The sequence below is a fragment of the Bradyrhizobium sp. 45 genome, assembly GCF_023073155.1.
Classification (GTDB): domain Bacteria; phylum Pseudomonadota; class Alphaproteobacteria; order Rhizobiales; family Xanthobacteraceae; genus Bradyrhizobium; species Bradyrhizobium canariense_D.
This window is the reverse complement of the sequence record NZ_JADPIX010000049.1, coordinates 226,773-340,241: the sequence shown is the minus strand read 5'-3', so window position 1 is coordinate 340,241 and position 113,469 is coordinate 226,773. Positions and strand designations below refer to the sequence as shown.

Genomic DNA, 113,469 nt, shown 5'->3' with positions numbered 1-113,469 from the left:
GGGGATCGCCGCGAGCGTGATCCATAGCGGGGCCTGCGGCCGGTTCACCGCGCTCATCATGCTGCGCAGCGCGATGAAGCCGAGTGCCGGCGCGATGCCCCAGGCCAGCCCATTCAGATAGCGCTGGGCGAGCGCGGCCGAGTGCGGCGCCTGACCGAGTGCGACCAGGATGTGCTCGCCATAGAGCGGGGAGGCCATCATCGGCAGCGAGATCAGCAAGGCGACCCACAAGCCGACGCGCAGAGAGCGGCGGATGCGCCTGACATCGCCGGCGCCGAAGGCTTGCGCGACCAGCGGCGACACCGCCGTCATCAATCCGAGCCCGAAGGTGAAGCTGACGAAATAGACCGTGTGCGCCAGCGCTGCTGCTGCGACCGCGCTCTCGCCGAGCCGCCCGATCAGCGCGAGTCGGTCGTGATCATCGCGATCTGCCCGAGCTGCGTCAGCATCATCGGCACGGCCAGCCGCAGCGTCGCGACGAATTCGTCGGCGAGAGGATTTGGCGGCACGCCGGCTTGCGGCTGCGAACGAGGCTGGACGGTGTCGAGCATGGCCGGGTCAATAGCACAGCCGGGCGACGAAAACATGGCTTGGTCTTCTCCCTCTCCCCTTGCGGGAGAGGGTGGCTCGCCGCAGCAGCGGCGAGACGGGTGAGGGGGATCTCTCCGCGTACGGCCCTCAAGCAGCAGGACTCGCTGAAGCAACCCCTCATCCGGCGCTATAGCCGATGCGAAGCTTCGGCGTTCTCAAAAACGGCGGCCAAAGGCCGCCTACGCCACCTTCTCCCACAAGGGGAGAAGGGAAGAAGCGCCTCAGCCCTTCCGTTCAGGCACGCGCCTGATCTTCGCGCCGAGCGCGTTGAGGCGCTCGTCGATGCGCTCGTAGCCGCGCTCGATCTGGTCGGCGTTGTTGATCGTGGAGGTGCCCTCGGCGCAGACGGCCGCGAGCAGCATGGCCATGCCGGCGCGAATGTCGGGCGAGATCATCGATGCACCGCGCAGGCGGCTGGGGCCGGCGATGATGGCGCGATGGGGGTCACAGAGCACGATACGCGCGCCCATCGCGATCAGCTTGTCGACGAAGAACATCCGCGATTCGAACATCTTCTCGAACATCAGGATCACGCCCTCGCATTGCGTGGCGGTGACGATCGCGATCGACATCAGATCGGCCGGGAAGGCCGGCCAGGGCTGGTCTTCCAGCTTCGGCACGTGGCCGCCAAAATCGTCCTGGATCTTCAGCGTCTGGTTTGATGGCACGATGAGATCGTCGCCCTCGATGCGGCAGACGATGCCGAGCCGTTCGAATCCCATGCGGATCGAGCGCAGATGCTCGACGCCCGCGCGCACGATGCGAAGCGGCGACCGCGTCACGGCCGCGAGTCCGATCAGCGAGCCGACCTCGATATGGTCGGGCTGGATCCGGTAGGTCGCGCCGCCCAGCGTCGCCGGACCGTGCACCATCATGGTGTTGGTGCCGATGCCCTCGATCCCTGCGCCGAGCGCGACCAGGAAGTTGGCGAGGTCCTGCACATGCGGCTCGGACGCGGCGTTGCGCAAATAGGTGGTGCCTTGGGCGGCGACGGCTGCGACCAGCGCGTTCTCGGTCGCGGTCACGCTGGGCTCGTCCAGGAACACGTCGGCGCCGGTCAGTTTCGAAGCGCGGAATTCGAGCCGGTCGGTCGCGGTGACCTTGGCTCCCAACTGCTCGAGTGCGAGCACATGCGTGTCGAGCCTTCGGCGGCCGATGACGTCGCCGCCGGGCGGCGGTAGCATCACTTCGCCGCAGCGGGCGAGCAGGGGGCCGGCGAGCAGGATCGAGGCGCGGATGCGCACGCACAGATCAGGATCGAGATCGGCGGCGCGGATGCTCTTGGCGTGAATATGAAGCGTGTTGCGGGCGGTCCATTCCGCCGCCGCGCCGACCGAGCGGATCAGCTCGACCAGCGTCTCGGTGTCGCGGATCCGCGGCACGTTCTCCAGCGTCACCGGATGCTCGGTGAGCAGGGCTGCCGCGATGATCGGCAGGGCCGCATTCTTGTTGCCGGAAGGCTCGATCGAGCCCGAGAGCCGGTGACCGCCCTCGACAATGTACTGGATGGGCGCCACGGGGTCTCTCGCTGTCGTGTTGGGTGGGCGGGTTTTCGAGGCGGAAACTACCGAGAATTGAGCGCGGGAGCAATTCTGCACTTGTCGCGAGGGCGGGGGAGGTTCAGCCGTGTCTCTACGTCATGGCCGGGCTTGTCCCGGCCATCCACGCCTTTGCCAGATGCACGGAGAACCTAGATGCCCGGGACAAGTCCGGGGCATGACGACCGTCCAAGCCATCCGATCTCAGATATCGATCGTCGCGCTCAGCGAATGTTCCTGGATGAAGTCGCGGCGCGGCTCGACCACGTCGCCCATCAGCTTGGTGAAGATGTCGTCGGCCTCGTCGACCTCTTTGACCTTCACCTGGAGCAGTGATCGCGCATTGACGTCCAGCGTCGTCTGCCAGAGTTGCTCCGGATTCATCTCGCCCAGCCCTTTGTAGCGCTGCAGCGAGACGCCCTTGCGGCCGGCGTCGGTGACGGCTTCGAACAGATCGACCGGGCCGTAGACCATGTGCTCGGTGTCCTTGCGCCGCAGCTTGCCGGGGCGGGCATAAACGTCCTGGAGCTTGACGGTGTACTCGTCGAGCTTGCGGGCTTCGACCGAGCCCAGGAACGCGTCATCGATGAGGGCGACGTCCTTGACGCCGCGCACGGTGCGCTCGAACTGGAAACCATGGCCTTCGACGTATTGACCGATCCAGCCGCGCTCGACCTCGTCGGCGAGCGTGTCGAGGCGGGCGGCGATGTATTGGGCTGCCGCGGCGGCTTTCTCCGGATCGCCGTAGATCGCCTTGTTGAGCACGCCGGTGATGGCGGCCTGCTCGATCACCTTGCGATTGTAGCGGGTGTGCAGGCTGCGCAGGACGCCGCGGACGGCGCGGGCGTCATCGACCAGCGAGCGCAGGTCGCGGCCGGTGCGATCGCCGCCGGTGCCGGGAATATAGACGCAATCGTCCAGCCCGGTATCGATCAGATAATCTTCCAGCGCCCGCTCGTCCTTCAGATATTGCTCGGACTTGCCGCGGTTGACCTTATAGAGCGGCGGCTGGGCGATATAGAGATAGCCGCCGTCGATGATCTCGCGCATCTGCCGGTAGAAGAAAGTGAGCAGCAGCGTGCGGATGTGGGCGCCGTCGACGTCGGCGTCCGTCATCACGATGATCTTGTGATAGCGCAGCTTCTCGATCGAGAATTCGTCGCTGATGCCGGTGCCGAGCGCGGTGATCAGCGTGCCGATCTGCTCGCTGTGCAGCATCTTGTCGGGACGCACGCGTTCGACATTGAGGATCTTGCCGCGCAGCGGCAGCACGGCCTGGAATTCGCGGTTGCGGCCCTGCTTGGCGCTGCCGCCTGCCGAGTCACCCTCGACGATGAAGAGCTCGGATTTCGCCGGGTCCTTCTCCTGGCAGTCGGCGAGCTTGCCGGGCAGCGAAGAGACCGAGAGCGGGCTCTTGCGCGTCAGCTCGCGCGCCTTTCGCGCGGCTTCGCGGGCAGCCGCCGCCTGGATCACCTTGCCGACGATCATCTTGGCTTCGGAGGGATGCTCCTCGAACCAGGCCTGCAGCGCCTCGTTGAGCACGTTCTCGACCACGGGGCGCACTTCCGAGGACACCAGCTTGTCCTTGGTCTGCGACGAAAATTTTGGGTCCGGCACCTTCACCGACAGCACCGCAGTGAGGCCTTCGCGGCAGTCGTCGCCGGTGAGCGCGATCTTTTCCTTTTTCGCGTTGGCCTCGGCATAGCCGTTGACCTGGCGCGTCAGCGCGCCGCGGAAGCCGGCGAGATGGGTGCCGCCGTCGCGCTGCGGGATGTTGTTGGTGAAGCACAGCACGTTCTCGTGGTAGCTGTCGTTCCACCACAACGCGGCCTCGACACCGATGCCGTTGGATTCCGCGCGCACCATGATCGGCGCCGGAACGATCGCCTTCTTGTTGCGGTCGAGATATTTGACGAATTCCTCGACGCCGCCGGAATAGTGCATCTCCTCGCGCTTCTCGACGGCGTGACGCATGTCGGAGAGGGCGATGTTGACGCCGGAATTGAGGAAGGCGAGCTCGCGCAGCCGGTGCTCCAGCGTGGCGAAATCATACTCGATGTTCTTGAAGGTTTCCGTCGAAGCCTGGAACGTCACCTCAGTGCCGCGCCTGCCGGGCGCGTCGCCGACCACCTTGAGCGGCGCGACCGCATCGCCATGGGCGAATTCGATGTAGTGTTCCTTGTTGTCGCGCCAGATGCGCAAGCCGAGCTTGCTTGACAGCGCGTTGACGACGGAGACGCCGACGCCGTGCAGACCGCCGGAAACCTTGTAGGAATTCTGGTCGAACTTACCGCCGGCATGGAGCTGGGTCATGATGACCTCGGCTGCCGAGATGCCTTCGCCCTTGTGGATGTCGACGGGAATGCCGCGGCCGTCGTCGCGCACGGTGACGGAATTGTCGGCGTTGAGGATCACGTCCACGCGCGTGGCGTGGCCCGCGAGCGCCTCGTCGATCGCGTTATCCACGACCTCGTACACCATGTGATGCAGGCCCGAGCCGTCATCGGTGTCGCCGATATACATGCCGGGACGCTTGCGGACGGCGTCGAGACCCTTGAGCACGCGGATCGATTCCGCCCCGTAATCGCTCGGATTTGAGGGTTCGTTTTCGGCAGGCGTCTGCCGAGCAGGTTCTGTCATGAGAGGCCTTCGAGATGTCGCCCGAATCAGCGGCGCAAAAGGCGCTGATATGCGGGCTATTTGTGCCACGAAAGACGGATTGCGCCTAGCGCAAAGTATCCCCCGGCAAGTCTTTGATTAAATAGAATTTTTTGGCCGATTTTCAAGGCCTTCGAAGCCCGATTCGGCGGCTTGGAAAAAGCGCGATTCGGGAAGCCGTTTCGGGCCGTGGAAGGCGTGGATTTTGCGGGGACGAGGGCGTTCCGAGGCGCCTGGAACGCCCCGGAACGGCCTTGCAGCTCAATACATCTGAAGCGGCAGCACATCTCCGTTTGGCCCCACCAGGAGGCCCCAGGCATCGCCGGCGGCCACTGTGAGAATCTCGGTGCGAGTGGGGCGTCCCGGCAGACGCAGCGCGTACTGGTACTTGCCTGGCGGCAGATCGAGCATCGGGCCTTTCGGCGATTGCGGACCGCCGGCGCCGGCCGCGATCTTTACGGTCTGATTGTTGATCGTCAGCGATGCTTCTTTCGGCCCCATATTGCCGAGCATCAGCCTGGCCTGTCCGGCCTTCGGCATGATGTCGGCCTTGGCCGCGGCCTGCGGATTTCGCTGCATCAGGCTGACCGTGGTCTCGTCTCGGGCGCGGCCAAGCTTCAGCACGGCCGGCCCCTGCGGCGAGGTGAACGCGAGCTCCGCCCGCTCGGCCGTCACGATCGCGCCGTCGGCCTTCTCTTGCCAGCCCCGATTGGTCAGCTCCGCGCGATAGAAGGCGAGGACCTCGCCAAGCTCGGCGGGGATGCTGGCTTCGAGCTCGGTCCGGAACGACTGGTCGCTGCCGGGAAATTTCGTGGAGCTGATGCCGGTCGAGCTGTGCTGCGTCGGCACCGGCAGGGCCGAATCGGGATCGGGCGTGAGCGGCTCCTTCGATTTGGTCTGGACCGCCTTGGCTTGGGTCGATTTGGCCTCGACGGGCTTCGCCGCGGCGACGACCAGACCGGAGCCGTTGGCGCTAACGTTCACCTTCGGTCCCATCTGCATCACGGTCATCGAGATCGACTTGCCGCTCTTTGCGAACTCCATCACCGCCATGTTGGGCTGATTGATGACGGAGGGCTGCTCTTTCCAGCCCGCTGGCTTGAGCGATGCGCGATAGAACGCAGTGAGCGCCTTCACGCTCGAGGTCGAGGAGAACTCGAGCCTGCCCTCGTCGCTCTCGAACTTCACACCCTCGGCGTTTTCAGGCAGCGGCACCGGAATCTTGCTGTCGGCCTGCGCGTTGAGCGGCGCGTCGGACAATGCGGCCGCCTGCACCTTGCGCCTGGCTTCGTCGGCGGTGATGAGCTGCTTGGCCGCACCTAACGCATCCCCAAGGAACTTGTCGTCCGCCTCTTTCTTCGCCTTGGCACGGGCGGCAAGCGCGGAGTCCTTCACCTGCGCGGTCAGGCTGACCATGGTGAAATCATATTTGCGGCCAAGCCGCAGCACGCCGGTTTCCTCCGCCGAAGAGATCTTGATCGCGACCTCGTCACCGGGTGCGAGCTGCGCGCTGCCGTCCTCCTGCCAGCCGCGCGCGGCGAACTCGCGGTGATAGAAGGCGAGCACGGCCGGCAGCTCGGCCATCGCGGCGGCCGACATTTCGCGCTTGTTGTCGCTCGCGCCGCCGAGCCCCCTGGCCGTCTTGGTCGGGCTCGGCCGCGGCAGGCCGGCCAGATCGCTATCGGCTTTGAGCTCGCTCGGCAGCGCGAAGGGGGCGACCCGGATATCGACATTGGTGCGGCCATCGTCGCGGCGCGTCAGCGTCAGCATCACGGGCTTCTGCTGATAGAAGCCGGTCTCCTTGCTATCGGCATGCGCGTAGAACGCGCGCAGGCCGTTGGGAACGGTTTCATTCAGGCTGGTGGTCCAGCGTGCGGCGGTTTCCGGCGTGAGCTTCTGCCAGCCGATCGCAGCCATCTGGCTGCTGTAGAAATCCGACGTTGCATCGAGCGGCGTCGGCGCGATGCAGCCGAGATAGGGCCGGGTCCCGTCGAACACGATGTCACTTGCGCCTTCCGGAAATGGCACGTTCCCGTACATCCGGTCGGTGGTGTAGTAAACCACGGACTGGTCGGGCCGGCCGAGCGCCTGCGTGAAATGAACGGAAAGGCCTTGTCGTCCCTTCCTGAACTTCAGCAGGCTGCTTTTCTCCTCAAGCGGCATCACATAGGGCACCCATCCGTTGTCGCGCAGGAGCTTTTGGACCGCGGGCAGCGTCACGGCCTGCCGCATCGGTACGCGATATTCGACGCTATAGGGATCGGGGCGCGAAATGTCTTCCACCGCACCTTCGAGCTGGGGCAGCGCGTGGACGTCGACGATGCCCTCGTCGGCGCCGGCCGCGATCGAGCAGCTCGCCATCAGGAAGAGACCGCATGCAAGCAGCCGCCATCGTGCCGGGACTTGCATCCCGCGCGGGATCATCGCCATCGTTACGTCTCCAGGATGCCGCGCGGCGCTTGGGCGCGCGCGATTGCAACGGCTGCGACACCGTCGGCGGGTCTCAAACGAGAAGTCGCGGCAGGAACCGGGCAGGTTCAAAGATCCGGACGGCTCAATACAGCTGGAGCGGCGACCATGCCTCGCCGTCGCGCCCGATGGTGAGCTCCCAGGCGTCGCCGGCTGCGACGGTGAGGATATTGCTGTGGGCCGGACGGCCGGGTACGTTCAGTTCGTAGGAATATCTGCCGGGCGCCAGATCCAGCGAGACGGCGTTAGCGCCGGCCGAGCGCTTGATGATGTGCGCGTTGATCCCGAGCACGGCTTCCGTCTCGCCGATGTTGCTGAACACCAGCTTCGCCTGGCCCGGCTCGGGCATGACGTTCGCCCGGGTTGCAGTATCCGAGTTCTTCTGCACGAGATGAACCAAGGTGCTGCTGCCCTTGCGGCCGAGCTCCAGCATCGCCGGACCGAGCGGAGATGCGAACGCGAGCTGGACGTGATCGGCGGAGACGACGGCGCCATCGTGCTGCTCCTGCCAGCCGAGCTTTCCGAGCTCCCTGCGGTAGAAGGCTAGGACGTCGCCGAGTTCGGCGGGCACGGTGGCCTCGAGCTTGACCCGAAGCGGCGCTTCGACGCCCCGCATCAGGGTGGTGTGGATTCCTCGAAAGCTGTAGCGGGTCGGTGCGAGCAGCCTGGCATCGGGATCCGGCGTGAGATCGGCGGAAAACAGCGCCGCGAGATGCGGCATCCCGGCGCCGGCCCTTGCAGCGAGCATGCAGATCGCGAGCAGGACGAGGCCGCACGCAAACGCCCGCCATCGTGCCGGAGCTTGCGCCCCGGACCTTGCCGTCCGCATCTCACTCTCCAGGGGTCTCGCGCGGCATGTCATTGCGCGATTGCAAAACGGCTGCGACGCCGTCGGCGCGGCCTCCGGCAACTAGTCGCGGCAGAAATGGGGCCGGTTCAACGGCGGCGACTAGCGCCGGGCCGATACCTGTCCGCTTTCGACGTCAAAGATCTCGCCCCCGGCGCCGATCTCGGCGAAGGCGGCAGGGTCTGCGCCGGTCAACCACACCTGCGCGCCGAGCTTGCGCAGCTCGTCGAACAGCGCCGCGCGCCTGCCGGGATCCAGATGCGCGACGACCTCGTCGAGTAGCAGCAGCGGCACGATGCCGGTCATCTCGGCGACCAGGCTCGCATGCGCCAGCACCAGCCCGATCAGCAACGCCTTCTGCTCGCCGGTCGAGGCATCGCGCGCCGGCATGCTTTTCGGCGCGTAGATCACCTGCAGATCGGTGAGATGCGGACCATCCGTGGTACGGCCGGCGATGGCGTCACGCGGACGGTTGTCGCGCAGGATCTGGCGGTAGCGGTCCTCGACCGACGTCGCGGTCTCCGTCAGCAGCGCGTTCTCCATCCAGCCGTCGAGCGCGATCTGCGCCGAAGGGAAGGCGGAGGCCTGCGCGCGAGCGTTCAGCATGCCGGTCAGACGCGCCGCGGTCTGGCCGCGGGTTGCGGCGACCGCGACCGCAAGCTCCGCGGTCTCACGCTCGATCGCGTCACACCAATGGTCGTCGTAATTGCGCGTCTCGAGCAGTCGGTTGCGCGAACGCAGCGAACGTTCGAGCGCGGAGATGCGGCTGGAATGGTCGCTGTCGATGGCGAGCACCAGGCGGTCGAAGAAGCGCCGCCGCTCGGACGCCGCTCCCATGAACAGCCCGTCCATCGCCGGCGTCAGCCATACCATGCGGATGTGGTCGCCGAACGCCGCCGCCGAATTGACCGGTTCGCGGTCGATGCGGCAGCGCCGGCTGACCGGGCTATCTGCGCACGGCGGATCGATGCCGGTGCCGAGCGTGGCAAGGCCCAGCGCGCCCTCGACCTGTGCCGACACCGCCCAGGAGCCGTCGCCCTGATTGTCGGCGACGTCGTCCAGCGTCGCACGCCGCAGGCCGCGTCCCGGCGACAGGAACGAGATCGCCTCGATGCAATTGGTCTTGCCCGCTCCGTTCGGCCCGACCAGGACCACCATGTCGGCCGCCGTCTCGAGCCCCGCCGCCCGGTAATTACGAAAATGCGTCAGCGTCAGGCGATGAATGCGGGAGGGGGTCATCAGATCTTTGTCGTGGCCGCGATTCTTCCCCTCTCCCCTTGTGGGAGAGGGTGGCGCCTCACAAGGTGAGGCGACGGGTGAGGGGTATCTTACCGCTCGGCGAGCTTTGCAAGGATGTCCTCCAATACAGAAGTGGGTCGCTGGAGCACGTCGTTGTTCCAGTAGCGCGCGATGACAAAGCCTTCGGCGAGAGAGCTGCGTCACGCGCTGCATCGCGTCGTGATTCTCCGTGCTGACCGCCGTCGATCTCGATCACCAGGCGCTTCTCAAAGCAGACGAAGTCGAGAATGTAGGTGTTGAACGGGACCTGCCGGCGAAACTTGAAAGCGGAGAGTTGCCGGTGCCTGAGCAGGCGCCACATTGCCGCTTCCGCATCCGCCGGTTCGTGCCGCATATTCTTCGCGAATTGGCGAAGACGTTTGGAGACTGGCCGATGGGATGGTTCCTGCGGCACGAACCCCTCACCCGACTGAGTATGTATCCGCCCGTGGAGATGCCCTCTCCCACAAGGGGAGAGGGCGCAGCAACGTGCATTGCGCTTGTTTCGGCAGGCGAAGCTGTAGCTTCCCCCTCTCCCCTTGTGGGAGAGGGGGGCTTCGCGCAGCGAGGCCGGGTGAGGGGTTGTCTCTGCATAAAAGGTGTCGCGAGAGGAGGACCACGTCCCTCACACCCGCATCGGCATCAGCACGTAGAGCGCGCTCTTGTCGTCGCGGTCTTGCACCAGAGTCGGTGAGCCCGGGTCGGCGAGCCGGAGCGTTGCGACGTCGCCTTCGATCTGGGCGGCGATGTCGAGCAGATAGCGGGAGTTGAAGCCGATATCGAGGGCGTCGGAGGCGTATTCGACTTCGAGCTCTTCGGTCGCGCTGCCGGAATCCGGATTGGTCACCGACAGCACCAGCTTGCCCGGCGACAGCGAGAGTTTCACGGCTCGCCCGCGCTCGCTGGAAATCGTCGAGACGCGGTCGACCGCGTTCTCGAAATCCTTCTTGTCGACGACGAGCTCCTTGTCGTTGCCCTGCGGGATCACGCGGCCGTAATCGGGGAAGGTGCCGTCGATCAGCTTCGAGGTCAGCACCACATTGCCGATGGTGAAGCGGATCTTGGCCTGCGACAGCTCGATCGTGACCTCGGCCTCGTTGTCCTCGATCAGGCGCTGCACCTCGCCGACCGTCTTGCGCGGCACGATCACGCCGGGCATGCCCTCGGCACCCTTGGGCTGCACCAGGTCGAGCTGGGCGAGGCGGTGGCCGTCGGTGGCGACGCCGCGCAGGGTGGCGGCTTTGGCGGAGCCCGCGGCATGCAGGTAGATGCCGTTGAGATAATAGCGGGTCTCCTCCGTGGAGATCGCGAACTGGGTGCGATCGATCAGCCGCTTGACGTCCTTGGCGGCGAGGCTGAACGAATGCGACATGTCGCCGGCGGCGAGATCCGGGAAATCGTTTTCCGGCAGGGTCTGCAGCGTGAAGCGGGAGCGCCCGGCACGGATCGCCAGCACGGCGCGGTCGCCGTCGGCTTCGAGCACGATCTGCGAACCATCCGGCAGCTTGCGCACGATGTCGTAGAACATGTGCGCCGGCACGGTGGTCGAGCCCGCGGTCGCGGTTTCCGCCGCGAGCGTTTCCGTGACCTCGAGGTCGAGGTCGGTCGCCTTCAGCGACAATTTCGCGTTTTCGGCCCTAACAAGCACGTTGCCGAGGATCGGAATCGTGTTGCGGCGTTCGACCACGCGGTGGACGTGGCCCAGCGACTTCAGGAGTTGCGCGCGTTCGACCGTAACCTTCATTGCACTACTCGCCCGATCCCCAAGGAAACACAAATCTGGAAAAGCCGGGCGGCGGGACGCGCGCCACGGCACCGAAGACCCCGGAAAGCCGGATCATCCAGCCGATATGACCAAAGCCGTCAGGGTCGCGCAAGGTGGCGCGGATGGCCCCCGGATTCAAGGGATTGCGGGCAGTTCCCCACGATTTACCTATGTTTCCGCAACGCGCTGAACGCCTCGCCGGCCAGGGACGTCTCTGCGCCCGTCACGGCCGGGCTTGTCCCGGCCATCCACGTCTGGGTTCGCGGTCCTAAGAACGTGGATGCCCGGGACAGGCCCGGGCATGACGACCTCCGATGCAGCTTGGATGTGGTCGCACCCGCGCAGAAGCAAATAGGCGTTTATTCCTGAAGCTGGCGCTTGAGCGATTCGACCTCGTCCGACAGCGCCGTGTCCTTGGAAACCAGGGCCTCGATCTTGCGCACGGCGTGCAGCACCGTGGTGTGGTCGCGCCCACCGAAGCGGCGGCCGATCTCGGGGAGCGATCGCAAGGTCAGCGTCTTGGCGAGATACATCGCCACCTGGCGCGGACGGACCACGTTGGCGGTCCGGCGCGAGGACAGGAGATCGGAGCGGCTGACATTATACTGCCGTGCCACCACGCGCTGGATGTCCTCGATCTTGATCCGCTTCGGTTCCTGCGGCCGGATCAGGTCGCGCACCTCGTGCTCCGCCATCTCCAGCGTCACCGGCCGATTGTTGAGCTTCGAATGCGCGAGCAGGCGGTTGATCGCGCCTTCGAGATCCCGGCCGTTATGGGTGATGGCGCGGGCCAGATAGGTCAGCACCTCCTCCGGCACCTCGAAGGTCGCATGATGGGCGCGGGCGGCTGCGACGCGCGACTTGAGAATACCGTGCCGCAGCTCCTCGCCGAGCGAGGCCATCTCGACCACGAGGCCGCCGGCCAGCCGCGAGCGCACGCGGTCGTCGAGGCTTTCGAGGTCGGACGGCGGACGGTCGGCCGCGATCACGACCTGGCGGCCGGCATCGATCAGCGCGTTCAGCGTGTGGCAGAACTCGGCCTGGGTCGACTTGCCCTGCAGGAACTGGAGATCGTCGATCACGAGCACGTCGATGCCGCGCAACGCTTCCTTGAAGGCGAGCGCCGTCTGCGTCTTCAGCGCGGCGACGAAGCCGTACATGAATTTCTCGGCGGTGAGATAAAGCACCTTGCGCTCGTTGCCGGAATTGCCGGCCCAGGTCACCGCCTGCAAGAGATGCGTCTTGCCGAGGCCGACACCCGCATGGATGTAGAGCGGATTGAACATGACGGGATCGCCGCGACGACCCTCGGCGACCTGACGCGCAGCCGCATGCGCCAGCGTGTTGGAACGGCCGACGACGAAGCTCGCAAACGTCAGGCGCGGATCGAGCGGCGAGCCGCCGAGTGCATCATGATTGGCCGAGACCGGCGCGGTCGCGGTCGAGCGCAGCTCCGGCGCAGGCGAGCGGCGCGTTTCGACCGGCGCGGGCGCTTCCTTCTGCTGCACCACGGGGCGCACGGCCGAGCGCACGGTGAGATCGATGCGATGCACTTCCGGCATCTCGGCCTGCCAGCACGACAGCACGCGCTCGGCATAATGGGCCTGGATCCAGCTCTTCAGGAAGCGGGTTGGCACCGACAGACGCACGCTCTCGTCCTGGACGCCTTCCAGATCCATGCGCGCGAACCAGCTCGTATAGACGTCCTCGCCTACGTTCGAGCGCAGCCGACTCTTCACGCGTGACCAGCGATCCTGTTCCGGGGTTGTCATCATTTGAGAACTTTTCTTGAGAGATAAGGTTGCGTGGTGAGCGCCATGCTGAGTTCCTGCCAGGGATACCTGCTCAGGGATATTTGCGATGGCGGGACCTCAAGCGATTTCACCTGCAGGCATGGCTCGACCGTTCGGCGGAAACGCCGCGTCCGATCAGCAATGTCTAGAGATGGAGGGGTCGCGAGGTCAGCGCGTACTCGGCGCTCCGTTACACGCGGGAGGCTTGATGTCCGACGGATCTAAAACGGCATCGCTGGAAGTCGAAATGCTGGAAGTCGAAATGTGTTTCAATACCGCGTTGAGTTCGTAAGACATGATACCTCCCCGTCCTGCCGTGATTGCTCACGACAAGGTCCTGCGTGTCCAAACGACACCCGCTTCGTAGTCGGATGCCTGCCCGTGTACTCGTCGTCCGCTCGGCTTCGCCATCATGCCTGTCGGGGCAGCTTTCAAGATGTCTCTTAAGCGCGAGAGAAAGATCCCGCTTGGAGACATTCAGACAAAGAGCTACCGTTCCCACATTGCTGTGGGTTTTGATCCGACAATCGCTTGTTGAAGCGTCGCCTACGTGCACACCGCCGCCGATTTGCACGCTCGCCCCGTTTCCGATACCGCGCTGGTCTCAAGATCGTGGGCGCCGCTGACGTCTTAAGGAATACACTATGCGGAAAGACTCGCAACGGAATTGATTCACACTTGAGGCATCAAAAATCTTGATCTGCGTTAACGCCACGCGGCACTTGTGCACAGGCTTCAGAGCAAGTTTTTGGATTCGTGCACAGAATCGAAGATGCCGCGTCCGATGTGACAATTCTCCGCCACCGCCAAAAATTTTTTACAAAAGCGTCACGCGCGCGACGCGCGGGTGAATTTTCCAAATGCTTGGCCTCACTATGTCGATAAGTTGTTAGCGAGCCATCGTTTTTTGAGTCTCGTTTCACAGGGTAACTCCATCGCGTGACGCGATCCGGGGAAACTACGGTGTGCAGAACTCGCAAGCCCGCGAATTCAACTTGCGCCCGCCTCGCAGGGGCTTTTTGCACCGCGGTGCAAGTTTCCGCTGTTGCAAAACCATTCGCAGGTAAAACTACGGACGCGTCATGGTGCAAGCGCCGCAATCCTCCGATCGAAGGTCGTTCGACGCGTGACTGCTTGCGTGAATATGACGGGCAACAAAAAAGCCCGGCGTGAGGCCGGGCTATTTGACGCGTGCGATGTGATCGCCCGATCGAACGACTCGATCGGACGGCGTGCCAGAACGCTCGCGAGTTTACTTGGCGAGCTTGGCGATCTGCGCGGTGAGCCGCGAGACTTTGCGGCTGGCATTGTTCTTGTGAATGATGTTTCGCTGCGCGGCGCGCATCAAGGCGGGCTCGGCATTCGCCAGCGCCGTCACGGCAGCGGCGCGGTCGCCGGTCTTGATCGCTTCTTCGACGTTACGTACGGCACCGCGCATCTGGGTGCGGCGCGACTTGTTGACAGCGGTGCGGCGGGCGATCTTGCGCGTCGCTTTCTTGGCGGAAGTGGTATTGGCCATGGTCTCAATGTCCTTTGCGGGTACCGGTCGCGTCTTCGTCGGGTAGCGCCGGCTTGCTTGACCGCGTAATCGACGCTCGGAATTAGGGTGTTCGGTTGCTAGGCTGTTCCCGGAACATGAGCGACGGCCTTGCGGCTGCCTCTGAGGCCCAAGGAGCCTCTCAGCCCAAGAAGCCTCTAAGCCCAAAGAGCCTGCATCTGCTCAAAGAACAGCGGCGGCAGGATTGCGCCCGCCGCCAGTTGGCGCCCTTATAGAGAGGGTCTTCGGCACCGTCAACGCTTTCCCGGGCTGCAAAAGCAGCCCCTCAGAGCCGGGATGAGTGCCGTAACGCCCTGAAGAGGTTGAATTTCTGCCGTCTCCCTTGTATTGGCTGGCGGCGTTCCGAGGGTCGTCCGATCGGACGACTATATAGGGTGAGGCATGATCCGCGGCTTTTTCCGACTGATTGGGCTGTTGCTGCTCGCCGGCGGGTTCATCTTCATGGTCTATGATGGCGCCCGCTGGGTGGCCGACCAGACCCTGCGGTTCACCCGCTTCGGCCAGTTCTGGAACGACATCAATCAGGCCAGCCAGACGGCATTCCGGACCTGGGTTGAGGCCAAGGCGCCCTGGCTGTGGACCTCGGTGATCCGCCTGGTGCTGGATCAGCCGGTTTTCGCCGTCCTCGGCATTCTCGGCATCCTCCTGATGATCCTGTTCCGCCCGCGCAAGCCGTTGATCGGCTATTCCCGGGATTGAGCTTTCGAGCATGCCGCGCTGTAACAGGGCTGCCGCTCCGTGCGTAAAGACCTATATTCCCACCTGATCGCGAGCACGCCGCCTGAGTAATTAGCCCAGGCGATGCACGGCTCGTTCGGAGATCCGTCCATGGTGTTCATGCGCAAGACCACCGCATTGCCGAGCGCCGCGGAAGCGCTGCCGGGCCGTGCGCAAGCCATTCCGACCGCGACCACCCATTTCGTCAACGGCGCGAAGTTGCAGCCGCCTTATCCCGCCGGTCTCGAGCAGGCGGTGTTCGGGCTCGGCTGCTTCTGGGGCGCCGAGCGCAAGTTTTGGGAGCTCGGCGACGGCGTTTACACGACTGCTGTCGGCTATGCCGGCGGCCACACGCCGAACCCGACCTATGAAGAGACCTGCTCGGGCCGCACCGGTCACACCGAAGTGGTGCTGGTCGTGTTCGATCCCACCAAGGTGTCGTACGAGAAGCTATTGAAGACGTTCTGGGAGAGCCACAACCCGACGCAGGGCATGCGTCAGGGCAACGACGTCGGCACGCAGTACCGGAGCGCGATCTACACCTATTCAGACGCGCAGAAGAAAGCGGCCGATCAATCGAAGGCGCTCTATCAGAAGGCGCTTGCTGCAAAAGGTCTCGGCACCATCACCACCGAGATCGCACCCGCCGGCGAATTCTACTTTGCCGAGGACTATCATCAGCAATATCTGGCCAAGAATCCCGCCGGCTATTGCGGCCTGGGCGGCACCGGCGTGTCCTGCCCGATCGGCGTCGGTGTGAGCGCGTAAGCTGGTCCCTCGTCATGGCCGGGCTTGTCCCGGCCATCCACGATATTTCGTGCGGCACCAAGAACGTGGATGCCCGGGAAGAGCCCGGGCATGACGGAGTGTTTGGTACCATTGCCAAGCCACCCGCCCCCTCAACGCTTTATTAACCATAACCGGTGCATCACTGGATCTGTCTCGTTTCGAGGGATAAGTCCGGTGCCGGTTGCACGCGCGTTTCGATGGTCGATCTCGGCAGCATCCCTGGCAGCGTCCGCCGCGCTGACCCTTGGCGGCTGCATGCAAACCGCTGGTCCCGTCGCCTATGTGCAGCCGCGCGCCGATCTCGATTCGATGGTCTATGGCCAGCCGTACAACGCGCCGCAGCCCGCCGTCGTCGGCAGTGGCGGCGGTGCCATCGCAGCACTCAGCAATTCCTTTGCCTCGCCTGCGCCCATGCCGGTCGGTTATGCCGCGCCGATGGCGGCGCCTGTTCGCTACGATGCCTCCTATCATCTCGACGCCGGCGACAAGCTGCGCGTGGTTGTCTACGGCCAGGAAGGTCTCACCAACAGCTACGCAATCGACGCCGGCGGCTCCATCACCATGCCGCTGATCGGCGGCGTGCCGGCACGCGGCCGCACCCCCGCGGGTCTTGCCGGCGAGATCGCCGCAAGGCTGCGCAACGGCTACATTCGCGAGCCCTCGGTCGCCGTCGAGATCGAGGCCTATCGTCCGTTCTTCATTCTCGGCGAAGTCTCCGCGCCCGGCCAGTATCCTTACGTGCCGAACATGACGGTCGAAAGCGCCGTCGCGATCGCCGGCGGCTTCTCGCCCCGCGCCAAGCGCGACGTGGTCACCGTCACGCACACCGAAGCCGGCGGCGCCATGCGCGCCGTGGTGCCGCTCGGCACCCCCTTGAGCCCCGGCGACACCGTGTTTGTCGGCGAGCGCTGGTTCTAGAGCGTTTTCGAGCGAAGTGGATACCGGTTCGCGTAAAGAAAACGCGTCAGAAAAGAATCTAGAGCCTCGGTTCTGATGCAATCAGAACCGAAGCTCTAGCTCACCGCCTGAAATCCAGACGCCCGTTCGGAAAACATCCGTCGATCCTGGTGGCGTCGACCACCAGTCCAACCCATGGCCGTGTGATCGCCGGGTTGGTCAGGTTGATATATTTCCCGACCAGGCGACCCGCGCGATCACGCGCCGTATCGATCAGCCCGTGCCGGCGGCCATGGTCCCAGTCGAAGCGGAGGAAAATGCGCTCGCCTGCGACCCGCACCTCCGCGCGTCCTTCTTTCCAGGCTTGCGGCGTATCGCCGGCAATGGTCGGATCTGCGCCGCCATTCCAGCGGCTGGCCCAGATGCCGTCGAGCGGGTCTGACTGTGCCGCGATAATTGCCCATGCCGCCGCGTTGACGTCAGCCGCATCGCCGGCAAGCGCGGCGGTTGCGGCATAGTCCATGACGTCGCGATCATCAGGCGCGGGCACGTCCATGGTGCCGAACGGATTGCGGATGACGATGTTCGTATTGGCCTGCTGCATCATGATCTCCCGGCGCGAATTGGCTTGATCAGCCAGCTCTATCGCCGGGCAGCAGGATGCAGCCACCCGATTCCTGCTCGTCATCCGGGGCGCGCGAAGCGCGAGCCCGGAATGACAGCGAAGACAGCCGCGCGCGCTACGATTTCAAATGCTTCGCGAAAAATTCCATGCTGCGCGGCCAGGCGATGTCGGCGCTGGCCTTGTCGTAGCTCGTCCGCTCGTCGCAATGGAAGCCGTGCTGCGCGCCCGGATAGACGAAGACCTCCACGTCCGGCCGCTTCGTCTTGATGGTCTCGACGTCGGTCAGGGGAATGCCGGCATCCTTCTCGCCAAAGTGCAGCTGTGTCGGAACTTTTGGTGTCTCGTCGGCATAGCGCACGACGGCGCCGCCGTAATAGCCGATCGCGGCCTTCAGGCCCGACAGCCGCGTCGCCGCGACGAAGGCGATGCTGCCGCCCAGGCAAAAGCCGATGATGCCGACCGGGCCGACGCTCTTCACCGCATCGATCGCCGCCTGCGTGTCGCGCAGCATCGCGTCCCAGTCCGGACTGGCGACGAACTTGCGCGCTTCCGCGATCTCGTCGGGCGAGTAGCCGGACTGGAAGCCCGGCGAGGTCCGGTCGAAGATCGACGGCGCGATCGCGACATAGCCTTCCCCGGCGAGGCGATCGCAGACCGAGCGGATGTGATGGTTGACCCCAAAAATCTCCTGGATCACCACCACCGCGCCCTTCGCCGTGCCGGCGGGGTCAGCGCGATAGGCACTGAGCTGGAATTTGTCGGAGGCCGTCAGCTTGATGTCCTGTCGCACGCGGGTTGTCCTTTTGGTTAGTCTTCGATTGCGGGTTCCGCTCGTTCCACAAACTCGTCATGCCCGGGCGTAGCCGTCCGAAGGACGGCGTCGCTTCCGCTCGCCTATGTCCCGGGCATCCACGTTCTTGGTGCGGTAGGAAAGATCGTGGATGGCCGGGACAAGCCCGGCCGTGACGATGTGGCAGCTCCAACGCATGATGGCGCAGAGACGATTGCTCTGCGTCATGAAAAGCCACTCTCACTCCCACATCCAGTTCTCGCCATAATCCTCCTTCCAGCCCGCCAGCCGTCCGTGGCGGAATTGCAGGAACAGGCGGTGACGGGTGGGGATCAGTCTGCTGCCGCCGATGTTGCGAAGGGCGAGATAGATCTCGTTGCCGGGGCGTCCCCGCACATATTGCAGCGGTTGCCCCAGCGCCCGCGCAGTCTGGTCGGCATCCATGCCGAAAGCGAGCGGCGTGTTGTTCGACAAGGTCGCGACGAAGGGCAGGCGGGGCAATGTCCCGCCGAGTTGCTCGGCTTGCGCGGATGCTGACAGCAACACCGCGCCCGCAGCCAATATAGCTCGCTTCATCGCCACTGTTCCTGTCCGACCTATTCCGGCAAGTTCTTCAGGAAAGGCAGCACCGCGTCAACAAAAGCCTGTGGCTGGTCGATGTTGACGGCGTGTCCGGCGGCGGGGATCACGACTTTTTGTGCGCCGGGAATTTTCGCGGCCATGTAGTCCGAGGCAGCTAGGAACGGCGTGTCGTCGGCGCCGACCACGATCAGGCTGGGCACCTTGATCTCCGGCAGCAGCTCGATCACCTTCGCATCGCGCTGGGTCAGCATGCCGCGTGCGGCGAGCGCCAATCCCCTGGCATCGCGATGGCTCGCGGTGGCGCGCTCGCGCGTTGCCGCCTTCAGCACGTCGAGCCCTTCGCGATCGAATTTGTCGGCAGTGGCGAGCGCGCGCGCATTCCAGGCCTCGCGTGCATCGTCCTTCTTGAAGCCGGGGCCGGTGTCGATGATCAGCAGCGCGCGGACGCGCTTTGGATGCGCGCGAGCGAAGGCAAGCGACATGTAGCCGCCGAGCGAGAGCCCGCCAATGATGGCGCGCTCCGTGCCGACCACATCGAGGATCGCGGCGATGTCGCCGACGGTGAGTGCTTCGCTGTAAGCGGCGGGATCGTCGGGATAGTCGGACTGGCCGTGACCGCGCATGTCCCACAAGATCAGCTTGTGATCCCGGGCAAGTGCCTCGACCTGCCCATGCCACATTGCCGAAGTCGATGAGTAGCCGTGGGTGAGCAGCAGCGGCCAGCCCTCGCCATGAACCTCGTAATGGATTCCAACGCCGTCCCGATCGATCTTAGGCATTGCATCCACCTTATTATCTTGTCTTCCCCCATCTTAACGCGCCGGGTTACTCGGAGGAAACTGCCTGAATGCGATGGCCTGCCTGCTTGGCGTGCACTCTGTTGCGTTCAGCCGCTGCATCACCGCTGTTCTCGCAACGCACAAGATGCGCGCGCCTCGTTTGTTTCGATCGATTCCAAATTGCATTTGCCTCCGCGCCTGAACGCGATCATTCTTGCGATCAAGGCTGGCGCCGGCCCGGTGGGCGTCCGCTACTCAAGTTGCCGCCGTAAGCGGCTTCATGCACCGGCAGGGGAAGACGCCTATGCCAACTCTCACCATCAACGGGCGGAGTCTGTCCGTGGATGCGGCGAACGACACGCCGCTCCTCTGGGCGATCCGCGAGCAATTGCAGATGACCGGCACCAAATTCGGCTGCGGTGCCGGCCTGTGCGGGGCCTGCACCGTGCACGTCAACGGTGAAGCCGTGCGTTCGTGCCAGACCATGGTCGGCGATGTCGCCGGCAAGAAGATCACCACCATCGAAGGCCTCGCCGCCAAGGGCGACCATCCCTTGCAGAAGGCATGGATCGCCGAACAGGTGCCGCAATGCGGCTACTGTCAGTCCGGTCAGATCATGCAGGCGGCCTCGCTGCTGGCGAAGAATCCCAACCCGACCAAGGAAGAGGTCGTGGCGCATATGGACGGCAATCTTTGCCGTTGCATGACCTATTCGCGGATCCAGAAGGCAATCATGCGCGCCGCAACCGAGATGCGCACCGCATCCGCCTCCGGCAACGAGCGGAGGCCCACATGAACAAGCACGTGAACAACGTTGCGCCCGAGGCGACCGATCTCAGCCGCCGCTCCTTCCTGGTCGGCACAGCGGCCGCCGGCCTCGTGCTCGGCTATGCCGGCGTGCCCGGCATCGGTGAGGCGCTTGCGGCGCCTTCGAACTTCGAGCCGAGCGTTTGGTACGCGATCGCGCCCGATGGTCTCGTCACCGTCACCTGCGGCAAGGCCGACATGGGCCAGCACATCGCCTCCACCATGGCGCAGATCGTGGCCGAAGAGCTGGGCGCGAAGTGGAGCGACATGCGCGTACAGCTTGCCTCCAACGATCCGAAGTTCAACGATCCCGTGTTGGGCGCTCAGATCACCGGCGGCAGCTGGTCGACCATGATGAACTTCGAGGCCATGAGCCGCGCCGGCGCTGCCGGGCGGATGGCGTTGACAGAAGGCGCGGCCGCCGCGATGGGCGTGCCGGCGTCGGAGCTCGTGGTGCGCGATTCCATGATCTCGCACCCGAAGTCGAAGAAGGCGATGTCCTTCGCCGATGTCGTCAAGAGCGGCAAGGCGACAAAAACCTTCACGCCGGACGAGCTGAAGGCGATCAAGCTGAAGACGCCGGATCAATACACCATGATCGGCGTGTCGGTGCCGCAGCTCGACATTCCCTCCAAGACCAACGGCACGGCCAAATACGGCATCGACGTGATGCTGCTAGGCATGGCCTATGGCGCGGTCGTGACGCCGCCCGTGCGCTTCGGCGCCACGGTGAAATCGGTCGACGACAGTGCCGCCAAGAAAGTGCCGGGCTTCATCAAGGCCGTCACCCTCGACGACAAGACCGGAACGACCTCGGGCTGGGTCGTCGCGGTCGCCGGCACATATGCCAACGCCAAGAAGGCGGCGCAGGCGCTCAAGATCGCCTATGACGGCGGTCCAAACGCGAAGGTGTCGAGCCAGTCGCTGCTCGACGAGGCCATGCGGCTTCAGAAGCAGGAGGATTCCGGCCAGTTCTTCGTCAAGGACGGCGATCCCGCGGCGGCGTTCGGCACGGCGGCCAAGGTGCTGGAGGCGGAGTACACCACCAGCATCAATATCCATGCGCCGATGGAGCCGATGAACGCCACTGCGGAGTTCAAGGGCGAGATCCTGCACATCTATTCCGGCAACCAGTTCGCAACGCGCTCCGGCGCGATCGCGGCGGGTGCGGCCGGGATCGATCCGAAGTTCGTGGTCATGCATCAGATGTGGCTCGGCGGCGGCTTTGGCCGCAGGCTCGATGCCGACATGATGATTCCGGCGGTGCAGGCGGCGAAGGCCATCGGCAAGCCGGTGAAGGTGATCTATACGCGCGAGAACGACATGACGATGGATTTCTCGCGTCCGCTCACCTACCAGAAAGTGAAGGCAGGCGTGGACGGCGACGGCAAGCTCATCGCGCTCAGCCACGACGTGGTTTCGGCGTGGCCGACCCAGCGCTGGGGAATACCCGATTTCCTGACGCCCTCGGTCGACAAGAAGGGTCCGCTCGACTCCTTCACGGTGAACGGGGCCGACTTCTTCTACACCGTGCCCAACCATCATGTGCGCGCGATCAAGAACGAGATGGCGCACAACGCGACGCCGTCCGGCCAGCTCCGCTCGGTCGCGCCGGGCTGGACCTTCTGGGCGGTCGAAAGCATGATCGACGAGATCGCGGCGGCGGCGGGCAAGGACCCCGCGCAGTTCCGCATCTCGCTGCTCGACGGCGCCGGCAAGAACGACGGCGGTGCGCAGCGGCTGCGCAATACGCTGCTCGCCGCGATGGGTCTTGCCGGCTACGGCACCAGGAAGCTGCCGAAAGGTGAGGGCATGGGCGTGGCCTGCGTCTCGTCGCAGGAACGCGCGACCGCAAGCTGGACGGCCTGCGTCGCTCACGTCGCCGTGGCGCCATCGGGCGAAGTGACCGTGAAGAAGCTCACGGTCGCCACCGATGTCGGCACGCAGGTGCATCCCGACAACATCCGCGCCCAGGTCGAGGGTGCGGCGCTGTGGGGCCTGTCACTGGCGATGTACGAGAAGGCGACGCTGAAGGACGGTGGCATCGAACAGACCAATTTCGACAGCTACACGCCCTTGCGCATGAGCCAGGTGCCGGAGGTCGCGATCGCCGTGATCGCCAATGGCGAAAAGGCCACTGGCGTCGGCGAACCCGCGGTGACAGTGATCGCACCCGCGATCGGCAATGCCATCTTCAACGCCTCGGGCGCCCGCGTCCGGGCCCTGCCGATCACGGCCGAAGCCGTGAAGGGCGCGATGAAGGCGTAAGGCTGGTTGCGATTGTTGACCTGACATGATCCGCCGGGGGCAGCCCCCGGCGGATTCGTCGTTAAAAAAGCCCTGTGTTTGCAACCACATCTCTACTGTGCATGGGGTTGTTTTCGAGGTTTTTGATTGGAACCGCCGGGGACGCGAATTCCGTAAAATTGTCCCAGATTCCGCAGGGTTCCATTGAGCACGCCTCTTAAGGGCCGGAGAACCTGATCCGGCTTAGGCTTTTGCCCGAAACACGCCCGTGCTCTTGGGGAAGCCATGAACGCCTCAGCCAAACCCGCCGCCAAACGCCGGCTTCTGCTCGCCTCCGACCGGAGCGACGAGAGCACCGAGCTCGCCAGCATTCTCAAGGCGGTCGGCGACGTTGCCACGGTAACGACGCAGGAGCTCCCCGAGCAGCCCTCGCGCGATCTCTCCGGCCTCGTGGTCGACATCAATCTGCGCTCGCCCGACAGCGTGCAGCGGGTGCGCAACAAGCTGCGCGGCGACGCCTATCGCGCCATGCCTCGTCTGTTCGTGCTTGCGGACGCCCTGCATCACGGCACCATGCAGGCTTGGGCGCTGGGCGCCACCGACACCATCTCGCGGCCGCTTCAGCCTGAGGACATCCTGCAGCGCATCCGTGCCGCCTTCCCCGACACCGCCGTCTATGACGCGACCGATCGTGGCAAGACGCTCAATCGCGGCGTCGAGGCCGCGCACGCGGTGCTGAAGAAGATGTTCGAGAAGCTGCCGCTCGGCGTGCCCCTGACCTTCGACGACGTCATCGCCGCCGAGAGCAAGATCCTGAAGGCGATCAAGCACTCCTCGCTGCGCGAGTGGCTCACCACGGTGGGCTGCCACCATGTCGGCAGCTACCGGCATTGCCTGTTCGTGACCGGATTTGCGGTCTCCTTCGCCCAGCACCTCGGCATGCGCGAGGACGACCAGCGCCGGCTGACCCGTGCCGCGCTGCTGCACGATGTCGGCAAGGCCTTCGTTCCCTCCGCGCTGCTCGACAAGCCCGGCAAGCTCACCGACGAGGAGATGGCTGAAGTCCGCCAGCATCCGCGCCGCGGCTATGACGCGCTCGCGGCTCAAGGCGGCTTCCCGCCGGAGATGCTGGACGTCGTGCTGCATCACCACGAATTCCTCGACGGCTCCGGCTATCCCAACAATCTCTCGTCGAACCAGATCAGCGATATCGTGCGGGTCACGACCATCGTCGACATCTACGCGGCACTCGTGGAGAAGCGCGCCTATCGCATGCCTTTCACCCACTCGCGCGCGTTTGCGATGATGGAAGGCATGGGCGGCAAGCTGGACCAGCAGCTGTTGCAAGCGTTCCGCCCGGTGGCGCTGGGGTCGTTCTGAACTCCGGTGTCGTCCTGGCGAAAGCCAGGACGACGTTGTGGTAATCGCTCGTGCTACCCCACCATCTTCCTCAGCTCCGCCTTCGCCACCTTCTCCAGCGTCGAGCGCGGCATGTCGTCGACGAAGCGGATCTCGCGCGGCATCTTGAAGTCGGCGAGGCCGGCGCGGCAGGCGGCCATCACGGCGTCGTGCAGATCAGGCCGGGCACCGGCGACGCCACCCTGCGGGATGATGAAGACGACCGGCACCTCGTCCAGCATTGGATGCGTCTTCGCCACCACGGCGGCCTCGCGCACGCCGGGGACCAGTGCGACCACCTGCTCGATCTCCGACGCGGCGACGTTCTCGCCGCCGACCTTCAGCATGTCCTTGCTGCGGTCTGCGAAGCGAATGTAGCCGTTCTCCAGCCGCCCCACGCGGTCACCGGTGAGAAAGAAGCCGTGCTCGTCGAAGCTCTCGCGCGTCGCCTTTTCGTTGTGCAGATATGCGGCGAACAGCGACAGGCCGACAATGCCCTTGATCGAGAGATTTCCGGTGCCGTCGATTTCGGTCGGCCGCCCGTCGTCGTCGGTGATGCGGATTTCATATTCCGGCGCGGCGCGGCCGATCGACATCGGGATGTTGGGCTGGTCGATCTCGCCGACGATGCCGTGGGTGATGGTCTCGGTCATGCCCCACCAGCCGATGATCTTGACGCCGAAGGCGGCGAAGGCCGGCGGCTCGTTGATCGCGGTGCCCCACAGACGGAATTTGTGATCGCTCGGGATCTCCTGCTCGAGCAGCGCCTTCATGCAGAACGGGATCGTCGAGGTCCAGGTCGAGCCGTGCTCGCGCGCAGCGCCCCAGAACCGGCTGGCGGAAAAGCGCGGCTGGATCACGCAGGTGGCGCCGACCCATAGCGTCGCCAGCATCGAATAGGCCAGCGCGTTGGTGTGGAACAGCGGCAGATAGGCCTGATGCACGTCGCTTGCGTGCAGGTCTTCGTGCGCGGCGTTGATCTTGGCGCCCCACAGCGCGTTGGCGTGGGTCCACAGCACCGCCTTGGGGCGCGATGTCGTGCCCGAGGTGTATTGCACGCTGCACGGCGCGAGCGGATCGATCGCGCGCCTGGGACGGTCGGCGCTATCGGCGAACAGCTCCTCAAAGCTGTCGCCGCGTGAGACCGGGTTCCCGGGCGGCGCGCCCGCATCGTGCGAAGTCACCGCCATCCAGCGGATGTTGCGGCAATTCTGCGCGACGATCTCGGCATAGGCCGGCTGTGTGATCGCGGCGACCGCGCCGCAATGATCGGCAAAATAGTCGAGTTCGGCCGGCGCCGAGCGCGTGTTGGTGGTCACCGCGATGGCGCCGAGTTCGACACAGGCGAACCAGGCCAGCAGCGCCTCGATGCAATTGTCGAGGTGAATGAGCACATATTCGCCCGGCTTCACGCCGCGCTTCGTCAGTCCCGCCGCGAGCGCGCCGACCCGCTCGTGAAACTCGCCATAGCTCCAGCGCCGCGCAGGCGCGTCGAACGGCGCCCAGATCAGGAACGGATGTGAGCTGCGCACGTCAGCCCGCATCTTCAGCAGCCAAGGCACATCGAGCCCGTCGAATGGGCCGACGATTCCGGCGGCGGCTTGCGAAGTCGGCATATGTCCTCCCGTGCAGCCTGCATCTTGCCGGCGGCCGCGTTTTGATGATTGCGTCTTCCTGCTCTCTCAGCCCTCATGCGACGGTGCGTGGGGCAGGCGGCTTGGCCTTACCGGCCGCCGTCCTCGTATGACGAAATCTCGATCAGGCTGCCATCCGGATCCCTGCAATAGACCGAGCGCAGCGTGCCGCGGGCGCCCTGCTTGGGAACCGGGCCCTCTTCGATCGCAACGCCATGTGCCTTCAAATGCGCCACCACCTCGTCGGGGCTGGCGGAGGTGAGGAAGCACAGATCCTCGCTGCCGGCGGTCTGGTGGTCCGCGGTGAACCACTCCACCTTGTCGGCATCGCGCGGCCGGACGTTGATCTTCTGGTTACCGAATTGTAGCGACGTCCGCGGCGCTTTGCCGCCGCCGGGGTCGAATACCTTGACTTCCATGCCGAGAATCTTGCCGTACCACTCGGCGGTCACTGCGACGTTCGCGACGTTGATCACGAGATGATCGAGGGCTTCGACCTTGACCGCCATGCCTTATCCTTTCGTCGTGATGCACCCCGTGTACTTTGCGCCTGCGGCAAGCTTTGTTACAACCGCGCCGACGCCATTTTCAAGCTATCTGGCTTCAAGAACAACACGTTGGGAGAACCCTTGAGATGATCACACGCCGTACCGCGCTGAGCCTGCTCGCCGCCAGTCCGCTTGCAGCCAGCCCGCTGTCGAAGGCCCTTGCCGCCGATTACCCGACCCATCCGGTGAAATGGGTGGTCGGCTATCCGCCGGGCGGAGCCACCGACATCCTGGCGCGCCTGATCGGCCAGCGGTTGTCGGAGAAGTTCGGCCAGCAATTCGTGATCGAAAACAAGCCGGGTGCCGGCAACAATATCGCCACCGAATCGGTCGTCAACGCCGAACCCGACGGCTACACGCTGCAACTGGTCAATCCGGCCAACTTCATCAACGCCTCGCTCTACACCAACCTGAAATTCAACTTCGTGCGCGATATCGCGCCGGTCGCCTCGTTCCAGCGCGTGCCGAACGTGATGACCGTCAACAAGGACGTGCCGGCCAAGACCGTCGCCGAGTTCATCGAATACGTGAAGGCCAACCCCGGCAAGGTCAACATGGCCTCCTCGGGCAACGGCACCTCGGTGCATCTGTCCGGCGAGATGTTCATGGCGCTGACGGGCTGCAAGATGCAGCACGTGCCCTATCGCGGCGCCGCACCCGCGATCACCGACATGCTCGGCGGCCAGGTGCAGGTGATCTTCGACAACATGCCCTCGATCATCCAGCACATCCGCTCCGGCTCGCTCCGCGCCATCGGCGTCACCACGGCGGAGCGCTCGCCGCAGCTGCCCGACGTGCCGGCGATCGGCGAGACCGTGAAGGGCTACGAGGCGAGCGCGCTGTTCGGCATGGGGGCGCCGAAGAACACGCCCAAGGAGATCATCGCCAAGCTCAACAGCGAGATCAACACGCTGATAAAGGAGCCGGACATGGCCAAGCGCCTGGTCGAACTCGGCGGCGAGCCGCGGGCGCAGACGCCCGAGGCGTTCGGCGACGAGATCAAGGCCGAGACCGAGAAATGGAAGAAGGTGGTCGAGTTCGCCGGCCTGAAGGTCGAGTAGCGATCTTGTGATGTCCGGGAATGGAGCCCTGCCGTTCGGCAGGGCTTTTTTCTTGGATGCCGTGCCATTGAGCTGGAATAAAGCGGCTTCGTGAAACCTGATGGGTATATGGCGCGTATGATGCGCTGTGAGGAGAGGAGTAGATCATGCGTAAGACGCAATTGGTGCTGGTGGCACTCGGCGTGACAGCCCTTGCCGGCTTCGCGACGGTTACGCCGGCAGCGGCGCGCGACTATCCTTGGTGTGCCCAGGGCGGTGAGTATGATTATCCGGGGGAATGCTCCTACAGCAGCTATGAACAATGCCAAGCCAGCGTGTCCGGCCGGCTGCTGTACTGCGATGGCAATCCCCGCTTTGCCTACAGCCAGGTTTCTCCGGCGCAACCGCGATCGCACCGGCGGCCGCGCCCCGTCGCGCCGTACTAGCGAGCTGGCTGACTTCAGCCCGGTTGGAGCGCCTCGTATAGGCTCGACGCCTCCAGCCGGCCCGCGTTGCCGCTACCGCTTCGCGTCGGCCTGCTCGATTCCGTTGCACGAGATCAGCATCGTGTAGGGCCGCGCATTGCCCGCGATGTCTGTGGTCTTGATCTCGCCTTTCGGTTCGGCAGTCTGGTAAGGCACCACGGAGTTGTCGAGGAAGTCGCGCAACGCGCCGGTCTTGATCGCGAAGTTGATGTTTTCGGGGATGTTGCCGGTCGCAGCGGCCATCCGTAATCCGTCCAGCTTTCCCGTAACGACGCCAACGATCTGCCCGGTGGTGTCGAACAGCGGGCCGCCGCTATTGCCGGGCTGCACCGGCGCACTGATTTGCAGGAAACGCGAATCGTTGCGCATGCCGCTGAGCGAGCTGACGATGCCGGTCGTGACGGTGAAGTCCGAAGTCAGCAGCCCATGGAAGGGAAAGCCGATCGCGACGACGGAATCGCCGGAGCGGATCGAGCGGTCGCGGATCCGGGCGAACTCCTTGAACATGGTCGTCGACGGCGCCTGCAGCAAGGCGAGGTCGTTGTTGGCGTCGCTCGACACCACGCGCAAAACCATTCCGGCTTCGCCCGTGAGATTGCCCTTGATGTCGCCGACGCAGCCATTGATCACATGGTTATTGGTGACGACGTGTCCGCTGGCACTCACGACGAACCCGGTGCCGCTCTTGGCTCTGGCAGGTTTGCTGCCGTTGGCTGGCGGTCCCTGCTTGTCCGGCGCTGGCTGCGGCTTGGCGGCGATCTTGGTGAAGTCGCCGGCCTTGTCGAGCCCGTCGGCTTTCACCTTGGTGACGCAATTGGCCAGTGCCGCAATCACGGGCCCGGCCGAGGTCAGGTCGAAATTCAGCACGGTGCGGCCGCTCGTCGCGACCATCAGGCTTGCCTTCTGAAACGTTCGTACCACGTTGGCAGGCATGACGGAGCTGAGCATGTTCGTCTGGTTGGCCGTGGCGAACAATCTGGCTTGCTCCTGTCCGTCAAAGATGACGTCGATCGCGGCATTCTCGCCCTGCTTGAAGCGGTAGCTGGGACTGGCAAAGCTCAAGATCCACGAGCCCCCAGCATTCTGGCCGACGACGAGAATGACGCCGTTGGCATAAGGCGCCGTCGCGGCACAATGCGAGAAGGCTCCCGTTTCGTCATTGCTGAACGCGCCGCCGACCCAGTTGCCGATTTTGACGCTGCCGAATGGGCCGGCTGCCTGTGCTGCGGTGACGACGCTCACCTGCAATAATGACGCAACGATGAATGGCTTAAGCCACATACTCTCCCCCCAGCGCGTTCGCGCGCATCTTATCCGCGGGAGGACGTCTCGCGCAACCGGCAGTTGTCTGTTGAGGACGGATCCTCTCGGGCGACCTTCGGGACTTGCCTTTACTTTGCAATCCGATATGCTTTGCGGTACAAAGTAACAGACGGATAGACCCGGCAGGGATAGGCGGAGCGAGGTTTTGGCGTTGCCAATGCGCGATCTCGACAAGGCACTGGCCGACATCGTGGCGATCCGCAGCCAGATTGCGGCAGGCACGGCATTTCGCGGTTACGGCCCGGCGACGATGGCCGCGACCGGCGCGGTCGCGCTTCTCACCGCGATCCTGGAATTCTGGCTGCTTGGTGATGCCACCAGCGAACCGCTCGGCTTCTTCTTCGGCTGGTTCATTGCCGCCGCGCTCTCCGGCCTGATCATCGGCATCGAGATGCGCGCGCGTTCGCGCCGCCATCATTCGGGCCTCGCTGATGCCATGATCCACCAGGCCGTCGAGCAATTCCTGCCCGCTGGCGTTGCCGGTGTGCTGCTTGCGGTGGTGATGTGGAAGTTCGCGGGCGAAACGCTGTGGCTGCTGCCGGGCCTGTGGCAGATCCTGGTGTCGCTCGGCATTTTTGCCTCCGTCCGTTCGCTGCCGCGCACCGTGGCGCTCGCCGGCGCCTGGTATTTCATATCCGGCTTTGCGGTGGTGGTGCTCGCGAGCCAGACCCATACGCTGTCGCCATGGACCATGGGCCTGCCCTTCGTGATCGGGCAATCGGTGATGGCGGGCATTCTGTATTTCGCATCGGGAGACCATGATGTCGAAGATTGACAGCGCACCCTTCTCTTATGAAGGACTGGACCGCGTGATCCACGAGAAGGCGAGGCTCGGACTTCTGACCTCGCTGATGGCGCATCCGAAAGGTCTGGCGTTCGCCGATCTCAAGCAGCTCTGCGGCCTCACCGACGGCAATCTCAGCCGGCATCTCGCCGTGCTCCAGGAAGCCGGCCTCGTCGAGGTGACCAAGGGCTATGAGGGCAATCGCCCGCACACGACCTGCCGCCTGACCAAGGCCGGCCGCCGCCGCTTCCTCGACTATCTCGCCGTGCTCGAACGCCTGGTGCGCGACGCAGCCAAGGCTGCCGGCCGCGAGGCGGCGCCGCTCGGCCGTCTCGGTATCGTCTCGACCTGATCCTCCCCCTTTTTTGACCGGAGACTTTGCAATGCAAAGTGACCTTGTGTCCCGCAACGACAAGCTTCACGTCGGCATCATCATGGATGGCAACGGCAGATGGGCGACGCGGCGCGGCCTGTCGCGCGTGCGCGGCCATGAGGCCGGCGTCGAGGCGATCCGCCGCATCGTCGAGGCCGCGCCCAAGCAGGGCATCGGCACGCTGACGCTCTACGCCTTCTCGACCGACAATTGGCGAAGGCCGAAGGCCGAGGTCGCCGCGCTGATGACCCTTCTGAGATTCTACCTCGGCAACGAGGTGCAGAGCCTGGTCAAGAACGGCGTGCGCCTCACCGTGATCGGCCGGCGAGACCGCCTGCCCGACGGTATCGCCAATGCGATCGCGCGCGCGGAAGACGCCACCGCGCACGGTGGCACGCTTCATCTGCGCATCGCCGTCGACTATTCCGCCCGCGACGCCATCCTCAACGCGGCGGCGAAGGCGGCGGCGCTGACGAGTCTCACCCGCGAGGCGTTCTCGCAGCTCGTCACCGGCGAGGCCGGTTTGCGCGACGTCGACCTCATCATCCGCACCTCGGGTGAGAAACGGCTGTCGGACTTCCTGCTCTGGGAAGGTGCCTATGCCGAGCTGCACTTCACCGAGCGGATGTGGCCCGAATTCGACGCAGGCGATCTCGCTGCGGCCCTGGCCTCCTTCCACGGCCGCGAGCGTCGCTTCGGCGGCCTCCAGGCGATCGTGCCGGAGGAGGTGCCTTCACTCTCTCGCGTGTGACGCCCGGCACCGAGCAACGAACTGTTCGTTTTCGGCCGCAAGATTGGCAGCACCGTCCAAGCGGTAAGCGCGCGGTCTCGGCTAGGTGTGCATTCGATGCAACCTGCCGAGAGCCGCGCGCATGTCACAGCCGTTGCTGGATGCCATTGTCGAGTCAGCCGAAGGCAACGCCACGCTTCGTATCAGGCCGGCCAGCGCGTCCGATGTCGAGATCCTCTCGATCTATTTCACGAGCCTCTCCACGACATCGCGCAACAAGCGCTTCATGGGCGCGCGGGCGGACTTTGCAATGATCGCGGCCGAATGCGTCGCCAAGACCAGCAATCCCGGTCATTTCACCCTGCTCGCCGAGATCAGGCACGAAGGGCAGGGCACGATCATCGGCGAAACCAGATACGCCTACGATGCGGCTGCACGGCATGGTGATTTCGCCATCTCTGTTGCCGATGGCTTTCAGCGCCAGGGCGTCGGCCTCCAGATGATGACGGCGATGGAGAGGCACGCGAGCGATCTCGGTCACGAGATGATTGCAGCCGAGACCGCGCGCGTGAACGCCGAGATGCGCGGTCTTGCGAAGAAAGCGGGGTTCGAGGACACCGGTCTCGGAGACTGGCAGTCGGTCCATCTCGCGAAGCGTCTGTCGCGATAGCCGGGCTTGCCGCGAACCGAGCAAGCGCGACCGAAGTCGGCGGACGTGGCGGAGCTGGACCCGAGCGTCGAATTCTGGTGTCGTGGCACACCCTCAATCGCGTGTCTCCCAATGACCTCCTTCAAGACCATTCGTGCGCGCGCCGAAAAACGCAAGGGCGGGCCCAAGGCGCTCGAAAAGCTGATGCCGGAAAAGCCCGACCTGAAGGGCCTCGCCAAACGCGGCGACGACCGCATCCTCGCAGAGATGACGAAGCGTGTGTTTTGCGCGGGCTTTGCCTGGAGCGTGATCGAGACGAAATGGGACGGGTTTGAAGACGCCTTCCTGCGTTTCCAACCGGCCAAGCTCACCTTCCAGCCGGAGGATTATTGGGAGGACCTGCTGCGCGACGCGCGCATCGTGCGCAACGGTGCCAAGATCATGTCGGTGCGCGACAACGCGGCCTTCGTCCAGGAGATCGCAAGAGAGCACGGCAGCTTCGGCAGGTTTCTGACGAAGTGGCCGCCGTCCGACCAGATCGGCCTGCTCGAGCTTCTAAGCAAGCGCGGCAGCCGTTTGGGTGGCAATACCGGCCAGATGCTGCTGCGGTTCGTCGGCTGGGACGGCTTTGTGACGTCCAGGGACGTCGTGGCCTGCCTGCGCGATGCCGGTCTCGACATTGCCGAAGAGGTCAAGTCGAAGGGCGATCTCGCCAAGGTGCAGGCGCAGTTCAACGCCTGGGCCGAGGAGACCGGGTTGTCCTACACATATCTGTCACGCATCTGCGCGCTCTCTGTTGGCGAGAACAGAAGCGAGTAACGAATTCGGCTCTTGAAATCAGCTCTTGGAATTTGGCTCTTGGGATGTTGAATCATGTGCATCCTGTGGCGATCTGGTGCCGCAAGCGCGGCAGACGCGACGCGCGATCACGAAATGCATTTCTCCGGAACATTTGTGCGTAGCACCTGTTCGGAAGATTGGGCCAGGCGAACATCAGCGCAGGGAACGCCCGCTCTGGCTCAGCTCAGTGAAACCGACGTGACAGAAACGGAGCAGCTCATGAAGCTCACATCCGAACAGGTGAAGCAGACCGTCAACCAGCTCGGCGCTCAAGTGCTGCCCGACGAGCATCCCGCGATGCCGCAGCTCAACAGCATGTTCGGCGAGCACACTTTCTTCGTCGATGAGACGGGGCTGAAGGTCGTCGAGCCCACGGCGCCGCCCGGCACCGAGCGTCAGAGCGGCGAAGTCGTCAGCCTCGCCGATTGGGGCGATTCCGAGCTGACCCGCCTGATGGCACACGAGCCCGAACCGACGGGCGTGATCGTCGTGTTCGAGCACGTGAGGCATTGATCGGGCCCAGCGGATCGTCCTTCGGCGGCGAGTCTGAAAACCCGCCACCGTAGATTCGCGTTGCGAGCGCGCTCGACGTGGCTCTCTGCGTCCGCCGAAAGCCCGTCGGTTTGGTTCAGATGCCGAGAGTCAGCTGCGGCGGCTCCGCATCGTCCCCGGCCTGGAGGGAAGACAGCGAGACCCCCAGCAGCCTGACGCTCTTGGGCAGCGGAATCTCGACTTCGAGCAGGCCGCAAGCCAGCCGCTCAAGATCGTCCCGGCCTGCAACCGGCGAAAGAGCGGACCTGCTGCGCGTGATGATCTCGAAGTCGGCAAACTTGATCTTCAAGGTGACGGTGCGGCCACGGCTGCCCGTCGCCTCGCAATGGCGCCACACCTTGTCGACGAGCGGCTTGAGCTCGGCGACCAGCGCGTCGAATTCGGTGAGATCGCTTGAGAACGTGGTCTCCGCGCCGATGGACTTGCGGACCCGGTTGGCCCGGACCGGCCGTTCGTCGACACCGCGCGAAATCCAGTAGTAATAGGCGCCCGACTTGCCGAAATTCGCATTCATGAACTCCAGCGTCTGACGACGAATATCGAGACCGGTGAACATGCCGAGCGCGTTCATCTTCGCACCCGTGGCCGGGCCTATCCCATGGAACTTTCCGACCGGCAGGGTCTCGACGAAGGCGGGTCCCATCTCCGGTGAAATCACGAACTGACCGTTGGGCTTGCGATGATCGGAGGCGAGCTTGGCCAGGAACTTGTTGTAGGAGATGCCGGCCGAGCCGTTGAGGCCCGTCTCGGCCTTGATCCTCTCGCGGATCCTGAGCGCAACATCACGCGCCAGCGGGATGCCCTGCAGGTTTTCCGTCACGTCGAGATAGGCCTCGTCGAGCGACAACGGCTCGATGATGGGGGTATGCTCCGCGAAGATGTCGCGGATCTGCCTAGAGATCGCCTTGTAGACCTCGAAGCGCGGCTTGACGAAGATCAGATCGGGACATTGTCGCTTCGCCGTCACGGATGGCATGGCAGAGCGAACGCCGAACTCGCGGGCCTCATAACTGGCGGCCGCGACGACGCCACGTTCCGCGGAGCCTCCGACGGCGACCGGCTTTCCGCGCAGCTCCGGATGATCGCGTTGTTCCACGGACGCGTAGAAGGCATCCATGTCGATATGGATGATCTTGCGGACGGGCGAAGCTTCGCCGGTCGCCGTGTCGGATTCGCTCATGGCAAGATGATACAATCGAGCGATGAGAAGCGCGAGGTGGGTGTGGTTCAGCGCTCGAGACAGGCTGGCCGCCGCTCCGGGATGTCCCACTTCATCAAAAAACAATCTCAGGCTTGTGAGTGGCCAGCATGGCCACGCGCTCTAATATGAGGCTGCGGAGGACAGCCCATGCAATACAGCTCCGAACTCATTCGAACGATGCGTCAGGCGCTGGAGGCCGTGATGGCCAGCGTGCCGCCCGATCAGTCGGTGTTCGGCCTGAAGGCGGCGGTCGCCGAATGCATCCTGAAGGCGGCCGCACACGGTCAGACGTCCTACGACGGACTGGTCACGTCGGCTTCCGACCAGGTTCAGGCGATCATCTCGATGCTGAATTGAGGTGGGCTTGCGCCGAGCAGGCGATGACCTGAGCGGGCGGGGTAACAACGCAAATCGGGTGAGGGTGCCTCCAGCGCGCACTGGAGGAGACTGGCGCACCCGACACGATTCGAACGTGTGACCTTTGCCTTCGGAGGGCAACGCTCTATCCAGCTGAGCTACGGGTGCTAGTCGAGGTTCATTTAGCCGATTGGCGGAGGGTGGGCAACCGCTTCCGCCGGCTTCGTCCAGGCTGATTTGGGCTAGGCTGATTTACGAGTCGCGCGGTCAGGAACCGGCACGCCGTCCCGCCCGAGCTTGGCGAACTCGGCGAGCAGCCGTTCGGAGCACATGACGCGGTTGCGGCCGAGCCGTTTGGCCGCATAGAGCGCCTGGTCGGCCGCGCCCAGCAGCCGTTGGGGGCTGTCGTCGGTTTCGTCCGGAATGTGGCTGGCGACGCCGACACTCAGGGTGACGTGCTCGCCGGCACCGATGGCGCCGTGGGTGACCCGCAAGGCCATCACCGCGCAGCGGATTTCGTCGGCGATGGCGCAGGCGGCATCGCAACCCATGTCCGGCAGGATCAGCGCGAATTCCTCGCCGCCATAACGGCTGGCGAGATCGAGCGGGCGCACGGCATACCGGCTGACGACGGACGCGACCGCGCGCAGGCATTCGTCGCCGCTCTGGTGGCCGTGGCGGTCGTTGAACAGCTTGAAATGATCGACATCGACGAACAGCAGCGCCATGGGCTTCTGCGTCCGCTGGGCGCGGGCCCATTCACTCATCAGCATCTGGTCGAACGCGCGGCGGTTCGACAGGCCGGTCAGCCCGTCCTTGGTGGCAAGCTCCTTCAGGGCCATCTCGGCGCGCTTCTGGTCGGCAAGGTCGCGCAAAGTCTCCACCACCGCGATCAGATGGCCGGCCTCGTCGTGAATGGGGCCGGCGTCGATGGCGAGATAGAGCTGGCTGCCGAGCTTCGGCATCACGCACCAGTTTTCGGCGCTGAAGCCGAGCCCGTTATGACCGCGCGCGGCATATTCCGAATAGAACGCCGGCAGCTGTTCCGGGCGGTCGAGCGCGACGAGGTCAGCGAGGCAAGGGCGCCTGGTCTCGTAGAAGGCCTGCCAGTGCTTATTGGTGCCGATCACCTCGGAGGCGGCGACACCGGTCAGCCGCTCGCAGGCCCTGTTCCAGATCACGACGCGGCGCTTGGGGTCGATCACGAAGGTCGGCACCACCAGATGCTGCATCAGCCGCACGGCATAGGAATCCGCAACGTCGACCGTCTTGGCTGGCGTTTTCCCCGGCTTCGCCATCTCAGGCCACCGCCGCCACCGGCAAGGCATGGCTCGAACCGAACAGCTTTCGCACTTCGCTGGCCGGCTTCGGTCTGCTGAAGAGATAACCCTGCATCTCCGTGCAGCCGAGCGCACGCAGCATCTCGCGCTGCGCCTCGGTCTCGACGCCCTCCGCGACCGTGGTCATGTCGCTGGCGGCGGCGATGTTCACCACCGCCTGCACGATCACGGGCGCGCCGCTCGTCTCGGCGATATCAGCGACGAAACAGCGGTCGATCTTGATCTTGTCGAACGGAAAGCGCTTCAGATAGCTGAGCGAGGAGTAGCCGGTGCCGAAATCGTCGAGCGCGATGCGCACGCCGATGGCGCGGAGCTGGTGCAGGATCGAGAGCGCCGCCTCGTCGTCGCGGATCAGCACGGCCTCGGTGATCTCGAGCTCGAGCCGGGAGGGGGCAAGTCCGGAAGCGACGAGCGCGCCGGCGATCCGCAGTGCCAGCGTGTCGCATTTGAGCTGCACCGGCGAGACGTTGACCGCGACACGCACATGCGCCAGCCAGGTCGCGGCCTCGTTGCAGGCCATGCGCAGCACCCAGTCGCCGAGCTCGTTGATCAGGCCGGTGTCCTCGGCAATCGGAATGAACTCCGCCGGCGACACCATGCCGCGCTCGGGATGCCGCCAGCGCAGCAGCGCCTCGCAGCCTGTGACCTCATTGGTGCGCAAGTCGACCAGCGGCTGATAGTGGATCTCGAAACCGCCGTTCACCAGGGCCTGCCGCAGATCCTGCTCCAGGCTCAGGCGCGCCTTGGCGCTCGCATCCATCTCCGGCTCGAAGAAGCGGTGAGCGCGGCGTCCTCCGGCCTTGGCGCCGTACATCGCGAGATCGGCATTCTTGATGAGCTGGTCGAGATCGGTGCCGTCCTGCGGCGCCATCGCGATGCCGATGCTGGCGTCGGTGGAGAGCTGATGGCCGAAGCAGTGATAGGGCCGGCGGATCGCCTCGAAGATCCGCGTCACGAATGACACCACGTCGGCGGACGACTTGATGCCGGTCTGGATCACCGCGAATTCGTCGCCGCCGAGCCGCGCGATCAGGTCGTCCTGTCCGAGGCAGCCGCGGATGCGGGCGGCGATTCCCTTCAACAGCTCGTCGCCGACGTGATGGCCGAGCGAATCGTTGATGCCCTTGAACTCGTCGACGTCGATATAGAGCAGCGCGAACTGACTGCCGCCGCCGACCTTCTCAAGTTCGCGCTCGATCTGCTCGCGGAATAGCGTCCGGTTGGGCAGGTCGGTGAGCGCATCGTAATGCGCCATATGCGCGATCTTCTCGTCGGCGCGCCGTCGTTCGGTGACGTCCTCGACCACGTTGATGAGGTAACGCGGCTCGCCGGAATTGTCGCGGATCCCGATCCGGGTCGAGGTGATGTAGCGCATTCCCTTGGCCTGGCTCTGCCAGGCATGTTCGTCTTTGAACAATCCCTCGGTCATCTGCAGCGCCTTGCTGTCGTCGTCGGTGACGACTCTGGCGGAGGCATCCGGGTAAATGTCGAAGGGAGTCTTGCCAACGATGTTTTCACTCGATTGGCCGAATTGCTCTTCCGCGGTCCGGTTGACCAGCAGATATTGCCGCGTTTGAGCATCCTTCACCGTGATCTGCGATGGGATGTGGTCGATGATCTCGCGCAGGAACATGTAGTTGCGGTCGCGTTCCTGCTCCAGATTGCGGCGTTCGGTGATGTCTTCGATCGTGGCCACCCATCCGCCCTGCGCGAGTGGGGTGTTGATGACCTGGAAAGCGCGGCCGCTCGGCAAGTGATGGCTTCTGGTGGAGACCGTGCCCTCCGCGACGATCCTCATGACGTCGGCGCAAAATGCCTCGACATCGCCTTCGAACGCGCCGCGCTCCTTGCGATGATACATCGCCTCGCGGATGTGACAGCCGGGCTTGATGACGTCGTGGGAGAGGCCGAACATGTCGGCGTAGCGGCGGTTGCAGGTGACGATGTATCCGGCTGCATCGTACAGGATCAACCCTTGCGACATGTTGTTCAAGGCGGTGTCGAGCCGCCCTCGCTCCGCTTCCAGCCGCTGCTGCGCCTCCCGATTCTGACGGCTGATCTGGCGAACGATCAGGAACAGGATCAGCGCAATCACGGTCGCCGAAAGCGCGGCGGTGGTGACCATGAAGCCGGTCTGCTGCCGCCAGTCGGCCAGCGCCGCGCTCGTGGTGTTGGTCGCGACGATGACCAGCGGGAAATGCGAAAGCGAGGCGCCGGAGCCGAGGCGCTCGTCGCCGTCGATCGGGCCCCTGACGCGCAGGGTGTGCCGGCCACCTTCGGCCAGCATCTTGCGCATCAGCGGCGCGTCCTTGAAGTCCCTGCCGATCAGCTCTTCGACATGCGGGTAGCGCGACAGCATCTTGCCATTGCGGTCGAACAGCGAGATCGCCGTGCCCTCCGCAAGCGCAACGGATGCGAAATAGTTCTGGTAGCTGTCCGGATCGATCCGGCGGACCATCGTGCCGAGGAAGCTGCCGTCCACGCCGCTCAGCCGACGTGCGACAATCGTGGTCCATTTGCCGATGATGAAACTGCGGACCGACTCCACAATCACCGGTTCGGCCATCGGATCGGATTTGAAGGTCTGGAAGTAGGCGCGCGAGGAGATGTTGATCTTGGGCAGCGGCTGGGCTCGCGACCAGTTGATCAGCTCGCCGTCGGCATCGTAGATCGCGATGTCGCCGAGATAAGACACCGAGCTGATCTTGCTCCGCAGCATCTGGTTCGTCGCGGGTCCGGACATGCGCTCGCGGAAAGCCGTGGCGGAACTGATCTCCGGCAGATTCATCTGCCCGATCACATCGGCGGCGACGACGTCCGCATCTTCGAATTGTTGATCGAAGTGCCGCGCGATCAGCTGCACCGTGTTTTCCAGCTCGCGCTCGCGGTTGGTCAGGGTACGTTCGCGAAATTCGCCGACGGCCATGGCGGTCACCGCGAAGATCCCGGCGACCAGCAACACGCCGCACAAAGTAAGCCACAGCACCGGTCCGCGCCGGATGGCTGCCTCCCAGCCGTGCTTCGCGGCTAGGAACATTCGTGACGCAATCTCTGCAAAGACCTGGCGCATTCCCTCCCCCTGGAAGGACAGGAATACACCGCACAAATGGCGTAAAGCTTAGGAAAGCCAGTTACCTGGGGGTTAATCTCGTTGCACGAATACGGTTGCGCCGAGCGAGCCGCCGCGCTGCATCATGAATCACGCGTTAATGCGATCCGCTCGCGCTCTTGTCGCCGCCGAGATTGCGCAGCCGTCCGACCACGCCGGTCGGAAAGAAGTAGACGCTGGCGATGAAAAGCAGCCCGAGCCACAGCAGCCAGCGGTCTGGATGCAACAGCCCCGGCAGCAGTGGCAGGCCGGCTTCCGAGGCCGCCTTGGAGGCGACGCCCATCAGCGCCTGCAGATAGTTCTGGGCGAGGATGAAGATGGTGGCGCCGATGATCGCGCCGTAGATCGTGCCCATGCCGCCGATCACGACCATCAGCAGGATGTCCAGCATGATCGAGAAGCTGAGCGAGGTATCGGGACCGGCATAGCGCAGCCACAGTGCATTGAGAATGCCGGCGCCGGCGGCGACCAGTGCGGCGATGCAGTTGGCGTAGCTCAGGTGGAAAACGGTGCGGAAGCCGAGCGCCTCGGCGCGGAAGCGGTTTTCGCGGATCGCCTGCAGCACGCGCCCGAACGGCGAGTTCACCACCCGCAGCAAAGCGAGGATCATCAGGGCCGAGACGGCGAACACCAGATAGTAGGTCAGGAGGCGGCCGTTGACCTCGAATCCCAGCACGTTCTTCGAGATCAGCACCGTGCCGGGCCTGAGCAGCTCGGGCAGCTGAAAGCTGCGCCCGTCTTCGCCGCCGGTCAGCCAGGACAGCTGCGAGGCCAGCACCTGGAAGGCGGATGCGACCGCGAGCGTGATCATGGCAAAGAAGATCGCGGCAACCCGCAGCGAGAACAGTCCGATCGCAAGCGCAAGCAGCGCGGCAAGCGGCAGGCCGACCACGATGCCGGTTGCGACCGCGCCCCAATTCGGGCCCATCCCGTACAGCGCGATCGCGATCGCGTAGCTGCCGATCCCGTAGAACATGGTGTGTGCGAATGACACCGAGCCGGTATAGCCGAGCAGGAGGTCGTAGGAGGCGACCAGCGCGGCGAAGACGCAGATCTTGGCCGCGACGTTCAGCGCCTTCGCCCCGGGAGACAGGAACGGCGTCGCCACCAGCGCCAGGATGATGAGGACGAGAACGAGCGTGAGCACGCGGCTGCGCGGCGGATCGCCTGACAGGATCATCATCGGCTGGTCACCGCATAGAGGCCGCGCGGCCGCCACATCAGAATGGCGACCATCAGCAGGATATTGGAGACGAGGGCGAGCTTAGGCACCAGGAAGCCGCCGTAATTGGCAATCATCGCCACCAGGATCGCGCCGATGAAGCAGCCGCCGATCGAGCCGAGGCCGCCGATGATGACGACGATGAAGATCAGGACGGTGAGGTCGTCGCTCATGGAGGCGTGGACTTGCTCGCGATACAGCGCCCACATCACGCCGCCGAGGCCGGCGAGCGCCGATCCCGTCATGAACACGCCGAGGAACAGACGGCGAATGCGATAGCCGAGCGCCTCGACCATCTCGCGGTTCTCGACGCCGGCGCGGATCAGAAGGCCAAGCTTGGTTCGGTTGAGCACGAGCTGGATCGCGATGAAGACGGCGAGGCCGATCAGCGTCGCCAGCACGCGGTATTTCGCGATCGCGACGTCGCCGAGGATGAAGGAGCCGCGCAGCGACGTCGGCAGCGGCGTCGGGATGATCTGCGGCCCCCACACCGCATAGAGCGTCTGCTCGGCGACGATCAGGCCGCCCGTCGTCATCAGGATCTGCTTCAGATGCTGACCGTAGACGGGCAGGATCAGCACCCGCTCGACAACCAGCCCGAGCGCGCCGGATACCGCCATCGACAGCAGTGCCGCCGGCGCCAGCACCGCGAGGTTAGTCCACAGCGAATCCGCCTGGAGGGAAGCGGCGAACGGCGCCAGCACCAGGGTCGCGACATAGGCCCCGACCGCGATGAAGGCGCCATGGCCGAAATTGAGCACGTCCATCAGGCCGAACACGAGCGTCAGGCCGGAGGCCATGATGAAGATCATCATGCCCATCGCGAGGCTCGCGGCCGTCAGCGTCAGCCAGGTGCTGGGCGAGCCGATCAGCGGGATCATCACCAGGGCGACCGCGATCGGCAGCAGGATCGGCGCGATGTCGCGCTTCGGCTTCGGCAGCGGATCGGTTGCGGCGAGCTCGGTCATTGATGCGTCTCCAGGCTCAGGCCGAGCAGCCGCTCCTGCAGCGGCACGTCTGAGGCCAAGGCCGCCATCTCGCCGCGATGAACGATGGTGCCGTTGTCCATCACCAGCACGTTGTCGCCGAGCTCGCGGGCGGCAAAGAAATTCTGCTCGACCATCAGGATCGTGGCGCCCTTGCGCTTGATCTCCTTCAGGCACTCGATCAGCGCCATCACGATCGCCGGCGCCAACCCCTTGGTCGGCTCGTCGATCAGCAGGAGCTTGCGGGGTTCGATGATGGCGCGGGCAATCGACAGCATCTGCTTCTGTCCGCCCGAGAGACTTCCCGCGCGCGACAGCCAGAACCGGCGCAGCGCGGGGAAGAAGCCAAAAATCCAGTCCAGCTGGGCGTCGTCGAGTGGTCCGTCGCGCGCCGCCAGCACCAGATTTTCCTTCACCGTGAGGTCGGAGAACACCGCCATGCTCTCCGGCACGTAGCCGACGCCGAGCCGCGCGATGTCGGGCGTCGCACGGCTCTCGATGCGCTCGCCGGCGAGGCTGATCTCGCCGGAGGAGGCCTGCCAGAGGCCCATGATGGTGCGCAACGTCGTGGTCTTGCCGGCGCCGTTGCGGCCGAGCAGCATCGTGGTCTGCCCCTGCGCGACAGCGAGATCGATGCCCTGGAGGATGTGATAGCGGCCGATATGAGTGTGAACACCGGAGAGCCTCAACAGATCGGTCATGCTGCGCTCCCTGCAACTTTATTGGGCGCGACGCCGAGATAGGCTTCCTGCACGATCGGTGACGCAATCACCTCGGCAGGCCTGCCGTCCGCAACAAGCTGCCCGTTATGCAACACGATGATGCGGTCGGCGAGCGATCGCACCACGTCCATCTTGTGCTCGACCAGGAGAATGATCCTGCTTTTGTCCTGCTTGAGCTGCGCGATCAGGTTCAGCACGACCGGCACCTCGTCGATGCTCATGCCCGCGGTCGGCTCGTCGAACATGAACACCTTTGGCTCGAGCGCCATCATCAGCGCGACCTCGAGCTTGCGCTGATCGCCATGCGACAGTGCGGTCGCGGCGACGCCACGGCGGCCGCCGAGCGCGACCTGATCCAGGATAGCATCGGCGCGGGCGATCAGATCGCGGCGGACCATCCAGGGCCGCAACATGTCGTAGTGAGTGCCGTTGGCGGCCTGCACCGCGAGGCGGACGTTTTCCTCCACCGACAGATTCGGAAAGAGGTTGGTGAGCTGGAAGGCGCGCCCCAGGCCTGCGCGCGTCCGCATCGGCGCGGAATGCTGGGTGATGTCGGTGCCGTCGAACAGAATGCTGCCGCTCGATGCGCGGAGCTGGCCGGAGATCAGGTTGAAATAAGTGGTCTTGCCGGCGCCGTTCGGGCCGACGATCGCGGTGAGTTCGCCCGGGCGGAAGCTGCAAGTGACGCTGTTGACCGCGACATGGCCGCCGAAGCGGATGGTGAGGTCGCGGGTTTCGAGGGTCAGCGTCATGGCGGATCTGGCAAATGATGAGAGGAGAATTTGTCCGCGATCAGGCTGCGCTCCCTCTCCCGCTTGCGGGAGAGGGTGGGAGAGGGTGTCTCCTCAGGCGAGAACCCCAAGAGGACAGAGCCTTCTCCCGGCCTCTCCCGCAAGCGGGAGAGGTGAAGGAAGAAAGATCAGCGCTTGTTCTTGACCGGAACGTCCATGTCCTCGATCTTCAGCTCGCGCACCGGCTCGAGCACGGCCCAGGCGACATTCGGATCGACCTTGACCTTGAAGTGATACATGCTCTGCAGCGCCTGATGGTCTTCCTTGCGGAACATCATCTTGCCCTTGGGCGTATCGAACTCCAGGCCTTCCATGACCGTGATCAGCTTCTCGGTGTCGGTCGACTTCGCCTTGGTGACGGCGGCGACGACGGACATCGCCGCGGCGAATCCGCCCGCGGTGAAGAAGTCCGGCGGCGCGTTGAAGCGCTTCTGGTGCTCGGCGACAAGCCAGTCATTTACCGGGTTCTTCGGGATCGCGTAGAAATAATAGGTCGCGCCTTCCATGCCGGGCAGGCCCTTGTAGGCGGCGAGCGCCGGCAGGATGTTGCCGCCGGTGGACAGTTCGATGCCGTAGCGCTTCGGATCCATGTCCTGGAGTTTCGCCAGCGGATTGCCGGCGCCGGCCCAGATCACCCAGATCACCTTGCGGCCCGGCTTGTCCTTCAGCGCGTCGAACAGGCGCTGGCCGACCGCGGTGAAGTCGGTGGTCGAGGTCGGGGCATATTCTTCGGCGGCGAGCGTCGCCCCGGTCTTGCCGAGCGCCTCCTTGAAGGCGGCGACGCCGTCGCGGCCGAAGGCGTAGTCCTGCGCCAGCGTCGCGACGGTGACGCCCTGCTTGCCGATCGCGACCGCGTTCGAGATCGCGTCCTGCGACGAGTTGCGCGCGGTGCGGAAGATGTAGCGATTCCACTTCTCGCCGGTAATCTGATCCGCGACCGCGGGCTCGACGATCAGGATCTTCTTGTTTTCCTCGGCGACAGGCAGGATCGCGAGTGCCGCGGCCGACGAGGTCGTGCCGATCGCGATGTCAACCTTGTCGTCCTGATAGGCTTCCGCGAGCGCGGCCTTGGAGAGATCCGGCTTGCCCTGGTCGTCCTTGGTGATGACGACGATCTTGCGCCCGTCGAGCGTCATGGTGCCCTTGGTGGCGTATTCGAACCCCATCTGCAGGCCGGTCTCGGTCTGCTTGGCATAGGCCTCGAGCGGGCCGGTCTTGCCATAGATCAGCGCGATCTTGAGATCGTCGGCCTGTGCGGAGGTGCCCGCGGCGAGGGCGAGGATGGTTGTTGTTAAGATGAGCGATCGGCGCACGATGGTCCCTCCTGATGAGTTCTTTGGCCATAGCGATTTGCACAACCGTGCGGACATTGCAATTCCACCTTCCGGCGGACCACGCGACGGGCATGTGTGATATTGTCCGGCCCGGCCGAGCCGGATCGCTTCTGCCGAAGAAATCGGCAGATGCAATTGTTGACCTCACCCGTGGAACGGGTTGCTCAGGCTTTGCAAAGTAACGACTCAGGCCCGGGGTTACCGCCGGTATCCGTTCGCGCGGGAATAGCCCTGCCGGTTCTGCTGCGTCGAGCGGTTTGTGACGCTGGCGCGTGCTTCGCTGGAAATGGGCGTTGCGAGCTTCAGCTCCTCCAGGAAGATCGGCCGGGAGAAGTAATAGCCCTGCGCGTAACGGATCTTGGTCGCAGCCTGGAGGTAGGCGAGCTCCTCGTAGGATTCGATGCCTTCGGCAATCACGGTCATGCCGAGCGCTTCGCTCAGGGATTCGATCGCGCGCAGGATGCCCTGGTTGCGTGGACGCTTATGGATATCGGTGATGAAGGAGCGGTCGATCTTGATCTCGTCCGCGGTGATGTCGGCCAGCGCCGAGAGCGAGGAATAGCCGGTGCCGAAATCGTCGATCGAGATGGCGACGCCGAGCTTGCGGAACATCGGCAGGATCTCGGCCTGGAAATGATTCTTGGCGACGAAGGCGTCTTCCGTCACCTCGATCATGAAGCGCTGCGGAAAGCCGGTGTCGTCGAGCGCCTGGGCAAAGCTGCGCATGAATTCCGGGTTGCCGGCCTGCTTGGCCGCGACGTTGATGCTGATGGTCGCTTCCGCACCGAACGTCTCGTTGATCAGGTCGATCGACTTGACGATCTCGGCGAGCACGAGATGGGTCAGCTCGTCGATCAGCCCGAGTTCGGTGGCAAGATTGATGAACGAGCCGGGCGCCTGGATCACGCCCTCGTCGTCGCGCAGCCGCACCAGGGCCTCGATGCCCTTCACGTCCTGCGTGCGGATGTCGACCTTGGACTGGAAGGCGCAGCAGAAGCGCTTCTCCAGGATGGCCTGCCGCAGCGACTGCTCGATCTTCATCCGCGCCAGCGCCTCGCGTTCCATGCTGGAATCGAAGAAGGCCGCCGATCCCTTGCCGTCATTCTTGATGCGGTACATCGCGATGTCGGCGTTCTGGCGCAGTGTCTCGAAGCTGCTTCCGTGATCGGGGTAGAGGCTGATGCCGACGGAGGTTGAGGCGAACACTTCCGAATTGTCGATGAAGAACGGCGCGGTCAGCCGCTCCAGCGTCGACTGCATGAATTCGGCGACTTCCTCCTGGTTCTGGATCGGCGATAGCAGCAGCAGGAATTCGTCGCCGGAGATGCGCGACAGCATGTCCGAGTCGCGCAAGCCGCGTCCAAGCCGCTTCGACAGTTCGACCAGCAGGGCGTCGCCCACGGCGTGCCCGTAATAGTCGTTGATGTGCTTGAAATTGTCGACGTCGAGAAAGGCGAGCGCAAAGCGATCGCCCGTGCGACCCTGCGCGAGCAGGCTGGTGGCGCGATGCTCGATCACGCGCCGCGAGGGCAGGCCGGTCAGATCGTCGAAATAGGCCGAGCGGAACAGCTGGTCTTCGAAATTCTTCTGCTCGGTGATGTCAGAGGAGGCCGAGATCAGCAGCTCGCGTCCGTCGAGGCGGACCGGACGATGGGTGGTCAGCAGCACCTGGCGTGCGGCTCCGTCGTGGAGCGCTTCCTCGGCGACGACCGCCTGGCCGGAGCTCAGGGCCTGCCGGCAGGCTTCGAGGCGCGACGCTAGATCGCGCGAGGGGCGGCTGCCGTCCATGCCGAGCTGGGCAGCCGCGACATCGTTGACCAGGAGAAGTTCGCCTTGCGCGTCCTGCACGGTCAGGCCGGCAGGCAGCATTCTAACGATTTCCTTGAGAAATCCGAGTTCGGCTTCGCTCGCGCCGGAATATTTGTTGTCGTTCATAGAAGTCATGAATCTTGTTGTTTCAGCGCGCCTTTGCAATGGCCGCGATCTTGCGCGGTTCCCTCTTAAGTTTGGTTAAGGGGCCCGGAGAATTACGGTGGTGTTTTGCGGCGATGCGACGCGCGCAGCCTATCGTCATTAACAGGGCGTCAACGCGTCCGGTGAAACCGCGAACGACGCGCGCGAACGGGTTTCGTTGGCGCCGCGTCTAACCGTCCTTGGGGATACGGCATTGCATGGTGCAATGAAGTCCGGTCCTGAGATAGGAAACCTCAGTCTTGCCGTCGAAGGCCGACAGCGCCGACTTCAACAGCTTGGTGCCGAAACCCGGCTCGGAGATCTTGTCGACGCTCGGACCCTCGGTTTCATCCCAGGTCACGGTCAGGCGATCGTCGCTGACGGTCCATGACACCTGCAACAACCCGCGCGGCGCGGAGAACGCGCCATATTTCCCCGCGTTGGTGGCGAGTTCGTGAAACATCAGGGACAGCGTGACCGCAAGTTTCGGCGGCAGGAACAGCCGGTCGCCGTTGAGCGTGAAGCGGACATGGCCGTAAGGGCCGAGCTCGGAGATCAGGAGGTCGCGAATGTCGCAGCCGGCCTTGTCGATCCGTGAGATCAAATCGTCGGTCGCGGCAAGCGACCGCAGCCGCGGATCGATCCGGGCCCAGATTTGCGGCTGATCGTGCAGCACCTGATGCAGCACGGCATGCACCGTCGACAGCTTGTTCTTCAGCCGGTGCTGGAGCTCGTCGACCAGCAGCTTGCGGTAGTCTTCTTCCTCGATCAGGCGTCTGGAAATCCGCCGCTGCTCGACGAGGAGCGAGCGATAGTGCTCGACGCCCCAGATGGTGAGCGCGCAGACCGCCCAATACAGCGCCAGCAGGGCGAATCGCGCGTTATCGGCAAAGGCATCGCCGAAATTCACGACGACGCCGAGCACGCCGCCCACCAGCGCCGTGATGATGCCGATGCGGAAGCCGCCGAACGCGGCTGCAAAGAACACGGCCGGGAAATACGGCGTGAAATAGACGTCGGGCCGCACATGGGCGAGGGCCCAGCGCGCCAGCGTCGCAACCAGCAGGCAGGCGACCGCAAACGCAAGGCTCAGGCCGAGCGACGGCGGTGCCACGCCCTGCCAGCCCTTGCGGAATTCGTCGATCAGCTTCCCCATGCGCAGTCCGGTCGCGATATGCGTTCGACAATCGAGCGATCGCCAGGAATGTTACGCATGTCGCCGGCCCCAAGCAAAGCTTGCCTTGTCGCAAGCCGGCAGGAATAGTGCCTGCCGCGGCGCCGACCGTCGCGGCGCCGTCGTCGATCGGTGTCCGCCATTTGGCGTCAAGGGGTTCGAAAACAGGGACATTCCATGGGCAGGCTGGATGGCAAGGTCGCGGTGATCACGGGCGCGACGAGCGGGATCGGGTTGCGGACTGCAGAAGTCTTCGTTGCCGAAGGTGCCAAAATTGTGATCGCGGGCCGGCGCATACCGGAAGGCGAGGCGCTGGCGAAGCAGCTCGGGGCGAATTGCGTCTTCCGCCAGACGGATGTGACGGTCGAAGCGCAGATGCAGGCGGTGATCGCGCTCGCGGTGGACAAATTCGGCCGCATCGACTGCCTGTTCAACAATGCCGGCGGTCCGGCGCAGACCGGCGGCATCGAAGGCCTCGAGGTCGAGCGCTTTGACGCGGCGATGGCGACCCTGCTGCGCAGCGTCATGCTCGGCATGAAGCACGCCGCGCCGCACATGAAGAAGCAGGGATCTGGCAGCATCATCAACAATGGCAGCATCGCCGGCCGTCTTGCCGGCTTCTCGTCATCGATGGTCTATGGTGCAGCCAAAGCGGCGGTGATCCATCTCACCAAATGCGTGGCGATGGAGCTCGGCGAATCCAACGTCCGCGTCAACTCGATCTCGCCCGGCGCCATCGCGACCGGCATTTTCGGCAAGGCGCTCGGGCTTTCGACCGACGCGGCGGAGAAGACGCCGGCGGTGATGCGCGAGGTCTACAAGACCGCGCAGCCGATCCCGCGCGCCGGCCTTCCCGATGACATCGCCCATGCTGCGGTGTTCCTGGCCAGCGACGAATCCAGCTTCATCAACGGCCATGACCTCGTCATCGACGGCGCGATGACCGGCGGCCGCAACTGGAGCCAGCAGCAGCAGGGCTACGTGGCCCTGCGCAAGGCGTTCGATCAGGGGGGCGGATAGTTTCGTCATTGCGAGGAGCGAAGCGACGAAGCAGTCCAGGCCGCTTCCGCGGACGCAGTCTGGATTGCTTCGCTTCGCTCGCAATGACGACTGCGATGCTCAAACCGCCTTCACCCGCACCCGCAATCCGTCGCGCGGCTTCGGGATCGGCCACATCTGCCAGTCGGGCTTGTAGCCGGGCTCCAGCGACACCTCGATGTTCTGCAGGAAGTGCCGCGCGAAGCATTTGGCCTGCATGTAGGCGAAGTGCAGGCCGAGGCACATATGCGCGCCGCCGCCGAACGGCACCCAGGCGAAGCGGTGGCGGTTGCGCTGGGCCTCTTCGGTGAAGCGCAGCGGATCGAAGCGATCCGGCTCCGGCCAGATGTCCTTCATGTGGTGGGTGTAGAGCGGATTGACGCCGATCGCAGTGCCGGCCGGAATCGAAAAACCCTTGAAGCTGAAATCGCGCACGGCTCGGCGCGGCATCGAGGGCACCGGCGGCTTGATCCGCAGCGCTTCCTTGAACGCCATCTCCGACAGCGGCATCTTTTCGAGATCGTCGAAGCTGCTTGGCGCGTCAGGGGCGAGCCCCAGCGCCATGACTTCCGCGCGAAGCTTGTCCTGCCAGCCGGGATTTGCCGCGAGTTCGCCAATGAACGACGTCAGCGACGAGGTCAGCGTGTCGTGCGCCGCCATCATCAGGAAGCTCATGTGGTCGATGATGTCCTGTTCCGAGAGCAGCGCGCCGTCCTCGTGGGTTGCGCGGCAGAGCTGCGAGAACAGATCATCACCGCCGAGATTGCCGCGTCGCAGCGGAATCTGCTCGCGGAAATAAGCCACGATGCGCTTGCGTCCCCTGACGCCGGCCGCCATCTGCGTGCCGGGCAGCGGTCGGCGGATCGGGGCGACGGCAGCGGCGACCATGTCGACGAAGGCCCGGTTGATCTCGTCGACCTCCGGCCCGATATCGGCGCCGATAAAGGACGCGGCGGCGAGATCGAGCGTGAGCTGCTTCATCGCCGGATAAAGCTGCATCTCGCCGGGCTTGGCCTTCCACTGCGCGACGCGGGCGGCGATGCCGCGGTCGAGATCGCTCAGATACGACTTCATCGGGCCGGACTTGAATGCGACCGACAGCGCCTTGCGGTGCAGCCGGTGCTCCTCGAAATCCAACAGCATCAATCCCCGCGGAAACAACAGGCCGAGCACCTTGTTCCAGCCATGGGTCGAGGAGAACAGCTTTTGCTGGTCGAACAGCACGAGCTCGTTGGCCTCGGGGCCGAGCAGCACGATATTGGTCTCGCCGAAGAAATGCGTGCGATAGACGAGGCCGTATTTGGCGCCGTTCGCCTCGATATGCCCTTTGGGGTCCGCGAGCACCTGGAAGGTCTTGCCGATGATCGGCCAGCCTTCGTCGCCGGGGATGTGGGTCAGCTCGTTGCGCTTGGGCGGAGTGAAGCCGTGCGCAGGGGCGGCCACATTCTGCATCGACATGACGATTGCTCCGGTTGGCTAGACCCGGCCAACATAACACAATCCAGCTGCGATGACTCCGCGCTTACCGCTTCGCCGCTTCCTTCTGCAAATCCGGCGCATTGACGGCCGGAATCGCAACGCGGCCGGCGCCGGTCACCTTCAGCGCCTCGGCGGCCTTTTCGTTTTCCATGATCTTGGCCATCACGGCCTGTCCCGCGCGCTCGAAGATCGCGCGGTTCTCGATCACAAATTTTTGCGACTTGCGCAAGCCGTCGATGTAGCCGTTGATCTCGGGCACCACGTAGCGCGCGACCATGTCCCAGCTCCGGCGCGTGTTCTCCGGATTGGCCCAGTCGTGCACGAAGCCGATGACGGCGCCGATTCCGCCGGAGACCTGCATCACGTTCTTGATCATCTTGACGAGGTCGTCGGGCGTGCCGATGACGGAGGCCGCGCCGTCGACGAAAGCGGTCTTGTCCACGGCCTCGTCGGGTGAGGCGAACGCGGTGAGCCCGGGCCGTTGCAGCGTGCCGACATTATATTCATTGTGCCAGCGCATTAGGCCGGGGCCGGCCTCGCGGCGCGCCTGCTCGCGGGTCTCGGCGATGTGCCAGGTCAGCAGCACGCGCCAGTTCGCGCGATCGACTTTGGTGCCGTGCTTTTTCGCCGCGTCCTCGGCGAACTGCCATTGCTGCTGCAGCGACATCAGCCCCTGAGTCGTCATCGAACCCAGCGAAATGATGCCGATTCCGTATTTTCCGGCGAGCGTCATGCCGGAGGGCGAGATCTGCGAGGCCACGACGAAGGGCATTTCCTCCTGCAACGGCAGGAGCTGCAGCGCGGCGTCGTTCATGGTGAACCAGTCGCTCTTCGCCGTGACGCGCTCGCCGCTGAAGAGGCGGCGGATCACGCCGATCGCTTCGTCCTGGCGGTCGCGCTGCGTCATCGGATCGATGCCGAGCGTATGCGCATCGGAGGCGAGCGCGCCGGGACCCGAGCCGAAGATGGCGCGGCCGCCGGTCATGTGGTCGAGCTGCACCATGCGCTGCGCGACGTTGTAGGGATGATGGTAGGGCAGCGACACCACGCCGGTGCCGAGCCTGATCCGCTTGGTGCGCTCGCCGGCGGCCGCCAGGAACATCTCGGGGGAGGCGATCATCTCCCAGCCGGAGGAATGATGCTCGCCGCACCAAAACTCGTCATAACCGAGGCTATCCAACTGCTCGACCAGGTCGAGATCGCGCCGGAACTGGAGCATCGGATGCTCCCCGATCGGATGATGCGGGGCAAGGAAGGCTCCGAACTTCAGGCGCGCCATGGCGTTCTCTCCGGCTTACATTTTTTTGTTTGTGGCGCGAAGCTACGTGCTGGAGACAGCGAACGCAATCGTGCGATGTCCCGCGCGGCGGAATGCAGCCATGCGTATGTCGTCTTCCTCTCCCGGCACGCTGAGAGAGGCGGAACGCGCGAGGATCCTACCTTCGAGGTAATCGCGGCGCCGCATGCGGTCTGAGATGATCGGCAAGGACATCCGAGGATCACGCGCCGATGCATCAAACCGTCACAAAGCAGGTCGACACGTCGCGTCGCTGGTGGGTGCTGGCGATCGTCGTGGCCGCCCAGTTCATGTTCGGCGTCGATGCCTTCGTGGTCAACGTCGCCATTCCCACCATCGCGGTCGAGTTGAAGGCGTCGCCGGCTCAGATCGAATCCGTCATCGCGATCTACCTGATCGCCTATGCCACGCTGGTCGTCACCGGCGGCCGGCTTGGCGACATTCACGGCACCAGGAACGTGTTCCTGGCAGGTCTGCTCGGCTTCACCCTGACGTCGCTGTGGTGCGGACTGGCGCGATCCGGTTCGGAGTTGATCGTCGCGCGATTGACGCAGGGTGCCTCCGCCGCGCTGATGGTGCCGCAGGTGCTGGCGACGCTGCATCTCCTGTTCACCGACGAACAGCGCAACCGCGCCTTCGCCATCTACGGCATCGTGCTGGGACTCGCGGGTGCCGCGGGCTTTCTGCTCGGTGGTCTCCTGGTCACGATCGATCTCGCCGGCACCGGCTGGCGCTCGGTGTTCTTCGTCAATGTGCCGTGCGGTCTCGTGATCGCGGTGGCGGCCTGGCGCATCATGCCCTCGGCACCGCATCGCGCCGGCACACGGCTTGACATCACGGGCAGCATCGTCCTGTTCGCCGGATTGCTGTGCATGATCGGTCCGCTGCTGCTGGGTCACGATGTCGGCTGGGCACCGTGGCTGTGGCTGGTGATGGCGGTCGGCGCCGCGATCCTCCTGGGGTTCCCGAAGCTGGAGCATGCGGTGACACGCGCCGGCGGCATGCCGCTGATTGATCTCTCGCTGCTGGCGGACGCCGCTTTCCTGCGCGGCCTTGGCGCGGCGTTCTTTTTCTTCTCCGCCAATCTCTCGTTCTATCTGGTCATGACGCTGTTCATGCAGCGAGGGCTGAAATCCCGCCGCTCGCGGCCGGCATGGCCTTCATTCCGCTCGCGCTCGCTTTCGTCGTGGCCTCGCGCCATAGTGGCGCACGGGCGCGCCATCGCGGCACCAGGGTCTTGATCGAAGGCTGCGCGCTTCAGATCGCGGGCCTCGCGGCCCTTGCGCTGGTCGCGTTCTCTGTCGACGCGCCGTCCGCGCTCCTGCTCGCGCTCACCATGATCGTGTTCGGCTACGGTCAGGGGCTGGTGATGGCGCCGCTCTCCGGCGCGGTGCTCTCGACGGTGAAGCCTGTGGCCGCCGGTTCTGCCTCCGGCATGTACGGCACCACGGCGCAAGTCGGAAATGCGGCCGGAGTGGCCGCAATCGGCGCCATGTTTTTCGCCGTCGAAGCGGTGCAATCAGCGCGCGCAGGATTTCTCGTCTCGCTCGCACTGTTCGCAACATTAATCATGATCTGCGCCGCATTCCTGGCGTGGATGCGCCGGGTATCTGCATGAAGTTGAGGCATTGCGGTTAATGCGTGCTGATTTCTGCAGGCTTTCCTGAGATTTAGCACCTCATCGACAGCACACGGTCTTTTTATTTTGCGCTGCAGCAACTATTTGGTTTGGGTGGACGTTGAACGTCGCCTGCTAGGAGCTGCCGTGTCGTTAACCAGAAATGTCGATCTCTTGAGACGTCTGCCAAAGCTGGACGGATTGCGCTTCGCCGAGTTTGGCCGGAGCGCCGATGCGTCCAGTCCGTTGCAAGAGGTCACGGGCTTCGGCGACAATCCCGGCAATCTGCGCCTGTTCGCGTTCGTGCCGCCGCAACTGCAGAAGCCGCGCGCGCTCGTCGTCGTGCTGCACGGCTGCGGCCAGACGGCGGCAAGCTACGACCTCGGTGCCGGATGGTCGACGCTCGCCGAGCACTACGGCTTCGCGCTGTTGATGCCCGAGCAGCAGCGCATCAACAACAGCAACACCTGCTTTAACTGGTTCCATCCGGAAGACACGGCGCGGGACAGTGGCGAGGCCTGTTCGATTCGCGAGATGATCGCGCATATGACGGAAACGCATCGCGTCGATCCCAAGCGCATCTTCATCACGGGCCTGTCGGCCGGCGGCGGCATGACGTCGGTGATGCTCGCGACCTACCCTGAAGTCTTCGCGGCCGGTGCGGTGATCGCGGGACTTCCCTACGGCATCGCGACCAATCTGCGCGAGGCGCTCGACGGCATGTTTCATTCCCCGGAGCGGCCGGCGCGTGAACTTGGCGATCTGGTGCGGCGGGCCTCGAATCATCGCGGGCCCTGGCCGAGGATCTCGGTGTGGCACGGCAGCGCCGATCGCACCGTCAATCCCGGCAATGCCAACGAGATCGTCAAGCAATGGCTCGACCTGCACGATCTGCCCGAGGCGCCGATGGCGGAAACTGACATCGACGGCTATCCGCGCCAGGCCTGGTGGAACAAGGACGGCGAGACGCTCGTCGAGTCCTACGCCATCACCGACATGGCCCACGGCACGCCGCTCGGCCTTGCCGACAACGACCAGCGCTATGGCGTGGAAGGCGCGTTCCTGATCGAGGCCGGCATCTCCTCGTCTTATCACATCGCCAAATTCTTCGGCCTCACCGGCTGGATTCCCGACGCTGCGAAGAAGGCGGAGGCAAAGCCGACGCCGGCCCGCTCGCCCGCGCCGCATCTGGCGCGCTCGATCCGCGCCGCGATCGCCGAAGAGCCGGCCGAGCCGAAGCGCGAGGAGGCCCGCGGCTTCGATCTCGGCCAGATCATTACGCGCGCGCTCACGGCCGCGGGATTGATGAAGTAACTCAGGCCGTCGCGCCGATAAGGCAGGAGTTTTGTGCCCGTCGTCGCTGCGATCCGCGAATGGGGTGACCGCAACCTGAGCCAGCCCGCGGCGTTCGCAGACGCCGCGGAATAGGCGCTCACATCTCGCCGGTGATGAACGGATTTGTCATCCGCTCCTGGCCGATGCTCGAGCCGGCGCCATGGCCGCAGATGAAGCCGACATCGTCGCCGAGCGGCAGCAGCTTGGTCTTGATCGAGTCGATCAGCGTCGCGTGACTGCCGCCGGGCAGATCGGTGCGACCGACCGAGCCCGCGAACAGGACGTCGCCGACATGGGCGAAGCGCAAGTCCTTGTTGAAGAACACCACGCTGCCGGGCGAGTGGCCGGGGCAATGATAGATCTCGAACTGGAGATCGCCGATGGCCACGCTGTCGCCTTCGTCGAGCCAGCGGTCCGGCTCGAAATTGCGCACCCCCGTCATGCCGAAGCGCGCGCCGCTCTCGACCACGTTGTCGAGCAGGAATTTGTCCGCGACGTGCGGGCCCTCGATCGGCACCTTCAGCTCGTCGCGCAGTTCGGCCGCGCCGCCGACATGGTCGATATGGCCGTGGGTGAGCCAGATCTTCTCCACGGTGACGCCGGTCTGCTTGATGGCGTCCAGGATCTTCGGCACGTCGCCGCCGGGATCGATCACCACGGCCTTCTTGGAAGGCTCGTCCCAGATGATGGTGCAATTCTGCTCGAACAGCGTCACGGGGACGATGATCGCGCCTGCCTTCGCGCTGGCCTCAGCTTGTGTCTCGTTTTGCTCGGTCATGGCGCCACAATGCCGATTTTTGCCATGCCGCCAAGCAAAAGATTTCTCCCCGGGGCCTGGGAACAACCGCAGACATCGTCACACGGCCGTCCCAATTCGCCTGCTGGTTTGAACCGGAGCGCTCCTTCCGCGTTCTCCCGCGCAACAAGCAGTTTTGGATGGATTTCCCGCATGGCTCAGGGCGGCAGCGATTGGTGGCGCGACGGCATCTTCTATCAGGTCTATCCGCGCTCCTTTCAGGATTCAAACGGCGACGGTGTCGGCGATCTCGCCGGCATTTTGCAGCGGCTACCTTATGTGAAATCGCTCGGCGTCGACGCGATCTGGCTGTCGCCGATCTTCCCCTCGCCGATGGCCGATTTCGGCTACGACATCTCCGACTACACGGGCATCGAGCCGCTGTTCGGCACGATGGCGGATCTCGATGCGCTTCTCGCCGCCGCGCACGACAACGGCCTTAAGCTGATCCTCGACCTCGTGCCGAACCACACCTCGGACCAGCATCCCTGGTTCGTCGAGAGCCGTTCCTCGCGCGACAATCCCAAACGCGACTGGTACATCTGGCGCGACCCGGACGAGGGTGGCGGCGTGCCGAATAATTGGCTGTCCGAGTTCGGCGGTAGCGCGTGGCAGTTCGACGAGACCACCGGCCAATACTACTATCACGCCTTCCTCGCCCAGCAGCCGGATCTCAACTGGCGCAATCCCGATGTCCGCGCGGCAATCTATGACGTGATGCGGTTCTGGCTGGAGAAAGGCGTCGACGGCTTTCGCGTCGACGTGATCTGGCATCTGATTAAGGACGCCGAGTTCCGCGACAACCCGCCCAATCCGCATTATGCCGAGGGCCGGCCGCCGAACGAAAAGATAATGACGCAATATTCCACCGACCAGCCGGAGGTGCACGACGTCATCGCCGAGATGCGCCGCGTCACGGATGCCTATGATGCCCGCGTCCTGATCGGCGAGATCTATCTGCCGCTGCATCGCCTCATGGCCTATTACGGCAACGATCTCACCGGCGCGCAGATGCCGTTCAACTTCGCGCTGCTCTCGACCTTCTGGAGCGCGCGCTCGATCGAGAAAATCGTCGAGGATTACGAGAAGGCGCTGCCGAAGGGCGCCTGGCCGAACTGGGTGCTCGGCAATCATGACCGTCCACGCGTCGCAAGCCGCGTCGGGCCGGAGCAGGCCCGCGTCGCCGCCATGCTGCTGCTGACGCTGCGTGGCACGCCGACGCTCTACTATGGCGACGAGATCGGCATGCATCAGCTCGCGATCGCGCCCGAGGACGTGCGCGACCCCTTCGAGAAGAACGTGCCCGGCATCGGTGTCGGCCGCGACGGCTGCCGCACACCGATGCAGTGGGATTCTTCCAACTTCGCCGGCTTCTCGGACGTCAGGCCATGGCTGCCGCTGCCGGAGGATCACATCCGCAACAACGTCGTCGATCTCGAGGCCGATTCACGTTCGATCCTGACGCTCTATAAGCGTCTGATCGCGTTGCGGCAGGGCTGTCCGCCGCTGGTCGCGGGCGACTATCATCCGCTTGCCGCGCAAGGCGATCTCCTGATCTATCGCCGCGAGGCCGAGGGCAGGGCGGTGACCGTGGTGCTCAATCTCGGCCCTGAGCCGATCGCGGTCACCACCAGCGCGATCAGGTTCGGCAGCGAGATTCTGCTGTCGACATTCCTGGATCGCGAGCGAGAGCGGATCGAAGGCGTGCTGGATCTGCGCGGCAACGAGGGCGTGATCATCACGCCACCCTGACCGTCGTCCTGGACAAGGCGAAGCGCAGATCCAGGACCCATTGCCCCAGGGAGTGGTTTGACGAAGATTCGTGGTGATAGCTTCGTACAACAATCACCTATTGGGGTAATGGGTCCTGGCTTTCGCCAGGACGACAACGGAGTGCGTGGTCGCACTGACTACCCCGGATGCTTGTTCCCTCGCACCGTCCCGTCGATATCGCTCCGCTTCAACAGATAGTCCAATCCGCCGACGCGGTACCAGCGATAGCCATAGGGCTCCAGCACGACGCGGTGCTGGCCGCGCTTGTCGGCGTGGCTGTGGTCCTCCGCGAGCAGATTGATCAGGTGCGCGCCGGCCTCGCCTGGCAGCCCCGCCGAGAACGCGATCTCGCGCGGCTTCTCGTCGAGATTGTGCACGAACAGCACGGAATTGTTGCGCCAGTCATAGCGCATGATGAACACGGCGGGATCGCGCGTCGCGATGATCGAAAAATCGCCCCAGCCGATCTCCGGCACCTCCTTGCGCATGCGGACGATGCGCTCGGTCCAGTTCAGCATCGAGTTGGGATCGCGCCGCTGCTTGGCGACGTTGACGTGCGGATAGCCGTACGGTCCTTCGTCGATGACGGGCAAGGCCGGCTTGTCGCTGGTGGTGAAGCCGCCATGCGGCTCCGTCGACCATTGCATCGGCGTGCGCGCGCAATTGCGCTCGGGGAGCGAAAGATCATCGCCCATCGCGATCTCGTCGCCGTAGCGGATCACGGGCGTTCCCGGCAGCGTGCACATCAGGCTGTAGGCGAGCTCGAGCCGCCGGCGGTCGCCACCGAGCATCGGTGCCAGGCGACGGCGAATGCCGCGGTCGTAGAGCTGCATGTCCTTGTCAGGACCGAAGCTTTTGAACACGGTGTCGCGCTGCGCCTTGGTCAATCGCCCGAGATCGAGCTCGTCATGATTGCGCAGGAACAGGCCCCATTGCGCCGAGGCGGGCCGCGGCTTGGTCGCCTTCAGCGCTTTCCCCAGCGGGCGGGAATCGGACGAGGCCAGCGCATAGAACAGATGCTGGTTGACCTGGAAATTGAACATCATATGCATGCGGTCGGCATCACGGCCGAAATATTCCATGTCCGTCTTCGGCAGCACGTTGGCCTCGGCGAGGATGATGGCATCGCCCTGCCGCCATTGCAGGAATTCACGGAACGTCCGCAGCATGTCGTATTGTTCGGCCGGCTTTTTCACTTTGGCGCCTTTGGTCGCGATGACGAAAGGCACGGCATCCATCCGAAAGCCCGAGACGCCGAGTTGGATCCAGAAGCCCATGATCTTCAAAATCTCGGCCTGCACGCGCGGGTTCGAGGTGTTGAGGTCGGGCTGGAAATCGTAGAAGCGGTGGAAGTACCAGGCGCCGGCTTCCTTGTCGCGCGTCCATGTCGATTTCTGAACGCCGGGAAAGACCATGCCCTGATTGGCGTTGGCCGGCTTCTTGTCGGACCAGACATACCAATCGCGGTAGGGCGAATTCCTGTCGCTCCGCGCCGCCTTGAACCAGGGATGCTGGTCGGAGGTGTGGTTGACGACGAGATCGATGATGACGCGAATGCCGCGTTGCTTGCAGCCATGAGTGAACTCGACGAAATCGCCGAGCGTGCCGTAGCGGGCATCGACGCTGTAATAATCCGCGACATCGTAGCCGTCGTCGCGGCCGGGCGAGGTCTGGAACGGCATCAGCCAGATCGTGGTGATGCCGAGGCCGTGCAGATAATCGAGCCGGCGCAACAGGCCCTTGAAATCGCCGATGCCATCGCCGTTGGCGTCCATATAGGTGCCGACGGACAGGCAATAGATGATGGCGTTCTTGTACCAGAGATCGTCGATCATGCGCGCGCAGCCTCGGTGGTTCCGCCGAGGTGCGGCGGCTGCGTGATAAGTGTTAAGAGCGAGAGCGGTTCCGTACCCCGCCGTCGTGCTGGACAAGCGAAGCGCAGATCCAGGACCGAATACCACAGGCCGAAATTTGACGAGGACTGGTGGTGATCCCCTCGTGCACCAACGATCCCTTGGGGTCATGGTCCTGGCTCCCGTGCGCAATTGCGCACTAGGCCAGGACGACGACGGAGGAATCGGCTATCCTCCCCCGATGGACAACACCGCCCGCATTGCCCTCGTACCGCCGCCGGACCGCCGACAATCCGAGACGGCGCTGGCGATCGCGCGCGGGACGGCGCGGTTGCTGCGCTCGCTCGGCTTCACCTGCATCAGCGAATTGCCGCTGCCCTCGGGGCGACGCGCCGATCTCGTCGCGCTGAACGAACGCGGCGAGGTCTGGATCGTCGAGATCAAATCGTCGGTGGAGGATTTGCGCGCCGATCAGAAATGGCACGAATACCGGGCGCATTGCGACCGGCTGTTCTTCGCCTTCACGCAGGACCTGCCTTGCGAGATCTTTCCGCAAGATACCGGCTTGATCATCGCGGATGCCTATGGTGCGCACCTGCAATGCGAGGCGCCCGAGCACAAGCTCGCTGCGGCCACGCGCAAGCAGATGACGGTGCGGTTCGCCATGGCGGCGGCGTTGCGGATCAACCGGCTGGTCGATCCGCAGGGGCATGCGGAGTTTTGGGAATAGCGGCGCCGCGAGCGCGATGCCGTAGGGTGGGCAAAGCGGAGCGTGCCCACCATCCAGGTCAAAGATTGAAGCAGACATGGTGGGCACGGCGCTTTGCGCCTTGCCCACCCTACGGCACCGTTATCGCGGCGCGCGCTTGGCCAAAATCCGCTGCAACGTGCGCCGATGCATGTTGAGCCTGCGTGCCGTCTCCGAGACGTTGCGGTTGCACATCTCGTAAATGCGCTGGATGTGTTCCCAGCGCACGCGGTCGGCCGACATCGGGTTCGCCGGCAACTCGGACTTGTCCGAGCCGGTCGATAGCAGCGCCGCGACGACGTCGTCGGCGTCCGCGGGTTTCGAGAGATAATCGACCGCGCCCATCTTCACCGCGGTGACGGCGGTGGCGATGTTGCCATAGCCGGTCAGCACGATCGCGCGGGCGTCGGGGCGCTTCTTCTTCAGCGCCGAGACCACGTCGAGACCGTTGCCATCACCGAGCCGCAGATCGACCACGGCGAATGCCGGCGCCGCCTTGCCGATCTGCGCCAGACCGTCCGAGACGGTGTCGCATGACGTCACCGCAAAGCCGCGCGTTTCCATGGCGCGCGACAGCCGCTCCAGAAACGGCTTGTCGTCCTCCACGATCAGCAGCGAGCGGTCGGTCTGTTCGTTCAGTTCGGCGATGGCGTTCAAGGTTTGGTCCTCTCTCCAGCGCGTCTACATATGGCGGCGCAATCGGGCGGTGCCAAGGGCGCCAATGGTCGATCGGCCCCGTTGTGCGACGCAAGGTCGCGGCCTATCCTATTGTTTCTTCGAAGGTCTCGATAGCCTCAAAACGGTCTCGCGGCCACGTGATCTGGACCACTGCGCCATGGTCCGGAAAGGTCCGGTTGGTAAACGAGACCTTGGCGCCGGTGCGCTCCAGCAAGGTGCGCGCGATGAACACGCCGAGCCCGAGGCCGCCGCCTTCGTCCTTGCTGCGCCGCCGCGACAAATAGGGCTCGCCGATCCGGTTCAGGATGTCAGGCGGAATGCCGGGACCATCGTCGGAGATCACGAGCTCGATTGTGTCCTTGTTCCACCACGCATTCACCTCGACGGTGGTGCGGGCGAAATCGACCGCGTTCTCGACGATATTGCCGACGCCGTAGAGGATCGCCGGATTGCGCGAGCCGACCGGTTCGGCCACGATGGCGACGGCGATGCGCACCTTGATATCGACGCCGAAATCGCGGTGCGGCGCCACCACCTCCTCGATCAGCTCCGACAGCTTCATGCGGTCGAACGGCGCGCCGGTGGAGGAGAGCTGGGTGATCTTGCTCAATATGTCGCGGCAACGCTGCGTCTGCTCGCGCAGGGTCTTCAGGTCGGCGGCAAAGTTCGGCTCCTTCACCGTCTTCTCCAGCTCGCGCGAGATCAGGAAGATCGTCGCGAGGGGCGTGCCGAGCTCGTGCGCTGCGGCTGCGGCCAGGCCGTCGAGCTGGGTCAGATGCTGCTCGCGCGTCAGCACCAGCTCGGTCGCGGCCAGCGCGTCGGCGAGCTTGCGCGCCTCCTCGGTGACCTGGAACGAGTAGAGGCTGGTCACGCCGATCGCGAGCGCGATCGAGAGCCAGACGCCGACGAGATAGATCGGCGGCAGCACCAGCGGATCATCAGAATCCCAGGGCAGCGGCAGATGGAAGAAGAACAGGACCGAGGCGCAGGCGACAGCCAGCACGCCGAGGCCGAAGGTGAAGCGGGCCGGCAGCGCCGTCGCGGAGATCAGCACGGGCGCGAGGAACAGGAACGAGAACGGGTTCTGGAGTCCGCCGGTGAAGAACAGGAGACCCGCCAGCTCCACGATGTTGAGCGCGAGCAGTCCGGCCGCCTGCATCGGCTCCAGCCGCTGCAGCGGATTGGACACGGTCTGGAGCGCCAGATTGAGCGCCGCCGACAGGGCGATGATGCTGACGCAGGGAACGATCTCGACATTGAATTCCAGCCCCTGCGCCACGATGAAGATCGCGGCGAGCTGGCCGAGCACCGCGAGCCAGCGCAGTCGGAGGATCGTATCCAGGCGGATATGCCGCTGCGCGGGGCGAAAGTCGGAAGCGGCAAGTTCGGTCATTTCGGCCAATGGGGCGGTGCCTTCTCGATCACAAGCGCGCGGCTCACGGAACCGCCGGATTACAAGCCTTGCGCTCTCCGCTGCAATAGCAGAAGAACGCCCAGCATGACGGAGAATGACAAGGCTTCAAGCTGGCCGACTGTCGCGGATCGCAGCCTCTCCGCGGCAATCGCGGTCGATCACCTGGTCAAGGTCTACAAGCAGACCCGCGCCGTCGACGACATCTCCTTTTCGCTTCCGCGCGGCAGCATCACCGGGCTGCTGGGCGGCAACGGCGCCGGCAAGACCACGACCATCGCGACGATCATGGGCCTCGTGCTGCCGACCTCCGGCCGCGTGCAGGTGCTCGGGCATCGGATGCCGGAGGACAGCGCGTCCGTGCTGGGTCGGATGAACTTCGAGAGCCCCTATGTCGACATGCCGATGCGGCTCACGGTGCGTCAGAACCTCACGGTGTTCGGCAAGCTCTATGCGGTGAAGAACCTCTCCGATCGCATCGCTGAGCTCGCCGACGATCTCGATCTCACCGAGTTCATCGACCGCGCCAACGGCAAGCTCTCCGCAGGACAAAAGACGCGCGTTGCGCTTGCCAAGGCGCTGATCAACCAGCCCGAGCTGCTGTTGCTGGACGAGCCGACCGCCTCGCTCGATCCCGACACCGCCGACTGGGTCCGGGGGCATCTGGAGCGTTATCGCATGGCGAACAACGCCACCATCCTCTTGGCGTCGCACAACATGCTCGAGGTCGAGCGGCTCTGCGATCGCGTCATCATCATGAAGCGCGGCCGTATCGAGGACGACGATACGCCCGAAGCCATCATGGCCCGCTACAACCGCACCACGCTGGAAGAGGTGTTTCTGGACGTCGCGCGCGGAAGGGTGAACGGCGCGCAGGAGGTGGCACGATGAGCCAGGCCGTATGTTGCGACCGTAGCCCGGGTGAGCGAAGCGATACCCGGGAACGCCGCCAGCAAGGTCCCGGATATCGCTTCGCTCATTCGGGCTACGCGGTGCCGCAATGACCGAACTCTCCCTCCACCGCGGCATCTCCGTCCACCGCATTGGCGCGATGATCCTGCGCTATTGGTACCTGTTGCTGTCGTCCTGGCCGCGGCTGCTCGAGCTGCTCTACTGGCCGGCGCTGCAGGTCATCACCTGGGGCTTTCTGCAGCTTTACATCGCGCAGAATGCCAACTTCTTCGCGCGTGCCGGCGGCACCCTGATCGGCGCCGTCATTCTCTGGGACATCCTGTTTCGCGGGCAGCTCGGCTTTTCGATCTCGTTCCTGGAAGAGATGTGGGCGCGCAACCTCGGCAATCTCATGATGAGCCCGTTGAAGCCGATCGAATTTCTGCTGTCCCTGATGATCATGAGCCTGATCCGGCTCGCGATCGGCGTCATCCCCATGACGCTGCTCGCGTTATTCCTGTTTCACTTCAATGTTTATGCGCTCGGCGTGCCGCTGATCGCGTTCTTCTGCAATCTGATCTTCACGAGCTGGTCGGTCGGCATTTTCGTCTCCGGACTGGTGCTGCGAAACGGCCTCGGCGCCGAGAGCATCGTCTGGACCTTGATGTTCGGCATCATGCCGCTCGCCTGCGTCTACTATCCCGTCAGCGTGCTGCCGGTCTGGTTGCAATACATCGCCTGGACGCTGCCGCCGACCTACGTGTTCGAAGGGATGCGCGCGCTGCTGATCGAAAACACCTTCAGGACCGATCTGATGCTGAGCGCGTTGGCCATCAACGCGGTGCTGTTGCTTGCATCTTTTGGGGCATTCCTTGCCCTTTTGCGCAGCGCCAGGATGCAGGGCTCGCTGCTGTCAGGCGGCGAATAACGTCACTTTCTCGTGGATTCTGCCCGGTTTGGGCACCTCGGCCACGTAGATGTACGGAACCATGCATTGACGCAATATTACGCATTCGGCAGTATGCTGCGATGCGAAGAGGAATATAGCGATGCCGATTGGTGAGTTTGGCGGGGCGCCGCCCCTGGTGGCCGAAGGCAGTCCTGTCCTGACGACGCCGATGTACTGGATGTACGAGATGGGGCAAGCCTCTCTCAATCCGGCGCGTGCGATCACGGACGCGACCAAGCTCCTGTTTCAGAATCCGCTGAACCCCTGGGCACGCACCGAGGTTGGCAAGTCGGTTGCCGCGGCCTGCGAATTGTTCGAACGCACCACCCGCCGCTACGGCAAGCCGGAATGGGGCCTCAACGACACCGAGGTCAACGGCATCCGCGTTCCCGTCGAGGTCCGCTCGGTCTGGGAAAAGCCGTTCTGCCGCCTGCTCTACTTCGATCGCAAGTTCGCCCGTCCACTGCGCAGTCCGCATCCACGCGTGCTGATCGTCGCTCCGATGTCCGGCCATTACGCGACGCTCCTCCGCGGTACCGTCGAGGCTTTCCTGCCGGCGCATGAGGTCTACATCACCGATTGGGCCGATGCCCGCATGGTGCCGCTCAGCGACGGCCGCTTCGATCTTGACGACTACATCGACTACGTCATCGAGATGCTGCATGTCCTCGGCGGCAACACGCATGTGCTGGCGGTGTGCCAGCCCTCGGTTCCCGTCGTCGCTGCCGTTTCGATTATGGAAGCGCTACGCGATCCCTTTGTGCCGACCTCGATGACGCTGATGGGCGGCCCGATCGACACCCGGCGCAATCCGACTGCGGTGAACAACCTGGCCCAGGAGCGCGGCATCGACTGGTTCCGCAACCACGTCATCACCAAGGTGCCGTTCCCGCATCCGGGTATGATGCGCGACGTCTATCCGGGCTTCTTGCAGCTCAACGGCTTCATCAGCATGAATCTCGACCGGCATATGGATGCCCACAAGCAGCTATTCGCCAACCTGGTAAAGGGCGACGGCGACCTCGTCGACAAGCATCGTGACTTCTACGACGAATATCTCGCGGTGATGGATCTCTCCGCCGAGTATTACCTGCAGACCGTCGACACCGTGTTCGTGAAGCATTCGCTGCCGAAGGGCGAGATGACCCATCGTGGAACACGCGTCGATCCCTCCAAGGTCACGCGCGTCGCGTTGATGACCGTCGAAGGCGAGAACGACGACATCTCCGGCATCGGTCAGACCGAAGCAACGCACACATTGTGCAGCTCGATTCCCGATCACCGCCGCGTTCATTACGTCCAGAAGGGCGTCGGACATTACGGCGTGTTCAATGGCTCGCGCTTCAAATCGGAAATCGTGCCGCGCATCCACGACTTCATGGTCTCGGCGGCGAATCCGAGCTCATTGCAGGCTCTCGCGGCCGAATAATCGCGTTTTTCGGCTTTCCCGCTGAAAATCGACGCCCTGTCGGAGGCTCCGACAGGGGCGAGTTCCCGCTAGATTCGCGGTATTTAGGTAGCTTTGTAGGAGTGAGTCCAACCTCACCCCTTGGGGGTGCCACATGCGCCGAACGGGGGCGAAAAAAGCCGGTTCCAACCCCAGTCTGTAGGGTCTCCCGGACGCCAGACCCCTGTATATTGGGCAAATGATTTGTTTTTGCGCCGAGCGCTTTCCCTGGCGGCGGTTATGGCAGAATCCGGGCGCTCTCCTGCCCCCCGGACTGACAGACATGGCCACTCGCGCACTCCTCTATCGGCGGCCCCACGAGCCGAAGACCCTCCTGATCACCCATGGATCGCAATATTTTGCGATTCGACTGCGCCGGCATCGCCGCGCGCGCCGTTACACGCTCAGAATTCATCCGAGCGATCGCGAAGCCATCCTCACCATGCCGCCGCGCGGCACGCTCGCCGAAGCAAAAGACTTCGCGCAGCGCCACGGCGCGTGGATCGCGGCACGTCTCGGCCGTTTGCCGAAGGCCGCGCCGTTCCAGCCTGGCACAGTGATACCACTTCGCGGCACGGCCCATCGCATCGTTCATCGCGCCGGCACGCGCGGTACGGTGTGGACGGAAGTGCGCGACAGCGGGGAGCGCATTCTCTGCGTCGCCGGCGGCGTCGAGCATGCGGACCGTCGCATCAGCGACTTCCTCAAGCGCGAGGCTCGCCGCGACCTTCAGCGTGCGGCGGAATCCTATGCCGCCGAGCTCGGCGTCAAGGTCAAGCGGCTCTCGATCCGCGATCAATCCAGTCGTTGGGGCTCCTGCACCTCGGCCGGCTCGCTGTCGTTCTCCTGGCGCCTGATCCTCGCGCCGCCCTACGTGCTCGACTATCTCGCCGCCCACGAGGTCGCCCATCTCGTTGAGATGAACCACTCGGCGCGGTTCTGGCGCGTCTGCGGCAAGGTCTGCCCGTCGATGGAGCGCGCCAAGAAGTGGCTCGATACGTACGGCAACGACCTGCACCGCTACGGGGTCGAGGATTAGGCCCTCGCTGCCAACCTCCATCTGACGCTGTCATCGCCCGGCTCGACCGGGCGATCCAGTGTTCCGAGGCGGTTGTTATTGAACCGAGAGGCCGCGGCGTACTGGATTCCCGCGTTCGCGGGAATGACAGTTGAGAATGCAGCGACGTCCGCGCGTACTCAATTCATCCCTCTGCTCAGGCGCTGACATCCGCGCTTGTCCCCGGCTGCGTGCGCGAGGCGAGATAGGATGACTGCAATTGCACGCCGGCCTTCTGGCCCTCGGCCAGCATCGCCTGGAAGGCTGCGTCGAGTTGATCGCGGCTATAGGTTGCGGAGCTGCTTTCACGCGGGGTCCATTGCGATTGCGTGATCGCGGTGGAAGCTTTTTCAACGGTGCCACCGAGCCGCTCGGCGTATCTGTCGGCCCGCCACTGCGCCAGATCCGGTCCACTCAGATCGGGTGGATCCTCCAGCTTGCCGATCTTTCCAGCCGCCTCGTTGGTCATCGTTGAGGACCCGCCATTGTACAGGGTGGCGACCACCTTGCCGTCGACCTTCACCTGAGCATAGGTGTTCTCAGGGGCATCGTCCGAGACGACCGACTGAGTTGCGCTCGTGTCATGGGTCATCAGCCAGTTCGATGCCATGAGGTCGCGCAGGTGAGGATTGTCCGCCGCCGATATCGACTTGGCGCCTGTCAGGGGCTTGACCTGCGAGACGTCAATCCGAAAGCCGTCGGTCGCAGCATCAGTCGCATCCGGTCCCGCCGGCTGAAGACTCGATGTCCTATTCGAAGCGGACGTTGATGCGGGTCGCAGATGAGGCAACGCCGCGCTGGATACACCCGACATCATGGAACGCTCTCCGATACTTGCTCAACCTGTGAGAGCAAATCCCGGGCCGCCGACCGGAGCTTGAAGAGACTGGTGTTTTTGCGTTCCGGGAGCTGCGGGGATCGGCCGATTTTGCCATGGTAGGCAGGACTTGCCGAAGACGACACCGGTGGCGAACCGGGAGAGCCGAGATAGCGGCCGCGTTCGGGATGATGGCGGAACGGTTCTGTTTTGCCCGAGGTGTCAAATGGCTTTGCTGTCAGAATCAGCCGTCTTGCGCCTCACGCAAGCCGTTGATTTCGTTATCCTCGGCTACTGTGCATGGGGTTGTTTTCGCTTGTTTTTGTTTTGAGGTCACCCGGACCTCAGGTCGGCGCTAGCGATTCCCGCCGAACAGCCGGTCCATCAGCCAGCCATCGAGTCCTGCGGCTGCCTCCGGTCGCGCATTGGCGCGCGTGGGGGGTGGGCGATAGCCGCCGTTGCTGGCCGGTGCGGGTCCGGGCGCTGCCGCTGTTGGCGGCGACACCTGCGACGTCGCCTGCGCCAGGTTCGACAGGCCCCAGCCACCTGGAGAGCTCGGCAAGGCTGCTACCGGCACGCCCTCGTGCGCTGTGCGCATGAAGCGCGACCAGACTTCGACCGGCAAGCCGCCGCCGGTGGCCTTCTTGGTCGGCGAGTTGTCGTCATTGCCGAGCCACACGCCGGTGACGAGGTTGGCGGTGTAGCCGATGAACCAGGCGTCGCGGTAGTCCTGGCTGGTGCCGGTCTTGCCGGCCGCTGGCCAGCCCGGGATCTCCGCCTTCTTGGCGGTGCCGCTGATCAGCGTTTCCCGCATCATCGCGTTCATCATGCCGACATAGCGCGGGTCGACCACCTGGTTGTGCTCGTCCGCCTGGCGCATGTAGAGCAGCTTGCCACTGAGCGTCCTGATCCGCGTGACGACATGCGGCGTCGCCGTGAAGCCGCCATTGGCGAAGGGTGCATAGGCGCCGACCAGCTCGACCATCGAGACTTCGGAGGTGCCGAGCGCGATCGAGGCGTTGGGCTCGAGTTTCGAGGAGATGCCGAGCCGGTGCGCGGTGCGCACCACGTTCTTCGGCCCGACCTCGAGGCCGAGGCGAATGGCGACCGTGTTGAGCGACATCGCGAGCGCCTGGGTCAGCGTCACCGCGCCGAAATATTCGTGGGTGTAGTTCTCAGGCCTCCAGCCCTTGACCTCGATCGGCGCGTCCTGGCGGACCGTGTCGGGCGTCAGCCCCTGCTCGAGCGCGGTCAGGTACACGAACGGCTTGAACGAGGAGCCCGGCTGGCGCCTGGCGGTGACCGCGCGGTTGTACTGGCTCTCGGAATAGTTCCGCCCGCCCACCATGGCGCGAACCGCGCCGTCGGGCGTCATCGCCACCAGTGCGCCCTGGCTGACATTGAATTTCACGCTCTTGGCCGCGAGCTCGTCGATGATGGCGGCTTCCGCCACGCTCTGGAGCTTCGGATCGATCGTGGTCTCGACCTTGATGCTCTCGTCGATCTGGCCGACCAGATCGTCCAGCACCTCGCCGATCCAGTCGGCGACGTAATTGACCGTGCCGGCGCCGACCGGCTTCACATTGTAGGAGGGTTGGCCGATCGAGGCCTGCGCCTGCGCTTCGGTGATGAATTTGGCATCCGCCATCGCCGTGAGCACGATTTTCGCGCGCGCTTCTGCGCCCTCGGGGTTGCGGTTAGGCGCGAGCCGCGAGGGCGATTTGACGAGACCGGCCAGCATCGCCGCTTCCGCGACGGTGACGTTCTTGGCCGATTTGCCGAAATAGCGCTGCGCGGCGGCCTCGACGCCGTAGGCGCCGGAGCCGAAATAGACGCGGTTGAGATAGAGCTCCAAGATCTCGTTCTTGGAATGCTTGCGCTCCAGCCAGATCGCGAGCTCCGCTTCCTGCAGCTTGCGCGCCATGGTGCGCTCCTGGGTCAGGAACAGGTTTTTCGCCAATTGCTGCGTCAGCGTCGAGCCGCCCTGCGACACGCCGCGATGGAGCACGTTGGTGACGAGCGCGCGGAGGATGCCCACGGGATCGATGCCGAAATGCGAATAGAAGCGGCGATCCTCGATGGCGATGAACGCCTTGGGCAGATATTGCGGCAGATCCTTCAGCGAGACGTTGGCGCCGGCCATCTCGCCGCGTTGCGCCAGCATGCTGCCGTCCATGCCGACGATCTGGATCGTCGGCGGCCGCTTGGGGATTTCCAGCGACTGGATCGGCGGCAGATGAGCGCCGACATAGATCACGACGCCGATCACGGCGATGGCGCCCCATAGGCCCAGCACCGCGCCCCAATAGACCAGGCGACCAAGGCTCGCGCCGATGCGTGACTTCGATCGCCGCTTGGGGCTGCCGCGGCCGGCTGGCGCCTTCCGCTCGCGCGGCGGCTCGTCGCCGGCATCCTCGCTCTTGCGCTTGGCAGATGACTTCGTTGATTTCTTCGGCTTCTCATCGCCGCCAGGAATGCGGTCGGCCGCGGTCAGGCGCAGATCGGCGAGTGCCGCAGGCAAGCCGAACAACGGCTCCTTCCGCCCACCCTTTTTCTTTCCCAACCCCATACGCAAACGCCCGGTCAGCCCGCCCCGCCGCACGCTAGCGGTCGCTGTTTAAGGCCCGGTTACCCAGAGCTTAACGCGCGATTAGGAGGTGCGGCATTCGCTGGCCGCAGTTCCGCTGGGAGGTCGGCAGAGCTAGGATCGCCGGCATAAAAGAAAAGGAAACTCAGATGGGCCACATCGATCCAACCAAGGAGATTTTCGCGCAGTTCCGGGACAACGACCGTCCCGGCCCGATCCACATGCTCAACCTGGTGCGCTTACGCAAGGAGGCAGCCTATCCAGATGGCCGCAAGGCGAGCGGCGCGGAAGCCTATGCGGCCTATGGCCGCGAGAGCGGCCCGGTGTTCGAACGCCTCGGCGGCCGCATCGTCTGGCAAGGCAAATTCGAGTTGATGCTGATCGGCCCCGAGACTGAGCGCTGGGACCATTGCTTCATCGCCGAATACCCAAGCGTCGCCGCGTTCGTCGAGATGATCCGCGATCCCGTCTATCGCGAAGCGGTTAAGCACAGGCAGGCCGCCGTGGAGGATTCACGGCTCATTCGGCACGCGGTGCTGCCGGTGGGCAAGAACTTTGGCGAGGTGCCGGCCTGAGCGGCGTCGGCGGAACTCCCTCCTCAAGGTGGATGGCCGGGCTTGACTCGGCCATCCACGCCTCACCTGCTTGCTCCGAGAAAACTAACCCGCCGGACCCGCATCTTCCAGGAGCGGGCCGAACAGCTCCCAGCGTTCGCCGTTGAACTTCATCATCTGAAGCTGCTTGTTGACGCGGTAGTCGGTCGCCGAGGTGTTGGCCTTGATGCCGGGCAGGGCGATATCGCTGGTCACGTCCTTCAGCGAAGCCGCCTGCTTCATGACGTTTTCGCGCGTCAGGTTGTCGCCGCACTGCTGCAGCACGTGGGCCAAAAGCTGGGCGGTACCGTAGCCGTAGGTATTGAAGTTCGAATCCTTGTCGCCGTCCGGATAGTACTTCGCCATGAAGTCGAAATACTTCTTCAGGCCGGCATCGTCCTTCCAGGTCGGATCGAGCGGATCCTTGCCGTAATTGACGCTGATCACGCCCTTGGCGGCGTCGAGACCGGCAGGCTTCATCACCGCGCCGACCGAGGTGGCGTTGATGTCGACGATCTGCACCGGCTTCCAGCCGATCTCGCCGATCTTCTTGATCGCCTGCGCCGCTTGCTTCGGCGTGCTGGCGCTGAAGAACAGATCGGCGCCGGCATCCTTGATCTTGAGGATCTGCGAATCGACGGTCGGGTCCGAGACTTCGTAGGAGGACTCGTTGACGATCATCTTGGCGGCCTTGTCGCCGAGCCCGGCCTTGATGCCGTTCAGATAGTCCTTGCCGAGATCATCGTTCTGATAGAGCACGCCGACTTTGGCGTTTGGATATTCCTTCAGGATGTACTGGCCGTAGATGCGGCCCTCGACGAAATAGTTAGGGTTGTAGCCCATCGTCCACGGAAAGTTCTTCGGGTCCGTGAACTTCGAGGCGCCGGTGGCCGCGAACAGCTGCGGCACTTTCTTGGAGTTGAGATATTTTTGCACGGCCGCATTCGATGGCGTGCCGATGATCTGGAAGGTCAAGAGCACCTCGTCGCTCTCGACCAGCTTGCGCACCTGCTCCACTGCTTTTGGCGGCGAGTAAGCGTCGTCATACTGGATCAGATTGATCTTGCGGCCGTTGATGCCGCCCTGGTCGTTGATCATTTTGAAATAGGCGGCCTGGGTCTTGCCGATCGACGCGTAGGCCGATGCCGGTCCCGAGAACGGCACGGTCTGGCCGACTTTGATCTCGGTATCGCTGGCCCCCGGATCATATTTCTTCTGGGCATTGGCCGCCGAGACCGATAGCGCCAGGGTCAGCGCCGTTGCCGTGGCCAGATGCAGCATTCCATTCCTCATTCGCATTTCCTCAATGTTTGTTGCCGGTGATCAATCAGGCGCGCCTGTGCGCACCTGATGTCACCGCTGACGGCGATAGTGGATGAGGCGTTGTTGCAACGCAAGTTTGGGCGTGCGCCCGCAGTTCGTAGCATGCGCGGCTGCGCAGCAGGTTTGTAAGGTGGGCAGCGCCGGCGGATGCGCGAAGTGCAGTCCGCCGGGCGTAACCCGCCCTATGAGATATCCGAGAGGCTAACCCGCTGGACCCGCATCCTCCATGATCGGGCCGAACAGCTCCCAGCGTTCGCCGTTGAACTTCATCATCTGCATCTGCTTGTTGACGCGGTAGTCGTTCGGCCCGGTGTTGATCTTGATGCCGGGTAGCGCGAAGCTCGGGGTGAAGTCCTTGATGTTAGCGACCTGCTTCATCACGTTCTCACGCGACAGGTCGTCGCCGCACTGTTTCAGCACCTGCGTCAGCAATTCGGCGACTGAATAAGCATAGGTGTTGACGGTATTGAGCTTGTCCCCTTCGGGGAAATACTTGTCCATGAAGGCAAAGAACGCTTTCACGCCCGGATCGTCCTTCCACTGCGGATCGCCGGGCTCCTTGCCGTATTGGGTGGAGATGATGCCCTTGGAGATGTCGAGACCGGCCGGCTTCAACGTCGCCGAGATCGGGCTCGCGTTGATGTCGAGAATGTGCACCGGCGTCCAGCCGAGCTCGGCGACCTTCTTGATCGCCTGCGCCGCGAATTTGGGTGTCGAGGCATCATAGAAAAGATCGGCGCCCAACGACTTCAGTTTGACCACCTGCGAGTCCACCGTCGGATCGGTGACCTCGTAGGACACCTCGCCGACGATCATGCTGGCGGCCTTGTCGCCGAGACCGCTCTTGAGGCCGGCGAGATAGTCGCGGCCCATGTCGTCGTTCTGGTAGAGCACGCCGATCTTGGCGTTCGGATGCTCCTTGAGGATGTACTTGGCGTAGATGCGTCCCTCGGACACGTAGTTGGGATTATAGGCGATGGTCCAGGGATAGTTCTGCGGATCGTTGAAGCGCGCGGCGCCGGTCGAGGCCAGCAGTTGCGGGATCTTCTTGCCGTTGAGATATTTTTGCACGGCAGCGTTCGCGGCCGTGCCGATGATCTGGAAGGTGAACAGCACCTCGTCGCCTTCGACGAGCTTGCGCACCTGCTCGACCGTCTTCGGCGGCGAATAGGCGTCGTCATACTGGATCAGATTGATCTTGCGGCCGTTGATGCCGCCCTGATCGTTGATCATCTTGAAGTAGGCGGCCTGGGTCTTGCCGATATTGGCGTAGACGGAATAGGGCCCGGAGAACGGCACGGTCTGGCCGATCTTGATCTCGGTGTCGCTCGCGCCGGTGTCGTATTTCTTCTGGGCGAGAGCTTGGTTGGCGGAGAACGCGAAGGCGAGCGCCGCCGTGGCGGTGATGAAGGCTCTGCGATTGCTCATGTGGGCTTGTTCCTCCTGACGGAATTTCCGACCGACGGTCTTGTCCCGTTGATTGCCAACGGTCGCCATCGCTGTCGGAGATTGTGGAGGAACGGCAGGCGCCGCGCAAGGATCGCGGTGCCGCGCTATGGCATCTCAGGTCAGGAACAAGGCCAACAGCGCGAGCGCCGCCGGCAGCGCCTGCACGATCAGGATCCGCGTGCTGACGGTCGCTGCGGCGACCAGCGCCACCAGGATATTCGCGATCCAGATCAAGTTGAGCTCCCCCAGCGTCAGCTTTCGGGTGGACGCTAGCACGGCTGGCGTGGCAAGTGCGATGGCGTGTTTCGATGCAATGGTGCCGCAATGCCCGCGCGACCGACCAAACCGCCTGTAAGCTTCGGCCTCGATCGGCTGGCGACGCCGATCGGGATCGCGCTGCTGATCACCGACGCTGAGGGCGCCTTGCGCGCGCTCGACTGGGAGGATTACGAGCACCGCATGCGCGAGCTCTTGCGCCTGCATTACGGTCTGGTGGACCTGAGTGACCAGCCCGCGCCCGCGGCCATGCGGACTGCGCTGTCGGACTATTTCGACGGCGATCTCGGCCAGCTCTCAGACATCGCCTGGCGCATCGCCGGCACGCCGTTCCAGCAGAAGGTCTGGAATGCATTGGCGCAAATCCCTGCCGGCACCACAATGAGTTACGGCGCGCTCGCCGCAAGGATCGACACGCCCAAAGCCATTCGCGCCGTCGGCCATGCCAACGGCTCCAATCCGATCAGCGTGGTGCTGCCGTGCCACCGCCTGATCGGCGCCGATGGTTCTCTGGTGAAGTATGGCGGCGGCCTCGAGCGCAAGCGCTGGCTGCTGCGGCATGAAGGCGTGGCGGTCTAAGCGCCTGTTTGACAACGGTTGAGCGATTGGCGGCGGCCGGCGATGGGCCGTCGAGCGAGCCTTCGGCCGCTCTCCCCCGCCGTGACCGAATCCATCAGAGGTTCGACGTCATTACTTTCTGCGCGATCTTCCAGGTCCCGTTCACCTTCAAGCACGACAACAGGTCTGTGAAGTAACGCGGCGGGATGCGCAATTTCACCTTCAAAAGCGCGAGCTCTCCTTCAACATCCGTCGACAGGATCTGATCGTCTCGCTCGAAGCCCTGTTGCTTTGGAGCTTTCATGTCGCGGACCGCTGCCAGCCAGGTCGCAATCGGCGTCACGCCCACGTTGCCGTCCTCGGCGACCTTCGTCACGGAACTCAAGGGGTGAAATATGGATGCAAATTTCTCGGCATCCATTTCATAGGCAGCATCGAAATAGGTTTGCGCAAGGGAGTGCAAGGCGGGAACGTCCGTATTCATTGTCATCCTCAAAGCCGTTACACCGGGCATTCATGCGGCCCGGCCCGGCCAGCCGTGCCGAGCGTCAGCCTGGCGCCCGTGCAGAAAAGCACCGTAGGTCGTCGAATTGCGGGTGGGAGCCTACGGCATAGTTGTTTATGAAGCCAGCCGACTTGCGCGGCATGGGCTTATGATCGATATTCATAGACGATGACAAACGAATTGAACGAGCTCGCGACGTTCGCAATCGTGGCCAGTGAACGAAGCTTTACGCGCGCTGCGATAAAGCTGGGTGTGTCTCAGTCTGCCTTGAGTCACACAATCCGGAGGCTTGAGCAACGGCTTGAGCTGCAGCTGCTCGCTCGAACAACCAAGAGCGTTGCGCCAACCGCTGCGGGGGCAGCTCTTTTGGAAGACTTGTCTCCGGCGCTTGAGCAAATTCGTCACGCCCTCGACAAGGCCCGAAGTGTTCGGCAGCGACCCGAAGGTCGTCTCCGAATCGTAATGTCACGATCAGCTGCCGTGATGGTGTTGTTGCCGCGGTTGAGAGCTTTCGCTGAGTCCTACCCGGACATCGTTCTGGACGTTGTTACCGTCACTGGCCCCGTGGACCTTGTTGCAGACGAGTTCGATGCCGGTATCCAGCTTGGCGAGTACATTCAAAAGGATATGATCGCGGTTCGCCTCACGCCCGAACTGCGATTGGCGGTAGTGGGCTCGCCAAGCTATTTCGCTTCACGAAGCATCCCCAAGAAACCAAAGGATCTGAACGATCATCGGTGCGTTACGCTGCGTCTTGCGGGTGGACCATATCGGTGGGAGTTTCAGCAGGGACGAAAGTCGGTCACGATCAACGTGAACGGCCCACTCATCATTGACGATACCCACCTGGTGATCCAGGCGGCGCTCGCCGGGGTTGGTGTGGGACTCGCTTATGAAGAGCAGGTCGCCGAATATGTTGCGAAGCGCCGCCTTGTCCGGGTGCTGGAGGATTGGACTCCGCCAATTCCGGGCTTCTTCATGTATTATCCCAGTCGTCGGCATCAACCGGCGACGCTGTCTGCGCTGGTGAACGCGCTGCGATTCTCCGAACAAAAGTCGGCGCGATGATTCAGCGGGGAATGACGAGAGAAGTCAGGCCGCTGGCTGAACCGCCTTGTCGCCGGCCATCACGTGGGTCAGCGCGCTCTTGATCGCGGCCTGACGTGTCGGCGCGCTGATCTGTGCGCCCAGGAGATCGGTGACGTAGAACACGTCGCGCGCGCGCTCGCCGAAGGTCGCGACATGGGCCGAGGCGATGTTGAGGTTGAGCTTCGAGATCGCGGTGGTCAGCTCGTAGAGCAGCCCGGGGCGGTCGAGGCCGGACATTTCGATCACTGTGTAGCGGTCGGACCATTGGTTGTTGATGGTCACTTCCGGCTCGATCACGAACGGCCGCGCCTTGCCGCGCACGGTGCGCCGGGCCACCACTTCGGGCAGACGCAGCTTGCCTTCCAGCACGTCCTCGATCATCTCGCCGATGCGTGTGGCGCGCCGTCCCTCGTCCTCGTCGCGGTCGTATTCCCTGGAAATCGAGATGGTGTCGAGCGCGCGACCGTCGGTCGTGGTGTAGATCTGGGCATCGACGATGTTGGCACCGGCCGAGGCACAGGCGCCTGCGATGATCGACAGCAGCCAGGGATGGTCGGCGGCGAAGATGGTCAGCTCGGTGACGCCACGCACCTCGTCGAAGCCGACATTGATCGCGAGCTTGTGGCCCGCCTGCTCGCTGGCACGGACGAAGCGCGCGTGGCGGATCTTGCGCGGCAGCTCGACCTTGAGCCAATAGGCCGGATAGTGCCGGGCGATATAGGCGTCGAGCTCTTCCGCCGGCCATTCCGCGAAGGCGTTACGGAATTCGGCATACGCGGCCGTGAGCCGCTTGCCGCGGTCTACCTCCGAGAAGCCACCCGTCAGCACCGGTTCGGTCTCGTAGTACAGCGAGCGCAAGAGCTGCGCCTTCCAGCCGTTCCACACGCCTGGGCCGACGCCGCGGATGTCGGCGGTGGTCAGGATCGTCAAGAGCTTCATCTGCTCGACCGACTGCACCACGGCGGCGAAATTCTCGATGGTCTTGCGGTCGGAGAGATCGCGCGACTGTGCGACCGTGGACATCGTCAGATGCTCCTCGATCAGCCAGGCCACGAGCTCGGTGTCGGCCGGACTGAAGCCGAGCCGCGGGCAGAGCCGTCGCGCCACCTTGGCGCCGGCGATCGAGTGATCCTCGGGCCGGCCCTTGGCGACGTCGTGCAGCAGCGTCGCAATGTAGATCACGGAGCGATGCTCCGGCCGGATCTTGCGCATCAGGTCGCTCGCCACCGCGAATTCCTCGATGCCGCCGCGTTCGATGTCCTGGAGGAACCCGACGCAGCGGATCAAATGCTCGTCGACGGTGTAGTGATGATACATGTTGAACTGCATCATCGAGACGATCTTGCCGAAGGCACGGATGAAATGGCCGAGCACGCCGGTCTCGTTCATCCGCCGCAGCACGATTTCCGCGTTGTCGGATGTCAGGATCTCCATCAACAGCCGGTTGGCTTCGGGATTCTCGCGCATCTGCGCGTTGATCAGGCCGAGCGAACGCGTCACGTCGCGCATCGCGTCCGGGTGGAAGGCGAGATTGTTCTTCTGCGCCAGGCGGAAGATGCGGATCAAATTGACCGGATCATGCTTGAACACGTCGGGCGCGGCGACGTTGATGCGGTTGTTGTCGACGATGAAGTCGTCGCTGTCGGGCACTCGCCGCTTCACCGCGGTGGGGCGCAGCCGCGCCATCATCCGGCTCAGCACCGGCGCGGGCTTGGCCTGCTGGTCCTCGAGCTTGGCGCAGAGGATGGCGGTGAGGTTGCCGACTTCCTTGGCGACCAGGAAGTAGTGCTTCATGAAGCGTTCGACGTCCTGCATGCCGGGATGCGAGGTGTAGCCGAGCCGGACCGCGATCTCGCGCTGGAGGTCGAAGGAGAGGCGCTCTTCAGGGCGACCGGAGTAAAAGTGAAGATTGCAGCGCACCGACCAGAGGAAGTCGGCGCAGCGGCGGAAGGTGCGGTATTCCTGCGCGTCGAACACGCCGCGGTCGACCAGTTCGTCGGTGTCGCTCACGCGGTAGACGTACTTCGCGATCCAGAACAGCGTGTGCAGGTCGCGGAGCGCACCCTTGCCGTCCTTGACGTTGGGTTCGACCAGATAACGCGATTGGCCGCCGCGGCGATGCCGCTCCTCACGCTCGGCGAGTTTCGCGGTGACGAACTCGGACGCGGTGCCTTGCACGACCTCCTTGTCGAAGCGGGCAACCAGCTCGTCATAGAGCGGCCGGTCTCCGGTAAGGAAGCGCGTCTCCAGGATCGCGGTGCGGATGGTCATGTCGCCGCGCGCCTGCCGGATCGACTCGTCGACCGAGCGCGTGGCGTGACCGACCTTCAGCCCCATGTCCCAGAGGCAATAGAGAATGGCCTCGGCGACCTGCTCGCCCCAGGCGGTCTGCTTGTAGGGCAGGATGAAGAGCAGATCGATGTCGGACTCGGGGGCCATCAGGCCGCGGCCATAGCCGCCGGTCGCCACCACTGCCATGCGCTCGGCACCGCTCGGAATCGGCGAGCGGTAGAGATGGCGGGTCGCGGCCGAATACAGGATGCGGATGATCTCGTCCTGCACGTGGCACAGTCGCTCGGCGCAGCGCCGGCCATGACGGTCCTTCAGCAGGATCGTCTGTGCCGCAGCGCGCGAGGCAATCAGCTCGGCCTTGAGCAGTTGCGCCATGGCCGTGCGGAACGCGTCCTCGCGTCCCTGGTGCTTCTCGGCAAGCGCATCGACCGCGGCGGTGATCCGCGCGGTGTCGAAGCGATCGTCCACCTCGGCCTTGTGTTCAGTCGCGACGCTGTCCATGTCTCACCGGATATAAGAGGCGGCCGGCGCTGTCACCCGCCATTCTCTCGCAATAGTCGTTCCATGCTGGAAAGGTGCGGCTTTGGGCAAAGCTGTTCTCAGCCGGCGCGCTTTCGAGGGATGGATTTTCTCGTTGATTTCTAGATCTAACTCATTGAAAAACAATGAAGTTTTGAGGAGGTCGGGCATGACCAGGATTACACGACGCATACTGTTGGCGGGAGCGGTCGCTCTTGCCATGTCCCCCGCGGCGCGGGCGGCGGATCCGCTCAAGGAAATCCGTATCGACTGGGCGACCTATAATCCGGTGTCGATGGTCCTGAAGCAGAAGGGACTCCTGGAAAAGGAGTTCGCCAAGGACGGCATCACCGTCACCTGGGTGCAGTCGGCCGGCTCCAACAAGGCGCTCGAATTCCTCAATGCGGGCTCGATCGACTTCGGCTCGACCGCGGGCTCGGCGGCGCTGGTCGCGCGTATCAACGGCAACCCGATCAAGTCGATCTACGTCTATTCGCGTCCCGAATGGACGGCGTTGGTGACATCAAAGGATTCCAAGATTGCTAATGTCGCCGATCTCAAGGGCAAGCGGGTCGCGGTGACGCGCGGCACCGATCCGCACATCTTCCTGGTGCGCGCATTGCTTGGCGCAGGTCTCACCGAAAAGGACATCACGCCGGTGCTGCTCCAGCACGCCGACGGCAAGACCGCGCTGATCCGCGGCGACGTCGATGCGTGGGCCGGGCTCGATCCGATGATGGCGCAGGCCGAGGTCGAGGACGGCGCGAAACTGTTCTATCGCAAGGCCGACGCCAACACTTGGGGCATCCTCAATGTGCGCGAGCAGTTTTTGAAAGACTATCCGGACGCCGCCCGCCGCGTGCTCGCGGTGTACGAAGAGGCGCGCAAATATTCGCTCGCGAATTACGACGAGCTCAAGAAGACCTTCATCGCCGTGACCAAGCTGCCGGAGCCTGTCGTCGACAAGCAACTCAAGGAGCGCACCGAGCTGACCCACAGCCGCATCGGCGCGCCCCAGCGCGAATCGATCCTCGCCGCGGGCCTCGCCCTGCAACAGGCCGGCGTCGTCGACGCCAAGGTCGATGTGAAGGCGACGCTGGATGCGTTGATCGACGATCAGGTCCCGCTGCCGACGAATTAAAGGCAGGCGGGCGGCAAACTCGGTCGTCGTCCCGGGGCGCGAAGCGAGCCCGGGACCCATAACCACAGGAAGTGGTTTGGCGCCAAAGGGGCAACTCCGAGTCACCGTAGCCACGCCTTCCCGTGGTTAGGGGTCCCGGATCTGCGCTCCGCTTCGCTGCGCTTGTCCGGGACGACGCCGAGAATGCCGCGCGCCCTTGCAATCTCGCACAGGACGCGCTTCCTACCGGCCATGATCTCTGACGCGCCAGTCCTGCAACAGACTACGGAACCGGCCGAGAGCGCCGCGCCCTCGCGGCTGTCGCGCTATGCGGGGCCGACGCTGGGATTGCTGTTGCCACTGACCCTCGCGCTTGGCTGGGAACTCGTGGTCTGGTCCGGCTGGTCCAACGGCCGGCTGGTGCCGCCGCCCTCGCGCTTGTTCGCCACCGTCGTTGATCTTGCGCGCTCCGGCGAACTGTTCCGTCACATCGCCGCAACGCTGTGGCGTGTCGGCCTTGGCTTTGCGTTCGGCGTGGTCGCGGGGACCTTGCTCGGCGCCATATCCGGCTATTGGTCGCTGGCGCGGCGGCTGCTCGACCCGACCGTGCAGGCGCTGCGCGCGATCCCGTCGCTGGCCTGGGTGCCGCTGTTCATCCTCTGGCTCGGCATCTTCGAGACCTCGAAGATCGCGCTGATCGCAGTCGGCGTGTTCTTTCCGGTCTATCTCGGCGTGATGGGCGCGATCCTCATCGTCGATCGCAAGATCGTCGAGGTCGGTCGCACATTCCGTCTCTCCGGGCCTGCCATGATCCGCCGTATCCTGCTGCCCGCGGTGCTGCCGGCCTATGTCGTGTCCTTGCGCGTCGGTCTTGGTCTGGGCTGGATGTTCGTGGTGGCGGCCGAGCTGATCGGCGCGTCCGAAGGCCTCGGCTATCTCCTGCTCGACGGCCAGCAGCTCGGCAAGCCCGCGCAGATCCTCGCCGCCATCGTGATCTTCGCGATCCTCGGCAAGCTCACGGATTGGTTGATCGAGATCGCGGCTGCGCCCTTCCTGCGCTGGCAGGACGCCTTTGGGCGTACAACGGGAGCATAAGGCGATGCTGGCGCTCGACCGGGTCAGCAAGACCTATCCCAACGGCGTGCAGGCGCTGGCGCGCTTCTCCGCCGAGATCAGGCAAGGCGAGATCGTCGCCATCATTGGCGGCTCGGGCTGCGGCAAGTCCACGCTGCTGCGCGCCATCGCGGGCCTCGACCGCGCAAGCTCGGGCACGGTGACGCTGGACAACGAGGCGATCGCCGCGCCGCATGCCAAGATCGGCATCATCTTCCAGGAGCCGCGGCTGCTGCCCTGGCTCAGCGTCGCCGACAATATCGGCTTTGGTCTTGCCGATGGGCCCGCGACCGAGCGGCGTGAAAAGGTGGCGCGTGCGCTCGAGCGTGTCGGGCTCGCCGAGAAGGCGCAGGCCTGGCCGCGCGAGCTCTCGGGCGGGCAGGCACAGCGCGTCGCGATCGCCCGCGCGCTGGTGCCGCAGCCCGAGGTGCTCTTGCTCGACGAGCCGTTCTCGGCGCTCGACGCTTTCACCCGCAGGGACCTCCAGGATCATCTGCTCGATCTCTGGGCCGACACGCGGCCGACGCTCATCCTCGTCACCCATGACGTCGACGAGGCCGTGGTGCTGGCTGACCGCGTGCTGGTGATGCGGCCGCGGCCGGGCCGGCTGTTCGACCAGATCGAGATCAACCTGGGCAGGCCACGCGACCGCAATTCGCCGCTGTTCGAGAATTTCAAGCGAAGTGTGCTGACGTCACTCGATCGTTCGCTCGACCGCAGCGTGCCCGACCGTGACGCAACCCAGGGTCCCGGTCAGGCCATGTGGTGGTGACAATTTCGCTCCGAGCCGGTACATCGCAAGCCGGTACTTCGTAGAGACGATTTTCCCGGGAGAGACAAAATGGACGCCGCAGCACTGCGCCAGATGCAGGCCCCGATCAAGGAGCGCTACAAGACCGACCCCAAGACCGCGATGATCACGTTGAGGGCCAAGGGCTCGACCGACAGCGAGGGCATCGCCTGCAAGGTCGAGACCGGCCGCGCCATCGCAATGGCCGGCCTGCATCCCGCAACCGGCGGCTCCGGCCTCGAGCTCTGCTCGGGCGACATGCTACTCGAAGCGCTGGTCGCCTGCGCCGGCGTCACGCTGAAATCGGTCGCGACCGCGATCGAGGTACCCTTGAAGACCGGCAACGTCTACGCCGAGGGCGATCTCGATTTCCGCGGCACGCTCGGCGTCGACAAGGAGACGCCGGTCGGCTTCGCCGAGATACGTCTGCGCTTCGACGTCGATACTGATGCGCCGCAAGACAAGCTCGACCTGCTGCTCAAGCTCACCGAGCGCTACTGCGTGGTCTATCAGACCATCAAGAACGGCCCGAAGGTCTCGGTGTCGATGCAGCGGATGTAGCGAGCGAAGGCCGCTCGCCCAACAATTCGTGTCGTCTCGGCGAAGCCCGGGACGACAAAAGAAAAAAATGTCCCCCGAGCTCCACCTCATCCTCATCCTCGTTCTGCGCATGATGGTCGCGGCGGCGTTCGTCGTGACGGCGTCGATCATCACCGAGCGTTCAGGGCCGGTGATCGGCGCGCTGGTCGCGACCTTGCCGGTTTCGGCCGGACCATCCTACGTCTTCCTCGCGCTCGACCACGATGCCGCCTTCATCGCGCAGGGCGCGCTGTCGAGCTTGCCGGTCAATGCCGCGACGATCTTCATGTGTCTCACCTATGTGGTGCTGGCGCAGCGGCGCAGCCTTCTGGTGAGTTGCGGAAGCGCGGTCGCGGTCTGGATCGTGTTCGCCTCGATCATCAAGCAGTTCGACTGGCCGCTCACCGCCGGGCTCGCCGCCAATCTGATCGCGTTCGGCATCTGCATTCCGCTGCTCGCGGGCTATCGCCATGTAAAGATGCCGCTGGTGACGCGGCGCTGGTATGACGTGCCGATGCGGGCCGCGCTGGTCGCGACCCTCGTCGCAATCGTCGTCTCGACCTCGGGCTGGGTCGGTCCCCGGATCAGCGGCATCATCGCGCTGTATCCGGTGGTGTTTTCCAGCATCATGGTGATCCTGCATCCGCGAATCGGCGGTCCGCCGACCGCCGCGGTGCTGGCCAATTCGGCTTGGGGGCTGCTCGGATTCGGAATGGCGATCGCGGTGTTGCACGTGGCGGTGGCGTGGTTCGGCTCCGCCGTCGGTCTTGGGCTTGCACTCGCCACCTGCATTGTTTGGAATCTGACGCTGTGGGGGATCGGGCGGCGTACGCAGCACAAGGCGCGGCAAGCGCCGTGACACTACGGACATGCGGCGCGGCGTCGCCGGATACTTCCGTAGCAAAACTCGCCATGACCGATCGCGAGACGCTTTCCTTCAAACTCCTGAAGGACCAAGCATTCAAGTGACAGCGCCGACCGAGCAGCGTGTAAGGCCTACCGTCGTGCAGCTTTAGGCTGCTCTGTCGGCGATCGCTTTTCCCAGAATTCGTTAGCACTTTATTCGAATCTTATGGGTACTGAATCATCTTGCGTATCCGCCTTGGTCTTCGCAACGCGAGTTTTACCGGCGGAATTCGATTGGAATTCAGCGCGTGTGCCGCGCCGTCACGTCACCTGATCCCGTCTCGCAATTTAATGATTTTGGAGATTCAATGATGTTTGGCCGCAAGTCCCGCAACGACGCGGATGCTAAGCTCGCCGCCATCGGCCGCTCGCAGGCCATGATCGAGTTTGCCATGGACGGCACGATCCTGAGCGCCAACCAGAATTTCTTGAACGCCCTCGGCTATTCCCTCGACGAAATGAAGGGAAAGAAGCACGCCATGTTCATGCCGGCCGACCAGCGCGACGGCGCCGAGTACAAGGCGTTCTGGGCTGCATTGAACCGCGGCGAGTATCAGGCAAGCGAGTTCAAGCGGATCGCGAAGGGCGGCCGTGAGATCTGGATCGAAGCATCCTACAATCCGGTGCTCGACGGCAACGGCAAGACGGTGATGGTCGCCAAGATTGCGACCGAAATCACCGAGAAGAAGATCCGGAGCATGACGGAGTCTTCGAAGATCGCCGCTATCGGCCGCGCCCAGGCCGTGATCGAGTTCAAGCTCGACGGCACCATCGTCACGGCCAACGAGAATTTCTGCAACGCGCTTGGCTATTCGCTGACCGAGATCCAGGGCAAGCATCACAGCCTCTTCATGCCCCAGGCCGAGCGCGACGGCGCGGCCTATCGCGAGTTCTGGGCCAAGCTCAACCGCGGCGAATACCAGGCTGGCGAGTTCAAGCGCATCGGCAAGGGCGGCCGCGAGGTCTGGATTCTCGCCTCCTACAATCCGCTACTCGATGAGAACGGCAAGCCCTTCGGCGTCGCCAAGTTCGCGACCGACGTCACGGCGGAGAAGCTGAAGAATGCCGTCCTTGCGGGCCAGATCACGGCGATCGAGAAGGCGCAGGCGGTGATCGAGTTCAACATGGACGGCACGATCATCACCGCCAACGCCAATTTCCTCGGCGCCCTCGGCTATTCGCTGGCTGAGATCAAGGGCAAGCACCACAGCATGTTTGTCGAGCCCTCGGAGCGCGATGGCAATGGCTATCGCGAGTTCTGGGCGGCGCTCAACCGCGGCCAGTATCAGGCGGCCGAATACAAGCGCATCGGCAAGGGCGGCAGGGAGGTCTATATCCAGGCCTCCTACAATCCGATCATGGATCTCAACGGCAAGCCGTTCAAGGTCGTGAAATATGCGACCGACGTCACGAAACAGGTGCTGGTCCGCATGGGCAACGAGCGCGTCCGCGGCATGATGGAATCGGTCGCCGCCGGATCGGAAGAGCTGAACGCCTCGGTGCGGGAGATTTCCGAGGCCATGACCAAATCGCGCGAGACGGCGATGAGCGCGGTGGAGCAGGTCGCGTCCGCTGATGCCCAGGCCCAGCGCCTCACTGAAGCGGCGCTGGCGATGAGCGGGATCGTCGAGCTCATCAACAACATCACCGGGCAGATCAACCTCCTGGCACTCAACGCCACCATCGAATCCGCCCGCGCCGGTGAAGCCGGTCGGGGTTTTGCGGTGGTGGCCTCGGAGGTCAAGAGCCTCGCCAACCAAGCCAAGCAGGCCACTGACAAGATCGGCGCTGAGATCGGTAGCCTCAACGGCATCTCTGGAGACGTCGTCACCGCCCTGGCTTCGATCAAGACGGCCATCAGCAACGTCAGCGAATATGTGACGTCGACGGCCGCGGCAATCGAAGAGCAGAGCACGGTGACCAACGAGATGTCGACCAGCATGCAGCGCGCCGCAGCGGAAGTGGCGGCGATCGCGGCGAGGGCGTAGCGTTCAGAAGCATAGGGTGGGTTAGCGAAGCGTAACCCACCACTTCTCGCGCGCTGACAAAGGTGGTGGGTTACGCCTTCGGCTCACCCACCCTGCGGCACCGTCACTGCTTCGGCAGCTTGGCCTTCAACGCATACAGCGCATCGAGCGCTTCGCGTGGCGACATCTCGTCCGGATGCAGCGCCTTCACCGCGTCCATCAGCAGTTCGGCCTCGCTCGGCGGTGTGACTTCTGCGGCGGCGCGCGAGGGCACTGCGAACAGCGGCAGATCGTCAGCAAGCGCGCGCGCGGTCTGGCCGCGGTCCTGGGCTTCCAGCTTCGCCAGTACCGATTTGGCGCGCGTGATCACGGCCGGCGGCAGGCCCGCGAGCTTGGCGACCTGGATTCCGTAAGAGCGATCGGCCGAACCCGGCAACACCTCGTGCAGGAACACGACATTGCCCTGCCATTCCTTCACCCGCACGGTCGCGTTGAACATCCGCGGCAGCTTGGCGGAGAGCGCCGTCAGCTCGTGGTAATGCGTCGCGAACAGCGTGCGGCAGCGGTTGCTCTCGTGCAGGTGCTCGATTGCGGCCCAGGCGATCGAGAGGCCGTCGAAGGTCGCGGTGCCGCGGCCGATTTCATCAAGGATCACGAGCGCGCGCTCGCCGGCCTGGTTGAGGATGGCAGCGGTCTCGACCATCTCGACCATGAAGGTGGAACGGCCGCGGGCGAGATCGTCGGCGGCGCCGACACGCGAGAACAGGCGGTCGATGATGCCGATCCGCGCGCGTGTCGCCGGCACGAAACTTCCGATCTGGGCGAGCAACGCAATCAGCGCGTTCTGGCGCAGGAAGGTCGACTTACCCGCCATGTTCGGACCGGTCAGCAACCAGAGCTGGCCGGATTTTTGCGCAGGGCCCGGCGAGAGATCGCAGGCATTGGCGATGAACGGCTGGCCATTGCGCTTCAAGGCCTGCTCGACCACGGGATGGCGGCCCGCCTCGATCGCAAAGCCGAGAGACGAGTCCACCTCGGGCCGCACATAGTTCTGGTCGATCGCCAGCTTGGCAAGCGACGTCGCGACGTCGAGCAGCGCAAAGGCGTGAGCGGCGGCGCGCAGTTCCTCGCTGATGGCCAAAGCCTTGGCGCAGAGCCGCTCGAAAATCTCGAGCTCGAGCCCGAGTGCGCGGTCGCCGGCATTGGCGATCTTGGCTTCGATCTCCCCGAGCTCGGAGGTGGTGAAGCGGACCTGGCCGGCCAGCGTCTGGCGGTGGATGAAGGTTGCGTTTAGCGGCGCCGACATCAGCTTGTCGCCGTGCTGCGCGGTGACCTCGACGAAATAGCCGAGCACGTTGTTGTGCCGGATCTTGAGCCCCTTCACACCCGTGTTGTCGGCGTAGCGCGCCTGCATCGAGGCCACCACCAGGCGCGAGGCGTCGCGCAGATTTCGCGTTTCGTCCAGCGCAGGCTCATAGCCCTGGCGAACGAACCCGCCGTCGCGCTTGATCAGCGGCAGTTGATCGTCGAGCGCCCTGGCGAATTCCGCCGCGAGCTCGCGCGATGGCTTTTGCAGCGCCGCCATCACGACGGCGATCTCCTGCGGCGGCTGGTCGAGTTCGTCAAGCCGCGTCAGCACCTGGTCGGCGGCGATGATGCCATCGCGCAGGCCGGCGAGGTCACGCGGACCGCCGCGGCCGACGGATATACGGGCCAGCGCCCGCGACATGTCCGGGGCGCCGCGCAGGATGCTGCGGATGTCCTCGCGCGCGGCCGAGTCGGCAACGAAGCTGCCGACGGCATCGAGCCGCCGCGCAATCGCCGCCGCATCGGTCAGCGGCGCGGCAAGCCGCTGCGCCAGCAGGCGCGAGCCGGCCGAGGTCACCGTGCAGTCGATCGCGTCGAGCAGCGAGCCGCGGCGTTCGCCGGCGAGTGTCCGCGTCAGTTCGAGATTGGCGCGGGTGGCGGGATCGATCGCCATGGTCGCGCCCGAGGCTTCGCGCGCGGGCGGCGACAGCGGCGGATGTTTGCCGACCTGGGTGCGGTCAACATAGGTGACGGCGGCGGCGGCGGCAGTGGCTTCCAGCCGCGTGAGCTGGGACAGTCCGTCCATGGTCGCGACGGCAAAATAGTCGCACAGCCGCTTCTCGGCAGTGGCGCCGTCGAAGACGTCGCGGGTCAGCGGCGTCACCGCCGGCAGCTCGCGCAGGGTCTGTCCGAGCTCGCTGTCGTTATAGAGCGCGTCGGTGACGATCACCTCGTTCGGATTGATCCGCGCCAGCGTGGCGGCGAGTTCGCCGCCCGAACATTCCGTCACCGTGAATTCGGCGGTCGAGATGTCGATCCAGGCGAGGCCAAAGCGGTCACCGCCCGCCGATGAGCGCGCGCGCGCGAGCGCCAGCAGGTAATTGTTGGCGCGCGCGTCGAGCAGCGTGTCCTCGGTCAGCGTGCCCGGCGTGACCAGGCGCACCACGCCGCGGCGCACGACGCTCTTGTTGCCGCGTGCTTTCGCCGCCGCGGGATCCTCGGTCTGCTCGCACACCGCGACCCGGTGCCCGGCGGTGATCAGCCGGTGCAAATAGTCCTCGGAGCGCTCGACTGGCACGCCGCACATCGGGATATCGGCGCCTTGATGCTTGCCGCGCTTGGTCAGGACGATGCCGAGTGTCCTGGAGGCGATCTCGGCGTCCTCAAAGAACAGCTCGTAAAAGTCGCCCATCCGGTAGAACAGCAGAAGGCCCTGATGTGCCGCCTTGATTTCAAGGTACTGTTCCATCATCGGCGTGACGCGCGCGGCAGCTTCCGCCTGCGGCGCGGGCGTATCGTCGGGAGGCGGTGCAGGGATCGGTTGTTGCATTGTCATGGGCGGCGCAACCTACAAAATTTCGCCCCGCGCTCCTATCGCTTTGGGCGGAGAGGGGAGGTTTTCCACGTTGTCCGCACCGCGGCATGCGCAACTCGCGTGCACACCCGTCGGAACACGCGCGTATCGGTCAATTGACCTGCCGCGGGCGCCCTCCTAAAACTCCGTCGACATTGAAGAATTTAGGCCGGATCGCGGCATTCAGGGAGAACAACCATGCGTGACGTCTTTATCTGCGATGCCGTGCGGACCCCGATCGGCCGTTTTGGCGGGTCGCTCGCCAAGGTGCGTGCCGACGACCTGGCGGCGGCCCCGATCAAGGCGCTGATGGCCAAGCACCCCAATCTCGATTGGGCACAGGTTGACGAGGTCTTCTTCGGCTGTGCCAACCAGGCCGGCGAGGACAACCGCAACGTGGCACGCATGGCGCTCCTGCTTGCGGGCCTGCCGGATTCCGTTCCAGGCCAGACCCTGAACCGGCTCTGTGCCTCCGGTCTCGATGCGGTCGGTGCGGCCGGCCGCGCTATCCGTTCCGGCGAGATCGAGCTTGCGATTGCCGGCGGCGTCGAATCCATGACGCGCGCGCCCTTCGTGATGGGCAAGGCGCAGGAAGCGTTCTCGCGCTCGGCTGAGATCTTCGACACCACGATCGGCTGGCGCTTCATCAATCCGCTGCTGAAGGCGCAGTATGGCGTCGACGCGATGCCCGAGACCGGCGAGAACGTCGCCGAGGAATTCCAGGTCTCGCGCGCGGATCAGGACGCCTTCGCGATCCGCTCGCAGCAGCGCGCGGGCGCCGCGATTGCGGCCGGCTATTTCGCCGAAGAAATCACCCCGATCACCATTCCCGGCGGCAAGGCCGGCCCTGTCACCGTCGACAAGGACGAGCATCCGCGTCCCGAGACCACGCTGGAAGCCCTGACGAAGCTCAGGCCGATCGTGCGCAATCCCGGCACGGTGACCGCGGGCAACGCCTCCGGCGTCAATGACGGCGCCGCCGCGATGATCCTGGCGTCCGAGGCTGCGGTGAAGAAGCACGGCCTGACGCCGCGCGCGCGCATCCTCGGCCTCGCCTCCGCCGGCGTGCCGCCGCGCATCATGGGCATCGGCCCGGTGCCGGCCACCCGCAAGCTGATGGAACGTCTCGGCAAGAAAATCGGCGATTTCGACCTGATCGAGCTCAACGAAGCCTTTGCCTCGCAGGGTATCGCCTGCATGCGCCAGCTCGGCGTTGCCGACGATGCCGATTTCGTCAATCCGCATGGCGGCGCGATTGCGCTCGGTCATCCCCTCGGCATGAGTGGCGCGCGCCTCGCGCTCACCGCGGTGCACGGCATGGAGAAGCGCGGCGGCAAGCTCGCGCTCGCCACCATGTGCGTCGGCGTTGGCCAGGGCGTTGCGGTCGCCATCGAGAAGCTGAACTGACGGGACGCGCAGCGTGCCGTCATCCCGGAGCCGGGTGCCCCAGACTCGTCATGCCCGGGCTTGTCCCGCCTGCGAGGCCGAAGCCTCTTCGGCGAGGCGAAGGCCCGGGCATCCACGTTCTTGGTGCCGCGAGAAGAAGGTCGTGGATGGCCGGGACAAGCCCGGCCATGACGCAAGGTGAGGGAGCATCCCATGATCATCGCGCGCGAGCAGGACGTCACGGCCGCGGCCTTGGCGGTGATGGAGCAGACATCCGATCCACGGCTACGCCAGATCATGGTCTCCCTGGTCAAGCATCTGCACGGTTTTGTTCGCGACGTTCGCCTGACCGAGAAGGAATTCCGCGACGCCACGGCTGTTATCGCCGAACTCGGCAAGCTCTCGACCGACACGCATAATGAGGTCGTGCTGATGGCAGGCTCGCTCGGCGTCTCGCCGCTGGTGTGCCTGCTGAATAATGGCGATGAGGGCAACACGGAGACCGACCAGTCGCTGCTCGGACCATTCTGGCGGCTGAACTCGCCGCGGGTGGAAAATGGCGGATCGATCGTCCGCTCCGAGACCCCAGGCGCGCCGCTGTTCGTCAACGGCCGCGTCGTGGACAAGGACGGCCGTCCCGTCGCCGGCGCCGAGGTCGACGTCTGGCACGCGTCGCCGGTTGGTCTCTATGAAAACCAGGACCCCGAGCAGGCCGACATGAACCTGCGCGGCAAGTTTACGACCGACCAGGACGGAGCCTTCTCGTTCCGCTCCGTGATGATGGTCGGCTATCCCATTCCGACCGACGGCGTGGTCGGCCGCCTCCTGGAGGCGCAGAAGCGGCATCCCTATCGTCCCGCGCACCTGCACGCGTTGGTCTTCAAGCCCGGATTCAAGGTGCTGATCTCGCAGGTCTACGACCCCGCCGACCCGCATATCGATAGTGACGTGCAGTTCGGCGTGACCAAAGCGCTGATGGGCAAGTTCCTGCGCCATGACACGCCACATCCGACCGAGCGCGACGTCGCGACGCCCTGGTATTCGCTGGACCATGTCTATCGGCTCGAAGCCGGCGAGGCCGTCCTGCCGCGTCCGCCGATCAAATAGGGCTCAAAGCCGCTTCCCCCAATTAGTTATATCCTATAATGATTGGCGGAAGCGTTGACCGGTCGGAAAAGGGCCGGGGAGGAGTTCGCCAATGACATTCATCTATCCCGTCGACAGCAACACGGCGCATCCGCTGCCGCTGTCGCCCGAGTACAAAAGCTCGGTCAAGCGTGCGCCGAACAAACCCTTGATCCCGATGCGCCATACGCTGTCGGAGCTGACCGGCCCGGTCTACGGCCACGAGACCGTTCGCGAGGGCGACAATGATCTCACCACCCAACACACCGGCGAGCCGCTCGGGGAACGCATTATTGTGCACGGCCATGTGCGCGACGAGGACGGCCGCGGCGTGCCGAACTCGCTGGTCGAGATCTGGCAGGCCAATTCCTGCGGCCGTTACGTTCACGTCCGCGACCAGCATCCGGCTCCGCTCGATCCGAACTTTACGGGCGCCGGCCGCACCGTGAGCGACGTCTCCGGTTACTACCGCTTTGTCACCATCAAGCCTGGCGCCTATCCCTGGGGCAACCATCATAACGCCTGGCGTCCCGCACACATCCATCTCTCTGTGTTCGGCCATTCCTTCGTCACGCGTCTCGTGACGCAGATGTACTTCCCGGCCGATCCGCTGTTCCCGTTCGATCCGATCTTCAATTCGGTGCCGGACGAGAAGGCGCGGGCGCGGATGGTGTCGTCATTTGATCTCGAGAACACCCAGCCCGAATGGGCGCTGTGTTACCGCTTTGACATCGTGCTGCGCGGCAAGAACGCCACCCCTATGGAGAACCATTAAGTGCAGGACGATGGGATCACGCCGTCGCAGACCGTCGGCCCGTTCTTCAAATACGGCCTGACGCCGACCGGCGAGTATGCCTGGAATGATGCGTTCACCAACTCGACGCTGACGCCCGACGTCACCGGCGATCGCGTCCGGATCGAGGGCCGCGTGTTCGACGGCGACGGAGTCGTTGTGCCCGATGCCATGCTGGAGATCTGGCAGGCCGACGCGCAGGGGCGCTTCGCGGATCCGCAGGACAAGCGCGCGCTGCCGAATGCGAGCTTCCGCGGCTTTGCCCGTTGCGGCACCGACAAGGACGGCAATTATTCCTTTGAAACCATCAAGCCGGGCGTGGTGCCCGATCCCGACGGCAAGCCGCAGGCACCGCATGTCCTGCTTGCGGTGTTTGGTCGCGGCATGCTGCGGCATCTCTATACCCGCATCTATTTCAGTGACGAGGCCGGCAATGCCGCCGATCCCGTGCTGGCGGTGGTGCCTGCCGACCGTCGCGCCACGCTGACGGCCGTGCGCGAGGCCGGCAAGCCGGTGTACCGGCTCGACCTGCGGCTCCAGGGCGACAACGAAACGGTATTTTTCGACGTGTGACCCCCAGCGCCGTCCCGGACAGGCGGAGCGCCGATCCGGGACGACAGCGGAGGACGGGCCCAAGCTTCGCTGCCCGAAACTGTTGACCTGACGCCATTTCCCGTATTTTTCCGGAGTTCGCGCGATGCAATTTCCGCGCGATGCAATCCCGTGTTTACCGTAATCCTTTAGGGTCCGTGGGATTCAGCGCGGCCCATTGGATTTTTCCATGAAAATTCGTCTTTCGCTTTCTTCCGCAATCATTGCTTTCGGCATCGTTCTGGCCATCGGCTTTACCGCCGTGGTCTCGACCAGCCTCTACGCCTTGAAAGAGCTCAAGGTCGGCGGTCCGCTCTATTCTGATATCAAGCTCGGAAACGATCTCATCGCCGACATCCTGCCGCCGCCGGAATATGTGATCGAGGCCTACCTCGAGGCCACGCTCGCCATGCGCGAGCCCGACCAGCTGGCGGCCCATGCCGAACGCCTGGCCCAGCTCCGCAAGGATTACGACGAGCGCAAGGCATTCTGGGTCACCTCCAGCCTCTCGGCCGACCTGAAGACGACCCTGGTGTCGAAATCCGACGCCGAGGTGCAGAAGTTCTGGAAGCTGTTGTCCGACCAGCTCCTCCCCGCCCTCAAGGCCAAGGATACGGCCGTCTCCGAGCGGGCCTACGCGCAGCTCAAGGAGGCCTATACCGCGCATCGCGCCGTCATCGACAGCATCGTCGAGAGCGCCAACAAGCAGAATGCCGACATGGAGAAGCTGGCCGCGGACCGCGACAGCTCGATGCTTTACATCCTCCTCGGCGTCTCCGCCGCCGTCCTCGCCTTCATTGCGGCGGGCCTGCTCGGCGTCGCCTTCGGCGTGATGCGCCCGATCGTGCGCATGACCAGCGCGATGCAAAAGCTCGCGACCGGCGATCTCGCCGCCGACATTCCTTTCGCGCACCGGCAGGACGAGGTCGGCTCGATGGCGGGTGCGCTCTTGGTGTTCAAGCAGTCCGCGGTCGAGAATTTCCGCCTGCGCGAGGAGCAGTTGCAGAAGGAGCAGGAGGCGGCGCTCGCCAAGCGTGAGGCCCTGCATCAGATGGCCGAAACCGTCGAGCGCGAGACCGGCCGCTCGGTCGACACCGCGAGCGCGGCGACGCAAGGCGTGGAGCGTGCCGCCTCCAGTCTGTCCGAGATCGCAAGGTCGCTCTCGACACAATCGCAGGCGGTCGCAGCCGCCTCCACCCAGGCCCTCGGCAGCTCGCAGACCGTCTCGGCCGCAGCTGAAGAACTCAGTGCTTCGATCCGCGAGATCGCAACCCAGGTCGCGCGGACCAGCACGGTTACAAAATCGGCGGTCGCCGGTCGGGAACAGGCGCGCTCGACCATCCAGACGCTGGCTGGATCGGTGAAGAAGATCGCCGAGGTCTCCGACCTCATCGGCGGCATCGCCGGCCAGACCAATCTGCTGGCACTCAACGCCACGATCGAGGCGGCGCGCGCCGGGGAGGCCGGCCGTGGCTTCGCGGTGGTCGCCGCCGAAGTGAAATCCCTCTCCGACCAGACCGCCAAATCCACCGAGGAGATCGCGCGGCTGATCGCCGAGATCCAGGCCTCGACGCAAGCCGCCGTCGACGCCGTCGAAACCATGGGAGGCCACATCGTCGAGATCGACGGCGTCGCCACCTCGGTTGCCGCCGCGATGGAAGAGCAGGACGCCGCGACCCGCGAGATCACGCGGTCGATTTCCGAATCGACTTCCGCGGCGAAGGAGGTCTCGGCCAAGATCGGTGATGTCAGCCGCGACGCCGCCTCCGTGAACGAGCGCGCCGCGGAGGTCAGGCAGGCGATCGCCGGCATGGCGGCCAATCTCGAGCAGCTTCGGTCGGTCGTGGTCCGGACGGTGCGCGACTCCACAGCGGCGGCCTGAGCCCGGCGCGATGCCTATTGCTGGTGCCGGGGGGTGTGATTGTGCAGTATGGTCCGGGACGAGGGCATCGTGGCGTCCATGACACCTCCACAACTGCCGGCGGTCGTTGAGCGGGCTCGACTGACCGCTGCGCTACGCAGGGGCGGCGTGCTGGATGCGGGCGCCGTGCGCGAGGTGAAGGTGCTGCACCAATACCCCGCCATGGTGTCGCACGTTATCCGACTTGGGCTGCGCTATGTCGGGGAAGCAGCCGGGTCCCCGCACTCTGTCATCCTGAAGATCCCGAATCCGGCCTACGCCAAGTCGCTGGCAAATTCTGGTCGGCAGGAAGTGGCCTTCTACACCCGCCTTGCGCCAAATATGCCGTCGCACATCGTGCCGCGCTGCTACGATGGGCATTTCGACGAGGAGAGCCAGGACTGGCATCTGCTGCTCGAAGATCTCACCGACAGCCATGACGTTGCAGCTGACTGGCCATTGCCGCCCTCACGCGATCAGGCGATGGCGATCGTAACGGCGCTCGCCCGCTGGCATGCATCTTGGTGGGACCATGCGGGTCTCGGCGACACCATCGGCACCTGGATGAGCCTTGATGATACGGCGAGTCTGATAGAGACATTCGCCGGCCATTACGACCGCTTCGCCGATTTGCTTGGTGATCGCCTCAGTGAGGAGCGGCGGACCCTGTATCGGCGCTTCATCGACAAGGCCGAGCAACTGTTGCAACGCTACCATTCGCATCGCCATGTGACCATCGCTCACGGCGATGCCCATACCTGGAATTTCCTGCTGCCACGCGCGGGCATCGCTGACGCTGTGCGCATTTTCGATTTCGATCATTGGCGCATCAACGTTCCTACCCACGACCTTGCCTATATGATGGCGACGCAATGGTATCCAGAGCGCCGGCAGGCGCTCGAACGCCCGCTGCTCAATCGCTATCACGAGATGCTGATGGCGCACGGTGTCAGCGGCTATACGCGCGGCGCGCTCGACCAGGACTATCGGCGGTCGGTGCTGTGGCACATCACCAAGCCAGTCTGGCAGTGGAGCATCAACATCCCACCGGTGATCTGGTGGAATAATCTGGAGCGGGTGATGATGGCGGTCGAGGATCTGGGCTGCGAGGAGATTTTGGGGTAGAGGCGCGCAACATCATCGGTGTCGTCCCGGCGAAGGCATCACTCCATCACCGCATGTTCCGGCCCCGCCGCCTGCTTGCGCAGGGTGGCCTTGGTCGAGCCGATCAGCAGGGCGAGCGGGATGGTGCAGAGGATGAAGAACATCACCAGCTCGTAGTCGTGCGCGAAGGCGATGATCTGCGCCTGCACGCTGACCATGCGATCGGCCATGGCGCGACCGGCGTCGGTGGAGAGATTGATCATGCCGCTGACGCTGGGCATCTGGAGCGCATGGTTGAACGGGTTGATGTGTTCGGACAGGATCGCGTAGGTCCGCCGCGTGCCTTGTGTCAGCTGGGCGATGACGACGGAAATGCCCACCGAGCTCGCGACGTTGCGCATCAGGGTCAACATCGCGGTGCCGTCGGTGCGCAGCTCATTCGACAAGGTCAGGAATGCCACCGTCGAAAGCGGCACGAAGACGAGGCCGAAGCCGAAGCCCTGGATCACGCTGACGGTCACGATCTCCGGCACCTGGGTCAAATCGGTCCAGCCGGTCATCTGGAACAGCGAGCCCGCGGTCAGCGTCAGGCCGGTGATGATCAGTGTGCGGGCTTCGATGTAACGCATCATGCGGCCGACCAGCATCATGGCGAAGAAGGTGCCGAAGCCGCGGCTCGCCAGCAGCAGGCCCGCGGTGATGATGGGATAGCCGATCACGTTCTGCATATAGGGGGAGGCCAGCGCCATGGTCGAGAACAGCACGAGGCCCATCACGACCATGAACACGCAGCCGGTGACGAAATTGCGGTCCTTGAAGAGCCCGAAGCGGATGAACGGTGTCGAGGTCGTGAAGGAATGCGCGATGAAGAAGTAGAAGGCGACGGCCGAGACGATGAACTCCGCAAGGATCTCACCCGATTCGAGCCAGCCCAATTGCTCGCCGCGGTCGAGCGCGAGCTGAAGCGACCCGATCGCGACCGCCAGCGCCGCGAAGCCGAACCAGTCGAACTTGAGACTGAGATCCTTCCGGGTCTCGTCCATGAAGATGATCAGCCCGATCACGGTGATGGCGCCGAACGGCAAATTGACGAAGAACACCCAGTGCCAGGAATAAGTCTCGGTCAGCCAGGCGCCGAGCGAGGGACCCATGATCGGCCCCATCATTACGCCCATGCCCCAGATCGACATCGCCTTGGCGCGTTCCTGGAGCGTGTAATAGTCGAGCATCACCGATTGCGACAACGGCACCAGGGCCGCGCCGAACACGCCCTGCAGCAGGCGGAAAATCACCATCTGGTTGATGTCCTGCGCAAGCCCGCACAGCACCGATGCCATGGTGAAGCCGGCCGAGCAGATGATGAAGATGCGCTTGCGGCCGAAGCGGTTGGCGATCCAGCCCACCGGTGCCGTCATGATCGCGGCGGCGACGATGTAGGAGGTCAGCACCCAGTTGATCTGGTCCTGCGAAGCCGACAGCGTGCCCTGCATGTAGGGCAGGGCGACGTTGGCGATGGTGGTGTCCAGCGCCTGCATGATGGTTGCCGTCATGGCGCAGATCGTCACCATGTTCCGGCGCAGGCCGGGGACCATAAGGGCGGGATTGGACTCCGCCATAGGATTAGTCCTTGTCCTGATCTTTGTCTTGGCTCGCGGTCGCCGACAGGCCGAGCAGACCGGCGAGCGAGCGCTGGTGGCCGGTGTCGATGGTGGCGTAAACGCTCATGCCGGCCTTCAGCTTGCGTACGTATTTGTCGGTCTCGTCGAAATAGATGCGGATCGGCACGCGCTGCACCACCTTGACGAAATTGCCGCTGGCGTTCTGCGGCGGCAGGATCGCGAATTGCGCGCCGGTGCCGGGCGAGAGCGAGCCGATCTTGCCCTTGAAGGTATGGTTCGGGAACGCGTCGACCTCGAGCGTGACCGGCTGTCCTTCGGTGACGTAGGTGAGGTCGCTCTCCTTCGGATTGGCGTCGACCCAGGGATGGGCCACGTCGATGATGGAGAACACCGGCGTGCCGGCGGCGACGTAGCGGCCGAGCTGGATCTGTTCGACCTGTGTTGCCACGCCATCCATCGGCGCGCGCAGCACGGTGTGGTCGAGGTTGCGCTGGGCATCGTCCAGCTTGGCTTTCGCTTGCGCGTAGGCGGGGAATTGCTCCAGCGGCAACTCGGGATTCCCCAGCAATTGGGTCTTGGCATTGGAGAGTTGCTGCTTGATGTATTGCGCCTGCGCGCCGGCGGTAACCAGTGCATTGGACGCGTTGTCGAGATCGAGCTGCGAGCCGTAATTGTTCTTCACCAGCGACTGCTTGCGTTCGACGTCGCGCTGCTTCAGGTCCATGCCCTGCTGGGCAAGATTGAGCATGTCACCGTAGATCTTGATGTTGGCAACAAGATTGTCATAGGTGATGCGGGCTTGGGCGAGTTGCGCTTTGGCTTCTTCCAACGCATGACGGAACGGAGCGGGGTCGATCTCGAACAACTCGTCGCCGTGCTTGACGACCTGACCTTCCTTGACGACGACCTTCTGGATTTTGCCGGAGATATCAGGGGTCACCAGCACTTTCTGCGCGCCGACATAGGCGTCATCAGTGCCGACGTAACGGCCGCCATTGAGATAGAAGGTGAAGCCGGCAACCGCGACGACGAGCGGCAGCACAACCAGGAGCAGCACGCGGCGATAGCGGCGCAGGCCCGCCACCAGGCGGCGGCGCGGATCGGTGCCGGCTTTCTTGGTGGGCTTGCCGCCGTCGATTTTCTGCTCGGGCTGGAACTTGAGAACCTGATCAGCCATAGCGTTGCTCCTTACGCGCTTGTTCCGCTCCGCTGCTCTGGATCGCGGACCGCACGTTTTCCTTGATTGTTTCGAGTTGGGTGAGGAGGCGATGGGCGTCCGCCGGAGTGATGCCGTCGAGCGCGTTGGCCGTGAGCTCGGACTTCAGCCCGCTCATCCGCCCGAGCAACTGCCGCCCGGCCTTCTTCAGGTACAGCCGCTTGACGCGGCGATCCGAAGGATCGTTGCGTCGCTCGATCCAGTCGCTGTCACAGAGTTTGTCGATCAGGCGCGTCAGCGTGATCGGCTGCACCTCGAGAAGCTCGGCGAGTTCCGACTGCTTCATGCCTTCGCTGCGCTCGACCTTGGCCAGCACCGCCCATTGCGCGCGGGTGATGCCGAAGCGCGAGGCTTCCTTGTCGGCATAGACCCGGAGCAGGCGATAGAGCTCGGCGAGCGTAAACAGGAAGTTCTGGTCCACGGGCCCTGGGCTCATGAGCTTGGTCTCCAATAAGCTTGCAATATAATAAGCAAGCTTATGATTATTTCATGGCGGGTTTGCGGGACGCTGTCCCGCAGGCCGAGCATGGCTGCTGGCCGCATCGCCGGTCCTGCTTTGGGTTCCCCTTTCGAAATGCTAGAACGCCGGTCGCATGACCCTCGCAAAACCGGCATTTCCCGCGCCCGATCACGATCACGGCCGCTGCACCGCGGATGCGCTGGCGCATGCCGAGGCCGTTTGCGGAGAGCGCGCGCAGAAATTCACGCCTATACGCCGCCATGTATTGGGGGCGCTGCTCTCGAGCCACCGGCCGCTCGGCGCCTATGAGGTCATCGACGAACTGGCGAAGTCGATGTCGCGGCCGGCGCCGATCACGGTCTATCGTGCTCTCGATTTCCTGATGGCCAACGGCCTCGTGCACCGGATCGAAAGCCGCAACGCCTATCTCGCCTGCGCCGCTCACGACCACGACGCGATCTCGGCGGTGACGTTCCTGATCTGCGAGCGCTGCGGCCTGGTCGGTGAGATTCCGTCGGCATCCTTCGCCAAGGACCTCAACGCCGCCGCGCGCAGCTCAGGCTTCGCTCCCAAATTGTCGGTGGTGGAAATCACGGGCGTTTGTGCGCATTGTCAGAAAGCCGCATAGAGCAACAACGGCGCAAAGCCGGTTTTTAGGAAGAAATGTCCTCACCTCAAGCCATACCGTCCGCCGGTCGTCCCCTCAGTGCCGGCGCCATCGCCCTGATGCTCATGCTGTGCCTGACCTGGGGGTTCAACCAGATCGCCGTGAAGCTGGTGCTGCCGGACATTCCGCCGATGCTTCAGGCCACGTTCCGCTCGATGGGCGCGCTGCCGGTGCTGTTCATCATCGGCAGCTTGCGCGGCGTTAAATTCTTCGAGCGCGACGGCACCTGGAAGCCCGGCGTCATCGCCGGACTGATGTTCGGCATCGAGTTCGTGCTGATCTTCCAGGGCCTGCGGTTCACACCAGCATCGCGGGCGGTCGTGTTCCTCTACACCGCGCCGTTCTTCGTCGCGCTCGGCTCCTACCAGGTGCTCGGCGAGCGACTTGGCGGGACGCAATGGCTGGGGCTCGCCATCAGCTTTGCCGGTGTCGCGCTCGCGATCGGCGTGCCGCAGCCCAACGTCGATTCGCATGTCCTGCTCGGCGATCTCATGATCGTCGGCGGCGCCGCGCTGTGGGCGGCGACCACGCTAGTTGCCAAGGGCACGCGGCTGCGCTTCGCGGCGCCCGAGAAGGCTCTGGGCTATCAGGTCGCGACCTCGATCCCGATCCTGGGGCTGGCCGCCTGGCTGTTCGGGGAGACCATCCCCCACACGCCGTCGCCGCTGTCGCTGGGCCTGATGGCCTTCCAGGCGATCTGGGTCGTGGGAACCACGTTCACGCTTTGGTTCGCGCTGGTGAAGACCTATTCGGCCAGCAAATTGTCGGCTTTTACCTTCATCACCCCTTTGTTTGGCGTGGTGGGTAGCTATTTCATCATGCACGACACGCTGAACCTGACATTCGGGGCTGCCGCCCTCCTTGTCATTGCTGGGCTTTTTCTGGTTAACCGTCCCAGTCAATCCGCTGCGGCGCCGCGCGATGCATTGCTGAACGTCACCAAAACCTGATATTTGGACGCCATGAACAAGCTCGAAAAAACCATCGATTCCGACGTCGCGGGCCCCGCGCCCCGGCACAAGACCACCCAGGTCAAGGTCGGCGACGTTGCCGTCGGCGGCGGTGCCCCGATCGTCGTGCAGTCAATGACCAACACCGACACCGCCGATATCGACGGCACCATTGCCCAGGTCGCAGCGCTCGCCCGCGCGGGCTCCGAAATGGTCCGCATCACCGTGGACCGCGAGGAGGCCGCCGCTGCCGTCCCGCACATCCGCGACGGCCTGCTCAAGCGCGGCATCACCACGCCGCTGATCGGCGACTTTCACTATATCGGCCACAAGCTGCTCGCCGCCTATCCGGCCTGCGCCGAGGCGCTCGCCAAATATCGCATCAATCCCGGCAATGTCGGCTTCAAGGACAAGCGCGACACCCAGTTCGCCGACATCATCGAGATCGCCAACAAGAACAACAAGCCGGTGCGCATCGGCGCCAATTGGGGCTCGCTCGACCAGGAGCTCTTGACCAAGCTGATGGACGAGAACGCCGCCTCCCCCGATCCGCGCGACGTGCGCGCGGTGACGCGCGAGGCCATGGTGCAATCCGCGCTGCTCTCGGCCGCGCGCGCCGAGGAACTCGGCATGCCGAAGAATCGCATCATCCTCTCGGCCAAAGTCTCGGCCGTGCAGGATCTGATCGCGGTCTATCAGGATCTCGCCAGCCGTTCCGACTACGCGATCCATCTCGGCCTGACCGAGGCCGGCATGGGCACCAAGGGCATCGTGGCGTCCTCGGCCGCGCTCGGCATCCTGTTGCAGCAGGGCATCGGCGACACCATCCGCATCTCGCTGACGCCGGAGCCCGGCGGCGACCGCACCCGCGAGGTGCAGGTCGGCCAGGAGCTCTTGCAGACCATGGGTTTCCGCACATTCGTGCCGCTGGTTGCGGCGTGCCCCGGCTGTGGCCGCACCACCTCGACCACATTCCAGGAACTGGCCAGCTCGATCCAAGGTTTCATCCGCGACGAGATGCCGACCTGGAAGACGAAATATCCCGGCGTGGAAGAGCTCAACGTCGCGGTGATGGGCTGCATCGTCAACGGCCCCGGCGAATCCAAGCACGCCAATATCGGCATCTCGCTGCCGGGCACGGGCGAGGCGCCGGCTGCCCCGGTGTTCGTCGACGGCAAGAAGTTCCGCACCCTGCGCGGCCCGACCATCTCCGCCGACTTCAAAGCACTCGTGATCGACTACATCGAGCAGCGCTACGGCCAGGGCGCCAAGGTGCCGGTGACCGCGGCGGAATAGTTCTGCTCCAGATCAGGAATCGTAGGGCGGGTTAGCGAAAGCGTAACCCGCCTTATTTTTGCAGGCGCGAAGTGGCGGGTTACGCTTCGCTAAGCCGCCCTACATTGCTACGATGCTCCCAAGCAAGAATGCATCGGGAGACACGCCATGAGCTCACTCGCCGGCAAGCAGGGCCCGCGCTATCGCCACGCGACGGACGACGGCGCGCCTTACGAGACCATCGCGGTCGAAAAGCTGACCCCGATCATCGGCGCGGAAATCTCGGGCGTCGACATCGGCAAGCTCGTCTCCGACGATGCGCGCTCCAACCGGCAGATGGACGAGGTCCACCGCGCGCTTGCCGAAAACCTCGTCATCTTCTTCCGCGACCAGCACATCACGCCACAACAGCATCTCGCCTTCGGCCGCAAGTTCGGTGAGCTGCATTTCCATCCCGCCGCGCCGCATGAGGATGAAGACCCGGCCCTGATGAAGATCTATGCGGATGCGAATTCGCCGCGGGCCAATGGCGAGGGCTGGCATTCCGACGTGTCCTGCGATCACGAGCCGCCGATGGGCTCGATCCTCTACATCAAGCAGTGCCCGCCGCGCGGCGGCGACACGCTGTTCGCCAACATGTATGCGGCCTACGAGGCGCTGTCGGACCGGATGAAGGCCTATCTCGACGGGCTGACTGCGTTGCATGACGGCGAGCCGATCTATCGCGGGCTCTACGCCAATTACGGCGTCGCCGACCGCCCGTCCTATCCGAGTGCCGAGCATCCCGTGGTGCGCACGCATCCGGTCACCGGCAAGAAGGCGCTCTACGTCAACCGCGGCTTCACCCGCCACATCAACGGCATCCCGCGCGACGAGAGCGAGGCGATGCTTGCCTATCTCTACCAGCACGCCGAGAATCCGCTGTTCCAGTGCCGCTTTCGCTGGACAGAGAATGCCATCGCCTTCTGGGACAACCGCTGCACCCAGCACCGCGCGATGTGGGATTATTGGCCGCACACGCGCTCCGGCACGCGCGTGACGGTGAAGGGGGAGCGGCCGGTTTAACCGGCCTGCGCGCCGCGTTCCGCGTTGACGTCTTCCCGCGTCCGCGCCAATCTTGCCGGCAACAACGACCGTCGGGAGGATTTTCCATGCTCCGCGCCGAGGACAACAAATTCCTGACCGAGTCGGGCTCTGGTACGGGCATGGGCGAATTGTTGCGCCGGTTCTGGATTCCTGTGCTGCTGTCCGAAGAACTCCCTGAACCCGACGGCGAGCCGAAGAAGATCATCGTTCTCGGCGAGGAGCTGCTCGCCTTCCGCGATACGCGCGGCGTTGTCGGAATCATCGATCAATACTGCCCGCATCGCGGCGCCAATCTCTGGCTCGGGCGCAACGAGGAATGCGGCATCCGCTGTGTCTATCACGGCTGGAAGTTCGACACCGACGGCCGCTGCGTCGACATGCCGACCTCCTATCCCGACCTCAACGCCAAGGATCTCATCCGCATCAAATCCTATCCGGCGCGCGAATGGGGCGAGATGATCTGGGCCTATATGGGTCCCGCGGATGCGATGCCCGAGCTGCCCGATCTCGAAATGGCACTGCTGCCGCTCGCACCGCTATGTCAGCAAGAAATGGCAGGACTGCAACTGGGTGCAGGCGCTGGAAGGCTCGATCGACACCGCGCATTTCACCTTCGCCCATCTCTCCTTCGACAAGGAGGAGAACGAGATCCTGGACATCAAGAAGCATTTCGTGAATCCGATCGCGCGGATGTCGAGCGATCACATGCGCTGGATCGCGGAGGATCCGCGCCCTGTGATCAAGATCGCCGCGCACGCAGCGGGCCTCACCATCGCCGGCGGGCGGCTCACCGGCGGCGACAACATCTACTGGCGCATTGCGCAATTTCTGATGCCGTTCCACGCCTATGCCCCGAGCGCGATGCCGGGTGAGAACATCTTTGGGCAGACTTTCGTGCCCGTCACCGACACCAATTACTGGATCTACACCTATGCCTGGAATCCGGAACGGCCGCTGACGCAAGCCGAGCGCGACGTCTTTGACCGCGGCAACGGCGTGATCGCGGAGGTTGGCGACAATTACGTGCCGCTGCGCCACAAGGGCAACGACTATCTGATCGACCGCAAGATGCAGAAGACCAGGAGCTACACCGGCATCAAGGGCGTCTCCGAACAGGATGCGGCCGTGCAGGACAGCCAGGGCCCGATCGCCGACCGCACCCGCGAGCATCTCGGTCCGACCGATCTCGGTATCATGCATTTCCGGAAAGTCGTGATGGAGCTGGCGCGGGCGCTTCAGCAGGGCGAGCCGCCGCCGCAGGCCGCGCATCAGGATCGCCATGCCGTGCGCTCGGGCGCCTGCGTCACCAGCAAGGCCAAGGACCTTTCCGCGGTGATGCTGGAGCGTTTCGGTGACGTCACAGGCTTTGTCGGCCGGCCGCGAACAGCGGCAGCGGAGTAGTACTTGGGACAGCCGCGCAGCATCATCGCAAGTCTCGTCTCGACGCTGGTCGCGTCGATCTTGCTATGGTCGCTGGCGCCTGCAGACTCTGGTCATGCTGCTATCGCGCGGAAAATCGCGAAACCCAAGCCGCCGCACGCGCCGGTCAAGTGTGAGCTGTCGAAATTCCGGATCCTCGTGGATGTCGGGCACACCCCGGACTCCTACGGCGCGTTGAGCGCGCGCAACGACACGGAGTTCGGCTTCAACTTCCGGCTTGCAAGTCTGATTACGGCGAGGCTCAAGGCCGAAGGCTTTGCCGCGACCCGGTTGCTCGTCACGGACGGCAAGGCGCGGCCGAGCCTGTTCAAGCGCGTCAGCACCGCGAATGACGCCCGGGCCGATCTCTTCCTGTCGATCCATCACGATTCGGTGCCGGACAAGCTGCTCGGGAGCTGGGAGTTCGACGGCGCGAACAGCTATTTCAGCGACCGCTTTTCGGGCCACTCTCTGTTCGTGTCGCAGCGGAATCCGCACTTCGCCGCCAGCCTGATGCTGGCCCGGATGATCGGCAGGCAGCTGAAGCAGCAGGACCTGCACTATGCCAGCCAGTACACCCTGCCGGTGATGGGCCGCTACCGGCGCCAATTGCTCGACAAGGATGTCGGCGTCTACCGCTATGACGGGCTCGTTGTGCTCTCGCAGACCCGCAGCGCCGCAGTGCTGCTCGAAGCGGGCTCCATCATCAACCGCGACGAGGAGATGGCGATGAACTCCCCGGAGCGGCAGGAGATCATTGCGGGCGCCGTGGCGGTGGCGATGAGGGAATTTTGCGAGAGGCGGTAGTTCGCGCCCCTAGCAATGACGGGAATCTATAGCGGCCCTCCCCGGTACTCCCGGTTTGCCAAGCTTGCCTCCTCCAGGTCCAGATCGCGCTCGATCCGCCGCCGCGTCTCGTCGGTGATCTGGCCCTCGCGCAGCAGCTCGTGGATGAACTTGCGCTCGGTGGCGATCAGACGGCGGGTCAGGGCGGTGCCGGCGGCGGAGACGTCGTGGTGGGTGGGATCGAGCGAGTCCGGCAGCTGGTTGACCCGGATCTCGTGGCGGGCGCGCAGGAGCCGCATCACCTCGTCGGACACGTCCTTTTCCTCGGTCAGCGCGTCGAGCGACTTTAGCGCCGCGTCGAGGGCCTGGCGCCGTGCCGCGATCTCGGCCTCGTGCTCGGCGGCATGCTCGTTGCGACCGGCTTCCGCGACACCGAGCCAACGAACCACGGGGGGCAGCGTGAGGCCGACGCCGATCAGTGTGACGAAGATGACGCCGAACGCGACGAACAGGATCAGGTCGCGAAACGGGAAGGCCTCGCCGCCCGGCAGCGTGAACGGCAGCGCCAGTGCTGCCGCCAGCGACACCGCGCCGCGCACGCCGGTGAGCGCAAGCACGAACGGCCATTGCCATGGTGGTGACGGATCGCGCGCACGCAGCGACTTGCTGAGCATTCGTGGCAGATAGGTCGCGGGATAGAGCCAGGCGAAGCGCGCGATCACGACCACCGCCAGCACCACGGCAGTCGCAATCATGATGTCGTCGAGCGGGAACGCCTTCGATTTCTCGTAGAGTGCGCGCATCTGGAATCCGGTGAGCAGGAACAGCAAGCCCTCGATCAGATAGATCACGAGGTCCCAGAAGAAGATGCCTTGCAGGCGCGTCGATGCCGAGATCAGCAGCGGGCCATTCCAGCTCACATAGAGGCCACAGGCGACGGTGGCGATCACGCCGGAGCCGCCGAGATGCTCGGGCAGCCAGTAGGACACGTAGGGCGTGATCAGCGACAGTGTCAGCTCGACCTGCGGGTCTCCCGACCATTTGCGGAACCGCAGGGAGAGCCAACCGACGCCGATGCCGAAGGCGATCTCGCCGGCGACGATGAGCAAGAACTCGCCGCCTGCCAGAGGCAGCGAGAATTGCCCGACCATGATTGCGGCGAGCGCGAAGCGGTAGAGGATCAGAGCGGTGGCATCATTCGCGAGCCCTTCGCCTTCGAGGATGACCATCAGCCTGCGCGGCAGATGCAGCCGGCGCGCGATCGCGAGCGGCGCCACCACGTCGGGCGGCGCGACGATGGCGCCGAGCAGGAAGCCGATCGTCCAGGGCAGGCCGATGAAATAATGCGTGGCGGTTGCGACCAACGCCGCGGTGAAGATCACCGCACCGACCGCCAGCAGCACGATCGGGCGAAGATTCTTTTTGAACTCGCGCCAGCTCATCGCGACGCTCGCCGAGTAGATCAGCGGCGGCAGCACCATCAGCAGCACCAGTTCCGGCGGCAGTTCGACCGCTGGCATGCCCGGCACGAAGGCAAGGCCGACACCTGAGAGCATCAGCAGAATGGCGGGCGCGATGTTGAAGCGGCGCGCGACAAGCGCGGTGCCCGCCAGCACGGCGAGCAGGATGAGAAAGGTCTGAAATTTCGCTTCCATGATGGTCTGTCTTCACCCGGAAGCGGTCGCAACGTCAATGCGTGCGGCTTTACGCCAGCCGTTCGGCCACCATGCGGCCGATGCGTGCGAACACGGTTTCGATCTGCGCCGCGCTCGGCGTGCCGCCCTGGGTATAGGCCGCGATCAGGATCGGTGCATCGGGCTTCGTATCGGGCTTGGGCCAGGCCACCGCGATGTCGCCGGATGCGTCCTTGCCGTTGTTGCCGGTCTTGTCGCCGATCTTCCAGCTTGCGGGGAGCCCGCCACGCAGCCGGTTCGCACCGGTCTTGCAGCCCACTAGCCACTCCGTGAGCTGCGCGCGCGAGGTGGCCGACAGCGCCTCGCCCGTGAGCAGCCGGCGCAGATTGCCTGCCATCGCCGCCGGCGTCGTGGTGTCGCGGGGATCGCCGGGCGGTGAGCGGTTGAGCTCGGGCTCGTTGTGGTCGAGCCGCGAGGCGGTGTCGCCGAGCGACCGCCAGAACGCGGTGAGTGCGGCGGGACCGCCGATCCGCGCCAGCAATAAATTGGCGCAGGTGTTGTCGCTGAGCTCGACGATCGCCTTGCACATCTCGGTGACCGACATTGCGCCGGCGGCAATGTTCTGCTTGGCGACCGGTGCGTACTCCAGCAGGTCGGCCTTGCCGTACGGGATCATGGCCGCAAGCTGATCCTCGCCACGATCGACCCGCGCCAGGACGCATGCCGCCAGCGAAGCCTTGAATGTCGAGCACATGACGAACCGTTCGTCGGCGCGCCAGGCGAGCCTTGCGCCGGTCGCGAGGTTCTCGGCATAGACCCCGATCCGGCCGCCACTCTCGCGCTCATAGGTTTCGAGCTCAGGCTGCGCGTCTGCGGCGAGCGCGGGGGAGGCGGCGATCCAGTACAGCGAGGCGAGCAGCGAACGGCGGTCGAGAAGCATGGTGGACCTTTTGAGCGAGACGGGGGCGGAGGAGAGATGCGGCATGCACTCCATCCGCATCGTCATTGCGAGCGCAGCGAAGCAATCCGGTCTTCCTCCGCGGAAAGACTCTGGCTTGCTTCGCTGCGCTCGCAATGACGGAGGATGTGGGAGGAGTGTGCCCGATTTCGGGCAGCGGAAGATTAGGCCCCTCACTCTCGCAGATCATACCGGTAAGACTTCGATACGATCTGCCAGCCATCGGCGAGCTTCATAGCCACCAGATAGTCCGTGAAAAAACGCGGCGGCAGTTGGCATCGGACCTTGATGAAGGCGGTCTTGTCGTCCGAACGGTCAATCGTGACGATGAAATCCTCGCGCGGCTTGCCTTCGGCCTTGCCGGAGGGGCGCTTGCGCACGCGGTCGAGCCAGTCCGGCACGGTCAGCACCTGCAGCTCGCCCTTCTCGACCCAGCGCAAATCGGCGGAGGGATGGAAGATGGCGCCGAGCTTTTCGGCATCACCCTCGTAAAGTCCGTCGAAGTAAGATTGCACGACGGCTTCGACGCTCGAACGGTTCTGGCTCATGGGTCATCCCTTTGAATGATGGCTCAGGGCGAACTTAGTCGTACACGTCAAAATGCGCTATGGTGTCCGTACCATTTGCTGGGACGCTGTGATGACCGGATCAGAGAATTCGAACGCTCCCTTCCTGATCGGCGAATGCTGCTGCCGCGCCGTGCGCTACGAGGTAGCGGACGCGTTCTCCTATGCGATGAACTGCCATTGCTCGAATTGCCGCCGCACCACCGGCGCTGCCTTCAAGCCGTTCGCCGGCATCGAGCAGGGCAAGCTCCGCATCGTCAGAGGCGAGAACCAGCTCACCATCTACGGTGACGAAACCACCCACGACGCCCACTGCGCCCGCTGCGGCTCGTTGCTTTATTCCCGGGTGCGCGACGGAAAATGGGTCCACGTCGCCATGGGAACCCTGGTCGGTGCCCCCTCGATCCGACCGAGCGCCCACATTTTCGTGGGGTCGAAGGCGCCCTGGCACGAGATTACGGATAATCTGCCGCAATATCGGGGCCACATCGGGGATGTCTGAGGGAACCTGCTGCGCACCTGTTTGGCGGCGAACCGCGGCCGGACTGGCGCGACGAACAAGGGGACCTTTCGGCTTGCCGCCGGCGCCATCTTCGTGACCTCCGTTACAAGCGTCCGCGACGGACCCTGCTAAAGCCGTCCCAAAGGGCGCGAATCGCCCCGAAATCGGAAGTCGTGTCATGCGCAAATTGCTCAGACTTTGCCCAGTCCTCCTCGCCGTCGCGCTGCTATTCGGCGCCGGGCCTGCTTTCGCCGGAAAGCGCGTCGCGCTCGTGATCGCCAACTCCGCCTATCAGCATGCGCCGTCGCTGACGAACCCCGTCAATGACGGTTCGGTGATGGCCCGGACGCTGAAGGAGGCCGGGTTCGACATCGTCGATTCCCGGCACGACCTGACGGCGCAGGAAACCCGGCGTGTGCTGCGCGAATTCGCCGACCGGACCCGCGATGCCGATATCGCCGTGGTCTATTATGCCGGCCACGGCCTCGAGGTCGAAGGCTCGAACTATCTGATCCCTGTCGACGCCAAGCTGGAGCGTGACACCGACGTCTTTGACGAGGCGCTCTCCCTCGACCGCGTCCTGGTCGCGGTCGAACCGGCTAAGCAGCTTCGCCTGGTGATCCTGGATGCCTGCCGTGACAATCCGTTCGGCAAGACCATGAAGCGCACGATCGCCTCGCGCGGCGTCGGCCGCGGCCTCGCCCAGGTCGAGCCGACCAGCTCGAACACGCTGATCGCCTATTCGGCCAAGGCCGGTTTCACGGCGCAGGATGGCGACGGTGCGAACAGCCCCTTTACGGTGGCGCTGTCGAAGCATCTGACGAGGCCCGGCCTAGACGTCCGCCGTGCCTTCGGCTTCGTGCGCGACGACGTGCTCAAGTCGACAGGTAATAAGCAGGAGCCGTTCGTCTATGGCTCGCTCGGCGGCGAGGACGTGCCGCTGGTGCCGGTCAAGGTGACCGCTGCGGCTGCCGCTGCGCCCAACCCTCAGGCCGACATCCGCCGCGATTACGAGCTCGCGCTCCAGGTCGGCAACCGGCCGGCGTGGGAGGCCTTTCTCGCCCAGCATCCCGACGGCTTCTATGCGAGCCTTGCCAAGCTGCAACTCGAGAAAATCGGCGCCGAGCAGGCTCATGCGGCGGCCACCGAGAAGGCGAAACAGGCCGAGGCCGAGCGCGATCGTCTTGCCGCACTTGGCGCGCAGAAGGATACGCAGGCCAAGGCAGCCGCCGATGCGGAGGCCGCCGAGCAGATACAGCTTGCGGCGCAAAAGGCCAAGGAGCAGGCGCAGCAGCAGGCGGCCGCTGCCGAGCAGCAGCGCGTCAATCTCGCCGCCGCGGCGCCGAGTGCAGCGCCCGCCAGCACGGCGGGCCCTGCCGGCACCAACGTCGCCTCGCTGACGCCGGCCATCGCGCCGGCCGATCTCAGCCGCTCGGTACAGACCGAGCTCGGCCGCGTCGGCTGCTTCTCCGGCGCCGCCGACGGCAACTGGACGACATCCGCGCAGCGGTCGTTATCGCAGTTCAACCGTTATGCCGGCACCAAGCTCGACGTGAAGGTGGCGAGCACCGATGCACTCGACACGGTCAAGTCGAAACAGTCGCGCGTCTGTCCGCTGGTTTGCGAGCACGGCTTCAAGACCGACGGCGACAAATGCACCAAGATCGTCTGCCGTGATGGCTATGCGCTCAACGACGACAACGAGTGCGAGAAGCAGCGTGCCGCCAAGCCTGCGACCGCCAAGCCTGCGACCGCCAAGCGGGACGACGGCGACGAGCGTCCCGCACGGCAGCGTCGTCAGGCCGGCGGTGAGGCTGCCGGAGCGGCCGGCGGCTTTGGTGGCGCTGCGGGCATCGCTGCTGCCGCTGGCGCCAGCCGCCGCTCGAGTGGCGGACAGCTATTCTGCAACAACAGTGGCTGTCGTGCGGTCAACCGCGGCTGCCATCTCGAATATCGCGGCGGCGGCGGCCCGGGCAACGATGGCAATGCCGAGGTCTGTAACTAGGATTGCGGAAATGAGTTCAGGTCGAGATCGCGCTCGCCGCGATGTTGACCGTCAGCGCCAGCAAGGCCGTGTTGTAGATGAATGAGACGATGCCGTGCGCGGTGGCGGTGCGGCGGATGGTCTTGTCGGAGATGCCGACATCGGAGACCTGCGCGGTCATGCCGATCACGAACGAGAAATAGACGAAGTCCCAGTAATCTGCGTGGTCTTCCTTGTCGCCGCTGGGAAACTGAAGGCCGCCCGGCGTGGCGTGCCGGTAATAATCATGCGCGTAATGCAGAGCGAAGATTGTGTGCACGGCGGCCCATGACAATACGATGGTGGTGATTGCGATGCTCAGCTCCAGGCCGCCGCGATGCGGCGTTCCAAGCTCGGAGACGATCGCGGCGATGCTGGCGAAGGCGCCGATCGCCGTCACCAGCAGGATCACGAAGCGACCGTCGTCCTGCATCGCTGCGGCGCGGCGGATGTGCTGGTGGTCGTTGCACAGCATCATCGCGTAGACCAGCACCAGATAAACGGCGATCAACGCATCCCAGCCGAACACAAGCCGCGTGACCAGCCGGTGCGAACCCGGGATGAGCAGGCAGACGAGAATACCAACGGCAAGCGACATGAACGTCCGCGGACGCGCATAAATCAGCCGCATCGGCCGCGACATCTTGCGAAAGCGGGCGAGGGCGGGGTCTTCCTTGCTGCCGCCCGCCATCGCGCTATCAGCTCTTCCGTTCGGCCACGAACCGCGCAGCCGCTTGCAGCACGGCGGCCCGTTCGCCGAAGATCGACACGGCGCTGTCGGCGCGCGCGAGCAGATCGCGCACGCGCTGCTTGGCGCCTTCGATGCCGAGCTGGGTGACGAAGGTGGTCTTGCCGAGCGCTGCATCAGCGCCGGCAGGCTTGCCGAGCGCGGCGGCATCGCCTTCGACGTCGAGCAGGTCGTCGGCGATCTGGAAGGCTTCGCCGAGCGCGCGGCCGTAATCGTCGAGCGCCTGATATTCCTTTTGCGAGGCCTGGCCGAGGATCGCGCCGGCGATGCAGCCGTAGCGCAGCAGCGCGCCGGTCTTCATCTGCTGAATGCGGGCGACGTCGATCGGCTCGTTGCCGCCAAAGCGGCCTTCGCCGGCGAGGTCGAGGATCTGGCCGCCGACCATGCCGCCGATGCCGGCGCAGCGCGCGAGTGCGCGGGTCAGCAAAAGCCTCACATTGGCGTCGCGATGAATCTCGTCGCGGGTGATGATGTCGAAGGCGAGTGTCAGGAGGCCGTCGCCGGCGAGGATCGCGGTCGCGTCGTCGGTCTTCTTGTGCAGGGTCGGGCGGCCGCGGCGCAGGTCCGAATTGTCCATCGCCGGCAGATCGTCATGGATCAGCGAATAGCAGTGGATGCATTCGAGCGCCGCACCGACGAGCAGCGCGGCTTCGCGGGACACGCCGAACACGGCCGCGCTCTCGACCACCAGGAAGGGCCGGAGGCGCTTGCCGCCGTTGAGGCTCGAATAGCGCATTGCGTCCATCAGTCGCTTGGGCCGGGCGATCTCATCGGGCAGGATGTCGTCCGACAGCAGGCGCCCGAGCAGGGCCTCGGTGTCATCAGCGGTCTTGTCCAGACGTTTGGCGAAATCGGACGGGGACGTGCCGGTCATCAAGAAGGGCTCCAGAACTAAAATTCGGCGGGACAATCCTTTATGCGCCCGCCTCAGTCAATCGTTTGGAAGGCCTAAAAAGTGCTGGAAAAGGCCCGAATTATCACAGACTTAATGCCGGGCCCGTGGCCGCGTTTCGTTCTGCGCCGGAAAGGTTGATTTGCGCGTCGTCAAAACCCTTCTCCTGGTGCTCGCGGTCGCGGCTCTCGCGCCCTATGTCGTCGCGCCGTTCTACCGTGCCGGCCATCCCGTTTCGACGCTGATGATCTGGCGCTCGCTGCGGGGTGCGCCGATGCAGCGGGAATGGATCGATCTGGCGGCGATGTCGCCCTCGCTGCCACGCTCGGTGGTGGCGGCCGAGGACGCCCATTTTTGCAAGCATCACGGCATCGACTGGGGTGCGCTGCGTGAGGCGATCGACGATGCGAAGGAGGACGGCACCCCGTTCCGGGGCGCTTCCACCATCACCCAGCAGGTGGCGAAAAACCTGTTCCTCTGGCAGGGGCGGGACTTCGTCCGGAAGGCGCTGGAATTCCCGTTGGCGCTGTGGATCGATCTCGTCCTGCCCAAGGCACGGATCCTGGAGATTTACCTCAACATCGCCGAGCTCGGCCCGCAGAGCCAGTTTGGGGCCGAGGCCGCCAGCGCCTATGCCTTCGGCAAGTCGGCGGCGAACCTCTCCCCCCGGGAGGCCGCGCTTCTAGCCTCTATCCTGCCGAATCCGGTCAAACGCAGCGCCAGGACGCCGGGACCGGGTGTCCGGCGGCTGGCCGGGACCTATGTGGCGCGAGCGCAGGCGAGTTCACTTTCGACCTGCTGGCGGGAGAATCGCTGATTTCCGGTCCTTTTCGGGCGCATTTTCCGGCCCAGAGCCCTAGATTTAAGGCAGGCCTTCCTCTATAAGCCCGGCCTTGACCGGCATTCAGCTCGCCTCGGTTTGCGGGTGCTGAGCCGTCCCCTCGCGGACGATGCCCCAAAACACCAATCCCTAGAGGATATTGAAATGGCCGTTCCGAGAAGAAAAACCTCGCCGTCCCGTCGTGGCATGCGCCGCTCGGCAGACGCCATCAAGAAGCCGACCTATGTGGAAGACAAGGATTCCGGCGAACTGCGTCGTCCGCACCATCTCGACCTCAAGACCGGCATGTACAAGGGCCGTCAGGTCCTGAAGAAGAAAGAGTCCTGAGTTCGGGACCTTTCTGTGGGCAGGACGATCGGGCCTGCCTGATTTCGGCCCACCCATGAGATATGACAGTGACGGCGGCGGAGCGAATGCATCGCCGCCGCATTGTCCTGTCTGGATATCTTGATCGAGAAGGCATTTCGCCGATGGTCGGTTTCCCGCTGCTCCTGATCCCGCTCGCGGTCTACAACATCATCGCATTCCTGATGCCGAGCGTGTCCTTTGCGGACGTGCTGTTCAAAGTGCCGATGATCACGGGCGAGGCCTGGCCGGTCACGCTCGCCGACGTGATGCTCGCGCTAGGTATCGTGCTGCTGCTGCTCGAAGTGGTCAAGGGCGCGCGGCCCGGCTCGAAATTCCTGATGGATCATCTGCTGTCGCTGATCGTGTTCGGCGCGGCTGCGGCCGAATTCGTGATGTGGCCGAAATTCGGCAACTCCACCTATTTCCTTCTGGTGCTGCTCGCGATGGCCGATTTCCTCGGCGGCATCGCCCAGCGCACCCGCCGCCGCGTCGCTTATGTCGCCGAAACGACGGTGCCGGCGCCCCGCAAGACCAAGCGCCAGGCCGAGACGCCGGCGGATGAGTTCGAGCCCAAGTTCGAGCCAGTGTCCGCTCCGCGACCAGCTCCGGCGGAGCCGCCCGCGCCCACGGCACAATCGGTCGCCGAATCCGTGCTGATGGATCACCCGGCGCCGAAGCCTGTGAGTGCGCCCTCGCCGGAAATTCCCTCGCCTCATTTGCAGCCGGGCAACGGCACCCAGCCGTCTCCCGACGCGCCGCGCTGATTCAAGCCACCTGCCGCGTGCGCGCGCTAACGCTCGGAAGCGGGCGCTTGCTGCCATAGGCGACCTGCGCATCCTCGGAAGAAGCGCGGCGGAGCCGGCTCGCCTGGGGCAGATGCTCGGCATTGGCGATGAGCTGGGCGACGAAGCTGGGATCGGGGCGTGGCAGCGGGGCCTTGTGGACCCACTGCAAAACTGGCATCAGCGGCACCAGGGCCGAGCCTGTGCCGTTGTCCGCCACGTCCAGTTGACCAGTACTCAACATCGCAATCACCGTTGACCGGCCTAGATTGTCGCGTTTCGAGACGCTGGCGCCGGTGCGTGTCATGTACTCGCAAGGCCTATGCCGGGTGAGCCGCTTCGGTTCCTGCGAGCGAGGAAACGTGGTTTCCAAATTGTTTATCAACTTTGCCTAGGGTCAATGGCGAATCTGGCTTTATCCTGTGCCGGCTCAGGACTCCCCGCTGTCCCGAAACGAGGCGATTTTGACCCCCGCATTGCCGCAAGCCTCCGACATCCTGGCTGCCCTCGGCCAGGCCGTGTTCGCCTGGGACATCGCCAGCGATGCCATCGTCTGGGGTGAGCAGGTCAGCGCCATCTTTCCCGGAATTCCCGCCGAACGGCTGGCCACCGGCGCCGAATTCGCCAGGCTGATCGAGCCCGCGCAATCAATGCGGACCGCCGCGCTGGCGCAGACCTCAGCCGTGCATGGCGCCGACGGCACGCCCTACCGGGTCGAGTACGGCGTGCGCATGAGCGCCGCCGATCCCATGGTCTGGATCGAGGAGACCGGCCGCTGGTTCGCCGGCC

The 113,469-nt window shown here is 64.3% G+C and carries 99 protein-coding genes, 1 tRNA gene and 4 pseudogenes (2 of these 104 running past the window's edge); 52 read left to right on the top strand and 52 right to left on the bottom strand.

Annotation, left to right across the window (positions count from 1 at the left end; all coding sequences use genetic code 11):
• From IVB42_RS08020 to rpsT, 10 genes and pseudogenes are all read right to left on the bottom strand, one after another.
• Window positions 1-551 (bottom strand): annotated as a pseudogene (locus IVB42_RS08020) (MATE family efflux transporter); it reaches 843 nt to the left of the window's first position.
• A gap of 261 nt (window positions 552-812) precedes the next feature.
• Entirely contained in the window at window positions 813-2,108 is a 1,296-nt protein-coding gene (murA, locus tag IVB42_RS08015; protein ID WP_247295895.1) for a UDP-N-acetylglucosamine 1-carboxyvinyltransferase, read from the bottom strand.
• A gap of 225 nt (window positions 2,109-2,333) precedes the next feature.
• Window positions 2,334-4,769: a DNA topoisomerase (ATP-hydrolyzing) subunit B gene (gene gyrB, locus IVB42_RS08010; RefSeq protein ID WP_018455834.1), complete on the bottom strand. Its 2,436-nt coding sequence runs from the start codon at window positions 4,767-4,769 to the stop codon at window positions 2,334-2,336.
• 279 nt (window positions 4,770-5,048) lie between these two features.
• Window positions 5,049-7,217 (bottom strand): hypothetical protein, encoded by a 2,169-nt coding sequence (locus IVB42_RS08005; RefSeq protein WP_018455835.1) that lies wholly within the window; start codon window positions 7,215-7,217, stop codon window positions 5,049-5,051.
• Window positions 7,218-7,341: 124 nt separating this feature from the next.
• Window positions 7,342-8,085 carry a hypothetical protein gene (locus IVB42_RS08000; RefSeq protein WP_026233034.1) on the bottom strand — a complete coding sequence of 248 codons (744 nt, stop codon included), beginning with the start codon at window positions 8,083-8,085 and terminating at the stop codon, window positions 7,342-7,344.
• A 120-nt stretch (window positions 8,086-8,205) separates the two neighbouring features.
• Complete coding sequence (recF, locus tag IVB42_RS07995) at window positions 8,206-9,342, bottom strand: DNA replication/repair protein RecF (RefSeq protein ID WP_018455838.1); 1,137 nt, start codon at window positions 9,340-9,342, stop codon at window positions 8,206-8,208.
• Between the two features lie 89 nt (window positions 9,343-9,431).
• A pseudogene (locus IVB42_RS07990) lies at window positions 9,432-9,796 on the bottom strand (DUF559 domain-containing protein).
• 210 nt (window positions 9,797-10,006) lie between these two features.
• The gene (gene dnaN, locus IVB42_RS07985) at window positions 10,007-11,125 is read right to left on the bottom strand and encodes a DNA polymerase III subunit beta (protein WP_007598262.1); all 1,119 of its coding nucleotides are present in this window, start codon (window positions 11,123-11,125) and stop codon (window positions 10,007-10,009) included.
• A 380-nt stretch (window positions 11,126-11,505) separates the two neighbouring features.
• Window positions 11,506-12,918 (bottom strand): chromosomal replication initiator protein DnaA, encoded by a 1,413-nt coding sequence (dnaA, locus tag IVB42_RS07980; RefSeq protein ID WP_026233035.1) that lies wholly within the window; start codon window positions 12,916-12,918, stop codon window positions 11,506-11,508.
• Between the two features lie 1,273 nt (window positions 12,919-14,191).
• Entirely contained in the window at window positions 14,192-14,458 is a 267-nt protein-coding gene (gene rpsT / locus IVB42_RS07975) for a 30S ribosomal protein S20 (protein WP_007598259.1), read from the bottom strand.
• A gap of 420 nt (window positions 14,459-14,878) precedes the next feature.
• Here rpsT and IVB42_RS07970 point away from each other — a divergent pair, with 420 nt between their 5' ends.
• The 3 genes from IVB42_RS07970 (at window position 14,879) to IVB42_RS07960 (ending at window position 16,921) form a co-directional block, all read left to right on the top strand.
• Complete coding sequence (locus tag IVB42_RS07970) at window positions 14,879-15,196, top strand: hypothetical protein (RefSeq protein WP_007616084.1); 318 nt, start codon at window positions 14,879-14,881, stop codon at window positions 15,194-15,196.
• Window positions 15,197-15,325: 129 nt separating this feature from the next.
• Entirely contained in the window at window positions 15,326-15,982 is a 657-nt protein-coding gene (msrA, locus tag IVB42_RS07965; RefSeq protein WP_026233037.1) for a peptide-methionine (S)-S-oxide reductase MsrA, read from the top strand.
• Between the two features lie 195 nt (window positions 15,983-16,177).
• Window positions 16,178-16,921 (top strand): polysaccharide biosynthesis/export family protein, encoded by a 744-nt coding sequence (locus tag IVB42_RS07960; protein ID WP_018455842.1) that lies wholly within the window; start codon window positions 16,178-16,180, stop codon window positions 16,919-16,921.
• A 100-nt stretch (window positions 16,922-17,021) separates the two neighbouring features.
• Here IVB42_RS07960 and IVB42_RS07955 read toward each other — a convergent pair whose 3' ends face one another.
• From IVB42_RS07955 to IVB42_RS07935, 5 genes are all read right to left on the bottom strand, one after another.
• Window positions 17,022-17,504 (bottom strand): hypothetical protein, encoded by a 483-nt coding sequence (locus tag IVB42_RS07955; RefSeq protein WP_026233038.1) that lies wholly within the window; start codon window positions 17,502-17,504, stop codon window positions 17,022-17,024.
• A gap of 136 nt (window positions 17,505-17,640) precedes the next feature.
• On the bottom strand, window positions 17,641-18,315 hold the full coding sequence (locus IVB42_RS07950) for a dienelactone hydrolase family protein (RefSeq protein ID WP_018455844.1): 675 nt from the start codon (window positions 18,313-18,315) through the stop codon (window positions 17,641-17,643).
• A gap of 57 nt (window positions 18,316-18,372) precedes the next feature.
• Complete coding sequence (locus tag IVB42_RS07945; protein WP_247364342.1) at window positions 18,373-18,543, bottom strand: hypothetical protein; 171 nt, start codon at window positions 18,541-18,543, stop codon at window positions 18,373-18,375.
• Between the two features lie 12 nt (window positions 18,544-18,555).
• Window positions 18,556-18,891, bottom strand: a complete 336-nt coding sequence (locus IVB42_RS07940) for a hypothetical protein (RefSeq protein WP_026233039.1) — start codon at window positions 18,889-18,891, stop codon at window positions 18,556-18,558.
• A gap of 20 nt (window positions 18,892-18,911) precedes the next feature.
• Window positions 18,912-19,676 carry an alpha/beta fold hydrolase gene (locus IVB42_RS07935; RefSeq protein WP_018455846.1) on the bottom strand — a complete coding sequence of 255 codons (765 nt, stop codon included), beginning with the start codon at window positions 19,674-19,676 and terminating at the stop codon, window positions 18,912-18,914.
• 304 nt (window positions 19,677-19,980) lie between these two features.
• Here IVB42_RS07935 and IVB42_RS07930 point away from each other — a divergent pair, with 304 nt between their 5' ends.
• From IVB42_RS07930 to IVB42_RS07920, 3 genes are all read left to right on the top strand, one after another.
• Window positions 19,981-20,472 (top strand): (2Fe-2S)-binding protein, encoded by a 492-nt coding sequence (locus IVB42_RS07930; RefSeq protein ID WP_007616069.1) that lies wholly within the window; start codon window positions 19,981-19,983, stop codon window positions 20,470-20,472.
• A complete protein-coding gene (locus IVB42_RS07925) occupies window positions 20,469-22,751 on the top strand; it encodes a molybdopterin cofactor-binding domain-containing protein (RefSeq protein WP_247295899.1) in 2,283 nt (760 codons plus the stop codon). The genes IVB42_RS07930 and IVB42_RS07925 overlap by 4 nt, the downstream gene beginning before the upstream one ends.
• A 264-nt stretch (window positions 22,752-23,015) precedes the next feature.
• Complete coding sequence (locus IVB42_RS07920; RefSeq protein WP_085349734.1) at window positions 23,016-24,110, top strand: HD domain-containing phosphohydrolase; 1,095 nt, start codon at window positions 23,016-23,018, stop codon at window positions 24,108-24,110.
• Window positions 24,111-24,163: 53 nt separating this feature from the next.
• Here the strand turns inward: IVB42_RS07920 and IVB42_RS07915 are convergent, their stop codons facing one another.
• Window positions 24,164-25,744 (bottom strand): AMP-binding protein, encoded by a 1,581-nt coding sequence (locus tag IVB42_RS07915; protein ID WP_018455850.1) that lies wholly within the window; start codon window positions 25,742-25,744, stop codon window positions 24,164-24,166.
• A gap of 107 nt (window positions 25,745-25,851) precedes the next feature.
• Window positions 25,852-26,271, bottom strand: coding sequence for a VOC family protein (locus IVB42_RS07910; RefSeq protein ID WP_018455851.1), 420 nt, complete (start codon window positions 26,269-26,271; stop codon window positions 25,852-25,854).
• A gap of 125 nt (window positions 26,272-26,396) precedes the next feature.
• Between IVB42_RS07910 and IVB42_RS07905 the strand changes: the two genes are divergently transcribed.
• Together IVB42_RS07905 and IVB42_RS07900 are read left to right on the top strand one after the other, a co-directional pair.
• Window positions 26,397-27,371: a tripartite tricarboxylate transporter substrate binding protein gene (locus IVB42_RS07905; RefSeq protein WP_018455852.1), complete on the top strand. Its 975-nt coding sequence runs from the start codon at window positions 26,397-26,399 to the stop codon at window positions 27,369-27,371.
• 146 nt (window positions 27,372-27,517) lie between these two features.
• Entirely contained in the window at window positions 27,518-27,796 is a 279-nt protein-coding gene (locus IVB42_RS07900; RefSeq protein WP_247394094.1) for a DUF3551 domain-containing protein, read from the top strand.
• Window positions 27,797-27,868: 72 nt separating this feature from the next.
• Here IVB42_RS07900 and IVB42_RS07895 read toward each other — a convergent pair whose 3' ends face one another.
• Complete coding sequence (locus IVB42_RS07895; RefSeq protein WP_026233040.1) at window positions 27,869-29,116, bottom strand: serine protease; 1,248 nt, start codon at window positions 29,114-29,116, stop codon at window positions 27,869-27,871.
• A gap of 199 nt (window positions 29,117-29,315) precedes the next feature.
• On the opposite strand from IVB42_RS07895, the gene IVB42_RS07890 reads away from it, so the two are divergent.
• The 6 genes from IVB42_RS07890 to IVB42_RS07865 all read left to right on the top strand — a co-directional run bounded on the left by IVB42_RS07890 (window position 29,316) and on the right by IVB42_RS07865 (window position 33,047).
• Window positions 29,316-29,933: a hypothetical protein gene (locus IVB42_RS07890; RefSeq protein WP_018455854.1), complete on the top strand. Its 618-nt coding sequence runs from the start codon at window positions 29,316-29,318 to the stop codon at window positions 29,931-29,933.
• On the top strand, window positions 29,920-30,294 hold the full coding sequence (locus IVB42_RS07885) for a transcriptional regulator (RefSeq protein WP_007616058.1): 375 nt from the start codon (window positions 29,920-29,922) through the stop codon (window positions 30,292-30,294). The genes IVB42_RS07890 and IVB42_RS07885 overlap by 14 nt, the downstream gene beginning before the upstream one ends.
• A gap of 31 nt (window positions 30,295-30,325) precedes the next feature.
• Window positions 30,326-31,066: a di-trans,poly-cis-decaprenylcistransferase gene (locus IVB42_RS07880; protein ID WP_018455855.1), complete on the top strand. Its 741-nt coding sequence runs from the start codon at window positions 30,326-30,328 to the stop codon at window positions 31,064-31,066.
• Between the two features lie 121 nt (window positions 31,067-31,187).
• A complete protein-coding gene (locus IVB42_RS07875) occupies window positions 31,188-31,715 on the top strand; it encodes a GNAT family protein (protein ID WP_085385541.1) in 528 nt (175 codons plus the stop codon).
• Between the two features lie 111 nt (window positions 31,716-31,826).
• Window positions 31,827-32,513 (top strand): DNA-3-methyladenine glycosylase I, encoded by a 687-nt coding sequence (locus tag IVB42_RS07870; RefSeq protein ID WP_018455857.1) that lies wholly within the window; start codon window positions 31,827-31,829, stop codon window positions 32,511-32,513.
• 240 nt (window positions 32,514-32,753) lie between these two features.
• The gene (locus IVB42_RS07865; protein WP_007598221.1) at window positions 32,754-33,047 is read left to right on the top strand and encodes a hypothetical protein; all 294 of its coding nucleotides are present in this window, start codon (window positions 32,754-32,756) and stop codon (window positions 33,045-33,047) included.
• 115 nt (window positions 33,048-33,162) lie between these two features.
• On the opposite strand, the gene dinB is transcribed toward IVB42_RS07865, so the two are convergent.
• Window positions 33,163-34,266 (bottom strand): DNA polymerase IV, encoded by a 1,104-nt coding sequence (dinB, locus tag IVB42_RS07860; RefSeq protein ID WP_247394091.1) that lies wholly within the window; start codon window positions 34,264-34,266, stop codon window positions 33,163-33,165.
• 168 nt (window positions 34,267-34,434) lie between these two features.
• Between dinB and IVB42_RS07855 the strand changes: the two genes are divergently transcribed.
• Window positions 34,435-34,644 (top strand): hypothetical protein, encoded by a 210-nt coding sequence (locus tag IVB42_RS07855; protein ID WP_007598219.1) that lies wholly within the window; start codon window positions 34,435-34,437, stop codon window positions 34,642-34,644.
• Between the two features lie 91 nt (window positions 34,645-34,735).
• Here the strand turns inward: IVB42_RS07855 and IVB42_RS07850 are convergent.
• From IVB42_RS07850 to IVB42_RS07805, 10 genes are all read right to left on the bottom strand, one after another.
• Window positions 34,736-34,812: transfer RNA gene (locus IVB42_RS07850), tRNA-Arg, on the bottom strand.
• A gap of 74 nt (window positions 34,813-34,886) precedes the next feature.
• On the bottom strand, window positions 34,887-35,942 hold the full coding sequence (locus IVB42_RS07845; RefSeq protein WP_018455859.1) for a diguanylate cyclase: 1,056 nt from the start codon (window positions 35,940-35,942) through the stop codon (window positions 34,887-34,889).
• Between the two features lies 1 nt (window position 35,943).
• Window positions 35,944-39,054, bottom strand: coding sequence for an EAL domain-containing protein (locus IVB42_RS07840; RefSeq protein WP_247469943.1), 3,111 nt, complete (start codon window positions 39,052-39,054; stop codon window positions 35,944-35,946).
• Window positions 39,055-39,190: 136 nt separating this feature from the next.
• The gene (locus IVB42_RS07835) at window positions 39,191-40,276 is read right to left on the bottom strand and encodes a branched-chain amino acid ABC transporter permease (protein ID WP_026233042.1); all 1,086 of its coding nucleotides are present in this window, start codon (window positions 40,274-40,276) and stop codon (window positions 39,191-39,193) included.
• Window positions 40,273-41,283 carry a branched-chain amino acid ABC transporter permease gene (locus tag IVB42_RS07830; protein WP_247295907.1) on the bottom strand — a complete coding sequence of 337 codons (1,011 nt, stop codon included), beginning with the start codon at window positions 41,281-41,283 and terminating at the stop codon, window positions 40,273-40,275. The genes IVB42_RS07835 and IVB42_RS07830 overlap by 4 nt, the downstream gene beginning before the upstream one ends.
• Window positions 41,280-42,002 (bottom strand): ABC transporter ATP-binding protein, encoded by a 723-nt coding sequence (locus IVB42_RS07825; RefSeq protein ID WP_018455863.1) that lies wholly within the window; start codon window positions 42,000-42,002, stop codon window positions 41,280-41,282. Before IVB42_RS07825 ends, IVB42_RS07830 begins: the two co-directional genes overlap by 4 nt.
• Entirely contained in the window at window positions 41,999-42,775 is a 777-nt protein-coding gene (locus IVB42_RS07820) for an ABC transporter ATP-binding protein (protein ID WP_018455864.1), read from the bottom strand. The genes IVB42_RS07825 and IVB42_RS07820 overlap by 4 nt, the downstream gene beginning before the upstream one ends.
• Before the next feature lie 167 nt (window positions 42,776-42,942).
• On the bottom strand, window positions 42,943-44,127 hold the full coding sequence (locus IVB42_RS07815) for a substrate-binding domain-containing protein (protein WP_018455865.1): 1,185 nt from the start codon (window positions 44,125-44,127) through the stop codon (window positions 42,943-42,945).
• Window positions 44,128-44,346: 219 nt separating this feature from the next.
• Entirely contained in the window at window positions 44,347-46,083 is a 1,737-nt protein-coding gene (locus IVB42_RS07810; protein WP_018455866.1) for an EAL domain-containing protein, read from the bottom strand.
• 208 nt (window positions 46,084-46,291) lie between these two features.
• Window positions 46,292-47,257 (bottom strand): sensor histidine kinase, encoded by a 966-nt coding sequence (locus IVB42_RS07805; protein WP_085349750.1) that lies wholly within the window; start codon window positions 47,255-47,257, stop codon window positions 46,292-46,294.
• Between the two features lie 195 nt (window positions 47,258-47,452).
• On the opposite strand from IVB42_RS07805, the gene IVB42_RS07800 reads away from it, so the two are divergent.
• Window positions 47,453-48,295, top strand: a complete 843-nt coding sequence (locus IVB42_RS07800) for a glucose 1-dehydrogenase (RefSeq protein ID WP_018455868.1) — start codon at window positions 47,453-47,455, stop codon at window positions 48,293-48,295.
• Between the two features lie 99 nt (window positions 48,296-48,394).
• On the opposite strand, the gene IVB42_RS07795 is transcribed toward IVB42_RS07800, so the two are convergent.
• Together IVB42_RS07795 and IVB42_RS07790 are read right to left on the bottom strand one after the other, a co-directional pair.
• A complete protein-coding gene (locus IVB42_RS07795; protein ID WP_018455869.1) occupies window positions 48,395-49,771 on the bottom strand; it encodes a cytochrome P450 in 1,377 nt (458 codons plus the stop codon).
• Between the two features lie 64 nt (window positions 49,772-49,835).
• On the bottom strand, window positions 49,836-51,071 hold the full coding sequence (locus IVB42_RS07790; RefSeq protein WP_018455870.1) for an LLM class flavin-dependent oxidoreductase: 1,236 nt from the start codon (window positions 51,069-51,071) through the stop codon (window positions 49,836-49,838).
• A gap of 230 nt (window positions 51,072-51,301) precedes the next feature.
• On the opposite strand from IVB42_RS07790, the pseudogene IVB42_RS07785 reads away from it, so the two are divergent.
• Window positions 51,302-52,707 (top strand): annotated as a pseudogene (locus tag IVB42_RS07785) (MFS transporter).
• Window positions 52,708-52,854: 147 nt separating this feature from the next.
• Window positions 52,855-54,021 carry a PHB depolymerase family esterase gene (locus IVB42_RS07780; RefSeq protein WP_026233043.1) on the top strand — a complete coding sequence of 389 codons (1,167 nt, stop codon included), beginning with the start codon at window positions 52,855-52,857 and terminating at the stop codon, window positions 54,019-54,021.
• 118 nt (window positions 54,022-54,139) lie between these two features.
• Here the strand turns inward: IVB42_RS07780 and IVB42_RS07775 are convergent, their stop codons facing one another.
• Entirely contained in the window at window positions 54,140-54,820 is a 681-nt protein-coding gene (locus IVB42_RS07775) for an MBL fold metallo-hydrolase (RefSeq protein WP_018455873.1), read from the bottom strand.
• 171 nt (window positions 54,821-54,991) lie between these two features.
• On the opposite strand from IVB42_RS07775, the gene IVB42_RS07770 reads away from it, so the two are divergent.
• Complete coding sequence (locus tag IVB42_RS07770; protein ID WP_018455874.1) at window positions 54,992-56,590, top strand: alpha-amylase family glycosyl hydrolase; 1,599 nt, start codon at window positions 54,992-54,994, stop codon at window positions 56,588-56,590.
• 158 nt (window positions 56,591-56,748) lie between these two features.
• Here IVB42_RS07770 and IVB42_RS07765 read toward each other — a convergent pair whose 3' ends face one another.
• Complete coding sequence (locus IVB42_RS07765; protein WP_018455875.1) at window positions 56,749-58,446, bottom strand: alpha-amylase family protein; 1,698 nt, start codon at window positions 58,444-58,446, stop codon at window positions 56,749-56,751.
• 259 nt (window positions 58,447-58,705) lie between these two features.
• On the opposite strand from IVB42_RS07765, the gene IVB42_RS07760 reads away from it, so the two are divergent.
• Complete coding sequence (locus IVB42_RS07760) at window positions 58,706-59,194, top strand: MmcB family DNA repair protein (protein ID WP_018455876.1); 489 nt, start codon at window positions 58,706-58,708, stop codon at window positions 59,192-59,194.
• Between the two features lie 120 nt (window positions 59,195-59,314).
• On the opposite strand, the gene IVB42_RS07755 is transcribed toward IVB42_RS07760, so the two are convergent.
• Both IVB42_RS07755 and IVB42_RS07750 read right to left on the bottom strand, forming a co-directional pair.
• Window positions 59,315-59,869, bottom strand: a complete 555-nt coding sequence (locus IVB42_RS07755) for an ActR/PrrA/RegA family redox response regulator transcription factor (protein ID WP_007598178.1) — start codon at window positions 59,867-59,869, stop codon at window positions 59,315-59,317.
• A gap of 103 nt (window positions 59,870-59,972) precedes the next feature.
• Entirely contained in the window at window positions 59,973-61,283 is a 1,311-nt protein-coding gene (locus IVB42_RS07750) for an ActS/PrrB/RegB family redox-sensitive histidine kinase (protein WP_018455877.1), read from the bottom strand.
• A gap of 105 nt (window positions 61,284-61,388) precedes the next feature.
• On the opposite strand from IVB42_RS07750, the gene IVB42_RS07745 reads away from it, so the two are divergent.
• The 4 genes from IVB42_RS07745 to IVB42_RS07730 all read left to right on the top strand — a co-directional run bounded on the left by IVB42_RS07745 (window position 61,389) and on the right by IVB42_RS07730 (window position 65,627).
• On the top strand, window positions 61,389-62,192 hold the full coding sequence (locus IVB42_RS07745) for an ABC transporter ATP-binding protein (RefSeq protein ID WP_085349757.1): 804 nt from the start codon (window positions 61,389-61,391) through the stop codon (window positions 62,190-62,192).
• A gap of 109 nt (window positions 62,193-62,301) precedes the next feature.
• Window positions 62,302-63,120, top strand: a complete 819-nt coding sequence (locus IVB42_RS07740; RefSeq protein WP_018455879.1) for an ABC transporter permease — start codon at window positions 62,302-62,304, stop codon at window positions 63,118-63,120.
• Between the two features lie 121 nt (window positions 63,121-63,241).
• A complete protein-coding gene (gene phaZ, locus IVB42_RS07735; protein ID WP_018455880.1) occupies window positions 63,242-64,570 on the top strand; it encodes a polyhydroxyalkanoate depolymerase in 1,329 nt (442 codons plus the stop codon).
• 217 nt (window positions 64,571-64,787) lie between these two features.
• Window positions 64,788-65,627, top strand: coding sequence for a SprT family zinc-dependent metalloprotease (locus IVB42_RS07730; protein ID WP_026233044.1), 840 nt, complete (start codon window positions 64,788-64,790; stop codon window positions 65,625-65,627).
• A 175-nt stretch (window positions 65,628-65,802) separates the two neighbouring features.
• Here the strand turns inward: IVB42_RS07730 and IVB42_RS07725 are convergent, their stop codons facing one another.
• A complete protein-coding gene (locus tag IVB42_RS07725) occupies window positions 65,803-66,462 on the bottom strand; it encodes a hypothetical protein (RefSeq protein WP_247295909.1) in 660 nt (219 codons plus the stop codon).
• A 355-nt stretch (window positions 66,463-66,817) separates the two neighbouring features.
• Window positions 66,818-69,031: a penicillin-binding protein 1A gene (locus IVB42_RS07720; RefSeq protein ID WP_018455883.1), complete on the bottom strand. Its 2,214-nt coding sequence runs from the start codon at window positions 69,029-69,031 to the stop codon at window positions 66,818-66,820.
• A gap of 167 nt (window positions 69,032-69,198) precedes the next feature.
• On the opposite strand from IVB42_RS07720, the gene IVB42_RS07715 reads away from it, so the two are divergent.
• Window positions 69,199-69,624: a DUF1330 domain-containing protein gene (locus IVB42_RS07715; protein WP_018455884.1), complete on the top strand. Its 426-nt coding sequence runs from the start codon at window positions 69,199-69,201 to the stop codon at window positions 69,622-69,624.
• An 84-nt stretch (window positions 69,625-69,708) separates the two neighbouring features.
• Here IVB42_RS07715 and IVB42_RS07710 read toward each other — a convergent pair whose 3' ends face one another.
• Entirely contained in the window at window positions 69,709-70,935 is a 1,227-nt protein-coding gene (locus IVB42_RS07710) for an ABC transporter substrate-binding protein (protein ID WP_085385519.1), read from the bottom strand.
• 231 nt (window positions 70,936-71,166) lie between these two features.
• Window positions 71,167-72,393 (bottom strand): ABC transporter substrate-binding protein, encoded by a 1,227-nt coding sequence (locus IVB42_RS07705; protein WP_026233046.1) that lies wholly within the window; start codon window positions 72,391-72,393, stop codon window positions 71,167-71,169.
• Between the two features lie 345 nt (window positions 72,394-72,738).
• On the opposite strand from IVB42_RS07705, the gene IVB42_RS07700 reads away from it, so the two are divergent.
• Window positions 72,739-73,269, top strand: coding sequence for a methylated-DNA--[protein]-cysteine S-methyltransferase (locus tag IVB42_RS07700; protein WP_018455889.1), 531 nt, complete (start codon window positions 72,739-72,741; stop codon window positions 73,267-73,269).
• A 94-nt stretch (window positions 73,270-73,363) separates the two neighbouring features.
• Here the strand turns inward: IVB42_RS07700 and IVB42_RS07695 are convergent, their stop codons facing one another.
• Window positions 73,364-73,732: a nuclear transport factor 2 family protein gene (locus IVB42_RS07695; RefSeq protein ID WP_247398892.1), complete on the bottom strand. Its 369-nt coding sequence runs from the start codon at window positions 73,730-73,732 to the stop codon at window positions 73,364-73,366.
• A 189-nt stretch (window positions 73,733-73,921) separates the two neighbouring features.
• On the opposite strand from IVB42_RS07695, the gene IVB42_RS07690 reads away from it, so the two are divergent.
• On the top strand, window positions 73,922-74,821 hold the full coding sequence (locus IVB42_RS07690) for a LysR family transcriptional regulator (RefSeq protein WP_247398895.1): 900 nt from the start codon (window positions 73,922-73,924) through the stop codon (window positions 74,819-74,821).
• 24 nt (window positions 74,822-74,845) lie between these two features.
• Here the strand turns inward: IVB42_RS07690 and IVB42_RS07685 are convergent, their stop codons facing one another.
• On the bottom strand, window positions 74,846-77,635 hold the full coding sequence (locus tag IVB42_RS07685) for a [protein-PII] uridylyltransferase (protein ID WP_085361945.1): 2,790 nt from the start codon (window positions 77,633-77,635) through the stop codon (window positions 74,846-74,848).
• Between the two features lie 187 nt (window positions 77,636-77,822).
• Between IVB42_RS07685 and IVB42_RS07680 the strand changes: the two genes are divergently transcribed.
• The 6 genes from IVB42_RS07680 (at window position 77,823) to IVB42_RS07655 (ending at window position 84,149) form a co-directional block, all read left to right on the top strand.
• A complete protein-coding gene (locus IVB42_RS07680) occupies window positions 77,823-78,794 on the top strand; it encodes an aliphatic sulfonate ABC transporter substrate-binding protein (protein WP_247295914.1) in 972 nt (323 codons plus the stop codon).
• A 231-nt stretch (window positions 78,795-79,025) separates the two neighbouring features.
• Window positions 79,026-79,868: an ABC transporter permease gene (locus tag IVB42_RS07675; RefSeq protein ID WP_247295993.1), complete on the top strand. Its 843-nt coding sequence runs from the start codon at window positions 79,026-79,028 to the stop codon at window positions 79,866-79,868.
• A 4-nt stretch (window positions 79,869-79,872) separates the two neighbouring features.
• On the top strand, window positions 79,873-80,658 hold the full coding sequence (locus IVB42_RS07670; protein ID WP_018455896.1) for an ABC transporter ATP-binding protein: 786 nt from the start codon (window positions 79,873-79,875) through the stop codon (window positions 80,656-80,658).
• Between the two features lie 69 nt (window positions 80,659-80,727).
• Window positions 80,728-81,237 carry an OsmC family protein gene (locus tag IVB42_RS07665; RefSeq protein WP_018455897.1) on the top strand — a complete coding sequence of 170 codons (510 nt, stop codon included), beginning with the start codon at window positions 80,728-80,730 and terminating at the stop codon, window positions 81,235-81,237.
• Window positions 81,238-81,304: 67 nt separating this feature from the next.
• Complete coding sequence (locus IVB42_RS07660) at window positions 81,305-82,114, top strand: hypothetical protein (RefSeq protein ID WP_018455898.1); 810 nt, start codon at window positions 81,305-81,307, stop codon at window positions 82,112-82,114.
• Window positions 82,115-82,472: 358 nt separating this feature from the next.
• The gene (locus IVB42_RS07655; RefSeq protein ID WP_247398956.1) at window positions 82,473-84,149 is read left to right on the top strand and encodes a PAS domain-containing methyl-accepting chemotaxis protein; all 1,677 of its coding nucleotides are present in this window, start codon (window positions 82,473-82,475) and stop codon (window positions 84,147-84,149) included.
• Between the two features lie 103 nt (window positions 84,150-84,252).
• On the opposite strand, the gene mutS is transcribed toward IVB42_RS07655, so the two are convergent.
• Window positions 84,253-86,991, bottom strand: a complete 2,739-nt coding sequence (mutS, locus tag IVB42_RS07650; RefSeq protein ID WP_026233049.1) for a DNA mismatch repair protein MutS — start codon at window positions 86,989-86,991, stop codon at window positions 84,253-84,255.
• A gap of 216 nt (window positions 86,992-87,207) precedes the next feature.
• On the opposite strand from mutS, the gene pcaF reads away from it, so the two are divergent.
• The 6 genes from pcaF (at window position 87,208) to IVB42_RS07620 (ending at window position 93,929) form a co-directional block, all read left to right on the top strand.
• On the top strand, window positions 87,208-88,416 hold the full coding sequence (pcaF, locus tag IVB42_RS07645; RefSeq protein ID WP_018455901.1) for a 3-oxoadipyl-CoA thiolase: 1,209 nt from the start codon (window positions 87,208-87,210) through the stop codon (window positions 88,414-88,416).
• A 192-nt stretch (window positions 88,417-88,608) separates the two neighbouring features.
• Window positions 88,609-89,502: a dioxygenase gene (locus IVB42_RS07640; RefSeq protein WP_018455902.1), complete on the top strand. Its 894-nt coding sequence runs from the start codon at window positions 88,609-88,611 to the stop codon at window positions 89,500-89,502.
• A 91-nt stretch (window positions 89,503-89,593) separates the two neighbouring features.
• Window positions 89,594-90,295, top strand: coding sequence for a protocatechuate 3,4-dioxygenase subunit beta (gene pcaH, locus IVB42_RS07635; protein WP_018455903.1), 702 nt, complete (start codon window positions 89,594-89,596; stop codon window positions 90,293-90,295).
• Window positions 90,296-90,886: a protocatechuate 3,4-dioxygenase subunit alpha gene (pcaG, locus tag IVB42_RS07630; protein ID WP_247469940.1), complete on the top strand. Its 591-nt coding sequence runs from the start codon at window positions 90,296-90,298 to the stop codon at window positions 90,884-90,886.
• Between the two features lie 208 nt (window positions 90,887-91,094).
• Window positions 91,095-92,786 carry a methyl-accepting chemotaxis protein gene (locus IVB42_RS07625; RefSeq protein ID WP_018455905.1) on the top strand — a complete coding sequence of 564 codons (1,692 nt, stop codon included), beginning with the start codon at window positions 91,095-91,097 and terminating at the stop codon, window positions 92,784-92,786.
• Window positions 92,787-92,834: 48 nt separating this feature from the next.
• Complete coding sequence (locus IVB42_RS07620; protein ID WP_018455906.1) at window positions 92,835-93,929, top strand: phosphotransferase; 1,095 nt, start codon at window positions 92,835-92,837, stop codon at window positions 93,927-93,929.
• A gap of 38 nt (window positions 93,930-93,967) precedes the next feature.
• On the opposite strand, the gene IVB42_RS07615 is transcribed toward IVB42_RS07620, so the two are convergent.
• Genes IVB42_RS07615 through IVB42_RS07605 form a run of 3 tightly spaced genes read right to left on the bottom strand, consistent with a single transcriptional unit; the run spans window position 93,968 to window position 97,179 of the window.
• Complete coding sequence (locus IVB42_RS07615; RefSeq protein WP_018455907.1) at window positions 93,968-95,524, bottom strand: MDR family MFS transporter; 1,557 nt, start codon at window positions 95,522-95,524, stop codon at window positions 93,968-93,970.
• A 4-nt stretch (window positions 95,525-95,528) separates the two neighbouring features.
• A complete protein-coding gene (locus IVB42_RS07610) occupies window positions 95,529-96,704 on the bottom strand; it encodes an HlyD family secretion protein (RefSeq protein ID WP_018455908.1) in 1,176 nt (391 codons plus the stop codon).
• The gene (locus IVB42_RS07605; protein ID WP_026233050.1) at window positions 96,697-97,179 is read right to left on the bottom strand and encodes a MarR family transcriptional regulator; all 483 of its coding nucleotides are present in this window, start codon (window positions 97,177-97,179) and stop codon (window positions 96,697-96,699) included. The genes IVB42_RS07610 and IVB42_RS07605 overlap by 8 nt, the downstream gene beginning before the upstream one ends.
• A 157-nt stretch (window positions 97,180-97,336) precedes the next feature.
• Here IVB42_RS07605 and IVB42_RS07600 point away from each other — a divergent pair, with 157 nt between their 5' ends.
• The 4 genes from IVB42_RS07600 to IVB42_RS07585 all read left to right on the top strand — a co-directional run bounded on the left by IVB42_RS07600 (window position 97,337) and on the right by IVB42_RS07585 (window position 101,160).
• The gene (locus IVB42_RS07600) at window positions 97,337-97,831 is read left to right on the top strand and encodes a transcriptional repressor (protein WP_018455910.1); all 495 of its coding nucleotides are present in this window, start codon (window positions 97,337-97,339) and stop codon (window positions 97,829-97,831) included.
• A gap of 35 nt (window positions 97,832-97,866) precedes the next feature.
• Complete coding sequence (locus tag IVB42_RS07595; RefSeq protein ID WP_026233051.1) at window positions 97,867-98,820, top strand: DMT family transporter; 954 nt, start codon at window positions 97,867-97,869, stop codon at window positions 98,818-98,820.
• Between the two features lie 12 nt (window positions 98,821-98,832).
• Entirely contained in the window at window positions 98,833-100,116 is a 1,284-nt protein-coding gene (gene ispG, locus IVB42_RS07590; protein ID WP_018455912.1) for a flavodoxin-dependent (E)-4-hydroxy-3-methylbut-2-enyl-diphosphate synthase, read from the top strand.
• 147 nt (window positions 100,117-100,263) lie between these two features.
• On the top strand, window positions 100,264-101,160 hold the full coding sequence (locus IVB42_RS07585) for a TauD/TfdA family dioxygenase (RefSeq protein WP_204513101.1): 897 nt from the start codon (window positions 100,264-100,266) through the stop codon (window positions 101,158-101,160).
• Here the strand turns inward: IVB42_RS07585 and IVB42_RS42240 are convergent.
• Entirely contained in the window at window positions 101,157-101,450 is a 294-nt protein-coding gene (locus tag IVB42_RS42240) for a hypothetical protein (protein ID WP_247398962.1), read from the bottom strand. The genes IVB42_RS07585 and IVB42_RS42240 overlap by 4 nt on opposite strands.
• Between IVB42_RS42240 and IVB42_RS42235 the strand changes: the two are divergent.
• From IVB42_RS42235 to IVB42_RS07570, 3 genes and pseudogenes are all read left to right on the top strand, one after another.
• Window positions 101,382-101,555, top strand: a pseudogene (locus IVB42_RS42235) (Rieske 2Fe-2S domain-containing protein); the annotation flags it as partial. The gene IVB42_RS42240 and the pseudogene IVB42_RS42235 sit on opposite strands and share 69 nt — an antisense overlap.
• Before the next feature lie 109 nt (window positions 101,556-101,664).
• Complete coding sequence (locus IVB42_RS07575; RefSeq protein WP_247398898.1) at window positions 101,665-102,582, top strand: hypothetical protein; 918 nt, start codon at window positions 101,665-101,667, stop codon at window positions 102,580-102,582.
• Window positions 102,583-102,585: 3 nt separating this feature from the next.
• Window positions 102,586-103,407: an N-acetylmuramoyl-L-alanine amidase gene (locus tag IVB42_RS07570; protein WP_018455915.1), complete on the top strand. Its 822-nt coding sequence runs from the start codon at window positions 102,586-102,588 to the stop codon at window positions 103,405-103,407.
• A 26-nt stretch (window positions 103,408-103,433) separates the two neighbouring features.
• On the opposite strand, the gene IVB42_RS07565 is transcribed toward IVB42_RS07570, so the two are convergent.
• The 3 genes from IVB42_RS07565 to IVB42_RS07555 form a co-directional block, all read right to left on the bottom strand.
• On the bottom strand, window positions 103,434-105,041 hold the full coding sequence (locus IVB42_RS07565) for a Na+/H+ antiporter (RefSeq protein WP_247394059.1): 1,608 nt from the start codon (window positions 105,039-105,041) through the stop codon (window positions 103,434-103,436).
• A 49-nt stretch (window positions 105,042-105,090) separates the two neighbouring features.
• Window positions 105,091-105,960, bottom strand: a complete 870-nt coding sequence (bla, locus tag IVB42_RS07560) for a class A beta-lactamase (RefSeq protein WP_026233052.1) — start codon at window positions 105,958-105,960, stop codon at window positions 105,091-105,093.
• A 191-nt stretch (window positions 105,961-106,151) separates the two neighbouring features.
• A complete protein-coding gene (locus IVB42_RS07555) occupies window positions 106,152-106,526 on the bottom strand; it encodes a nuclear transport factor 2 family protein (protein ID WP_007598116.1) in 375 nt (124 codons plus the stop codon).
• 91 nt (window positions 106,527-106,617) lie between these two features.
• Between IVB42_RS07555 and IVB42_RS07550 the strand changes: the two genes are divergently transcribed.
• Both IVB42_RS07550 and IVB42_RS07545 read left to right on the top strand, forming a co-directional pair.
• Window positions 106,618-107,046 carry a GFA family protein gene (locus IVB42_RS07550; protein WP_247394056.1) on the top strand — a complete coding sequence of 143 codons (429 nt, stop codon included), beginning with the start codon at window positions 106,618-106,620 and terminating at the stop codon, window positions 107,044-107,046.
• 178 nt (window positions 107,047-107,224) lie between these two features.
• On the top strand, window positions 107,225-109,051 hold the full coding sequence (locus IVB42_RS07545; RefSeq protein ID WP_247295918.1) for a caspase family protein: 1,827 nt from the start codon (window positions 107,225-107,227) through the stop codon (window positions 109,049-109,051).
• 16 nt (window positions 109,052-109,067) lie between these two features.
• On the opposite strand, the gene IVB42_RS07540 is transcribed toward IVB42_RS07545, so the two are convergent.
• On the bottom strand, window positions 109,068-109,760 hold the full coding sequence (locus tag IVB42_RS07540) for a DUF1345 domain-containing protein (protein WP_018455920.1): 693 nt from the start codon (window positions 109,758-109,760) through the stop codon (window positions 109,068-109,070).
• Window positions 109,761-109,767: 7 nt separating this feature from the next.
• Window positions 109,768-110,691, bottom strand: a complete 924-nt coding sequence (locus IVB42_RS07535; RefSeq protein ID WP_085361935.1) for a polyprenyl synthetase family protein — start codon at window positions 110,689-110,691, stop codon at window positions 109,768-109,770.
• A gap of 160 nt (window positions 110,692-110,851) precedes the next feature.
• Between IVB42_RS07535 and mtgA the strand changes: the two genes are divergently transcribed.
• From mtgA to IVB42_RS07520, 3 genes are all read left to right on the top strand, one after another.
• Window positions 110,852-111,526 (top strand): monofunctional biosynthetic peptidoglycan transglycosylase, encoded by a 675-nt coding sequence (mtgA, locus tag IVB42_RS07530; protein ID WP_018455922.1) that lies wholly within the window; start codon window positions 110,852-110,854, stop codon window positions 111,524-111,526.
• 168 nt (window positions 111,527-111,694) lie between these two features.
• Window positions 111,695-111,877, top strand: a complete 183-nt coding sequence (rpmF, locus tag IVB42_RS07525; protein ID WP_007598106.1) for a 50S ribosomal protein L32 — start codon at window positions 111,695-111,697, stop codon at window positions 111,875-111,877.
• Between the two features lie 143 nt (window positions 111,878-112,020).
• Complete coding sequence (locus IVB42_RS07520) at window positions 112,021-112,662, top strand: hypothetical protein (RefSeq protein WP_026233053.1); 642 nt, start codon at window positions 112,021-112,023, stop codon at window positions 112,660-112,662.
• Between the two features lies 1 nt (window position 112,663).
• Here the strand turns inward: IVB42_RS07520 and IVB42_RS07515 are convergent, their stop codons facing one another.
• Window positions 112,664-112,924, bottom strand: a complete 261-nt coding sequence (locus IVB42_RS07515) for a hypothetical protein (protein WP_026233054.1) — start codon at window positions 112,922-112,924, stop codon at window positions 112,664-112,666.
• 220 nt (window positions 112,925-113,144) lie between these two features.
• Between IVB42_RS07515 and IVB42_RS07510 the strand changes: the two genes are divergently transcribed.
• A protein-coding gene (locus tag IVB42_RS07510) for a bifunctional diguanylate cyclase/phosphodiesterase (protein WP_026233055.1) crosses the window boundary here: on the top strand, window positions 113,145-113,469 show its 5' end (the start). Its footprint extends 1,370 nt past the window's final position; the window shows 325 of its 1,695 coding nt (coding positions 1-325); the start codon lies at window positions 113,145-113,147; its stop codon lies off the right edge, out of view.

What these genes read in the sequence shown, in the direction of transcription:
- gyrB (WP_018455834.1), bottom strand. Translation starts at nt 4,769, where the DNA reads ATGACAGAACCTGCTCGGCAGACGCCTGCCGAAAACGAACCCTCAAAT.
- IVB42_RS08005 (WP_018455835.1), bottom strand. Translation starts at nt 7,217, where the DNA reads ATGGCGATGATCCCGCGCGGGATGCAAGTCCCGGCACGATGGCGGCTG.
- IVB42_RS08000 (WP_026233034.1), bottom strand. Translation starts at nt 8,085, where the DNA reads ATGCGGACGGCAAGGTCCGGGGCGCAAGCTCCGGCACGATGGCGGGCG.
- recF (WP_018455838.1), bottom strand. Translation starts at nt 9,342, where the DNA reads ATGACCCCCTCCCGCATTCATCGCCTGACGCTGACGCATTTTCGTAAT.
- dnaN (WP_007598262.1), bottom strand. Translation starts at nt 11,125, where the DNA reads ATGAAGGTTACGGTCGAACGCGCGCAACTCCTGAAGTCGCTGGGCCAC.
- dnaA (WP_026233035.1), bottom strand. Translation starts at nt 12,918, where the DNA reads ATGACAACCCCGGAACAGGATCGCTGGTCACGCGTGAAGAGTCGGCTG.
- rpsT (WP_007598259.1), bottom strand. Translation starts at nt 14,458, where the DNA reads ATGGCCAATACCACTTCCGCCAAGAAAGCGACGCGCAAGATCGCCCGC.
- IVB42_RS07970 (WP_007616084.1), top strand. Translation starts at nt 14,879, where the DNA reads ATGATCCGCGGCTTTTTCCGACTGATTGGGCTGTTGCTGCTCGCCGGC.
- msrA (WP_026233037.1), top strand. Translation starts at nt 15,326, where the DNA reads ATGGTGTTCATGCGCAAGACCACCGCATTGCCGAGCGCCGCGGAAGCG.
- IVB42_RS07955 (WP_026233038.1), bottom strand. Translation starts at nt 17,504, where the DNA reads ATGCAGCAGGCCAATACGAACATCGTCATCCGCAATCCGTTCGGCACC.
- IVB42_RS07945 (WP_247364342.1), bottom strand. Translation starts at nt 18,543, where the DNA reads ATGACGCAGAGCAATCGTCTCTGCGCCATCATGCGTTGGAGCTGCCAC.
- IVB42_RS07940 (WP_026233039.1), bottom strand. Translation starts at nt 18,891, where the DNA reads ATGAAGCGAGCTATATTGGCTGCGGGCGCGGTGTTGCTGTCAGCATCC.
- IVB42_RS07935 (WP_018455846.1), bottom strand. Translation starts at nt 19,676, where the DNA reads ATGCCTAAGATCGATCGGGACGGCGTTGGAATCCATTACGAGGTTCAT.
- IVB42_RS07930 (WP_007616069.1), top strand. Translation starts at nt 19,981, where the DNA reads ATGCCAACTCTCACCATCAACGGGCGGAGTCTGTCCGTGGATGCGGCG.
- IVB42_RS07925 (WP_247295899.1), top strand. Translation starts at nt 20,469, where the DNA reads ATGAACAAGCACGTGAACAACGTTGCGCCCGAGGCGACCGATCTCAGC.
- IVB42_RS07920 (WP_085349734.1), top strand. Translation starts at nt 23,016, where the DNA reads ATGAACGCCTCAGCCAAACCCGCCGCCAAACGCCGGCTTCTGCTCGCC.
- IVB42_RS07915 (WP_018455850.1), bottom strand. Translation starts at nt 25,744, where the DNA reads ATGCCGACTTCGCAAGCCGCCGCCGGAATCGTCGGCCCATTCGACGGG.
- IVB42_RS07910 (WP_018455851.1), bottom strand. Translation starts at nt 26,271, where the DNA reads ATGGCGGTCAAGGTCGAAGCCCTCGATCATCTCGTGATCAACGTCGCG.
- IVB42_RS07905 (WP_018455852.1), top strand. Translation starts at nt 26,397, where the DNA reads ATGATCACACGCCGTACCGCGCTGAGCCTGCTCGCCGCCAGTCCGCTT.
- IVB42_RS07900 (WP_247394094.1), top strand. Translation starts at nt 27,518, where the DNA reads ATGCGTAAGACGCAATTGGTGCTGGTGGCACTCGGCGTGACAGCCCTT.
- IVB42_RS07895 (WP_026233040.1), bottom strand. Translation starts at nt 29,116, where the DNA reads ATGTGGCTTAAGCCATTCATCGTTGCGTCATTATTGCAGGTGAGCGTC.
- IVB42_RS07890 (WP_018455854.1), top strand. Translation starts at nt 29,316, where the DNA reads ATGCGCGATCTCGACAAGGCACTGGCCGACATCGTGGCGATCCGCAGC.
- IVB42_RS07885 (WP_007616058.1), top strand. Translation starts at nt 29,920, where the DNA reads ATGTCGAAGATTGACAGCGCACCCTTCTCTTATGAAGGACTGGACCGC.
- IVB42_RS07880 (WP_018455855.1), top strand. Translation starts at nt 30,326, where the DNA reads ATGCAAAGTGACCTTGTGTCCCGCAACGACAAGCTTCACGTCGGCATC.
- IVB42_RS07875 (WP_085385541.1), top strand. Translation starts at nt 31,188, where the DNA reads ATGTCACAGCCGTTGCTGGATGCCATTGTCGAGTCAGCCGAAGGCAAC.
- IVB42_RS07870 (WP_018455857.1), top strand. Translation starts at nt 31,827, where the DNA reads ATGACCTCCTTCAAGACCATTCGTGCGCGCGCCGAAAAACGCAAGGGC.
- IVB42_RS07865 (WP_007598221.1), top strand. Translation starts at nt 32,754, where the DNA reads ATGAAGCTCACATCCGAACAGGTGAAGCAGACCGTCAACCAGCTCGGC.
- dinB (WP_247394091.1), bottom strand. Translation starts at nt 34,266, where the DNA reads ATGAGCGAATCCGACACGGCGACCGGCGAAGCTTCGCCCGTCCGCAAG.
- IVB42_RS07855 (WP_007598219.1), top strand. Translation starts at nt 34,435, where the DNA reads ATGCAATACAGCTCCGAACTCATTCGAACGATGCGTCAGGCGCTGGAG.
- IVB42_RS07845 (WP_018455859.1), bottom strand. Translation starts at nt 35,942, where the DNA reads ATGGCGAAGCCGGGGAAAACGCCAGCCAAGACGGTCGACGTTGCGGAT.
- IVB42_RS07840 (WP_247469943.1), bottom strand. Translation starts at nt 39,054, where the DNA reads ATGCGCCAGGTCTTTGCAGAGATTGCGTCACGAATGTTCCTAGCCGCG.
- IVB42_RS07835 (WP_026233042.1), bottom strand. Translation starts at nt 40,276, where the DNA reads ATGATGATCCTGTCAGGCGATCCGCCGCGCAGCCGCGTGCTCACGCTC.
- IVB42_RS07830 (WP_247295907.1), bottom strand. Translation starts at nt 41,283, where the DNA reads ATGACCGAGCTCGCCGCAACCGATCCGCTGCCGAAGCCGAAGCGCGAC.
- IVB42_RS07825 (WP_018455863.1), bottom strand. Translation starts at nt 42,002, where the DNA reads ATGACCGATCTGTTGAGGCTCTCCGGTGTTCACACTCATATCGGCCGC.
- IVB42_RS07820 (WP_018455864.1), bottom strand. Translation starts at nt 42,775, where the DNA reads ATGACGCTGACCCTCGAAACCCGCGACCTCACCATCCGCTTCGGCGGC.
- IVB42_RS07810 (WP_018455866.1), bottom strand. Translation starts at nt 46,083, where the DNA reads ATGAACGACAACAAATATTCCGGCGCGAGCGAAGCCGAACTCGGATTT.
- IVB42_RS07805 (WP_085349750.1), bottom strand. Translation starts at nt 47,257, where the DNA reads ATGGGGAAGCTGATCGACGAATTCCGCAAGGGCTGGCAGGGCGTGGCA.
- IVB42_RS07800 (WP_018455868.1), top strand. Translation starts at nt 47,453, where the DNA reads ATGGGCAGGCTGGATGGCAAGGTCGCGGTGATCACGGGCGCGACGAGC.
- IVB42_RS07795 (WP_018455869.1), bottom strand. Translation starts at nt 49,771, where the DNA reads ATGTCGATGCAGAATGTGGCCGCCCCTGCGCACGGCTTCACTCCGCCC.
- IVB42_RS07790 (WP_018455870.1), bottom strand. Translation starts at nt 51,071, where the DNA reads ATGGCGCGCCTGAAGTTCGGAGCCTTCCTTGCCCCGCATCATCCGATC.
- IVB42_RS07775 (WP_018455873.1), bottom strand. Translation starts at nt 54,820, where the DNA reads ATGACCGAGCAAAACGAGACACAAGCTGAGGCCAGCGCGAAGGCAGGC.
- IVB42_RS07770 (WP_018455874.1), top strand. Translation starts at nt 54,992, where the DNA reads ATGGCTCAGGGCGGCAGCGATTGGTGGCGCGACGGCATCTTCTATCAG.
- IVB42_RS07765 (WP_018455875.1), bottom strand. Translation starts at nt 58,446, where the DNA reads ATGATCGACGATCTCTGGTACAAGAACGCCATCATCTATTGCCTGTCC.
- IVB42_RS07760 (WP_018455876.1), top strand. Translation starts at nt 58,706, where the DNA reads ATGGACAACACCGCCCGCATTGCCCTCGTACCGCCGCCGGACCGCCGA.
- IVB42_RS07750 (WP_018455877.1), bottom strand. Translation starts at nt 61,283, where the DNA reads ATGACCGAACTTGCCGCTTCCGACTTTCGCCCCGCGCAGCGGCATATC.
- IVB42_RS07745 (WP_085349757.1), top strand. Translation starts at nt 61,389, where the DNA reads ATGACGGAGAATGACAAGGCTTCAAGCTGGCCGACTGTCGCGGATCGC.
- IVB42_RS07740 (WP_018455879.1), top strand. Translation starts at nt 62,302, where the DNA reads ATGACCGAACTCTCCCTCCACCGCGGCATCTCCGTCCACCGCATTGGC.
- phaZ (WP_018455880.1), top strand. Translation starts at nt 63,242, where the DNA reads ATGCCGATTGGTGAGTTTGGCGGGGCGCCGCCCCTGGTGGCCGAAGGC.
- IVB42_RS07730 (WP_026233044.1), top strand. Translation starts at nt 64,788, where the DNA reads ATGATTTGTTTTTGCGCCGAGCGCTTTCCCTGGCGGCGGTTATGGCAG.
- IVB42_RS07725 (WP_247295909.1), bottom strand. Translation starts at nt 66,462, where the DNA reads ATGATGTCGGGTGTATCCAGCGCGGCGTTGCCTCATCTGCGACCCGCA.
- IVB42_RS07720 (WP_018455883.1), bottom strand. Translation starts at nt 69,031, where the DNA reads ATGGGGTTGGGAAAGAAAAAGGGTGGGCGGAAGGAGCCGTTGTTCGGC.
- IVB42_RS07715 (WP_018455884.1), top strand. Translation starts at nt 69,199, where the DNA reads ATGGGCCACATCGATCCAACCAAGGAGATTTTCGCGCAGTTCCGGGAC.
- IVB42_RS07710 (WP_085385519.1), bottom strand. Translation starts at nt 70,935, where the DNA reads ATGAGGAATGGAATGCTGCATCTGGCCACGGCAACGGCGCTGACCCTG.
- IVB42_RS07705 (WP_026233046.1), bottom strand. Translation starts at nt 72,393, where the DNA reads ATGAGCAATCGCAGAGCCTTCATCACCGCCACGGCGGCGCTCGCCTTC.
- IVB42_RS07700 (WP_018455889.1), top strand. Translation starts at nt 72,739, where the DNA reads ATGCCCGCGCGACCGACCAAACCGCCTGTAAGCTTCGGCCTCGATCGG.
- IVB42_RS07695 (WP_247398892.1), bottom strand. Translation starts at nt 73,732, where the DNA reads ATGAATACGGACGTTCCCGCCTTGCACTCCCTTGCGCAAACCTATTTC.
- IVB42_RS07690 (WP_247398895.1), top strand. Translation starts at nt 73,922, where the DNA reads ATGACAAACGAATTGAACGAGCTCGCGACGTTCGCAATCGTGGCCAGT.
- IVB42_RS07685 (WP_085361945.1), bottom strand. Translation starts at nt 77,635, where the DNA reads ATGGACAGCGTCGCGACTGAACACAAGGCCGAGGTGGACGATCGCTTC.
- IVB42_RS07680 (WP_247295914.1), top strand. Translation starts at nt 77,823, where the DNA reads ATGACCAGGATTACACGACGCATACTGTTGGCGGGAGCGGTCGCTCTT.
- IVB42_RS07675 (WP_247295993.1), top strand. Translation starts at nt 79,026, where the DNA reads ATGATCTCTGACGCGCCAGTCCTGCAACAGACTACGGAACCGGCCGAG.
- IVB42_RS07670 (WP_018455896.1), top strand. Translation starts at nt 79,873, where the DNA reads ATGCTGGCGCTCGACCGGGTCAGCAAGACCTATCCCAACGGCGTGCAG.
- IVB42_RS07665 (WP_018455897.1), top strand. Translation starts at nt 80,728, where the DNA reads ATGGACGCCGCAGCACTGCGCCAGATGCAGGCCCCGATCAAGGAGCGC.
- IVB42_RS07660 (WP_018455898.1), top strand. Translation starts at nt 81,305, where the DNA reads ATGTCCCCCGAGCTCCACCTCATCCTCATCCTCGTTCTGCGCATGATG.
- IVB42_RS07655 (WP_247398956.1), top strand. Translation starts at nt 82,473, where the DNA reads ATGTTTGGCCGCAAGTCCCGCAACGACGCGGATGCTAAGCTCGCCGCC.
- mutS (WP_026233049.1), bottom strand. Translation starts at nt 86,991, where the DNA reads ATGACAATGCAACAACCGATCCCTGCACCGCCTCCCGACGATACGCCC.
- pcaF (WP_018455901.1), top strand. Translation starts at nt 87,208, where the DNA reads ATGCGTGACGTCTTTATCTGCGATGCCGTGCGGACCCCGATCGGCCGT.
- IVB42_RS07640 (WP_018455902.1), top strand. Translation starts at nt 88,609, where the DNA reads ATGATCATCGCGCGCGAGCAGGACGTCACGGCCGCGGCCTTGGCGGTG.
- pcaH (WP_018455903.1), top strand. Translation starts at nt 89,594, where the DNA reads ATGACATTCATCTATCCCGTCGACAGCAACACGGCGCATCCGCTGCCG.
- IVB42_RS07625 (WP_018455905.1), top strand. Translation starts at nt 91,095, where the DNA reads ATGAAAATTCGTCTTTCGCTTTCTTCCGCAATCATTGCTTTCGGCATC.
- IVB42_RS07620 (WP_018455906.1), top strand. Translation starts at nt 92,835, where the DNA reads ATGGTCCGGGACGAGGGCATCGTGGCGTCCATGACACCTCCACAACTG.
- IVB42_RS07615 (WP_018455907.1), bottom strand. Translation starts at nt 95,524, where the DNA reads ATGGCGGAGTCCAATCCCGCCCTTATGGTCCCCGGCCTGCGCCGGAAC.
- IVB42_RS07610 (WP_018455908.1), bottom strand. Translation starts at nt 96,704, where the DNA reads ATGGCTGATCAGGTTCTCAAGTTCCAGCCCGAGCAGAAAATCGACGGC.
- IVB42_RS07605 (WP_026233050.1), bottom strand. Translation starts at nt 97,179, where the DNA reads ATGAGCCCAGGGCCCGTGGACCAGAACTTCCTGTTTACGCTCGCCGAG.
- IVB42_RS07600 (WP_018455910.1), top strand. Translation starts at nt 97,337, where the DNA reads ATGACCCTCGCAAAACCGGCATTTCCCGCGCCCGATCACGATCACGGC.
- IVB42_RS07595 (WP_026233051.1), top strand. Translation starts at nt 97,867, where the DNA reads ATGTCCTCACCTCAAGCCATACCGTCCGCCGGTCGTCCCCTCAGTGCC.
- ispG (WP_018455912.1), top strand. Translation starts at nt 98,833, where the DNA reads ATGAACAAGCTCGAAAAAACCATCGATTCCGACGTCGCGGGCCCCGCG.
- IVB42_RS07585 (WP_204513101.1), top strand. Translation starts at nt 100,264, where the DNA reads ATGAGCTCACTCGCCGGCAAGCAGGGCCCGCGCTATCGCCACGCGACG.
- IVB42_RS07575 (WP_247398898.1), top strand. Translation starts at nt 101,665, where the DNA reads ATGCGATGCCCGAGCTGCCCGATCTCGAAATGGCACTGCTGCCGCTCG.
- IVB42_RS07565 (WP_247394059.1), bottom strand. Translation starts at nt 105,041, where the DNA reads ATGGAAGCGAAATTTCAGACCTTTCTCATCCTGCTCGCCGTGCTGGCG.
- bla (WP_026233052.1), bottom strand. Translation starts at nt 105,960, where the DNA reads ATGCTTCTCGACCGCCGTTCGCTGCTCGCCTCGCTGTACTGGATCGCC.
- IVB42_RS07555 (WP_007598116.1), bottom strand. Translation starts at nt 106,526, where the DNA reads ATGAGCCAGAACCGTTCGAGCGTCGAAGCCGTCGTGCAATCTTACTTC.
- IVB42_RS07550 (WP_247394056.1), top strand. Translation starts at nt 106,618, where the DNA reads ATGACCGGATCAGAGAATTCGAACGCTCCCTTCCTGATCGGCGAATGC.
- IVB42_RS07545 (WP_247295918.1), top strand. Translation starts at nt 107,225, where the DNA reads ATGCGCAAATTGCTCAGACTTTGCCCAGTCCTCCTCGCCGTCGCGCTG.
- IVB42_RS07540 (WP_018455920.1), bottom strand. Translation starts at nt 109,760, where the DNA reads ATGGCGGGCGGCAGCAAGGAAGACCCCGCCCTCGCCCGCTTTCGCAAG.
- IVB42_RS07535 (WP_085361935.1), bottom strand. Translation starts at nt 110,691, where the DNA reads ATGACCGGCACGTCCCCGTCCGATTTCGCCAAACGTCTGGACAAGACC.
- rpmF (WP_007598106.1), top strand. Translation starts at nt 111,695, where the DNA reads ATGGCCGTTCCGAGAAGAAAAACCTCGCCGTCCCGTCGTGGCATGCGC.
- IVB42_RS07520 (WP_026233053.1), top strand. Translation starts at nt 112,021, where the DNA reads ATGGTCGGTTTCCCGCTGCTCCTGATCCCGCTCGCGGTCTACAACATC.
- IVB42_RS07515 (WP_026233054.1), bottom strand. Translation starts at nt 112,924, where the DNA reads ATGTTGAGTACTGGTCAACTGGACGTGGCGGACAACGGCACAGGCTCG.